Origin of the sequence: Micromonospora sp. CPCC 205561 (assembly GCF_036906775.1) — a bacterium.
Classification (GTDB): Bacteria; Actinomycetota; Actinomycetes; order Mycobacteriales; family Micromonosporaceae; genus Micromonospora.
Genome location: NZ_JBAKHV010000011.1, coordinates 1 through 112,595 on the forward strand (window position 1 = coordinate 1; position 112,595 = coordinate 112,595).

Here is a 112,595-nt window from a genome sequence, read left to right on the forward strand (position 1 = left end):
CGCGCGCCGGCCGGACCGCCCGGCCGCCCGGCGGCCGTCGCGCAAGCCGGCGAAGCCGCCCCGGCTGGCCGACCCCCGGCGCCGGCTGCGGCTGGGCACCGTGCTCACCCTGACGCTCTTCGCCGTCATCGGCATCCGGCTGGTCGTCCTCCAGGCCGTGGAGACCCCCGCGTACGCCGGCGGCGGCGTCACCGACCGGCTGCGCACCGTCACCCTGCCGGCGGCGCGCGGCGCCATCTACGACCGCTCCGGCGCCCCGCTGGCACACAGCGTCGAGGCCCGCTACGTCTACGCCGACCCCACCCAGATCGAGGACCCGCCGAGCACCGCCAAGACGCTCTCGCCCCTGCTCGGCATCCCCGCCTCGGAGCTGGCCGAGAAGATGAAGCAGCGCAAGCGGGAGAACGGCAAGGACTCGCAGTTCGAGTACCTCGCCCGGGGGGTCGACATCGACCGGGCCCGGCAGATCACGGCGCTGGAGCTGCCCGGCATCTACACCCACCGCGACGAGCGGCGCGAGGTGCCCGGCGGCGACCTCGCGGCCAACCTGCTCGGCTTCACCAGCCAGGACATGGTGGGGCTGGAGGGGCTGGAGGCCCGCTACGACGACGTGCTGCGGGGCAAGGACGGCAAGCGGGTGTACGAGGTCGGCCTCGGCGACCTGGCCGCCCCGATCCCCGGCGGCTACAGCGAGACCACGAAGGCCAGGCCGGGCAGCTCCGTCCAGCTCACCATCGAACGCGACCTCCAGTTCATGGTGCAGAAGATGCTCAGCCGGCACATGGCGCGCAGCAAGGGCAGCACCGGCGCCGCCGTGGTGATCGAGATTCCCTCCGGCGAGGTGCTGGCCCAGGCCAGCCACCCCACCTACAACGCGGCGAAGCCCGTGCCGAGCGACCCGAGCGACCGGGAGGACGCGGCCACCAGCTTCGTGGTCGACCCCGGCTCGGTGCACAAGGCGATCACCTTCGGCGCCGCGTTGCAGGAGCGCGTGATCACCCCGGACACCACGATGCCCATCGCGAACAGCATCAAGAAGGGCGACACCTGGTTCTCGGACACCCACCGGGCCGACGGGCGGCGGATGAGCCTGCCCGGCATGATGGCGTACTCGTCGAACGTCGGCACCATCCAGATCGCCGACAGGCTCGGCCCGGAACGCCTCATCGACTACCAGAAGCGCTTCGGTCTCGGGGAGCCGACGCGGGTGGGCATGCCCGGCGAGGCCAGCGGGCGGCTGCTGCCGGCCGACGAGTGGAGCGGGTCGTCGGCCGGGTCGGTGCCGATCGGGCACAGCGTGGACGCCACGCCGCTGCAGATGGCCGCCGTCTACGCGGCGATCGCCAACAACGGCACGTACGTGCAGCCGCGCCTGGTCAAGGAGGTGATCGGGCCGGACGGGAAACGTACGCCGACTCCGCCCCCGGTCACCCGGTCGGTGCTCAGCCCCGAGAACGCCGCCGCGCTGCGGACCATCCTGGAGGCGGTCACGACGGTCGAGGGCGCCACCGGCGAGGCCGCGGCGATCCCCGAGTGGCGGGTGGCCGGCAAGACGGGCACCGGCTGGCGGTTGGTCGACGGGCGCAAGCAGCCCGGCGAGGTCGCCTCGTTCATCGGGATGGCCCCGGCGGAGAAGCCCCGTTACGTCATCGCGGTCTTCGCGCACACGCCCTCCGGCGGGGGCGGGGACATCGCGGCCCCGGCGTTCCGGGACATGATGCAGTTCACGCTGCGGCAGAACGGCGTGCCGCCGAGCGGGGAGAAAGCCCCCAAGTTCACCGTCTATCCGCGCTGAGCGGGCGGGCCGGGACATCATCGGTGAGTGCGGACGAACCACCGGGGCGGCTGTGCGCCCGGAACCGGACGACCGGGTAGGGTCTGACGCCGTGCCCGGCAATCCTCGTCCCCGTACCGTGATCGGTGTCCGGCTCGGCGACCTCGCCTCCCGGCTCGCCGTCGACCCCCCGGAGGGTGCCGCCGAGATGGTGGTCACCGGGGTTACCCACGCCAGCCAGGAGGTCCGCCCCGGCGACCTCTACGCGGCCCTGCCGGGCGCCCGCCGCCACGGCGCGGAGTTCGCCGCGGGGGCGGCGGCCGCGGGCGCGGTGGCCGCGCTGACCGACGCGGCCGGTGCCCCGGCGGTGGCCGCGGCGGGGCTGCCGGCGCTGGTGGTGCCCGACCCCCGCGCGGTGCTGGGCACCCTCGCCGCCGCCGTCTACGGCGACCCGACCGATCAGCTGACGGTGATCGGGGTGACCGGCACGGCCGGCAAGACCTCGACGGCCTACCTGGTCGAGTCCGGCCTGCGGGCCGCAGGCCACACCACCGGCCTGATCGGCACGGTGGAGACCCGCCTCGGCGACCTGGTGATCGACAGCGTGCGCACCACGCCGGAGGCGACCGACCTGCACGCCATGCTGGCCGCCGCCCGCGAGCGCGGCGTCACCGCCGTGGTCATGGAGGTCTCCAGCCACGCCCTGGCGATGGGGCGGGTCGGCGGCGTCCGGTTCACCGTCGGCGGCTACACCAACTTCGGCTCCGACCACCTGGACTTCCACGCCGACTCGGCGGACTACTTCGCCGCGAAGGCCCAGCTGTTCGACGGGCGCTGCGCGGTGGAGGTGCTCAACCACGACGACCCGGCGCTGAAGCCGCTCCGCCGCCCGGCGACGGTGACCTACTCGGCGGCCGGCGACCCGAGCGCGACCTGGTGGGCCGGCGAGGTCGGCGGCGAGGGGTACGCGCAGCGGTTCACCGCGCACGGCCCCGACGGGCTGACCCTGCCGGCCGGCGTGGCGCTGCCGGGCCGGCACAACGTGGCCAACGCGCTGCTGGCGATCGCCGCGCTGGTCGCCGCCGGCGTGGACCCGGAGACCGCCGCCGCCGGGGTGGCCGCCTGCGGCGGGGTCCCCGGCCGGCTCGAACTCGTCGGCGCCCCCGGCCCGGTCCGGGGGGTGGTCGACTACGCGCACAAGGCGGACGCGATCGTGGCGGCGCTGGCCGCACTGCGGGAGTTCGGCGCGGGTCGACTGATCTGCGTGATCGGTGCCGGCGGGGACAGGGACCGGGGCAAGCGGCCGGTGATGGGCGCCGCCGCGGCGGAGGGAGCCGACGTGGTGCTCGTGACCGACGACAACCCGCGCACCGAGGACCCGGCGGCGATCCGGGCCGAGGTGCTCGCGGGCGCCCGGGAGGCCGGCACGACGGCCCGGATCGAGGAGGTGGCCGACCGCCGGACGGCCATCGACGCGGCGGTCCGGCTGGCCGAGCCGGGCGACGTGGTCGCCGTGCTCGGCAAGGGCCACGAGCGCGGGCAGGAGATCGGCGGCGAGGTGCACCCGTTCGACGACCGCACCGAGCTGGCCGACGCGCTGCGCGCCCGCTTCGCCGACCCGGCGGGTCAGCGGTGATCCCGCTCAGCCTGGCCGAGGTCGCCTCGGCGGTCGACGGGCGGCTGGCCGGCGCCGACCCGCGGGCCCGCGTCACCGGTCCGGTCGAGTTCGACTCGCGCAAGGTGCGCCCGGGCGCGCTCTTCGTCGCCTTCCCGGGCGAGAAGGTGGACGGGCACGACTACGCCGCCGGCGCGGTGGCGGCCGGCGCGGTGGCGGTGCTCGGCACCCGGGAGGTGCCCGGCGTGCCGATGGTGCTGGTCGACGACGCGCTCGCCGCGTTGGGTCGGCTGGCCCGCGCGGTGGTCGACCGGCTGCCCGGGCTCACCGTCGTCGGGTTGACCGGCTCGTCGGGCAAGACCACCACCAAGGACCTGATCGCCCAGCTCACCGCGCGGCTCGGCCCGACCGTCGCCCCGCCCGGGTCGTTCAACAACGAGCTTGGGCACCCGTACACGGCGTTGCAGGCCGGGCCCGAGACCCGCTACCTGGTGATGGAGAAGGGCGCGCGCGGGGTGGGGCACGTCCGCTACCTCTGCGACGTGGTGCCGCCGCGGATCTCCGTGGTGCTCAACGTCGGGGTGGCGCACATCGGCGAGTTCGGCTCGGTGGAGACGATCGCGCTGGCGAAGGGGGAGCTGGTCGAGGCGCTACCCGCCGAGGGGCTGGCCGTGCTGAACGCCGACGACCCGCTGGTCGACGCGATGGCCGCGCGTACGGTCGCCCGGGTGGTCCGCTACGGCGAGGCGGCGCACGCCGACGTGCGCGCCGAGGACGTGACGCTGGACGACCGGGGACGGCCCGCGTACACCCTGGTCACCCCGGAGGGGAGCGCGCCGGTGCGGCTCGGGCTGACCGGCCGGCACCAGGTGTCCAACTCGCTCGCCGCCGCGGCGGTGGCCCGCGAACTGGGCATGCCGCTGGCCGAGCTGGCCACCGCGCTCGGCGCGCTGGGCCTGGTCTCCACGCGCCGGATGGACGTCTTCGAACGCGTCGACGGGGTGACGGTGATCGACGACTCGTACAACGCCAACCCCGCCTCGATGGCGGTCGCGCTGCGCGCGCTGGCCGGCATCGGGCGGGAGCGGCGCACCGTCGCGGTGCTCGGCTACATGGCCGAGCTGGGCCCGTTCGAACGCGACGGGCACGCCGAGGTCGGCCGGCTCGCGGCCGAACTGGGCGTCGACCGGCTGCTCGTGGTGGGCGAGCCGGCCGCGCCGATCCATGAGGGCGCGACATCGGTAGGTGACTGGGGAGGAGAGTCGGTGCTGCTCACCGATCAGGCGGCGGCCGTCGAGGTGCTGCGGAGCGAACTACGGCCGGGTGACGTCGTCCTGGTGAAGGGTTCGCGGTACCGCACCTGGGAGGTGGCCGACGCGCTGCGCGCGGAGGCCGCCGGTGGCGGGGCGAACGGGCAGGCGACGGAGGGCGGCGCCGCATGAGGGCGGTCATCGTCGCCATCGGGGTGGCCTTCCTGGTCTCGCTGTTCTGCACACCGATCGCGATCAAGGTGTTCGCCCGGCTGAAGGCCGGCCAGCCGATCCGATCAAACCTCGGGCTCGCCAGCAACGAGGGCAAGAAGGGCACGCCGACGATGGGCGGCGTGGTGTTCATCCTCGCCACGGTCATCGCGTACGTGGCCGGTCACCTGGCCCTGACGACCCTGCCGGACGCGCAGATCGCCCAGGTCGAGCCGACCATCACCGCCCTGGTGCTGCTGGGACTGATGGTCTTCTCCGGTGCCGTCGGCTTCATCGACGACTTCCTGAAGGTGCGTAAGCGGCACAGCGGCGGTCTCAACAAGCGCGGCAAGCTGCTCGGCCAGATCCTGGTCGGCGCGGTCTTCGGCGTGGTGGCGCTCTACTTCCCGAGCACCATGACCGACGCCGCGGGGGCCGAGACCAACACCGAGACCGTGGGCAGCACGACGCTCAGCTTCATCCGGGACATCCCGGCGCTGGACGTCACCAAGATCGGCGCGGTGGTCATCTTCATCTTCGTGGTGATGGCCGCGACCAACGGCGTCAACCTCACCGACGGCCTCGACGGCCTGGCCACCGGCGCCTCGGTGATGGTCCTCGCCGCGTACGCCCTGATCGCCTTCTGGCAGTACCGGCACTGGTGCGCCGACCCGAACTACACCCAGGACTACTGCTACTCCGTCCGGGACCCGCTGGAGATCGCGCTGATCGCCGGCGCGGCGGCCGGGGCCTGCGTCGGCTTCCTGTGGTGGAACACCTCGCCGGCCCGGATCTTCATGGGCGACACCGGCGCGCTGGGCCTCGGCGGCCTGATCGCCGGCATGGCGATGTCCACCCGGACGATCCTGCTGCTGCCGATCATCGGCGGGCTCTTCGTGATCATCACGATGTCCGTGGTGATCCAGATCATCTCGTTCCGCACCACCGGCAAGCGGGTCTTCCGGATGTCGCCGTTGCAGCACCACTTCGAGCTCGCCGGGTGGAGCGAGGTCAACATCGTGGTCCGGTTCTGGATCATCGCCGGCATCGGGGTGGCCATCGCGCTGGGCCTCTTCTACAGCGAGTTCCTCGCCAACATGACCTGAGCACGACCGGTCGGCCCGCCACGGGGCCCGGGCGCGTGTCGCCCGGGCCCCGTGGCGCGTACGGGCGGGGCCCTCCGGCCGCCCGGCGCAAGCCCGACACGCCGACCGGCCCGTTGCGCCGGTGGTGGCCCCGGGGAACCGCCATGATGTCGGGGTGGGGGAGGGACGAGGCAACGAGGTCACGACGGAGGGGACGCCCCGGCGGGCGGGGGGAGGCACGCGCACCCGCGACGCGCCCGCCGCGACGCGGGGGCCGGACGACCCCGGTCCCCGGGCGCCGCGCGCGGTGGACGCGGTGGGCGGCCTCGCCGCGCTGCGCGGGCTGCTGGACCGGCCGCTCGCCTCCTACTACCTCCTGCTCTCCAGCGCCGGTCTGCTGCTGCTGATCGGCCTGACCATGGTCTTCTCGGCGACGAGCGTGCGGGACTACGCGGAGAACGGCAACGCCTCGACGTCCCTGGTCAAGCAGGCGATCTTCGCCGTGATCGGCATCGTCGCGTTCTGGGCGTGCCAGCGGCTGCCGGCCACCACCTACCGGTCGCTGGGCCGGCCGCTGCTGTTCACCGCCATCGGCCTGCTGCTGGTGCTCAACCTGCTGCTCGCGTACGCCCGGCTGACGGGTCAGGATTCCGCCCGGCTCGGCCCGGTCGAGGCCCGGCTGCTCTGGCTCTTCGTCGGCGGCATCCAGGTGCAACCCTCCGAGTTCGCGAAGTTCGCGCTGGTGCTCTGGGGCGCGCACGTGATCGCCCGCAAGGGCGCGGCGCTGGGCTGGTGGCGCGAGCTGGCCACGCCGCTCTTCCCGGTGGTGGGCCTGCTCTTCGTCCTCGTCGGCTACAACGACCTGGGCACCATGCTCTGCCTGCTGGCCCTGGTGGTGGGGCTGCTCTGGGCCGCCGGGGTGCGGATGCGGGTCTTCGCCGCGCTCTCCGCGGTGGGCCTGCTCGGCATCGGCCTGCTGGTCGCGGTGGCCTCGCTCGGCGCCGGCTCCGGCGAGACGGGCGAGAAGAACTACCGGCTGGCCCGGCTGACCGCCTTCATCGACCCGCCGCCGCCGGACCAGTGCAAGCTGGAGGACTGCTACCAGATCGCCCAGGCGCGCTACGCCATCGAGAACGGCGGGTGGTTCGGCGTCGGCCTCGGCAAGAGCAGCCTCAAGTGGCAGTGGCTGCCGGCGGCGGAGAACGACTTCATCTTCGCCGTGGTCGCCGAGGAGCTGGGCGTCGTCGGGTGTGTCGTGGTGGTGGCGCTCTTCGCCGTGCTGGCGTACACCGGCCTGCGGATCGCCCGCCGGGTGGAGGACCCGTTCCGCCGGCTCGCCGCCGCGGCGGCGACCACCTGGCTGGTCGGCCAGGCGGTGATCAACATCGGTGGGGTCGTCGGCCTGCTGCCGCTGACCGGCGTGCCGCTGCCGTTCATCTCCGACGGCGGGAGCGCCCTGGTCGTCACCCTCGCCGCCATCGGGATGCTGGCCTCCTTCGCCCGCGCCGAACCCGACGCCGCCAGAGCGCTGCATGCCCGTCCGCCGGCCCGATGGGTCCGACTACTCTGGGCCCCGTTGCCGCCGCTTCCCGGGCGGCGCCGCCGTCCGGCGGCGCCCCCGGCTGCCCGAGGGTCCGTGCCCCGGGCGCGGGAGCGGCGGCCCGACGACCAGGCCGCACCGCGCGGGGTCCGGCTGGCCCGGACCCGTCGCGAGTCGGCGGACGAGAGGAGACGTTGATGGGTCCGCTGCGTTCGGTGGTGCTCGCGGGAGGTGGCACCGGGGGGCACATCTACCCGCTGCTCGCCTTCGCCGACTGCCTGCGCCGACACGACCCCGGCGTCCGGATCACCTGCCTGGGCACACCGAAGGGGCTGGAGAACGAGCTGATCCCGCCGCAGGGCTACGACCTGCGGCAGATCCCGGCCTACCAGCTGCCCCGGTCGGTCAACATGAACCTGGTCAAGACCCCGGGCCGGATGTGGACCGCGGCGCGCGCCGCCGGCAAGGTCGTCGACGAGGTGCGCGCCGACGTGGTGGTGGGCTTCGGCGGGTACGTCTCCGTGCCGGCCTACCTCGCGGCCTGGCGCCGCGAGCTGCCGATCGTGATCCACGAGGTCAACGTGCCGCCGGGGGTGGCCAACCGGCTCGGGATGAGGTTCACCCGGCACGTCGCGGTCGGCTTCCCGCACCAGCCCGCCCAGGCGGAGGCGCTGCGCGACGCGCGGGTGGTCGGCGTGCCGCTGCGCCGGGGCATCGCCGGGCTGGACCGGTTCGCGATGCGCAACGCGGCCCGGGCCCACTTCGGACTCCGTCCCGACCTGCCGGTGCTCTTCGTCGCCGGCGGCTCGCAGGGCGCCCGCTCGATCAACCTCGCCGTGGCCGGGGCGGCCAAGGAGCTCGCCCGCAACGGGGTGCAGGTGCTGCACGTGATCGGCGCCCGCAACGAGCCGGTGCCCGTCCCCACCGACCTGCCGGTCCCGTACGTGACACTGCCGTACCTCTCCGAGATGGAGGCCGGCTACGCCGCGGCGGACCTGATGCTCGGCCGGGGCGGGGCGATGACCTGCGCGGAGGTGGCCGCGATCGGGCTGCCCACCATCTACGTCCCCTATCCGCACAGCAACCAGGAGCAGAAGCGCAACGCGCTGCCCGTGGTGGAGGCCGGCGGCGGGCTGCTCGTCGACGACGCCGAGCTGACCCCCGACTGGGTCGAGCGGACGGTCATCCCGCTGATCCGCGACCCGCACCGGCTGCACGCGATGGGCGCCGCGGCGTCGGCCTACGGCCGCCGCGACGGCGACGAGGCGCTGCTCAACTTCGTCTACGAGGCGGTGGCCAAGTGAGCGCGAGGAGTGAGCTTGCGAGCCCCGCGGTCGCGAACGAAAGGCAGGCGCGATGAGCGCGAGGAGTGAGCTTGCGAGCCCCGCGGTCGCGAACGAAAGGCAGGCGCGATGAGCGCGAGGAGTGAGCTTGCGAGCCCCGCGGTCGCGAACGAAAGGCAGGCGCGATGAGCGCGAGGAGTGAGCTTGCGAGCCCCGCGGTCGCGAACGAAAGGCAGGCGCGATGAGCGCGAGGAGTGAGCTCGCGGGCCCCGCGGTCGCGAACGACGGTGGCCCCGGGATCAGGGGCACCGTGACGGGAAGGTACTCGGCATGAACACCGCACAGTTCAGCCCGGCGGGCACGCTCACCGCCGAGGACCTGGGCACGATCCACCTGATCGGGGTCGGCGGGGTCGGCATGAGCGGCCTGGCCCGGCTCTTCCTCACCCGGGGCATCCGGGTCTCCGGCAGCGAGCTGCGGGAGTGGCCCTCGCTGGCCGGCATGCGGGCCCTCGGCGGCACGATCCACATGAGCCACGAGGCGTCCAACCTCGACGGCGTCGACACGGTGGTCTACTCCTCGGCGATCCCGCAGGACCACCTGGAGATGGTGGAGGCGCGCCGGCGGGGCCTGCGCGTGCTGCACCGCAGCGAGGCCCTGGCCGCCGCGATGACGGGCCGCCGGACGGTGGCGGTCGCGGGCACCCACGGCAAGACCACCACCACCTCGATGGTCACCATGGTGCTCCAGCAGGCCGGGCAGGATCCGTCCTTCGTGATCGGCGGCGAGATCTCCGAGGTCGGCTCGGGCGCCCACCACGGCACCGGCGAGTACTTCGTGGTCGAGGCGGACGAGAGCGACCGCTCCTTCCTCATCTACCGCCCGTACGTGTCGATCATCACCAACGTCGAGGCCGACCACCTGAACACCTACGGCGACCTCGCCACGCTGGAGGCGGCGTTCGCCGAGTTCGCCCGGCTGACCGACCCGGAGGGCTTCATCATCACCTGCGCCGACGACCCGGGCGGGCGGCGGCTGGCGGAGACGCTGCGCGCGGAGGGCCGCCGGGTGCACACGTACGGCGAGGCCGCCGACGCCGACCTGCGGCTGACCGACATGGCCTCGTCGGCCCGGGGGGTGCGCTACCTGGCGGGCATCGACGGGCGGTCGCTGGGCGAGTTCCGGCTGCCGGTGCCGGGGCGGCACATGGGGCTCAACAGCGCCTCGGCCGTGCTGGCCGCGTACCTGCTGGGTCTGCCGCTGGAGGCGGCGGAGGGCGCGCTCGCGGCGTTCCCCGGCGTGCGGCGGCGCTTCGAGCGCAAGGGCGTCGCGGACGACGTGCTGGTCTACGACGAGTACGCCTACCACCCGACCTCGATGACGCTGGCGGCGCGGACGCTGCGCGAGGTGGCCGGCGAGGGCCGGCTGATCGTGGTCTTCCAGCCCTACCGGCTCTACCGCACCCGCGACCTCCAGGCGGAGATCGCCGAGGCGCTGGCCATCGCCGACGAGCTGGTGCTGCTGGAGGTCTTCGGCCCGGGCGAGCTGCGCCAACCGGGGGAGGGGTCGGCGGCGTTGATCGAGGCGGTGGCGCTGCCGGCGGAGCGGAAGGTCTTCGTGGACTCGTGGGAGGCCGCGCCGGTGGAGGTGGCCCGGCGGGCCCGCCCCGGCGACGTGGTGGTGACCATGGGCGCGCCGCCGATCTCGTTGATGGGGGACCAGCTGCTCGACGTGCTGTCGGCGCGTGCCGCCGATCCGGCGGCGCCGGCGGGCACGACGCCCGGCGGCGACGCGGGCGGGGCGACGACGATCGGCGGCACCGTGCCCGGCGTCGGCGGCGCGGTCCCGGACGGCGCGGCGCCCGCGGCCGGATGAGTCCCGGCCCGGCGCGGGGGCGCACCACCGGCGCGGACGGCGGCGGCCGTCGCGGGCCGGAGCGGCGATGGCAGCTGGTCCGGGCCGGCAGCGACGCGGTCCCGGCCTCGACCCGCCGGTTCATGGCCCGGGCCCGGCAGCGCCGGATGCGCGCGGCGCTGCCCTGGGCGATCGCCGCGGGCGTGCTCGGCGTGGTCGGGCTGGTCGCCTGGACCGTGCTCGGCACCGGCCTGTTCGGGGTGCGTGAGGTCCGCGTCGAGGGCGCCGAGCTGGTCACCAGCGTGCAGGTACGCGACGCGGCGGCGGTGCCCGACGGCGCCCCGCTGGCCCGGGTCGACCTGGCCGCCACGGCGCGGCGGGTCGGTGCGCTGCCGGCGGTCGAGCGGGCGGTGGTCACCCGGGACTGGCCGGCCACCCTGGTGGTGCGGGTGACCGAGCGCACCGGCGTGGCGGCGGTGCCGCGCGGAGAGCAGTTCGTGGTGATCGACCGGGCGGGCGTGGTCTTCCGGAGCGTGCCGCAGGCGCCGGACGGGCTGCCGCTGGTCCGGCTCGCCGAGCCGGGGCCGGGTGACGGGGCGACACGGGCGGCGCTGGAGGTGCTCGCCGTGCTCACCCCGCGGTTGCGCGCCGAGCTGGCGGACGTGACCGTCGAGGGGCTGGCCCGGATCACGCTGCGGCTGCGCGGCGGCCGGGAGGTGGTCTGGGGGGACGCGACCCGGGGCGTGGACAAGGCCCGCGTGGCCACCGCCCTGCTCGACCGGAAGGCCGGCACCATCGACGTCAGCGCACCGGATGTGGTGACCCTGCGGTGACCGGGGGTGCCGACGGTGACGTGACCCGTCCCGCTCCGGCGGCGACACGCCGCGCGGGTCCTTGGTTCCCGGCGTGGGGGCGCTTACCTTGCCCGGAAGGGGATCAGTGGTTGACATAACGGTAAGCCTCTAGTAGAGGGTGAGGGTTTGATCCTGATCCTCGCTGGTGACAGCTGTCGTCTACCGCTGGCTGGCCAAGCCGTACCCGGTCGGCCCACGCCAATCTCGAAGGGAAAGGACCGAGGATGACACCTCCGCACAACTACCTGGCGGTCATCAAGGTCGTCGGCATCGGTGGCGGCGGCGTCAACGCCGTCAACCGGATGATCGAGGTTGGGCTCAAGGGCGTCGAGTTCATCGCGATCAACACCGACGCGCAGGCGCTGCTGATGAGTGACGCCGACGTGAAGCTCGACGTCGGCCGTGAGCTGACCCGTGGGCTCGGCGCCGGCGCCAACCCCGACGTCGGCAAGAACGCCGCCGAGGACCACCGCGACGAGATCGAGGAGGTGCTCAAGGGCGCCGACATGGTCTTCGTGACCTGCGGTGAGGGCGGCGGCACCGGCACCGGCGGGGCGCCGGTGGTGGCGAACATCGCCCGCAAGCTCGGCGCGCTGACCATCGGCGTGGTCACCCGGCCGTTCTCCTTCGAGGGCAAGCGCCGCCAGGTGCAGGCCGAGTCGGGGATAGACGAGCTGCGCAACCAGTGCGACACCCTCATCGTCATCCCGAACGACCGGCTGCTGGCGCTGGGCGACCGCAACATCAGCATGATGGACGCGTTCCGCACCGCCGACCAGGTGCTCCTCTCCGGTGTCCAGGGCATCACCGACCTGATCACCACGCCGGGCCTGATCAACCTGGACTTCGCCGACGTCAAGAGCGTGATGAGCGGGGCGGGCAGCGCCCTCATGGGCATCGGCAGCGCGCGCGGCGAGAACCGCGCCGTGGAGGCGGCCGAGGCGGCCATCTCCAGCCCGCTGCTGGAGCAGAGCATGGACGGCGCGCGCGGCGTGCTGCTCTCCATCGCCGGCGGGTCGGACCTGGGCCTCTTCGAGATCAACGACGCCGCGCAGCTCGTCACCGACGCGGCCCACCCGGACGCCAACATCATCTTCGGCGCCGTCATCGACGACGCCCTCGGCGACGAGGTGCGGGTCACCGTCATCGCTGCGGGCTTCGACGGGGGCGCGCCGGCGTACAAGGCGTCGGACTCGGGCCGCAAGCCCAACCAGAACCAGCCGACGCAGCCCGCGCCGCCGGTGACGCCGCCGAGCACCCTGCCGCCCCAGCAGCAGTCGCCCCGTCGGGTGCTCTTCGACGACGTCGACGTGCCCGACTTCCTCAAGAACGGCTCCTGAGCCCGCCGATGACCGACAGTCCCGCCACGGTGCGCCCGCAACGGCGCGCCGAGCTCGAGGCCGGCCTGGCCCGCGTACGGTCGCGGATCGCGCGGGCCTGTGCCGCCGCCGGCCGCGACGACTCCGAGGTCACCATGATCGCGGTGACCAAGACCCACCCCGCCGGGGACGTGCTGGCCCTCGCCGGGCTGGGCGTCACCGACGTGGGGGAGAACCGCGACCAGGAGGCGTCCGCGAAGGCGGCCGAGGTGGCCGCTGCCGGTGCGCTGCCCCGGTGGCACTTCGTCGGGCAGTTGCAGCGCAACAAGGCCCGCTCGGTGGTCCGCTACGCCGACGTCGTGCACTCGGTCGACAGTGTCCGGCTGGCGCGGGCGTTGGACTCGGCGTCCGCGGCCGGGCGGGACCGGCCGCTGGACGTGCTGCTCCAGGTCAGCATCGACGGGGACGCGGCCCGGGGTGGGGCGTTGCCGGACTCGGCCGATCCGGGTGTCGGCCTCGCCCCGCTGGCCGAGGCCGTGGCCGGGGCGGAGGCCCTGCGGCTGACCGGCCTGATGGCGGTGGCGCCGCTGGGCTGGGAGCCGGAGCGGGCGTTCGCCCGGCTGGCCGAGGTGGCCGCCGCGTTCCGGGCGGTCCATCCGGGAGCCGTCGCGCTCTCCGCCGGGATGAGCGGCGACCTGGAAATCGCCATCCGGTACGGCGCGACACATGTCCGCGTCGGCAGCGCGTTGCTCGGAATGCGTCCCACGCTGCGGTAGCCTGACCGCGAGAAGCAAATTACATCTGTGTTGTTTGAAGGGGCGGCGTCCCGTTGTCGGGGGTCGTGGCACGCGACGCGAATCGCGTGTCAGGGGATTGCCGGTCCGGCGCGGTGGGCAGAAGTGGTCCACTCGCGACAAGCGACACGGCACGGGGGCGCTTGCCGCACGGCGGACGGGAAGGGCGCGGGATGGGTGCACTGCGCAAGGCGGGGGTCTGGCTCGGTCTGGTCGAAGAGGACGACGAGCGGGCCTACGACGACGGTGGCTACGACAAGGGCGGCTACCGCGATTCGCGCTACCGGCAGAGCCGGTACTCGGAGGAGTTCGCCGACGAGGACGAGGACGACGCCGAGGAGCCGCCGGCGCCCCGGTCCCGGCTGGGCGACCGCGGCCGGCTCTCCGAGCGCGCCGCGGCCCGGGCCGCCGAGGCCGAGCGGGGCGAGAGCGACCGACCGGAGCGGGTCGAGCGGTCCAGCGTGCGCTCCATCACCCGGTCGACGGCCGGCGAGACCTCGGGGGCGCTGACCTACCACACCCGCGACAACCTGGCCCTGGCGCCGCAGTCGCAGCCCCGGGAGCGCGCGGTGGTCGCCGAGGAGGAGCAGCGCTACCAGATCACCACGCTGCACCCCACCACGTACCGCGAGGCGCGCACCATCGGTGAGCACTTCCGCGACGGCGTTCCGGTGATCATCAACCTCACCGAGATGGACGAGGCGGACGCGCGTCGACTTGTCGACTTCGCCGCCGGTCTGGCCTTCGGTCTGCGGGGTACGATCGAGCGCGTGACCAATCGGGTGTTCCTGCTCTCACCGGCCAATGTCCAGGTCACCGCGGAGGACAAGGCCAAGATCGCCGAGGGCGGCTTCTTCAGCCTGAGCTAGCCCCGCCCGACCCGAGGGACGTCGCCTGCCGTGTTGTCGATCGTGCTGCAAGTGTTGTACCTGGTGCTCTACGTCTTCCTGCTCGTCCTGCTCGCCCGGTTCGTCCTGAGCGCCGTCCTGCAGTACGGCCGCCGCTGGCAGCCGGGCCGCGGGGCATCGGCGGGGCTGGAAATCGTGTGGAGCGTCACTGATCCCCCTCTCAACGCGTTGAGGCGTGTGATCCCTCCGTTGCGAATTGGTACCGTGAGCATCGACCTGGCCTCACTTGTGCTCCTGGTTATCCTGTTCGTGCTGATGGAGTTCGTGTTGAGGCGGTCGATCATCGGCACCGTCTGATGACCGACGCGCTTTCGCGGCCGCAACTGACCCGAGGAGTTTCGATGCCGCTGACCCCGGCCGACGTCCACAACGTCGCCTTCAAAAAGCCGCCGATCGGCAAGCGGGGGTACGACGAGGAGGAGGTCGACGCTTTCCTGGACGAGGTCGAGCGTGAGCTGGCCCGTCTCATCGAGGAGAACAACGAGCTGCGCGCCCAGGTGGAGCGCGGCGGCCGTGGTGGCGCCCCCGCCGGCCCCGGCGGCGACGCCCGTCTCGCGGCGGAGCTCAACGACGTCAAGACCCAGCTCGACCGGGTGCAGCGCGACAAGGCGGCGGCCGAGCAGGCCGCCCGCGCGATGCAGGCCGAGCTGGAGCAGGTCCGCTCCGCCGGTGGCCCGGCGGCCGGCGGTGACGGTGAGCAGCAGGCGCTGCGGGTGCTGATGATGGCCCAGCGGACCGCCGACGACCACGTCTCCGACGCGCGTCGCGAGGCCGACCAGCTGCTCTCCGAGGCCCGTTCCAAGGCCGAGGAGGTCACCCGCGAGGCCCGCGCCAAGGCCGACGCCCTGGAGCGCGACGCCCGCCAGCGGCACCAGGAGGCCATGGGCGGCCTGGACGCCAAGCGCACCGCCCTGCAGAAGCACATCGAGGAGCTCAAGCAGTTCGAGCGGGAGTACCGGACCCGGCTCAAGGCCTACCTGGAGAGCCAGCTGCGCGACCTCGACGGCCGCGGCCAGGGCCTGGAGGTCGAGATGACCCGCGGCGGCGAGGGCACCCGGGCCGCCGGCGGCGGCAACGGGCTGGCCACCGCCGGTCTCGCCGGTTCCTACGGCGGCGGTCGCTCCGGCGCTCTCGAAGCCGGTCGCTGAACCAACGGTCGGCGACCGTCATCACCGTGACGGTCGCCGGCCCGGCCTCATCAGCACGACGCGGCGGGGGTGAGCCGTGATAGTCGCCAGTCTCCTGCTCATCCTCGTCGCGGTGGTGCTGCTGGTGGTCGGCCTGGCCGGCGGCTCCAGCGTTCTCCTGACCATCTCCATCGCGGCCAGCCTGCTGGCCGCCGTCGCACTGATCGCGGGTGCCCGCCAGGCCGCCGCGGACCGGGCGACGGCGGATCCGGGCCGGTCGCGGTGGCGGCCCGGCCGGGCTGCCCGCGCGACGGGCGGGGCCTCCGCCCAGCGGGCGTCCACGGAGCCGGGGATCCCCGTCCAGCACGTTCCTCCCACGGTCGAGACCGACGGCGCCGGGTGGCGGCAACCACCCGGGCCGCCGGTCGCCGACGACGTGGACCCGCACCCCTTCGCGTCCGACGCCACCGGGCCGTACGACGACGAGCCGCCGGTGCTGGCGGTCGCGCCGGCCGACGCCGCCCGGGTGGCCCGCCTCGACGCCGAGGTGTGGGTGGTCGACGGCCGGCCCCGCTACCACCTCGCCGACTGCGCGCACCTCGTCGGGCGGGAGCACGAGCCGTTGCCGGTCGCCGAGGCCGTCGACCTCGGCTTCACCCCGTGCGCCCGTTGCGCGCCGGACGCCGCCCTGCTCGCCGACTCCGGCCGGATCTGAGCGGCGGCACGATCCTCCATGACAGACGCGCTGACCGTCGCGGTCCGGGTGAAGCCCGGCTCCGCCCGTGCCCGCGTCGGCGGCCGCTTCGACGGGCCGCTCGGGCCGGCCCTGGTGATCGCGGTGAACGCGCCGGCCGTCGACGGGCGGGCCACCGAGGCGGCCCGGCGGGCGCTGGCCGCCGCGCTGGGCGTACGGCCGGCTGTGGTGTCGCTGCGGGCGGGCGCGGCCGGTCGGGACAAGCTCTTCCTGGTCGAGGGCGGCGCCGCGGAGCTGACCGGGGCGCTGCGCCGGCTGCGCGACGGGGCCGCCGGGTGACCGACGCCCGGGCCAGGCGGCGGTGACCCCGGGGCTGGATGTCGCGCTCCTGCTCGGCGCGGGTGTCCTGCTGGTCGCGGTCGGCGCCGTCCGCCTCTCCACCCGCCTCGGCCTGCCGAGTCTCCTGGTCTACCTGGCCCTCGGCGTGGCTATCGGGGAGGGCGGGCTGGGCATCCGCTTCGACGACGTCGAGCTGACCCGGACCCTCGGCTTCTGCGCGCTCATCGTGATCATCGCCGAGGGCGGGCTGACCGCCCGGTGGAGCGCCCTGCGTCCGGTGCTGGGGCTGGCGGCCCTGCTCTCCACCGTGGGCGTGGTGGTCAGCATCGGGGTCGTCGGACTCGCCGTACACCTGCTGCTGGGGTTGGACTGGCGGTTGGCCCTGCTCTACGGCGCGGTGCTCTCCTCCACCGACGCCGCGGCGGTCTTCGCCACGCTGCGCCGGCTGCGGTTGCCGCCCCGCCTGGTGGCGACGCTCGAGGCGGAGTCGGGGATGAACGACGCCCCGGTCGTGCTGCTGGTGGTGCTGCTCTCCCGGGAGGGGGCGACCCATCCGTGGTGGTACGAGGTCGCCCTGGTGAGCTACGAGCTGGGCGTCGGCGCGGCGGTCGGCGTGGTGGCCGGCGTCGGCGGGCGGTGGGCGCTGCGCCGCGCCGCGCTGCCGTCGGCGGGGCTCTACCCGATCGCGGCGGTGGGGCTGACCGTGTTCGCCTACGCCGCCGGGGCGTCGCTGCACGCCTCGGGCTTCCTCGCCGTCTACGTGGCGGGGGTGATCCTCGGCAACGCCCGGCTCCCGCACCGGCAGGCGATCCTCGGCTTCGCCGACGGGCTGGCGTGGCTGGCCCAGATCGGGCTCTTCGTGCTGCTGGGGCTGCTCGTCTCGCCGGACCGGCTGGGTTCGGCGGTGCTGCCCGCCGTGGTCGCCGGGCTGGCGCTGGTGCTGCTGGCCCGGCCGCTGTCGGTGGCGGCGTCCGCGCTGCCGTTCCGCTTCGACCTGCGGGAGCAGGCGTTCCTGTCCTGGGCGGGGCTGCGCGGGGCGGTGCCGATCGTGCTGGCCACCATCCCGCTCTCCGAGCGGGTGCCCGGTGCCGACCGGCTCTTCGACTCGGTCTTCGTGCTGGTGGTGATCTTCACGCTGGTGCAGGCCGGCACGCTCGCCCCGGCGGCTCGCTGGCTGCGGGTGACCGCGCCGGCCGAGGCGACCGAGCTGCGGGTGGAGACGGCGCCGTTGGAACGGATGCGCGCCGATCTGCTCCAGCTGGAGGTGCCGCCCGGTTCCCGGCTGGCCGGCGTGCACGTCGACGAGCTGCGGCTGCCGCCGGGCGCCTCCGTGACGCTGGTGCTGCGCGACGGCGTGGGGACGGTGCCCGGTCCGGACTTCCGGCTCAAGACCGGCGACAGCCTGTTGATCGTGGCGGCCGCCGGGGTGCGCGACGAGGCCGAGCGGCGGTTGCGGGCGGTCAGCCGGCGCGGCCGGCTGGCCCGCTGGTTTGGCGAGTACGGCCGGGGGGCCGACGCCTGATCTGCTAGCGTTCCTTTTGCCCGAGTTAGGGATGACTAGGGGCCGAACGTCGGTGCGGCGGGGCGGCACGTTGTCGTGCGCCTGCACGTTCCGTATTCTTGCGAATCTCCGGAGTGCGCGGCCCCGTTGCCGCGCGCCCCTTTTGTACCTGGGGCGCCGATGCCGGCGGCCCCTGTCCAGGTGCCGCGGTCCGCCGCGGTTCCGCGGCCGAGGGAGCGACGATGGCGAAGCCAGCCGACACCAGGACCGCCGGCCGCAAGCCGGTGGCGAAGGCCACCCGCAGCGCGGCGGAGACCGAGAAGATCCGGGCGGCCCTGGCGGCGCGTCGTGACGAGTTGCGCGCCGAGTACGATCAGACGCTGAGCGAGATCACCGAGCTGCAGCGCGACCGGCTGACCGACTCGGCCGGCGACGACCAGGCCGACACGGGTACCAAGACGTTCGAGCGTGAGCAGGAGATCTCACTCGCGAACAGCATCCTGGAACGGATCACGCAGGTCGAGCGGGCGTTGGAGCGGCTCGACGAGGGTGGCTACGGCTGGTGCGAGCGGTGCGGCAACCCGATCCCGGTGGAGCGGCTCGCCGCCTTCCCGTCGGCCACCCTCTGCGTGACGTGCAAGCAGCTGGCGGAGCGGCGCTGAGGCCCGCTCCCCGGCGGCCGTGAAGGGCGGCGCGTGAGCGCCGCCGAGAGTGTCGATGGGGAGCAGATGTCCGAAGCACCGCCCGCCGGGCCCGGCGGCGTCGAGCCGGGTGCCGCCAGCGCCGAGCCGAGGGCCGGCACGCCGCACGGCCGGGCCGTCACCATCCTGTTCGGCCTCGCGCTGATCCTGCTCCTGGCCGACGCGGCCACCAAGCACCTCGCCCTGCGTGGTCTGGAGGACCGGGAGCCGGTCCGGCTGCTCGGCGGGGCCGTCTATCTCAGCCTGACCCGCAACAGCGGCGCGGCGTGGAGCATCGGATCCGACCACACCTGGATCTTTTCGCTGATCACCCTCGGGGTGGTCGGGTGGATCGTCTGGATGGCACTGCGGCTGCGCTCGCTGCCCTGGGCGATCTCGCTGGGCCTGGTGCTCGGCGGGGCGCTGGGCAACTTCGTCGACCGGGTCTTCCGCGCCCCGGGCTGGTTCGTGGGGCACGTGGTGGACATGGTCAGCGTCTTCGCTCCGTACGGCCGGGTCTTCCCGGTGTTCAACCTGGCCGACAGCGCCCTGTTCTGCGGCGTGGTGCTCGCCCTCGGGCTGGAGCTGACCGGCCGCCAGCGCGACGGCAGCCGGATCGGCCGGGACGAGGCCACCGGGGCGGCGCGTGCCGACGCCGGGCAGCGGGAGCGGGCATGACCGCCGCCTTCGCCGCCGGCGGCGACAGCCGTTCCCTGCCCGTGCCCGACGGCCTCGACGGCAGCCGCCTCGACCAGGCCGTGTCGCGGCTCTTCGGGCTCTCCCGCACCGCCGCCGCGGCCCTGGTCGACGCCGGTGACGCGCTGGTCGACGGGGTGGCCCGGGCCAACTCCTACCGGGTCAAGGCCGGCTCCTGGCTGGAGGTGACCCTGCCCGCGCCGGTCGCGCCCCCCACCGTGGTGCCGCAGGCGGTGCCGGGCCTGCGGGTGGTCCACGCCGACGACGACATCGTCGTGGTGGACAAGCCGGTCGGCGTGGCGGCCCACCCCAGCCCCGGCTGGACGGGCCCGACGGTGATCGGCGCGCTGGCCGCGATCGGGCACCGCATCTCGACCAGCGGCGCCGCCGAGCGGCAGGGCGTGGTGCACCGGCTCGACGTGGGGACCACGGGGATCATGGTGGTGGCCAAGAGCGAGCAGGCGTACACCGCGCTGAAGCGGGCGTTCAAGTACCGCGAGGTGGAGAAGCGCTACCACGCGGTGGTGCAGGGGCACCTCGACCCGCTGCGCGGCACCGTCGACGCCCCGATCGACCGGCACCCCACCCACGACTACCGGTGGGCGGTGGTCTCCGGCGGCAAGCCGAGCATCACCCACTACGACACGATGGAGGCGTTCCCGGCGGCGAGCCTGGTCGACGTCCGGCTGGAGACCGGGCGCACCCACCAGATCCGGGTGCACTTCTCCACCCTGCGGCATCCGTGCGTCGGCGACCTCACGTACGGCGCGGACCCGACCCTCTCCGCCCGGCTCGGTCTCGACCGGCAGTGGCTGCACGCCCGTTCGTTGAGCTTCCTGCACCCGCGGACGGGCGACGAGGTGCGCTTCGTCAGCGACTACCCTGACGACCTGGACCGCGCGCTCGAGATCCTGCGCGACTGAGCGTCGTCCGGCCCGAGACGATCCGACGAGGAGACCCGACCGTGCGCGCCCGGCGACCTGCTTCGGCAACCGACCGACAGCCGGCGACCCGACCGGCGCGGCGGCCCCCGGCCCGGTCGGGCCGCGGGCGGTGGCCCGGGCGGGACCGGCGCCGCGAGGATGGGCGAAACGTCGGAACCCGCACCGGACGTGACGGAATCGTCACGCGCTCCGGCGCGGCCGGCGCCCGGCGGTGCCCCGCCGGCGGGGCCGTCGACCTCGACAGACGTCGGCGGCCCGGCGTCCGGGCGGGGACGCGAGACGAAACCGGAGGTGCGTAGACGGGTGTGGTCCGAATAGGGTTTCGTTCGTAGCCTGTCAGACGGGCATCGATGGCGCTGGGAGGGCGGGCCGTGGAGGGCAGCGAGACCGGCTGGGGGCGGCCGGCCGAACCAGCACCGCGGTGGCGGGCGCTGCTCGACCGGGCCCGGCACGGTGGCCGCACGGCCGAACAGGCCGAGGCCGACCGGCACGCCGAGCCGCCGCCCCTGCCCCCGGAGCCGCTGCCGCGCCGCTCGTCGGGGAACGGCTACGCGGCGCGGGTGCCGGCCATCGGGCGGGTCGCCGAGCCGCCGCCGTACCCGCCGGAACCGGGCCCGGCGTACCCCTCGGAACCGGGCCCGGCGTACCCCTCGGAACCGGGCCCGGCGTACCCGCCGGAGCCGGGTCCGGCGTACGGCACGGAGTTCGGTCGTCCGGTGGACCCGGGCTACCGGGCCGAGGCCAGCTACCGGGTCGAGCCGGCGTACCGGGTGGACCCGGACTACCCGGCCCGGCCGGCGTACCCGGAGCAGCCGGTCGAGCCGACCTACCGGGCGGCCCCGGAGCACCCGGTCGAGGCGGCGTACCGGGTACCGCGCCAACCCTCGCCGCCCCGCGTCGAGCCCGAGCCGCGCCGGGCGGTGGAGCCGATCGAGTCCCGCTACGCGGTGCTGGACAACGGCTACCGCCGGGAGCCGCCGCCGATCGAGTCCCGCTACGCGGTGCTGGACAACGGCTACCGGCGGCCGCCGGCGCACCAGGCGCCGCCCCCGCCACCACCGGCCCCGCCCGCCGCGCCGGTGGTCGCCGAGCGGGGCTACCCGGCCCGCGTCGAGTGGCGCCCGCGCGGCACCGAGAGCGAGCTGGAGCGCGCCGCCGGGGTGCTCCGCCGCGACCTGGGCACCCCCCGGGTGCTCGCCTTCGCGAACCCGAAGGGCGGCGTGCACAAGACCACCGCCACGGTGCTGGCCGCGGCGACCGTCGGCAGCGTACGCGGGCGCGGCGTGCTGGCCTGGGACGACAACGAGCTGCGCGGCACCCTGGGGCTGCGCGCCGGCAGCGCCCGGCACGCCCGGACCATCCGGCACCTGGTGAGCGATCTCGCGCACGTCGAGATCAAGGAGGGCCCCGAGCTGCTGGAGCACCTGGACGACTACCTGCGGCACGCCTCCGACGGCTCGTACGACGTGCTGGCCGGCGAGGAGAGCCCGCGGTTCGCCCAGCGGCTCGACCAGTTCACGGTCCGGCGGGTGCTGGAGCTGCTGCGACGCACCCACGACGTGGTCTGCGTGGACACCGGCAACAACGTGGAGAGCGCCAACTGGCGCACCGTGATGCAGGCGGCGGACCAGCTCGTGGTGACCACCGTGCCGCGCGAGGACGCCGCGTTCAGCGCCGACTGGATGCTCGACCTGCTGCACGAGGTGGGGATGGGCGAGCTGGCCGACAACGCGGTCACGCTGATCTCCTGCCCGACGCCGGGCCGCTCGGCGTTGCAGGACGACCTGGAGCGGCACTTCGCCACCCGTACCCGGGCCGTCGCCGTGGTGCCGTACGACCCGGCGCTGGAAACCGGCTCGTCGATCGAGTACCACCAGCTCCAGCAGGAGACCCGGCAGGCGTGGCTGAAGGCCGCGGCCGTGATGCTGGAGCCGTTCGCCCACTGAGCGGGTGTGCCGCCACCGGCCACCCACGCCGCCCACCGGCCTGAGAGGATCACCGGGTGAGCGCGGACACCCCCGAACCCGACCGGCCCGGTCGCCGGACCGACGAGCCGGGGGCACCGGTGACGTGGTCGGCACCCGACCCGCCGCCCCCCGGCGCCCCGGCGGACCCCCACGCCGCCCGCAACCGGGAGCCCGGCGGGTACGACGGCACCGGAGCGCCCGCGTACGGCGGCGCGGCGGGGTACCCCGCCGACGGCACCGGCCTGGTGTACGCCGCCGGGTACCCGGCGGTGCCGGCCGAGCCGGACCTGCCGCGCGGGCGGGCGGTGCGGCTCGCCCTGCTGGTGGTGCTCGCGGCGAGCGTGCTCGGGGTGCCGCTCGGGCTGCTCTGGGCCGTGCTCGCGCCGGACACGCCGGTGCTGAAGGTCGCCGACGGCGCCGTCTACGCCGAGCCGCAGCCGGAGCAGCCGATCGCCGCCGACGGCTGGTTCAGCCTGCTCGGGCTGGGCTTCGGGGTGCTCGTGGCGCTCGCGTCGTGGTTCCTGCTGCGCCGGGTGCGCGGGCCCGTGGGCCTGCTCGCCGCGGTGCTCGGCGGGTTCGGCGCGGCGCTGGTCGCCTGGCAGGCCGGCCGCCGGGTGGGGCTGGCCGGCTACGAGCGGCTGCTGGAGACCGCGGCGACCGGCCGGGCCTTCGGCAAGCCGGCCGACCTGCGGGCCGGTGGGATCGACTGGTGGCTCGGCGTGCTGCCGGTGCCGCACGGCAACCTGCTGCTGGCCGCGTTCGGCGCGGCCGTGACGTACACCCTGCTGGCCGGCTGGTCCCGCTGGCCGTCGCTGCGCCCGGAGCCGGAGCCGGACGGCCCGGGGCTCAGTTGGGGGTCGGCGGGGACGCCAGCTCCGCCAGCGGCACCGGAACCGCCCGCACCTGGCGCAGCAGCGCCGCCTCGCGGTTGAGCAGCCGCAGCTCGGCGCGGAGCCGGGCGGCGGTGTCGTCGATGGCGAGCAGCCGCTGCCGGTCGGCCACGGTCAGCACGGCCGTCGCCGCGACCAGGTGCGACAGCACCGTCGGATCCTCCGGCAACTGCTCGGAGAGCTCCTCCGGGTCGGCGCGGACCAGGCCCAGGTACTGCCGGAACACGGCGATGACCCGGGCGGCGAGCAGGTCGGCGGCCTCGTCGGGCCCGGCCGGCTCGGGCAGCCACTCCACGTCGGCGGTGAGGTAGGGCTCGGTGTCGCGGTCGACGTCGGCGATGCGGAACCTGCGCTTGCCCACCGTGACGATGTCGAAGCCGCCGTCGGGACGCTCGGCGACCTGCCGCAGCTCGGCGGTGCAGCCCACCTCGTGCAGGGTGACGTCGTCACCGCCGGGCAGCGGCCGGCCGTCCGGCCCGGTCGGGGTGACCTCCCAGCCGGCCCGGATGGCCACCACGCCGAACTCGCGCGGGGCGTCGGCGGGCAGCGCGACCAGGTGCCGGACGAGGGCCTGGTAGCGCTCCTCGAAGATGTGCAACGGCAGCACCAGGCCGGGGAAGAGGACCGTTCCGAGCGGAAACACCGGCAGCCGCGCAGTCACGCGTCGAGCGTATCCCGATCCCGTGGCGGCGGCGTGTCCCGGCTCACCGTCCCGGCGTACGGGCGGCCCGGCCGGCCTCCGGACGGGCCGCCTAGACTCGCAAGGGTGTTGAACCGGATCGACCTGCGCGGCGGCGTGCGTGACCCGCGCCGCCTGCTGCCCCGTGCCCAGCTCGACGTCTCCGTGGCCGTCGAGAGGATCCGCCCGCTCGTGGAGGCGGTCCGGGAGCATGGTTACCCCGCGATCCGGGAGGCCAGCGAGCGTTTCGACGGGGTCTCGCCGGAGGTGCTGCGGGTGCCCGTCGAGGCGATCGCCGAGGCGGAGGGGTCCCTCGATCCCGAGGTGCGCGCCGCGCTGCTGGAGTCGATCGCCCGGGCCCGCCGGGTCCACGACGACCAGCGGCGCACCGACCACACCACCCAGGTGGTGCCGGGCGGCACGGTGACCGAGCGCTGGGTGCCGGTGGACCGGGTCGGCCTCTACGTCCCCGGCGGCCTCGCGATGTACCCGTCGACCGTGGTGATGAACGTGGTGCCCGCCCAGGCGGCCGGGGTGCGTTCGTTGGTCGTGGCCAGCCCGCCGCAGAAGGACAACGGCGGCCTGCCCGACCCCCGGGTGCTCGCGGCCTGCGCCCTGCTCGGCGTCGACGAGGTCTACGCCGTCGGCGGCGCCCAGGCGGTGGCGATGCTGGCGTACGGCGCGGCGGTCGACGCCCGGGGCAGCGTCCGCTGCGACCCGGTCGACATGATCACCGGCCCGGGCAACATCTGGGTGACCGCCGCCAAGCGGCTGCTGCGCGGCGTCGTCGGCATCGACGCCGAGGCCGGCCCGACCGAGATCGCCATCCTGGCCGACGACACCGCGGACCCGGCGCACGTCGCGGCCGACCTGGTCAGCCAGGCCGAGCACGACCCCCTCGCGGCCAGCGTGCTGGTCACCCCGTCGGTCGAACTGGTCGAGGCGGTCGAGCGGGAGCTGGCCCGGCAGGTGCCGGCCACCAAGCACGCCGAGCGGGTCACCACCGCGCTCACCGGCGAGCAGAGCGGCGTGGTGCTGGTCGACGACCTCGACGCCGGGCTGCGGGTGGTCGACGCGTACGCGGCCGAGCACCTGGAGATCCAGACCCGGGACGCCCGCGAGTGGGCGCTGCGGGTGCGCAACGCCGGGGCGATCTTCGTCGGCGCCTGGTCGCCGGTGTCGCTCGGCGACTACTGCGCCGGCTCCAACCACGTGCTGCCCACCGGCGGCTGCGCCCGGCACTCCTCCGGGTTGTCGGTGCAGTCCTTCCTGCGCGGCATCCACCTGGTCGACTACTCCGAGCAGGCGCTGCGCGAGGTGGCCCCGCACGTGGTCACCCTGGCCGGCGTCGAGGACCTGCCCGCGCACGGGCGGGCGGTCCAGGTGCGCTTCCCGGGGGGCCTGGCGTGACCACGCTGGACGACCTGCCGCTCCGCGACGACCTGCGGGGACTGTCGCCGTACGGGGCGCCGCAGCTCGACGTGCCGGTGCGGCTGAACACCAACGAGAACTCGTACCCGCTGCCGGAGCCGGTGGTGGACGCGATCGGCAAGGCCCTCGCGGCGGAGCTGCGCGACCTCAACCGCTACCCGGACCGCGACGCCGTGGCGCTCCGCGCCGAGCTGGCCGGTTACCTGGGCCACGGGCTCACCGCCGAGCAGGTGTGGGCGGCCAACGGCTCCAACGAGATCCAGCAGCAGCTGCTCCAGGCGTTCGGCGGGCCGGGGCGCACGGCGCTCGGCTTCACCCCGGCGTACTCGATGCACCCGCTGCTGGCGCTCGGCACCGGCACCCGGTGGGTGCCGGCCCGGCGCGGCGTCGACTTCGGGCTGACCGCCGACGAGGCGGTGGCCCAGGTCCGCGAGCACGCCCCCGACGTGGTCTTCCTCTGCTCGCCGAACAACCCGACCGGCACCGCCCTGGACCCGGCGGTGGTCGCCGCGGTGCTGGACGCCGCGCCGGGCATGGTGGTGGTCGACGAGGCGTACGCCGAGTTCGCCCGGCCCGGCACGGTCAGCGCCCTGGCGGTGCTGCCCGGGCACCCCCGGCTGGTGGTGACCCGGACGATGAGCAAGGCGTTCGGGTTCGCCGGCGGCCGGCTGGGCTACCTGGCCGCCGACCCGGCGGTGGTGGCGGCGGTGCAGCTGGTCCGGCTGCCGTACCACCTCTCGGCGCTCACCCAGGCCGCGGCCCGGGCGGCGCTGGCGCACCGCGACACCCTCCTCGGCACGGTGGCCGCGATCAGCGGGCAGCGGGACCGGATCGTGGCCCGGCTGCGCGGGCGCGGGTTCCGGGTCGCCGACAGCGACGCCAACTTCGTGCTCTTCGAGGTCGGGGGCGACCAGGCCGCCGCCTGGCGCACCCTGCTCGACGCCGGGGTGCTGGTGCGCGACGTCGGCCTGCCGGGCTGGCTGCGGGTCACCGCCGGCACCCCCGCCGAGACCGACGCGTTCCTGACCGCCGTGGAGAAGCTCCGGCGGGGGCACGAGTGAGACCGCGAGCCCCGCAGCCGCGACCGAGAGGTGAGCAATGAGCCGGACCGCCCGCGTGGAGCGGATCACCAAGGAGACCGAGGTCCTCGTCGAGATCGACCTCGACGGCACCGGCCGGGCCGAGATCGGCACCGGGGTCGGCTTCTACGACCACATGCTGCACCAGATCGCCCGGCACGGCGGCTTCGACCTGACCGTGCGCACGGTGGGTGACCTGGAGATCGACGCGCACCACACGATGGAGGACACCGCCCTCGCCCTGGGCGCCGCGTTCGACCAGGCGCTGGGGGACAAGGCCGGCATCCGGCGGTACGGCTCGGCGACCGTGCCGATGGACGAGGTCCTCGTCCGGGCCGCGGTCGACCTCTCCGGCCGCCCGTACGTGGTGCACGACGAGCCGGCGCTGGCGCCGTACATCGGGCCGGTCTACCCGACCAGCATGACCCGCCACATCTGGGAGTCCTTCGGCCAGGCGGCCCGGATCACCCTGCACGTGGACGTCCTGCGGGCGGCCCGCCCGGGCGGCCACCCGGACGCCCACCACGTGGTGGAGGCACAGTTCAAGGCGGTGTCCCGCGCGCTGCGCGAGGCCACGGCCGTTGACCCCCGCGCGGCGGGCGCGATCCCCAGCACGAAGGGAGCCCTGTGAGCGTGAGCGCGAGGAACGCAGCGCAGCGGAGTCCCGCGGCCGCGAACGGAAGGTGGGCCCGGTGAGCGCGAGGAACGCAGCGCAGCGGAGTCCCGCGGCCGCGAACGGAAGGCGGATCTGATGGGCGGGGTGCTGCCGACGTTGCTGCTGATCCTGGCCGGCGTGCTGGTCGGCGGGACGTGGTCGCTGCACAAGCAGGGCGCGCCGCGCGGGGCGGTGGTCGTCACCGCGCTGCTCGCCGTGCTGGCCACGGCGGGCGGGGTGCTCTGGCTGCTGCCGGGGGAGGGCGCATGAGCCGGGTGGTGGTGCTCGACTACGGCTCGGGCAACCTGCGCTCGGCGGAGCGTGCCCTGGCCCGCGTCGGCGCGGACGTGACGGTGACCGACGACCTGGGCGCCGCCGCCGAGGCGGACGGACTGGTGGTGCCGGGCGTGGGCGCGTACGCCGCCTGCATGGCGGGGATCGAGGCGCTCGGCGCCGGGCCGGTGATCGCGGAGCGGGTCGCCGCCGGCCGTCCGGTGCTGGGCATCTGCGTGGGCATGCAGGTGCTCTTCGAGCACGGCGAGGAGCACGGGGTGGTGACGAAGGGCCTCGGGCTGCTGCCCGGCGGGGTGACGCGGCTGGCCGCCGAGCGGCTGCCGCACATGGGCTGGAACACCGTCGCCCCGCCGGCGGGGTCGGCGCTCTTCGCCGGCCTCCCCGCCGACAGCCGGTTCTACTTCGTGCACTCGTACGGGGTCGGGGACCCGGCTGCGCTGGCGGCCGCCGGTGCCACGGTCACCACCGCGCACCACGGGACGGACTTCGTGGCGGCCGTGGAGCGCGGTCCGCTCCGCGCCGCGCAGTTCCACCCGGAGAAGTCCGCCGACAACGGCGCCGCGCTGCTGCGCAACTGGCTCGCCACGTTCTCCACCGGTGACTGAGCGGCGTCGGGGCCCGGCGGGTCCGCGCCCGTGCGCCCGCAGGGGCACGCGGTGAGCAAGGAGCGGGCCCGGCGCCGGGCGGCCCGCGAGGCCCAGGTCGCGCGGGAACGGGCCGTCCGGGAGCGGCGGGCGACCCGGCGGGCACGCCGCCGGGCGCTGCTCCGGCGGATGACGCCGTCGCTGCGGCGGGGGCGGACGGGCCGGCTGCCCCGGCACAGCCGCGGCGAGCGTGCCGCCATCGTGCTGCTGACCCTGGCGGCGATGGCCCTGATCTGGACCTTCGTCGACGATCTGGCGCTACGGATCGCGCTGGTCGTGCTGTTGCTGCTCGTACTGCCGGCGATCGTGGTGATCGCCCTGGACCGTCGCACCTGACTTCGAGGAGAAATACCGTGAGCCTCACCCTGTTGCCCGCCGTGGACGTCGCCGACGGCCAGGCCGTCCGTCTCGTGCAGGGCGCCGCCGGCAGCGAGACGACGTACGGCGACCCGCTGGAGGCCGCGCTGGCCTGGCAGCGGGACGGTGCGGAGTGGATCCACCTGGTCGACCTCGACGCCGCGTTCGGCCGGGGCTCCAACGCACACCTGCTGGCCGAGGTGGTGCGGCAGCTCGACGTGAAGGTGGAGCTCTCCGGCGGCATCCGCGACGACGAGTCGTTGCACGCGGCGCTCGGCACCGGGGCCGCCCGGGTGAACATCGGCACCGCCGCCCTGGAGGACCCGGTCTGGTGCGACCGGGTGTGCGGGGAGTACGGCGACCGGGTGGCGATCGGGCTGGACGTGCGGGGTCGTACCCTCTCCGCCCGGGGCTGGACCCGCGACGGCGGCGACCTCTTCGAGGTGCTGGAGCGGCTGGACAAGGCGGGTGCGACGCGGTACGTGGTCACCGACATCACCAAGGACGGCACCATGCGTGGGCCGAACCTGGACCTGCTGCGTGAGGTCTGTGCCCGCACCGACGCCCCGGTGATCGCCTCGGGCGGCGTCTCCACCCTGGACGACCTGCGGGCGCTGGCCGGCCTGGAGTCGATCGGGGTGGAGGGCGTGATCGCCGGCAAGGCCCTCTACGCGGGCGCCTTCACCGTGGCGCAGGCGCTGGAAACGCTGGCGGCGGCGTGACCGTCACCCGGCTCGGCTCGGGCGGCCCGTGGGAGTCGCTGTACGGCTATTCCCGGGTGGTCCGCGCCGGGGACCTGGCCTGGACCGCCGGCTGCACCTCCACCGTGCAGGGTGTGGTCACCCACGTCGGCGACGCGGCGGCGCAGACCGCGCAGGCCCTGCGGATCGGGCTGGACGCGCTCGCCGAGGTGGGCGCGGCTCCCGGCGACGTGGTGCGGACCCGGATGTACGTCACCGACCGGACGTACGCCGACGAGGTGGGCCGGGCGCACAACGCGGTGTTCGGCGCCGTCCGTCCGGCGGCCACCATGGTGGTGGTGGCCGGGCTGCTCGATCCCGACCATCTCGTCGAGGTCGAGCTGGAGGCGTATCTCGGCGACCGCTGAGCCGCCGCGGCGGTGGTACCCGGCCGCCGCGCGCCCCGATAAGTTGTGCGCAATCTAATTGTGGGCTACGGTACTCTGGTGACCGACGACCTGGTGCTGCGCCGGCAGGTGTGCTTCGCGCTCTACGCCGCGTCGCGTGCCCTCACCGACGTCTACCGGCCGGTCCTCGACGAGTTCGGCCTGACCTACCCGCAGTACCTGGTGCTGCTGGTGCTCTGGGAGCGCGACGAGGCCCCCACGGTCTCCGAGCTCGGCGCCGCCCTGCGGCTGGACTCCGGCACGCTCTCGCCGCTGCTCAAGCGGCTGGAGGGGGCGGGGCTCGTCGTCCGGACCCGGTCGGCGCGCGACGAGCGGCGGGTGGAGGTGGGCCTGACCGACGACGGACGGGCCCTGCGGCAGCGGATGGGCGAGGTGCCCCCGCGGGTCGCCCGCGCCACGGGCCTCACCGAGGCGGAGCTGGTCGCCCTGCGCGACACCCTCACCCGGGTCACGGAGACGATCCACCGACAGAAGGAGCAGTGATCACCATGCAGGTGCTCTACACCGCGTCCGCCCGGGCCACCGGGGACGGTCGGGACGGCAACGTCCGTACCTCCGACGGCACCGTCGACCTCGCGCTGGCCGTCCCGAAGGAGATGGGGGGCGCCGGCGGCGCCGCCAACCCCGAGCAGCTCTTCGCGGCCGGCTACGCCGCCTGCTTCCACTCCGCGCTGCGCCTGGTCGCCCGCAAGGCCCGGGCCGACGTCTCCGGTTCGGTCGTCGAGGCGGAGGTGGGCATCGGCCCCAACGGCACCGGCGGCTTCGGGCTGACCGTCGCCCTCGTGGTCGACCTCCCGGTCGTCGAGCGGGCCGCCGCCGAGGAGCTGCTCGCGCAGGCGCACCAGGTCTGCCCCTACTCCAACGCCACGCGCGGCAACGTCGAGGTCGCCCTCACCGTGCGCGAGGCGCTGTGAGCACCCGCAACCGCGAGATCCACCTCGCCTCCCGGCCGCAGGGCTGGCCGACCGCGGACAACTTCCGGCTCGTCGAGACCGGGGTACCCACCCCCGGGCCGGGGCAGATCGTGGTCCGCAACCGGTACGTGTCGGTCGACCCGTACATGCGGGGGCGGATGAACGACGTCAAGTCGTACGTGCCGCCGTTCGCGCTCGACGCGCCGCTGGACGGCGGGGCGGTCGGCGAGGTCGTGGCCAGCGAGGCCGAGGGCCTGCGGCCCGGCGACACCGTCCTGCACGGCCTCGGCTGGCGCGAGTACGCGCTGCTCGACGCGCGGGCCGCCCGGAAGGTCGATCCCGACCTCGCCCCGGTCACCGCCTACCTGAGCGTGCTGGGCATGACCGGCCTGACCGCGTACGCCGGGCTGCTCGAGGTCGCCGGGATGAAGCCGGGGGAGACCGTCTTCGTCTCCGCCGCCGCCGGTGCGGTGGGCAGCCTGGTCGGCCAGATCGCCAAGCTCCGGGGCGCGGCGCACGTGGTCGGCAGCGCGGGCTCGGCGGCCAAGGTCGAGCGGCTGCGCGCGCTCGGCTTCGACGCCGCGTTCGACTACCACGACGGGCCGGTGCGCGACTCGCTGAAGGCCGCCGCCCCCGACGGCGTCGACGTCTACTTCGACAACGTCGGCGGCGACCACCTGGAGGCGGCGATCTCCGCGATGAAGGTGCACGGCCGGGCCGCGATCTGCGGCATGATCGCGCAGTACAACGACACCGAGCCCCCGGCCGCGCCGCGCAACCTGGCGCTGCTCATCGGCAAGCGGCTCACCCTGCGCGGCTTCCTCGTCGGCGACCACGGCCACCTGCGCGACGAGTTCGTGCGGGAGATGTCCGGCTGGCTGCGCGACGGCAAGCTCTCGTACGACGAGACGGTCGTCGACGGCATCGAGAACGCCCCCGAGGCGTTCCTCGGCCTGCTGCGCGGTGAGAACCTGGGCAAGATGCTCGTGCGGGTGTAGTCCGGGGCGCCCTCGCGACGCCGAGGGCCCCTGTCGGTGGCGGTGGTCGGCCTCACACGCCGCCCGCCGCCGTCCCGGGGAAGGATAGGCTCGCGGCATGACGGTGGCGGTACGGGTCATCCCGTGTCTCGACGTGGACGCCGGTCGGGTGGTCAAGGGGGTTAACTTCCTCGACCTGCGCGACGCCGGCGACCCGGTGCAGCTGGCCGCGGCGTACGACCGGGCCGGCGCGGACGAGCTGACCTTCCTCGACGTCACCGCCTCGTCCAGCGACCGGGGCACCATGCTCGACGTGGTCCGTCGCACGGCGGAGTCGGTCTTCATCCCGCTGACCGTGGGTGGTGGCGTCCGGCGGGTCGCGGACGTCGACACCCTGCTGCGCGCCGGGGCGGACAAGGTCGGGGTGAACACCGCCGCGATCGCCCGCCCCGAGCTGCTCGCCGAGATCGCCGACCGGTTCGGCCGGCAGGTGCTGGTGCTCTCGCTCGACGTGCGGCGCGCGCCCGGGGGTGCGACGCCCAGCGGTTTCGAGGTGACCACCCACGGCGGCCGGCGCGGCACCGGGCTGGACGCGGTCGAGTGGGCCCGCCGCGGCGCCGAGCTGGGCGCGGGCGAGATCCTGCTCAACTCGATGGACGCCGACGGCACCAAGGCCGGCTTCGACCTCGAACTCATCGGCGCGGTGCGGCGGGTGGTCGACGTGCCGGTGGTGGCCAGCGGCGGCGCGGGCGAGGTGGCGCACTTCGCGCCGGCGATCGGCGCCGGCGCGGACGCGGTGCTCGCCGCCAGCGTTTTCCACTTCGGCGAGCTGACCGTCTCGGAGGTCAAGGACGCGCTGCGCGGGGCGGGCCACCCGGTCCGCTGACCGCGCGGTCGGCCTGGTCGGGGTCAGTCGCGGTGGAGCCCGTTCTCCGGGGAACGCCGGGGCGCCGGGATCGACCGCACCACGTACTCCTGGACGGCGGCGGCGTGGTCGTCCTCGTCGAGCTGCCACTCCGCGCTGACCGGGGTGTGCCGCCGGGTGAGCACGCCCTGCACGGTGTCCACGGTGGTGGCCAGCCCGGCGCTCGGACGGGTGCGCCAGAGGCGCTCACCGTCGGCGGTGATCCGGAACCAGCCGTCGCTGACGCTGACCAGCCCGGTCCCGACGAGGCGCCGGACCGCCGCCTCCACCTCGTGCCGTTCGGGGATGGCCTGGTTGAGGTGGTCGGCGGTGGAGAGCACGTCGGCCAGGCGGACGCCCTCGGGGCGGCGGCTGGCCGCGGCGCGGCGGTGCCGTCCCGCGCCGCTGGCGATCACCACCGAGACGAAGATCCAGGCGTCGGTCCAGCGCCATCCGTTCTCCCCCATGCCAGGATTCTGCCGGGCGGGGCGGCCGAAGGGAACACCGGCGCCCCCGCCGCGTGCGGGGACAGGGGTCGCCACGGCCGGGCTGCGGGTGGGGGTCAGGCGGTGGGCAGGGGTACGACCGGGTCCGTGCTGGGGCGCTCCGGCCCGGGCACGGTGAACAGCGGCAGGAAGACCTGCGTCAGCGGGCCGATGGTCAGCGCGTAGGCGACCGTGCCCACGCCCACCGTCCCGCCGAGCAGCCAGCCGAGCGCCAGCACGGTGACCTCGATGACGGTGCGGACGAGCCGCAGGGAGCGGCCGGGCCGGCGGGCGACGTAGCCGGTCATCAGGCCGTCGCGGGGACCGGGCCCGAGACTGGCGCCGAGGTAGAGCCCCGTCGCCGCCCCGTTGGCCACGATGCCGACGACCAGCATCCCGATCCGTACGCCCAGCGGCCCGCCGGTCGGCAGCAGCGCGAGCGTCGCGTCCACCACCAGGCCGATCACCACCACGTTGCTGACCGTGCCGAGGCCGGGTCGCTGGCGCAGGGGTATCCAGAGCAGCAGCACCAGCGCGCCCACCGCGATGGTGACGGTGCCGAACGAGAGGCCGGTCAGCTCGGAGAGGCCCTGGTGGAACACGTCCCACGGGTCCAGGCCGAGCCCCGAGGTGATCATCAGGGCCATGCTCACCCCGTAGAGGACGAGGCCCGCGTAGAGCTGGGTCAGCCGCCGCAGGGGGCGATGCCGAAGATTGCCAATCGCTGCCACTCATGCCACGCTAAAGGCCAATTGGCGGAGCGTAAGAGCCAATCTCGGAGGGGTGGCCATGACCAGTCAGGTTCGGGGCCCTCAATTGGCCCGGCTCCTCGGTCAGTGGCATGCGCTTCCGGGCCGCCGGCGCAGTCCCGACTACGCGGCCCTCGCCGGTGCCGTGCGCGGCCTGCTCGCCGACGGCCGGCTGCCCCTGGGCGTGCGGCTGCCGGCGGAGCGCGAGCTGGCCGAGGCGCTGAGGATCAGCCGGACCACGGTCACGGCCGCGTACCGGCAACTGCGCGAGAGCGGGCACCTGGCCAGCCGGCGGGGGGCCGGCAGCTGGACGATGCTCCCTGGGACCCACCGGGTGGCGAGCACCGGGCTCTGGACCCCGCTGGACGACCGGGACATGATCGATCTCGGGGTCGCCGCGCTCGCCGCGCCGCCGGAGCTGCTACCCGCCGCCCGGGCGGCGGCCGAGGACCTGCCGCGCTACCTCAGCGGTGCCGGCTACCACCCGACCGGAATCATCGAGCTGCGCGAGGCGGTGGCCCACGCCTACACCGGCCGGGGGCTGCCGACCTCGCCCGACCAGATCATGGTCACCAACGGCACCCAGCACGCCCTCGACCTGGTGCTCCGCCTCGCGCTGGCCCCGGGCGGCAGCGTGCTGGTCGAGGCGCCCAGCTACCCGAACGCGCTGGCCGCGCTGGCCGCCCGCCGGGCCCGGATCACCACCCACGGCCTGGCCGTCGAGGAGCCCGGCTGGGACGCCGACCTGCTCCTGGCGGGCCTGCGGCAGGCCCGCCCCAAGCTGGCGTACCTGATCCCGGACTTCCAGAACCCGACCGGCCACCTGATGCCGGCGTCGCTGCGCGAGCGGGTGGTGGCCGCCGCGCACGCCGTCGGCACCGACCTGGTCGTCGACGAGTCCTTCGTCGACCTGCCGCTGGACGGGACGGTGCTGCCCCCGCCGACCGCCAGCTTCGACCGGCACTCCCGGGTGATCACCATCGGGGGGATGAGCAAGCCGTTCTGGGGCGGCCTGCGGATCGGCTGGGTCCGCGCGTCCGCCCCGCAGGTGCAGCGGCTGGCCGCCACCCGGGTCGGCGTCGACATGGCCAGCCCGGTGCTGGACCAGCTCGTCGCCGTCCACCTGCTCGCCGAGGCGCCGGCCATCGTCGCCGCGCGCCGGGCGCAGCTCACCGTCCAGCGGGACGCGCTGCTGGCGGCGCTCGCACAGCGGCTGCCCGAGTGGCGGGTCACCGTCCCGCACGGCGGCGTCACCCTCTGGGCCGAGCTCGACGGCCCGATCTCCAGCGCGCTGGCCCGCGCCGCCGAGGAGGTGGGCGTACGGCTGGCGCCCGGTCCCCGGTTCGGCCTGGACGGCACGCTGGAGCGCTTCCTTCGGTTGCCGTTCACCCTGCCGGCCGCCGACCTGGCGGAGGCGGTGGGCAGGATCGCCGCCGTCCGCTACGACCTGGACCGCGGCGGCCGGTCGCGGTGGCGCGAGGCCGCGGTCATCGCCTGACCCGCGCGGCGGCCGGTGGGAGGCCGGTCAGCACCCCGGGACCGCGCCGGGCACGCGCCCGAGGCTGCGCGATCGGGCCTGCGCCCGGCCCCCGGGCTGGGAAACTGCGCAGGTGGGAGACGTGGGCGGGATCAGGTGGCCGCGCGGGGTGAGGCCCGGCGCCCCGGGCACCCGCACCACCCGCATCGAGCTCTTCTACGACCTCGTCTTCGTCTTCGCCTTCCTGAACGTGACCACCGTGACGGCCAGCGACCTGACCGGGCGCGGGCTGCTCCAGTGCCTGGTGCTCCTCGCCCTGCTCTGGTGGTGCTGGAGCGGCTTCGCCGCGTTGGGCAACGTGGTCCGCACCGACCAGGGGATCGTGCCGCTGTTCGGCTTCGCCACCTCGGCCGCCGTCTTCGTGCTCGCGCTGAGCCTGCCGAAGGCGTTCGTCGACCGGCCCGGCGGGCTCTCCGGCCCGCTGGTGTTCGCGGTCTGCTACTTCCTGGTCCGAGCGTCCCAGGTGACTCTCTTCCTCTGGGCCGTCCGCACCGACCCGTCGGTGCGTCGACGCCTCCCGATGCTGGCGCTGCCGTTCCTGGTGGCGACGGCGCTCGTCCTCGGCGCCGCGCTGCTGCCGCAGCGCCTCGTCGACGACACGAACTCCTTCGCGCTCCGGCTCGCGTTGTGGGTCGCCGCGCTCGCCGTCGAGTACGGCGCCGGCCTGGCCCAGCACCGCGCCGGGTGGATGGTGCTGTCGGCGGGGCACTGGGCGGAGCGGCACGCGCTGATCATCATGGTGGCGCTCGGCGAGTCGATCATCGCGCTCGGTCTCGGGCCCGGCAGCGGCGCGGCGTCGCTGACCTGGCCGGTGATCATCACGGCGGTCCTCGGCGTCGCGGTGGTCGCGGCGCTGTGGTGGGCGTACTTCGACACGCTCGCCCTCGCCATGGAGCAGGCGCTGCACCGCACCCGCGACCGGCGGGCCCGCGCCGGCCTGGCCCGCGACGTCTACACCTACCTGCACCTGCCGCTGATCGCGGGCGTCATCCTCTTCGCCCTGGGCCTCAAGGGCCTCATCCACGAGGGCGCGGACCCGGAGACGCCGCGCTGGGGGGTGCGGCTGCCCGGCTTCGACCTGCTGGCGCTCTACGGCGGGGTGCTGCTCTACGCGCTCACGTTGATCCTGCTGGGCCGGCGGGCGCTCGGCGCGCCCCGGTGGCCGTCCGCGGCCGGGGCGGCGCTGCTCTTCGTGCTGGTCCCGGTGGCCGCGCGGTTGCCGGAGCTGGTCGCCGTCGTCGTGCTGGCGGTGGTCGCCGTGCTGGCGGTCGCGGCGCAGACCGTCGTCGACGCCCCCCGCCGGCGGCGGGTGCGGCAGGTGGCGTTGGAGGAGCAGCTCGCCTCCGAGGTGGAGCAGACCAGGTGGCGGGGGGAGCACCTGTGAGGCCGGCGGCCCCGCTCCGGGTGCGGGGCCGCCGGCGTCGCGCTCAGAGCTCGGCCAGGGTGCCCGCGTACATCTTCTCGATCTCGGAGGCGAAGTTGCTCTCCACGCCGCGACGCTTGATCTTGAGCGACGGGGTGATCTCGCCGTCCTCGATCGTCAGGTCCCTCGGCAGGATGGCGACCTTCTTGATCGTCTCCCAGCGGTTGAGCTTGCCGTTCAGCTCGGCCACGTACCCCTCGACCATGGTCCGCGCCTCCGGTGAGGCGACGATCTCGGCGTAGTCGCGGCCCTCCAGCGGGGTGCCGGCCGCCCAGCCCTTGATCGCGTCCGGGTCGAGGGTGACCAGCATGGTGCAGTAGTTGCGGGCCTGGCCGACCACCACCGCCTGCGAGGTGTACGGGCAGGTGGCCTTGAACATCCCCTCGATGTGCGAGGGCGCGATGTACTTCCCGCCCGAGGTCTTGACCAGGTCCTTCTTGCGGTCGGTGATCTTCAGGTAGCCGTCGGCGTCCAGCGTGCCGATGTCGCCGGTACGGAAGAAGCCGTCCTCGGTGAACGCGGCGGCGGTCTCCTCCGGCAGGTTGTGGTAGCCGCGCATCACCGGCCGGCCACGCACCAGGATCTCGCCGTCGGTGTCGATCCGGCACTCCAGGTCGCCCATCGCCTTGCCGACCGAGCCGATCCGCAGCCCCGCCGGCGGGTTGACGAAGTTCCCGGCGCTGGTCTCGGTGAGGCCGTAGCCCTCGGAGATGGGCAGGTTCGCCGCGGCGAAGAAGGTGGCGATCTCCGGGCTGAGCGGGGCGGCGCCCGAGACGAGCACCCGGATCCGGCCGCCGAGACGGGCCTGGAGCTTGCTGAACACCAGCTTCTCGGCCACCGCGTACTTCAGCTTCAGCCCGGCCGGGACCGGCCTGCCGGCCTGCTCCAGGGTGACCTTCTCCTTGCCGACCCCGACACCCCAGGCGAAGATCTTCGCCTTCGCGCCGCCGCTGCCCTGCGCGGTGGTCACCGCCTTGTTGTAGACCTTCTCGAAGACCCGGGGCGCGCCGCACATCAGCGTCGGACGGATCACCGAGAGCAGGTCGACCAGCTTCTCCACCCGGCCGTCGACGTACGTCGGCAGGCCCACGTGGATGGCGCCGCAGAGCAGGGTCTTGCCGAACGAGTGGGACAGCGGGAGCCAGAGGTACTGCAGGTCGTCGTCGCGGAGCAGCCCGACCTCGGCCTGCGCGACGCCCTCCCAGCACCAGCCGCCGTGCAGCAGCTCGACGCCCTTGGGGCGCCCGGTCGTGCCGGAGGTGTAGATCAGGGTGGCGAGGTGGTCGGGACCGATCCCGGCCACCAGCCTGTCGATCAGGTCGGGCTCGGCGGCCAGCGCGCGGGCGCCCTGCTCCTCCAGCTCCGCGAGGGTGAGCTGGGGGACGGCGGCGGCCGGGTCGGCGGCGCCGTCGAGGAGTACGACGTGGGTCAGCGCCGGCAGCTCCGCGCCGGCGATCTTGGCCGCCTGGCCGGGGTTCTCGGCGAACAGCACCCGGGAGCCGGAGTCGGCGATGATGTACGTCGCGTCCTCGGGTTCGGTGGTGGGGTAGACGGTGGTGGTGGCGCCGCCCGCGCACATGATGCCGAGGTCGGCGATCACCCAGTCGAGCCGGGTGTTCGCCAGGATCGCGACCGGGTCCTCCAGGCCGACGCCGAGCCCGTGCAGCCCGGCGGCGACCGCCTTGGCGCGGTGGGCCACCTGCTCCCAGGTCAACCAGACCGGCCCGGAGTCGTCGGGGGCCGGGTGGGCGAAGGCGTGGCGGGTGGGGGACGCCGCGACGCGCTTGAGGAACATGTCGGGGATGGAACGGTACGGTACATCGAGAGCCATCGCTGTAGCCGCCTTCGGGGGGTGGAGACGTGATCGCCGTCACGTCGGTGTTCGTTACCGAAGAGTATTGCCTGCACCGGGGCGTCGGCTAGCCCTGTGGATCACGGCTGGGCCACGTCTCGGGTGACGGAACGGCCGAGTCAGGCGTACCGGGCGGCCGCCAGCGACCAGTCGTAGGTGGCCCGGATCCAGTTGCGCCGCGCGGTGACGGCCGAGCGCAGGTCGTCGTCGCCGCTGGCCAGCAGCGCCGCCTCGGTGGTCAGGTACGCGGACAGCGACTCGTTGAACCGGTCGGCGGCCGCCCGCAGGGCCGACGACTCGTCCCGGCCGCTGCGGCCACCGGCGATCACGACGACCAGGTTGTGCACGTCCGCCTGGTCGAGGTTCTCCTTGCCGTAGGAGAAGAGGTCGTTGCACCAGCAGACCAGGTCGGCGGCGAGCAGGTCGAGCGCCACCAGCGCCGGATCGGTGCGGCTGGCGGCGCCGGACAGCGTCCCGATGGCCAGCTCGGTCAGGGCGAAGCTGGGGTGGACCGCGCCGGTGTGCCGGCGCATCTGGACGTACTCGGCCACCTCCGGCACCCGCCCGTGCTCCCGGTTCGCCGCCTCCCAGAGCAGCGCCAGCAGGTAGTCGCGCACGCCGCCGACGAAGCGCAGCAGGAGCGCGGGCGTCCCGGCGGCGCTGACCCGCCGGCACAGGTCGCCCAGCGCCTCGCCGGGTGGGCCGGCGGTGGCGGCGGCGGGCCCGTCGGTCGAGGCCCCGTGCACGTCGAGCACGTCCAGCAGGGCCGCCACGGTTGGCGCCAGCAGGGTGGGGGCGGCGCCGAGGCCGTCCTCGTCGCAGGCGTCGTCCATCACGAACAGCCAGGAGATCAGGTCGGCGAGCAGGCGTAGCCGGTCGGTCGGTCCCTCCGGGCAGGCCCGGCCGGCCAGCCCTGCGGGGTCGGCGCCGCGCAGTCGGCGCAGCCGGTGCCCGCTATTGATCAGCCCCTGGCTGAGCGCCCACTCGATGCTCTGCTGTGCCACCAAGCCCGTGGCGTCGTGTTGGCGCGCGGGAAAGGGGGGTTCCCGTAGCGCCGAGACCGCAAAGGTACGCATGGTGCCCCCTGTCGCGCCGCCCCCCCACGGGCCGGCGCGGGACAGCGTACGGTAGCAGGGATCGGTCGCCGTCGTTGGGGCGAGCCGATTTCAGGATATGGTGTGACCGCTTCCGTACATTCCGTTACATGCCCAGGTCGGTGCCGCGCAGCCGGTCGGCCAGCGCCGCCGCCCCGTCGATCTGCACCCTGGCCACCCGCTGCCGGCCGGAGAGGAACAGCGCCAGCTCGCCGGGCGCCCCGACCAGCCGCAGCGGCTCGCCGCCCCGGCCGACGGAGAGCTCGCCGTAGCCGGGCGCCTGGACGAGGACGCCGGCCGGGAACCGGCGCAGCGCCAACCTGGCCAGCCCGGAGCACCGCCTCCACAGCGCCGCGTGGAGCCCGGCGGGCAGGTCGCGCGGGAGCCAGCCCGGGCCGACCCGGCGCACGTCCTCGTGGTGGATGAAGAACTCGAGCGTGTTGGCCAGCTCGTCGGTGAGCGGGTTGCTGACCGGGCTCCACGCCGGGGGCCGGCGCACCTGGTCGAGCAGGTGCGGCCAGGGCCGGGCGGCGATGCGCAGGCGCACCCGCTCGGCACGGGCGCGCAGCGGCGGGAGCAGGATGCCGCCGGCCGCGTCGGGTCGGCGTTCCCGCAGCACCAGATGGGCCGCGAGGTCGCGGGTGGTCCACCCCTCGTTGACCGTCGGCGCGTCCGGTCCGAGGGTCTGCATCAGGTCGGCGAGCGCCTCGCGCTCCGATCGGGCGTACCGCGGCATGGCACCGATCGTAGGGGCGCGCGGCCGGCGCGGCTCGGCAAGCCGGCCGGGACGGCCGTGACGGCGGACATAGCGGGTCGGGTCGGCGGAGCCGGCCGCGACCGGTAAGGATGAGGGAGACAATGTCGGCCTTACGGCGGGGGAGAGCGTGGCGGGCAGGACGAGTCGGGACGTGCTGGGCCGGGGGCTGGGGGTCCTCGGGCGGGCGATCCGCGAGGAGCCCCGCATCTTCGCCGTCGCGGTGACGGGCAGCGTGCTCTTCGGGGCCATGACGGTGGCCAGCGCCTACGTGGTGGGCGGGGTGGTGGGCGGGGTGGTGGTGCCGGCGATCGACCGCGGCTCGGTCGGCACCGGCGTCCTCGCCCTGGCCGCGACCGCGCTGTTCGGCATCAGCGTGCTGCGCGTGGCCGGCATCGTCGGCCGTCGGCTCGGCGCGGGTTACATGCAGTACCGCCTCCAGGCCGCCTACCGGCGCCGGGTCACCCGCCGCTATCTGCAGCTGCCGCTCTCCTGGCACCAGCGCAACGCCACCGGCACGCTGCTGTCCAACGCCAACTCCGACGTCGAGGCCGCCTGGCAGCCGATCGCGCCGCTGCCGTTCGCGGTCGGCACCCTGGTGATGCTGGTCGGCGCGGTGGCCTCCCTCTTCGTCACCGACTGGGCGCTGGCCCTGGTCGGCCTCGCGGTCTTCCCGGCGCTCTTCGCGCTCAACGTCGCCTACTCCCGCCGGATGGCGCCCCGCCAGGCCCGGGCCCAGCGGCTGCGCGCCGAGGTCAGCGGCATCGCCCACGAGAGCTTCGACGGTGCCCTGGTGGTCAAGACGATGGGTCGCGAGGCGCAGGAGACCGACCGGTTCGCCGCCCGCGCGAGGGAGCTGCGCGACTCACTGGTGGCGGTCGGGCGGCTGCGGGGCGTGTTCGACCCGCTGCTGGAGACCCTGCCCAGCCTCGGCACCCTCGCCGTGCTGGTGGTCGGCACGGTCCGGCTGCGCCAGGGCGCGATCACCGTCGCCGAGCTGATCAGCGTCGCCTTCCTCTTCACGGTGCTGGCCTTCCCCGTACGGGCCATCGGCTGGGTGCTGGCCGAGCTGCCGCGCAGCGTCGCCGGCTGGGACCGGATCCGCCGGGTGCTCGACGCCACCGGCGAGATGCCGTACGGCGACACGACGCTCGATCCGGCCGAGGCCGCGCCGGCCCGCCTGACCTTCGCCGGCGTGCGGTTCGGCTACGAACCGGCCGAGGCGCACCTGCCCGGCACGGAGGTGCTCGGCGAGGTCTCCTTCACCGTGCCCGCCGGGAAGGTCGTCGCGCTGGTCGGGCCGACCGGCTCCGGCAAGTCGACGATCGCCGCGCTGGCCGTGCGGCTGGTCGACGCCGAGGCCGGCACGGTCAGCCTGGACGGGGTGGACGTCCGCCGGCTCACCTCCGCCTCGCTGACCGGCACCGCCGCGCTGGTCGGTCAGGTGCCGTTCGTCTTCGACGACACGGTGCGCGCCAACGTCGGACTGGACCGGCCGGGCGTCGGCGACGAGGAGGTCTGGGCCGCGTTGCGGCTGGCCGAGGCGGACGGCTTCGTCGCCGCCCTGCCCGACGGCCTCGACACGATGGTCGGCGAGCGGGGCACCTCGCTCTCCGGCGGCCAGCGGCAGCGGCTCACCCTGGCCCGCGCCCTCGCCGGCAGGCCGCGCCTGCTGGTCCTCGACGACGCGACGAGCGCCGTCGACCCCCGGGTGGAGGCGGCCATCCTGGCCGGGCTGCGCTCCTCGACGGGGGCGCCGCCCGCGTCGATCCTGGTGGTCGCCTACCGGCGGGCCACCATCGCGCTGGCAGACGAGGTGGTCTACCTGGAGCACGGCCGGGTGGTCGCCCGCGGCCCGCACTCCGAGCTGCTGGCCACCGTGCCGGGCTACGCCGACCTGGTCACCGCCTACGAGCAGGCCGAGGTCGACCACACCAAGGACGAGACGCCCGCCGAGGTGGCCCCGCTGCCGTCGGGCCTGGAGATCGAGGTTGACCGGTGAGCGCGAGGAGCGCAGCGAAGCGGAGTCCCGCAGTCGCGAGCGAAAGGCATGCCCGGTGACCGCCCCCACATCCACCTCCGCCGACCCGGTGGAGGAGCCCGAGACGACCTGGCAGACGCTGCGCCGGGGGCTGGCGCTCTCCCCGGAGCTGCGGGTCGGCCTGGCCGGGACGCTCGGCCTGGCTCTGGTCTACATGGTCGGCCGGGCGGCCGTGCCGGTGGCGGTGCAGCAGGGCATCGACAACGGCATCGTCGGCGGGCTGAACCTGACGGTGGTCTGGACGGTGGTCGCCGTCACGGCCGGGGTGCTCGTGGTGACCACGTTCTGCGGTTACCTGATGATGCGCCGGCTCTTCACGGTCAGCGAGACCGCGCTGGCCAACGTGCGGGTACGGGCCTTCCGGCACGTGCACGACCTGTCCATGCTGCACCAGCAGTCCGAGCGGCGCGGTTCGCTGGTCTCCCGGGTCACCAGCGACGTCGACCAGATCACCCAGTTCCTCCAGTGGGGCGGGGTGATCCTGGTGGTCAACCTCGGTCAGCTGGCGATCACCACGCTGGTCATGTTCGCGTACTCCTGGCAGCTGACCCTGGTGGTCTTCGCCGCCTTCCTGCCCGCCGTGTTCGTGATCCGGCTGCTCCAGCGTCGCCTCGCCGGGGCGTACGGGGTGGTGCGGCAGCGCACCGGGGCGCTGCTCGGCGCGATCGGGGAGAGCGTGGTCGGCGCACCGGTGATCCGGGCGTACGGGATCTCCGGGCGGACCGCCCGGCGGCTCGACGAGGCGATCGACGGCCAGCGGCGGGCCCAGCAGCGGGCGATCAGGATCAGCATCATGGGCAGCTCGGTCGGCGAGCTGGCCGCCGGGCTGGCGCTGGCCGGCGTGGTGGTGCTCGGGGTGACCCTCGGCGCCGACCGCACCCTGAGCGTCGGCGAGGTGACCGCCTTCCTCTTCCTGGTCACGCTCTTCATCCAGCCGGTGCAGATCGCCACCGAGGTGCTCAACGAGGCGCAGAACGCCGTCGCCGGGTGGCGGCGGGTGCTGGACGTGCTGGATGTCGCGCCCGACGTCGCCGACCCGGGCGAGCAGGGGCGTGAGCTGCCGGCGGGCCCGCTGGACATCCGCTTCGCCGGGGTGCGCTTCGCCTACCCGGGCGGCCCGCCGGTGCTGCACGACGTCAGCCTGGAGATCCCCGCGAAGAGCCGGGTGGCGGTGGTGGGCGAGACCGGCAGCGGCAAGACCACCTTCGCCAAGCTGCTGACCCGGTTGATGGACCCGACCGCCGGCCAGGTGCTGCTCTCCGGGGTGCCGCTGGAGCGAGTCCGGTTCGACTCGCTGCGCGCGCGGGTGGTGATGGTGCCGCAGGACGGTTTCCTCTTCGACGCGACGGTGGCGGAGAACGTCCGCTTCGCCCGCCCCGAGCTCACCGACGAGCAGCTGACGGCGGCCTTCACCGAGCTGGGGCTGGTCGACTGGCTGGAGGCGCTCCCCTCCGGGCTGCGCACGCCGGTGGGGGAGCGGGGGGAGGCGCTCAGCGTCGGCGAGCGGCAGCTGGTGGCGTTGGCCCGCGCGTACGTGGCCGACCCGGACCTGCTGGTGCTGGACGAGGCGACCAGCGCGGTCGACCCGGCCACCGAGGTGCGGCTGCAACGCACCCTGGACGCGGTCACCCGGGGGCGCACCACGCTCGCCATCGCGCACCGGCTCTCCACGGCGCAGGCCGCCGACGAGGTGATCGTCGTCGACCGGGGCCGGATCGTGCAGCGCGGCCCGCACGACGAGCTGGTCCGCGATCCAGAGTCGATCTACGGCCTGCTCTACGCCTCCTGGCTGGAGCAGACCCGCTGACCGGCGCGGCGAGCGGCCGCCGGCCCGGCCGGCCGGCGCGCTGAGGCGGCCGACCGGGGGGCCGGCCGGACGCCACCCCGCCGGCCCGTCCGGGTGGACGGGTCGGGCGCGCCGGGTCAGCGGGAGTAGAACTCCACGACCAGTTGCTCGTCGCAGATGACCGGCACCTCGTGCCGGGCGGGCTCGCGCAGCAGCGTGGCCCGCAGCTCGGCCAGCTCCACCGACAGGTACGGCCGGGCCGGCCCCTCGGCGGCGTTGGCGCCGGCGGCGGCGAGCTGGAACGGCAGGGCGGCGCGGCTGCGTTCGCGGACGGCCACCACCTGCCCCGGCCGCAGCCGGTACGACGGGCGGTCCACCTTGCGCCCGTCGACGGTGAAGTGGCCGTGCGCGACGAGCTGCCGCGCCTGGTAGACGCTGCGGGCCAGCCCGGCCCGGTGCACCACGGCGTCGAGCCGCCGCTCCAGCAGGGCGACCAGACCCTCGCCGGTCTTGCCCGCGGCCCGGGCGGCCTCGTCGAAGGTCCGCCGCAGCTGGGTCTCGCTGACGTTGTACTGGTGGCGCAGGCGCTGCTTCTCCAGCAGCCGCACCTGGTAGTCCGAGGTCTTGCGCCGCTGGCGGCCGTGCACGCCGGGCGGGAAGGGGCGCCGCTCGAGATACCGCGCGCACTTGCGGGTCAGCGGGATGCCGAGGGCGCGGGAGAGTCGGGCCTTGGGCCTGGGGTGGTTCACGCTGGACGTCTCCGATCCGGTGCTCTAGTCTCCGAGTTAGGTAAGGCTAACCTACGAAGGAGTCGTTCATGCGGCCCAGCCCGGCGGAAGTCGTCCGCACCCTCGTCTCGGGCCGGCTGCCCGGCCTCGCCCACGTCGCGCACCGGCCCGGCCCGCACCAGATCCGGCACGTCACCGACCCGGACGGGCGGGTGCTGCTGCTGGTGCCCGTGGTCAGCGACCTCGCCGCCGCGCTGCGCCCCGCCGACGGGGAGGCCGAGATCGCGCTGGTGCTGGACGTGCTGGACCTGCCCCCGGCCGCCGGTGCGCCGAGCCTCGGTCGCGCCTGGGTCTCCGGCTGGGCGGCCCGGCTGGAGGGTGCCGAGGAGCGCCGCGCCGCCCTGGACTTCGCGGCCGTGGAGCCGACGGGCGACCTGCTCGACGTGGGTACCCGGTTCCGGCTGCACCGCTTCGAGGTGGTCGAGGCCCGCTGGGAACGCGGCGACTCCGTACGCCGGATCGATCCCGAGGCGTACGCCGAGGCCGAGCCCGACCCGCTGCACCCGGTCGAGGCCGAGCTGCTGGCCGACCTCACCGAGCACCACGCCGCCGAGGTGGCGGGATACCTGCGCCGCCAGCTCGGCCTCGCCGCCGGCGCCCCCGACACGGCGCCGCGGGTGGTCCGGATCGACCGGTACGGACTGCTGGTCTCCCACGGCCGGCCCGGCGCCCGCCGCCGCGTCCGGCTGGCGTTCCCGCACCCGCTGGCCGGCCGGGCGGAGCTGACCCGGCTCCTGCACCCGCTGGTCCGCCGGCACGTCCAGTCCCGGCACGCGGACCACGCCTGACCGGAGGTCGCCGCCCGTTCGGCCGGCGAAGACCCGCCGAGTCCGCCCGTCAGGTGCCGCTGCGCGCCGGCGCGGTACCCCGAGGCGGCGACGAGATCGGTCGGGCATTAGCCTTCGGACCGGACAGTGGGTCCGGCAACGGGCATCAGGCGTGGCATCGGGCATTGCGCCCTGATCGGGCGTGCGGCACGATGACGCCGTGGGTCACGCTGTGTCACCGGACGAGGGGTTCCTTGGCGACTGGGCCGCCCGGCTGCGAACCGGCGCCGAGCAGCCCGTGGTCGGCATCATGCTGCGCGGCAGCCACGCCCGGCGGGCCGCCACCGCGCACAGCGACGTCGACGTCGACGTGCTGCTCGCCGGCGCCCCGTACGCCGCCCGCCGGGCGTACCTCGCGGAGCACGGCGGCCGGCTGACCCATGTCTCGGTGGCCGCCCGCGACGTCCGCTCCTGGCTGGCCCGCCTCGGTGAGCCCGCCGACTGGGCCTTCGGGCTGCCGGTGACGGCGCCGGCCCGGCTGCTCTGGGCGGACCCGCACTGGCGGTCCCGGATCGACCTGCCGGTGCTCTGCCAGCCCGCCGGCGAGCCGCAGCTGGAGGAGCTGATCGCGACGCTCGGTAAGGTGGCGGGCGCGCGGGACGCCGACGACCACGACGGCGTCCGACTGGCCGCCGCCGACCTGGCCCGGCTCTGCCCCTCCGTGCTGCGGCTGGCCAATCCCACGGTCCGGGTGGCGTCCCGCCGGGCGGCCTTCGCCGCCGCCCTCGACCTGCCGGTGGCGCCGCCGCACTACCGGGAGGACCTGCTGCTCTGCCTCGGGCTGCGGCCCGGCTCCGTCGGCCAGCTCTGCGCCGCCGCCGCCCGGCTGGTCACGGGCACCCTGCCGCTGATCCGCCCGTACGCCGCCGAGGTCGCGCGGGCAGCCGGCGCGGACCTGGCCGACGCCCTGCTCGACGGCCGGCTGGACCGCTACGTCGCGCAGCTGACCCGGCCCGCCGGCCGGCCGCCGTGCCCCCGGCGGGAGCCGGCACCGGTACCCGGCCCGCGTGCGGGACAATGGGTCACTGTGCCCGTACCTGACGCGCCCGTGACCGGCGCCCACCCCAGTCCGCAGGAGCCCTCGGCCGACGGCCCGGCGCGTCCGTCCCGGCTCGACCCCGCCATCGCCGCCCGGCTGCGCCGCACCTCCGACGGCCTGGTGGCCGCCGTGGTCCGCCAGCACGACTCCGGCGAGGTGCTGATGGTCGCCTGGATGGACGACGAGGCGCTGCACCGCACCCTGACCACCGGCCGGGCCACCTACTGGTCGCGCAGCCGCCGGGAGTACTGGGTGAAGGGCGCCACCTCCGGGCACCACCAGTACGTCCGCTCGGTCGCCCTGGACTGCGACGGCGACGCGCTGCTGGTCGACGTCGAACAGGTCGGCGCGGCGTGCCACACGGGCGAACGCACCTGCTTCTTCACCGAGCTGCCGGTCGGCGGGGGCGGGACGGGGGGCCGGTGAGCACGCGGGGCGCGACACCGGCCGGTCCGACGCCCGCCAACGGCGGGAGGGCCCGGACCGACGGCGCGGCCAGCCCGGACCCGGCCACCTTCGCCGAGCTGGCCGCCCGCTGGCGGGTCGTCCCGGTCACCCGGCGGCTGCTCGCCGACGCGGAGACCCCGGTCGGCGTCTACCGCAAGCTCGCCGGCGGGCCGGGCACGTTCCTGCTGGAATCCGCCGAGCAGGGCGTCGGCTCGGCCGGGACGGCCTGGTCGCGCTACTCCTTCATCGGCGTACGCAGCAGCGCCACGCTGACCGAGCGCGACGGCACCGCCGTGTGGACGGGGCAGCCGCCCGCCGGGCTGCCCACCTCCGGCGACCCGGTCCTGGTGCTGCGCGAGACCGTCGCGGCGCTCGCCGGCCCGGCCGGGGACGAGGCCAGCGGCATGCCGCCGCTGACCGGCGGGATGGTCGGCTACCTGGGCTACGAGCTGATCCGGCGCTTCGAGCGGCTGCCCGAGCTGACCGAGGACGACCTCAAGGTGCCCGAGCTGGGCATGATGCTCGCCACCGACCTGGTGGTGCTGGACCACTACGACGGCTCGGCGATCCTGGTGGCCAACGCGGTCCTGCCGCCGCTGACCGAGCCGGACCGCGACGCCCGGGTGGCGGCCGCGTACCACCACGCGGTCGGCCGGCTCGACGCGATGACCACCGCGCTGTCCCGCCCGATCCCGCCGATGGTCTCGACGGTCGACCGGCCGCCGGCGGGGGAGGTGCGCAGCCGGACGCCGGAGGGCGGCTACCCGAAGGCGGTCGAGGCGGCCAAGGAGGCGATCCGGGCCGGCGAGTGCTTCCAGATCGTGCTGGCCCAGCGGTTCGAGCGGCAGACCCACGCCGACCCGCTGGACGTCTACCGGGTGCTGCGCACGACGAACCCCAGCCCGTACATGTACCTGCTGCGCTTCGACGGCTTCGACATCGTCGGGTCCTCGCCGGAGGCGCACCTCAGGGTGACCGCCGACGCCCAGGGCCGGCGGCGGGCGCTGCTGCACCCGATCGCCGGCACCCGGCCGCGCGGCGGCACCCCGGAGGCGGACGCCCGGCTCGCCGCGGAACTGCTCGCCGACCCGAAGGAACGGGCCGAGCATGTGATGCTGGTCGACCTGGGCCGCAACGACCTGGGCCGGGTCTGCCGCCCCGGCAGCGTGGAGGTGCCGGAGTTCGCCACCATCGAGCGCTACAGCCACGTCATGCACATCGTCTCGACCGTGGTCGGCACGCTGCGCGAGGACCGCACCGCCTTCGACGCGCTGGCCGCGACCTTCCCCGCCGGCACCCTCTCCGGCGCGCCGAAGGTGCGGGCAATGGAGATCATCGAGGAGCTGGAACCGGTCCGGCGCGGCCTCTACGGCGGCACGGTGGGCTACTTCGGCTTCGGCGGCGACCTGGACATGGCGATCGCCATCCGCACCGCGCTGATGCGCGACGGCCGGGCGTACGTGCAGGCCGGGGCGGGAGTGGTGGCCGACTCCGATCCGGCCGCCGAGGACCAGGAGACCCGGAACAAGGCCGCCGCCGTGCTCGCCGCCATCGCCGCGGCCGAGACCCTCCGGCCCGCCCGGTGACGGCCGCCGGGTCGCGCGACCGGGAACCGGGGACGACCGCCGTGGCGGGCGCGCGGGCCGGCGCGGGCCGGCGCGAGCTGACGTACGCGGTGCTGCTCTGCGTGGCGGGCGCGGGCCTCGCGCTGTGGGCGTCGACCCGCACCTGGGCGGTCGAACTGACGGCCCGTCCCACGCCGCTGCCGCCGGTACGTGACGCGCGCACGGGCGCCGGCCTGCTGCCCTGGCTGCCGGCGCTGGCGCTGGTCGGGCTGGCCGGGGGCGGCGCGGTGCTCGCCACCCGGGACCGGGCGCGGCGGCTGCTGGGCGGGCTGCTCTGCGGGCTCGGCGCGGCGGTGGCGCTCGGCGGCGGCTACGGCCTCGTCGCCGCCTTCGACGGCACGGTCAGCCGGCACTGGCCGGCGCTCTGCCTGCTCGGCGGGGTGCTCGCCGGCGTGGGCGGGCTGCTGACGGCGCTGCGTGGCCGGGGATGGCCGGCGATGGGTGCCCGTTACGAGCGGCGGCCGCCGGAGGGCGACGCACGCCCGGTGCCGCCGGGCGAGGGCGGCCGGGTCACCGGCCGGCAGACCACGGAGGCGTGGGACGCGCTGGACCGCGGCGAGGACCCGACGGCCGGCTGACCGGCCGGTGGTCAGCCGACCGGCTGGCGCTCGCGGGCGGCGGCGCGCGCGGCGGTCAGCTCCGCCATCAGGCGGTCGAGCTCGGCCCGCTGCTCGGCCCGGGCGCGGTCGGCGCAGACCGCCTCCCAGGCGTTGCCGCGCGCGGTGCGCATCCGGGCCTCGCCGACCACCGCCCGCTCAAGGGTGTGCACCACGCCGACGGCGAGCGACGCGACGGTGCGCGAGATGGTCGTCAGTCCGATGGTCTGGTTGGGCTCGACAGTGCTCATGATCACCCCGCACGGAGATCGTTGCTGGCGGTCGGACAGGCGCGTCATCGAGTCTGCCCGAGAAAGATGCTGGCCGGTTCACGTTTCGCCGTGGTGACCAACACGTCAAATCTGCCGCCGGGGCCGCGACCAGGCAAAGGGCCGTTCGACCTTGAGGTGGGTCACAGCATCGACGCGCGTCGGTGCCTACCGCGCCCGGGCGCCCGGGCGCGCCAGGGGATAGGATCATGTCGATGCCCGGGAGGCGCGGGCGGGGGCGGCGGGTGGCGTTCGTCGATGGGGGTGATTGCCCTGGGTGACAATCCGTTCACCGGAGGTCGGCCATTATGCCCCAGCCCATCTCGTGAGGAACGCCATACCCCCGGCGCCTGTCGCCAGGTGGCGCCCCCTAGCATCGGCCCATGACACCCGGAGAGGGGAGTCCGATGGTGACTGCTGAGCATGCGCACGCGGAGGGGGACGAGGCCGGTTCGGCGGCGTCCGTAGGCGTGCTCGACGAGATCCTGGCCGGCGTGCGTGAGGACGTGGCCCGGCGACAGGAACAGGTTCCGCTGGAGCGGATCCGCGAACTGGCCGCCGCCGCGCCGCCGCCGCTGGACGCGTACGCGGCCCTGCGCAAGCCCGGCGTCGCCGTGATCGCCGAGGTGAAGCGCTCCTCGCCGTCCAAGGGGCGGCTGGCCGAGATCACCGACCCGGCCGACCTGGCCGGCGACTACGCCGCCGGCGGGGCGCGGGTGATCAGCGTGCTCACCGAGGGGCGCTGGTTCGGCGGCTCGCTCGACGACCTGGCGGCCGTCCGCGCCGCCGTCAACATCCCGGTGCTGCGCAAGGACTTCGTGGTCTCCAGCTACCAGGTGCACGAGGCCCGCGCGCACGGCGCCGACCTGGTGCTGCTGATCGTCGCCGCCCTGGAGCAGAACGCCCTCGTCGGCCTGCTGGAGCGGATCGAGTCGCTGGGCATGACCGCGCTGGTCGAGGTCCACGACGAGGACGAGGCGGACCGCGCACTGGAGGCCGGTGCCCAGGTCATCGGGGTCAACGCCCGCAACCTGCGTACCCTCGAGGTCGACCGCTCGGTGTTCGAGCGGATCGCGCCCGGGCTGCCCAGCAGCGTCGTCAAGATCGCTGAGTCGGGGGTGCGCGGCCCGCACGACCTGATCCGGTACGCCTCGGCGGGCGCCGACGCGGTCCTGGTCGGCGAGGGCCTGGTCACGCAGAAGAGCCCCCGCGAGGCGGTGGCCGAGCTGGTCAACGCCGGCAACCACCCGGCCACGCCCCGCCCGGTGCGCTGATCCCGCGCCGGCCCGCCAGCACCGAGAGGACGATGCCATGAGCGCCGACGCGCCGGCCGCCCCGGCCGGCCCACTGCCTGACCCGGCCGGTCACTTCGGCCGGTTCGGGGGCCGGTTCGTACCCGAGGCGCTGGTCGCGGCGCTCGACGAGCTGGACGCCGCGCACCGCGCGGCGATGGCCGACGAGTCGTTCCGGGCCGAGTTCTCCGCCCTGCTGCGCGACTACGCCGGCACCCCGTCGCTGCTCTACGCGGCCCGGCGGTTCTCGGCCAAGGTGGGGGCGCGGGTGCTGCTCAAGCGGGAGGACCTGAACCACACCGGGGCGCACAAGGTCCGCAACGTGCTCGGGCAGGCGCTGCTGACCAGGCGGATGGGCAAGCGCCGGGTGATCGCGGAGACCGGCGCCGGCCAGCACGGCGTCGCCACCGCCACCGCCGCCGCCCTGTTCGACCTCGACTGCGTGGTCTACATGGGCCAGGTCGACACCGAGCGGCAGGCGCTCAACGTGGCCCGGATGCGGATGCTCGGCGCCACCGTCGTCCCCGTCGTCAACGGCTCGCGCACCCTCAAGGACGCGATGAACGAGGCGATGCGCGACTGGGTCGCCAACGTCGACGACACCCACTACCTGATCGGCACCGCCGCCGGCCCGCACCCGTTCCCGGCGATGGTCCGCGACTTCGTCCGCGGCATCGGCGACGAGGCGCGCCAGCAGTGCCTCGACCTCGCCGGCGGGCTGCCCGACGCGGTCACCGCCTGCGTCGGCGGCGGCTCCAACGCGCTGGGCATCTTCCACGCCTTCGTCGGCGACCCCGACGTGCGGCTGTACGGCTTCGAGGCCGGCGGCGACGGCGTGGAGACCGGCCGGCACGCCGCCAGCATCACCGGCGGCTCCGCCGGGGTGCTGCACGGCACCCGCACGTACGTGCTCCAGGACGACGACGGGCAGACCTGCGAGTCGCACTCGATCTCCGCCGGGCTGGACTACCCGGGCGTCGGGCCCGAGCACGCCTGGCTGCACGACAGCGGCCGCGCGACCTACCTGCCGGTGAACGACGACGAGGCGATGGCCGCGTTCGAGTTGCTCTGCCGGACCGAGGGCATCATCCCGGCGATCGAGAGCGCGCACGCGCTCGCCGGCACCCTCAAGGTCGCCCCGAAGCTCGCCGCCGAGCTGGGCCGGGAGCCGACGATCGTCGTCAACCTCTCCGGCCGGGGCGACAAGGACGTGCACACCGCCGGTGACTACTTCGGCATCCTCGACAAGGAGCGGTGAGAACGTGAGCCGGATCGGGGTGGCCTTCGACAAGGCCCGCGCCGACGGGCGGGCCGTGCTGGTCGGCTGCATGCCGGCCGGGTTCCCGACCGTCGAGGGCAGCATCGCCGCGATGACCGCGATGGTCGAGGCGGGCGTCGACGTGATCGAGGTGGAGATCCCGTACTCCGACCCGGTGATGGACGGCCCGGTGATCCAGAAGGCCAGCGACATCGCGCTCGCCGGTGGCGTACGCACCCGGGACACGCTGCGCGTCATCGAGGCGGTCGCGGCCACCGGGGCGCCCGTGGTCACGATGACCTACTGGAACCCGGTCGAGCGCTACGGCGTCGACGCGTTCGCGCGCGACCTCGCCGCGGCGGGGGGCACCGGCCTGATCACCCCGGACCTGATCCCCGAGGAGGCCGGCGAGTGGCTCGCCGCCTCCGACGCGTACGGGCTGGACCGCACCTTCCTCGTCTCGCCGTCCTCCACGGACGCGCGACTGGCGATGACCGTCGGGCACTGCCGGGGCTTCGTCTACGCCACCGCCATCATGGGCGTCACCGGCGCCCGGGCGCGGAACTCCGACGCCGCCCCGGTCCTGGTCTCCCGGGTGCGGGAGGTCACCGACCTGCCGGTCGGCGTCGGGCTGGGCGTCGGCACCGGTGCGCAGGCCGGCACGGTCGCCGGGTACGCCGACGGCGTCATCGTCGGCAGCGCCCTGATCCGCTGCCTGCTCGACGCGCCGGACGAGGCCGCCGGCCTGGCCGCCCTGCGCACGCTGAGCGCCGAACTCGCCCAAGGCGTCCGCACCCCCACCCCCTAACCCCCCCCGCCCCCCACCCCCCTCAAGCGCGATCTTGCGCTTTGCGCCCGTCGGTGGGGGCGAATGTCGGCTTTGCCCGGGCGGTAAGTGCAAGATCGCCGGGGCGGGGTCGACGCGCGGCGCGCGGGGGCCGGGGCGGGAGCGGGCGGGCGGAAGTGGGAGGCCGTGGACCGGGGTGCCACGGACCGGGGTCGCGGCGGTAGCGTGTGCACCCGTGACTCTCGCCTCGCTGAGCCCCCAGGCGGCCCTGCCCAGCCCCAGCACCGCCGTCTGGCAGCTCGGACCGGTGCCGATCCGGGCGTACGCGCTGTGCATCATCCTCGGCATCGTGGTGGCCTGCTGGGTCACCGAGCGGCGGCTGCGCCAGCGGGGCGTCGCCCCCGGCGCGGTCCTCGACATCGCGGTCTGGGCGGTGCCGGCCGGCATCATCGGCGCCCGCATCTACCACGTGATCACCTCGCCCGAGAAGTACTTCGGCACCGGCGGCGACCCGCTGAAGGCGCTCGCCATCTGGGAGGGCGGCCTCGGCATCTGGGGCGCGGTGGCCGGCGGGGCCGTCGGCGCGTGGCTCGCGGCCCGGCAGCTCGGCATCCCGTTCGCGGTGGTGGCCGACGCGCTGGCCCCCGGCCTGCCCCTGGCCCAGGCGGTCGGCCGGCTCGGCAACTGGTTCAACAACGAACTCTACGGCGGCCGGACCACGCTGCCGTGGGGGCTGGAGATCCACCGGATGGACCCCGACGACCCGGGCCACGCGCTGCGGGACGACGCCGGCCGGCCGATCCTCGAACCGGGGCTCTACCACCCGACGTTCGCCTACGAGCTGCTGTGGAACCTCGGCGTGGCCGCGCTCGTCCTCGCCCTCGACCGCAAGCTCCGCCTCGGCCGGGGACGCGCGTTCGCCCTCTACGTGATGGGCTACACGGTCGGGCGGTTCTGGATCGAGTTGATGCGCACGGACGAGGCGAACACCGTCCTCGGCGTACGCCTGAACGTCTGGACCGCCGCTCTGGTCTTCCTCGGCGCCCTGGCCTACTTCGTGCGGGTGCGCGGGCCCCGGGAATACCTCGTCCCGGTCGGCGCCGCCGCGCCGTCGGAGCCGGCCGCCGGATCCGACGTCTCGCAGGTCGACCTCTCCGCGGGCGAGGCCGGCTCCCGGCCGGCCGCGCCCGAGGGCTACCGCGTGGTCGGCGAGGAGGAGTACCGGCGCTGGCGGGAGACCGGCGAGGCGCCGGCCGAGCCGGGCGGGCAGGTGCCGCCCGCCGCGACGCCGGAGGTGACGGGCGGAGCCCGGGCCGACGACGGCGGCGCCGCGTCCGTCGGGCCCGGCGAGGGCCCGCAGGACCGCGCCGGGGCCACGGACTCCCGGCCCACGGACCGCGACAGCTGAAGAGGAGCGAGCCCTCATGCGTAGCGCGGTCGTGGTCGGCGCCGGAATCGGTGGCCTCGCGGTCGCCGGCGCGCTGGCCCGCTCCGGCTGGCGGGTCACCCTGCTGGAGCGGTCGGACCGGGTCCGCCCCGAACCGACCGCGGTGGTGCTCTGGCCCAACGGCGTACGCGCACTGCGCGCCCTCGGCCTCGGCGCCGGCCTCGACGCGATCGCCACGGCGCTGCCCGACGGCGGGATACGCCGCCCGGACGGGCACTGGTTGGTGCAGCCCCGACCGACCCCGCCCGACCGGATGCCGGTGGTGGTGCACCGGGAGGACCTGCACGACGCGCTGATCGCCGGCCTCGGCGACGAGGTCGAGCTGCGCACCGGAGTGACCGTGCGGACCGTCCGCGCGGTGTCGGGCGAGCGCCCCTCGATCGGCGACGGCAGGCACACCGTCGAGGCCGACCTGATCGTCGCCGCCGACGGCACCGACAGCGAGATCCGCCGGCAGCTCGCCCCGGAGTCCGGCGTCGTCAGCTCGGGCTGCGCCGCCTGGCGTGCGGTGATCCCCTGGTACCGGGCCCCGAAGCTGCCCGCCGACCGGCCCGTCGGCGGCGAGGTGCTCGGCGCCGGCTACCGCTTCGTCTCCGCCTCGCTGGGCGAGCGTGGCTCCTCCGGCGCCTCCAGCCGGGGCGGCATCTACTGGGTGGCCACGGCCGCCGGCGCGCCCCGCCCGGAACCGCCGGAGACCCAGCTCGCCCTGCTGCGCCGCTGGTACGCGGGCTGGCCCGCGCCGATCGCCGACCTGCTCGACGCCACCGACCCGGCGGACCTGGTGCAGCAGGAGATCCGCGAGCTGCGTCCGCTGCCGAGGTCGTACGGCTTCCCGGCCGGCCCCGGCGGGGTGGTGCTCCTCGGCGACGCCGCGCACGCCATGCCGCCGCACCTCGGCCAGGGCGCCTGCCTCGCCTTCGAGGACGCCGCCACCCTCGCCTCGCTGCTGCGCGAGTCCCGGCTGCCCGACGCGGTGGTCGCGTACGACCGGACACGTCGGCCCCGGGCGGCGACGGTGGTCCGGCAGACCCGCCGGATGTCGGCGGTGCTCAAGGCCCGGGGCCCGCTGGCGCTGCGCGCCCGCGACGCCGCCCTGGGCGCGCTCAGCCCCCGCCTGCTCTCCTCGGCCGCCACCACGGCCGCCCAGTGGCGCCCCCCGGCCTGACCCCGCCGCCGTGGCCCGGGAGGGTCAGGGGGTGACCGGGGCGGGCTCGGCGATGCAGGCGGTGCCGACCCGGCGGAAGCCGACGCGCAGGTAGACCCGGGCGATGTCCTCGCTGCCCGCGGAGAGGAAGACCAGTTCGGTGCCGGCGGCCAGCAGTTGGCGGGCCAGCGCGGCGGTGACCGCCGCGCCCAGCCCTCGCCGTCGGGCGGCCGGCAGGGTGGCCACGCCGGCGATCTCCGCCACCTCACCGACCCGCATCGCCATCCCGCTGGCCAACGCGCCCTCGGCGGGCGTGCCGGCCAGCGCCGACAGCCGGCGCCCGTCGGCGGTGCGGACCCGCTCCTCGTCGAGCGCCGCGTCGTCCAGCCCGGCCAGGGCGGCGTCGCGCTGCGCCGGGCCGGCCTCGCCGCGCGCGGTGCCGGCCGAGGCGAAGCCGACGGCGGCGACCGCCCCCCGCGCGGCCACGTCCGCCGCGAAGCCGGGCGCCGCCGCGTCGAGCATCCGCACCGGTACGTCCGTGAGGGTGCCCGGGTCGGGCAGAGCGGCCGGGTCGAGCACCATCAGCGGCGCCTCAAGCACCGCCAGCCCCGCCGAGCGGGCCACGGCCAGCAGGCCCGGGGTGGTCTCGTGCACCCACTCGAAGGCCTCGGGCAGGCCCAGCTCGCGCTGCCGCTCGCGTACCGCCGCGACGTCGGCCAGCGACGGCGCCTCGTTGGCGTCGAGCCGGGGCCGGGCGTAGAACGGCCAGCCGGCGCCCTGCCGGACGAACAGCACGAGGCCGCCGTGCTCCTCCGCGCGGGCCGCGTCCCGGGGCACCGCGTCGTAGAAGCGCTCCAGCCGGTCGAAGAGTCCGCTGCGCAGGAGATCCACCGCGCGAGACTACACGTCCCAGACTCTGGAAGGTGTGATCAATCTGCACTGGCCTTGCGCGCCGGACCCTAACGTAGACTCAATAGACCCTTGAGGGCCGACGTCGTCCCGATCGAGTTCCACCCTGAGCGACGACAGGAGGCCCGGTGGCCTTTCCGTACCCTCACAGCAGCCCGCAGCAGGCCCCGCACCTCGGCCCGGGAGCTCCCGCGGCCGGGCTCTACGATCCCGCGCAGGAGCACGACGCCTGCGGCGTGGCCTTCGTGGCGGACCTGTACGGGCGGCGCTCGCACGCGGTCGTGGTGAACGGCCTCGACGCACTCTGCCGGCTGGACCACCGGGGAGCCCGGGGCGCGGAACCGAACACGGGCGACGGCGCGGGCATCATGATCCAGATCCCGGACGCGTTCCTGCGCGCGGTGGTCGACTTCCCGCTGCCGCCCGCCGGCGAGTACGCCACCGGCCTGGTCTTCCTGCCCGACGACGACGCCGACGAGGCCCGCGCCCGCCGCGTGGTCGAGAAGTACGCGCTGGTCGAGGGGGCCCACCTGTTCGGCTGGCGGGACGTGCCGATCGACCCGAGCGGGCTCGGCGAGAGCGCCCTGGCGGCGATGCCCCGGGTCCGGCAGCTCTTCCTCGCCGCGCGCCGGCTCACCGACTCGCCGGCCGGCCCGGCCGGTTCGCCGCTGGGCGGCATCGAACTGGAGCGGGTGGCGTTCTGCGTGCGCAAGCAGGCCGAGCGGGAGAGCGCCGAGCGGGGCGTGCCGGCATACTTCCCCTCGCTGTCGGCGCGGACCATGGTCTGGAAGGGCATGCTCACCCCCGACCAGCTCCCGGCGTTCTTCCCGGAGCTGACCGACGAACGGGTGCAGAGCGCGATCGTGCTGGTGCACTCCCGCTTCTCCACCAACACGTTCCCCTCCTGGCCGCTGGCGCACCCGTACCGGCTGATCGCGCACAACGGCGAGATCAACACCATCCGGGGCAACCGGAACTGGATGCAGGCCAGAGAGGCCCTGCTGCGTAGCCCGAGCATCCCCGGCAACATCCGCCGGATCTTCCCGGTCTGCACCCCGGCCGCCTCCGACTCGGCGAACTTCGACGAGGTCCTGGAGCTGCTGCACCTGGCCGGGCGCAGCCTGCCGCACGCGGTGCTGATGATGATCCCCGAGGCGTGGGAGAACGACCCCGACATGGGCGCCGAGAAGCGCGCCTTCTACCGCTTCCACGCGAGCCTGATGGAGCCGTGGGACGGGCCGGCGTCGGTCGCCTTCACCGACGGCGAGGTGGTCGGCGCCGTGCTGGACCGCAACGGGCTGCGCCCGGGGCGCTGGTGGCGTACGGACGAGGGGCTCGTGGTGCTCGGCAGCGAGGCGGGCGTGCTCGACCTCGACCCGGCCCGGGTGGTCGCCAAGGGCCGGCTCCAGCCGGGGAAGATGTTCCTGGTCGACACCGTGGCCGGCCGGATCGTGCACGACGAGGAGATCAAGGCGGAGCTGGCGGCGGAGCGCCCGTACGCCGACTGGCTGCACGCCGGCCTGATCGAGCTGACCGACCTGCCCCCGCGCGAGCACACCGTCTACACCCACGACTCGGTGCGCCGGCGCCAGCAGACCTTCGGCTACACCGAGGAGGAGCTGAAGATCCTGCTCGCTCCGATGGCGCGTACCGGCGCCGAGCCGATCGGCTCGATGGGCACCGACACCCCGATCGCCCCGCTCTCCACCCGGCCCAGGCTGCTCTACGACTACTTCCACCAGCTCTTCGCGCAGGTCACCAACCCGCCGCTGGACGCCATCCGCGAGGAGCTGGTGACCAGCCTGGCGTCGACCATCGGGCCGGAGGGCAACCTGCTCGACCCCGGCCCGGCGAGCTGCCGGCAGATCGTGCTGCCGTACCCGGTGATCGACAACGACGAGCTGGCCAAGATCCTCTCCATCGACGAGGACGGCGACCTGCCCGGCTTCAAGGCGGTCCGGGTCTCCGGGCTCTACCGCGTACGGGAGGGCGGCGCCGGCATCAAGGCCCGGCTGACCGAGATCTGCCGGCACGTCTCCGAGGCGATCGAGGACGGCGTACGCATCCTGGTGCTCTCGGACCGGGACTCCAACGCCGACCTCGCCCCCATCCCGTCGCTGCTGCTCACCGCCGCCGTGCACCAGCACCTGGTGCGCGAGCAGACCCGCACGCAGGTGGCGCTGATCGTCGAGTCCGGCGACTGCCGCGAGGTGCACCACGCGGCGGTGCTGATCGGCTACGGCGCGGCGGCGGTCAACCCGTACCTGGCGTTCGAGTCGGTGGAGGACATGATCGCCACCGGTGTGCTCGTCGGCACGGATCCGGCGAAGGCGGTACGCAACTACGTCAAGGCCCTCGGCAAGGGCGTCCTGAAGATCATGTCGAAGATGGGCATCTCGACGGTGTCGTCGTACTGCGGGGCGCAGGTCTTCGAGGCCGTCGGGCTCGACACCCGGCTGGTCCAGCGCTACTTCCGGGGCACCCCGAGCAAGATCGGCGGGATCGGGCTGGACGGCATCCACACCGAGGTCGCCGCCCGGCACACCGTGGCCTGGCCGCCGCCCGGCGCCGCGGTCTCCGACCGGCTGGAGGTGGGCGGCGAGTACCAGTGGCGCCGCGAGGGCGAGCTGCACCTGTTCAACCCGGAGACGGTCTTCCTGCTCCAGCACGCCACCCGCAGCCGCCAGTACGACGTCTTCCGGCAGTACACGGCCAAGGTCGACGAGCTGGCCGCGCGGGCCGGCTCGCTGCGCGGGCTGTTCACGCTGCGTACCGGCCTCCGGCCGGCGGTGCCGATCGAGGAGGTCGAACCGGCCACCGAGATCGTCAAGCGCTTCGCCACCGGCGCCATGTCGTACGGGTCGATCTCGGCGGAGGCGCACGAGACCCTCGCCATCGCGATGAACCGGCTCGGCGGCAAGTCCAACACCGGCGAGGGCGGCGAGGACGTCGAGCGGCTGCACGACCCGGCCCGCCGCTCGGCCGTGAAGCAGATCGCCAGCGGCCGGTTCGGGGTGACCAGCGAGTACCTGGTCAACGCCGACGACCTGCAGATCAAGATGGCGCAGGGCGCCAAGCCCGGCGAGGGCGGGCAGCTGCCCGGCAACAAGGTCTGGCCGTGGATCGCCCGCACCCGGCACGCCACCCCGGGCGTCGGCCTGATCTCGCCGCCGCCGCACCACGACATCTACTCCATCGAGGACCTCGCCCAGCTGGTGCACGACCTGAAGTGCGTCAACCCGTCCGCGCGGGTGCACGTCAAGCTGGTCAGCGAGGTGGGCGTCGGCACCGTGGCGGCGGGCGTGGCCAAGCTCAAGGCCGACGTCATCCTGATCTCCGGCCACGACGGCGGCACCGGCGCCTCCCCGCTGAACTCGCTCAAGCACGCCGGCACCCCGTGGGAGCTGGGGCTGGCCGAGGCGCAGCAGACGCTGCTGCTCAACAAGTTGCGCGACCGGGTCACCGTGCAGGTCGACGGGCAGCTCAAGACCGGCCGGGACGTGCTGGTCGCGGCGCTGCTCGGCGCCGAGGAGTTCGGCTTCGCCACCGCGCCGCTGATCGTCGAGGGCTGCGTGATGATGCGCGTCTGCCACCTCGACACCTGCCCGGTCGGCATCGCCACCCAGAACCCGGTGCTGCGGGAACGCTTCACCGGCCGGCCGGAGTTCGTGGAGAACTTCTTCCTCTTCCTCGCCGAGGAGGTCCGCGGCTACCTGGCCGAGCTGGGCCTCCGCTCGATCGAGGAGGCCATCGGGCAGGCCGAGCTGCTCGACGTCGCCCCGGCGATCGCGCACTGGAAGGCCGGCGGTCTGGACCTGACCCCCGTGCTGCACCTGCCGGAGCTGCCGGCCGGCGCCGCCCGCCGGGGCGTCCGCCCCCAGGACCACGGCCTGGAGCTGGCGCTGGACAACGAGCTGATCGCCCTGGCCGGGCCGGCGCTGCGCGACCGTACGCCGGTGCGGGTGGAGGTGGCGGTGCGCAACGGCCACCGCAGCGTCGGCGCCATGCTCGGCGGCGAGGTGACCCGCCGCTTCGGCGGCGCCGGCCTGCCCACCGACACCATCGAGTTCACGCTGCGCGGCACCGCCGGGCAGTCGTTCGGCGCCTTCCTGCCGCGCGGGGTGACCCTGCGACTGCACGGCGACGCCAACGACTACGTGGGCAAGGGGCTCTCCGGCGGCCGGCTGATCGTGCGGCCCGACGCCGCCGCCCCGTTCCTCGACGGCGACGCCGCGCCGGGACAGCGGGCCGAGGACCAGATCATCGCCGGGAACACCATCCTCTACGGGGCCACCGCGGGCGAGTTGTTCCTGCGCGGCCGGGTGGGGGAGCGGTTCGCGGTACGCAACTCCGGCGCGGTGGCCGTCGTCGAGGGCGTCGGCGACCACGGCTGCGAGTACATGACCGGCGGCACCGTGGTGGTGCTGGGCCCGACCGGACGCAACTTCGCCGCCGGCATGTCCGGCGGCACCGCCTTCGTGCACCGGCTGGACCGCCGCCGGGTCAACGCGGAGCTGGTCGACCTGGCCCCGCTCGGCGAGGAGGAGCAGGCGGTGCTGCACGAGCTGGTGCAGCGGCACTTCGCCGAGACCGACTCGGCGGTCGCCGAGGGGCTGCTCAAGCGGTGGCCCGAGGCGGTGGCGGAGTTCACCGCCGTGGTACCCCGCGACTACCGCCGGGTGCTGGAGATCATGCGGGCCGCCGAAGCCGCCGGCCGCGACGTCGACGACGCGGTGATGAGCGCGCTGGCGCCCGCCGCGAAGTCCGTGCCGACCACGCCCGTCCCGCGGGCCGCGGTCCAGGAGGTGGCTCGTGCCTGACCCGAACGGTTTCCTGCGCTACGACCGGCGGCTGCCCGCGCGTCGCCCGGTGCCGGTGCGGATCAGCGACTGGCACGAGGTGTACCCGCCGGCCGGCGAGGAACTGGTCCGCGAGCAGGCCACCCGCTGCATGGACTGCGGCATCCCGTTCTGCCACGACGGCTGCCCCCTGGGCAACCGCATCCCGGACTGGAACGACCTGGTCCGCACCGGCAACTGGGAAGCGGCGGTGGACTCGCTGCACGCCACCAACAACTTCCCCGAGTTCACCGGTCGCCTCTGCCCGGCGCCCTGCGAGGCGGCCTGCGTGCTCGGCATCGGCGGCGGCCATCCGGTCACCATCAAGCAGGTCGAGGTGGAGATCGCCGACGCGGCCGTCGCCCTGGGCGGGCTGTCGCCACGCCCGGTGCCGGCGCCGACCGGCCGGTCGGTCGCCGTCGTCGGTTCCGGGCCCGCCGGCCTCGCCGCCGCGCAACAGCTCGCCCGCGCCGGTCACGCCGTGACCGTGTACGAGCGCGACGACGCCGTCGGCGGCCTGCTCCGGTACGGCATCCCCGACTTCAAGCTGGAGAAGGTCCACGTCGACCGGCGGCTGGCCCAGCTCACCGCCGAGGGTGTGCGCTTCCGCACCGGGGTGAACGTCGGCGTCGACGTCACCGCCGAGCAGTTGCGCGCCGAGCACGACGCGGTGCTGCTCGCCTGCGGCGCGCTGCGGGGCCGGGACACCCCGGCGACGCCCGGCCGGGGGCTGCGCGGCGTGCACCAGGCGATGGACCACCTCGTCGCGGCCAACCGGGTGGTCGCCGCGGCGGCCGGCGGCCGGCCCGACACCGCGGTCCTGCCCGACGGCACCCCGATCGACGCGGCCGGGAAACACATCGTGATCATCGGCGGCGGCGACACGGCGGCGGACTGCCTCGGCGTGGCGCACCGCCAGGGCGCGGCCGGCGTACACCAGCTGGACCTCTACCCGCGGCCGCCGCAGGCCCGGGACGAGGCCCGGGACCCGTGGCCGACCTGGCCGTGGCTGCTGCGCAGCTACCCGGCACACGAGGAGGGCGGCGAGCGGGTCTTCGCCGTCGCGGTGCAGGAGTTCGTCGACGACGGCACCGGCCAGGTTCGGGCGGTGCGGATCGCCGAGGTGACCGTGGAGAAGCGGGACGGCCGGCGGATCGTCACCGCGCTGCCCGGCTCCGAGCGGGAGCTGCCGGCCGACCTGGTGCTGCTCGCGATCGGCTTCGAGGGCACGGAGGAACAGCCGCTGCTCGACCAGCTCGGGGTGGGCCGCAACGCGCGCGGCGCGATCGACGCCCGGCCCGACTGGCAGACCGACACCGACGGCGTCTTCGTCGCCGGCGACATGCACCGGGGGGCCTCGCTGATCGTCTGGGCGATCGCCGAGGGTCGGGCCGCGGCCGCCGCCATCCACGCCTACCTGGGCGGTACGGGTGACCTGCCCGCCCCGGTGGACCCGGCCCGCCAGCCGCTCGCGGCGCGGTAACCACCGGGCGCTCCCGGTCGCGTCGGCCTGTCCACGGGCGGCCGGCCCTGGCCTGTGCGGGCCGGTCGGCGGCCTGCCCGGTGTGCCCGCGGGCCGGTCGGTCCGGGTGCTGCGCGGTGTGCCCGCGGCCGGTCGGTCGGGGCCTGCCCGGTGCGCCCGCGGCCGGTCGGCCCGTGGCTGCGCGGTATGCCCGCGTCGGTCCTTTCGAGCTGATGTCGTGAACGGATCGCCGGTCGCCCCTCGGGCTCGGCTCCTCGCGCCGGTGGGCTCACCCCGCGCGGGGTCGCCCGGTTTCGGGTGCCGGTGGGCCGCGCCGCGGGGCGCCGTCCGGTTCCGGGTGTCAGCGGGCCCGCGCTGCGGGGCGTTGCCCGGTTCCGGGTGGGCCGCGCCGCGCGGCTGAGCCAGTGGCGGAGCCCGCGAATCGGGCCGCGCCGCCGCCCGAGGCAAGAGCGCCGGGTGAGTCCCGCCCGCCCCGGTGTCGTCGCCCGGTGCGGGGCCGCCGGCGGGGCCGACGCGCGTCGGATCATCCGCACCCGTTCCATTGATCCGAATGTTTCGATAGTATTACCGCCTGGTAACAACCACCCGTCCTGGCCACGCGCGCGGTCACCGGGCCCACCACCCCCTGTCCCGTGGAGGTCCCCCATGCCCCACCGCCCGCTGGCCCGCGCCCTCGCCGCGCTGGTCGCCCTCTGCACCGCCGCCCTCGGCGCGGTGCTCGCCCCCGGCGCCGCCCAGGCGGCCGCGGCCGTCAACTACGTGGCCCTCGGCGACTCCTACTCCTCGGGCGTCGGCGCCGGTCCGTACGACCCGTCGACCTGCCTGCGCAGCCAGAAGTCGTACGCCCCGCTCTGGGCCGCCGCCAACGCGGTGACCAGCTTCAAGTTCCCGGCCTGCGGGGGCGCGGTCACCGCCGACGTCATCAACAACCAGCTCGGCTCGCTGAGCACCAGCACCACCATGGTCACCATCACCATCGGCGGCAACGACGCCGGCTTCGCCGACGTGATCACCAGTTGCCGCTTCGGCAGCACGTCGAGCTGCACCAACGCGGTGAACGAGTCCAAGGCCTTCGCCACCGCCACGCTGCCCGGCCGACTCGACGCCACCTACGCCGCCATCCGCAACCGGGCGCCCAACGCGCGGCTGATCGTGCTCGGCTACCCCCGGCTGTTCGAGACCGGCTCCTGCGGGCTGCTGGCCATGAGCACCTACAAGCGGACCATCCTCAACGAGGCGGCCGACGTGCTCGCCACGGTCATCTCCGGGCGGGCCGCCGCGGCCGGCGCCACGTTCGCCGACACCCGGCCGTACTTCGCCGGGCACGGCGTCTGCGCGGCCGACCCGTGGATCCGGGACGTCAGCGGCGTCATCGAGGCGTACCACCCGGACGCCGACGGCTACCGGTACGGCTACCTGCCGGCCCTGAACGCCGTCACCGGCTGACCCGCGCCACCTGACCGGCTCGACGTGTGAGAGTCCCTTCCCGTCCCGAGTGACCGGAAGGGACTCTCCGCCCCCGACAGTGCGGGCCGGACGGCGGCCTGTCGGTCCGACGCGCCCGTCGCGCCACTGTCCGGGTGTCGCCGGTGTCCGTTAGGGTCCTTGGGGACCAGGCGGGGCGACGGCGACGGGAGCGGGAAGTGGGCAGGCTCGCGTCGGCGTACGGGCAGGCGGTCGCGGCGCACCGGGCCGCCCGGACGCACCTCGACAACGCCCGGCGGGCGCTGGCCGGGCACGCCGCCCCCGCCGCCCCGGCCGGCGCGGCCGAACTCGTCCCCCGACTCGCCGAGCTCGGCGGCACGCTCGCCGCCCCGACCCCCGGGGCCACCCCGGCCGCCGTCGAGGCCGTCCCGGTCCGCCTGGGCGAGGCGGCCACCGCCGAGGGCGCCTTCCCCGTCCTCGTACCGCTGGGTGGCGGCCACCACCTCGCCGTCGACGCGGACGCCCGCGACCCCCGGGTGGCCGGCCTGCTGCGCGCGCTCGTGCTGCGGCTGCTCGCCACCGCCCCGCCCGGCGGGGTCCGGGTCGCCGGCATCGACACCGCCGCGCTCGGCGCGACCTTCGGGCCGCTGCGCCCGCTCGTCGACGCCGGCGTGCTCGATCCGCCGGCCACCGGGGAGGCCGAGGTGGCGGCCCTGCTCGACGCCGCCGAGCGGCACGCCCGCGCCGCCCGGCACGCCGAGCACCCCGACCAGGAGCTGCTGCTGGTCGTCGCCGCGTCCGCGCCGCCGCCGCGCGAGGCGGCCCGGCTCGCCGCGCTCACCCACGCCGGGCCGGCCGCCGCGGTCTGCGTGCTGGCCGCCGGTCACCCGCCCGCCGCGCGGGCCGGGGAGGCCCCGCAACTCGGGGCCACCACCACGGTGCGGCTGACCGAGCGGTACGCCCACGTCGGCGACCCGCCCGGGGCGCCGTTCAGCCACGACGGCACCGGCCTGGCCGCGTCCGTGCTGCTCGACGGCGATCCGCCGGCCGCGTCGGTCGCCGCCCTCGCCGCGCACCTCGGCGCGGCAGCCCGGCGGGGCGACGCGGTGGGCTTCACCGAGCTGCTGCCCGAGCGGCGGTGGGCGGAGTCGGCGGGCAACGGGCTGCGTACCGTGGTCGGCCGGGCCGGCCGCGACCGGGTCACCGTGGCCTTCGACGACGCCACCCCGCACTGGCTCGTCGGCGGGCGCACCGGCGCCGGCAAGACCGTCTTTCTGCTCGACGTCCTCTACGGGCTGGCCGCCCGCTACTCGCCGGCCGAGCTCCAGCTCTACCTGCTCGACTTCAAGGAGGGGGTGAGCTTCACCGAGTTCGTCCCCACCCCCCGCGACCCGTCGTGGCTGCCGCACGCGCGGGCGGTCGGCATCGAGTCCGACCGGGAGTACGGCGTCGCCGTGCTGCGCGAGCTGCGCCGGGAGATGTCGCGCCGGGCCACCACGCTCAAGCGCCACGGCGTCACCAAGCTCGCCGACCTGCCCCGCGACGCCCCGGTGCCCCGGATCGTGGCGGTGATCGACGAGTTCCACGTGCTCCTCGCCGGCAACGACGCGCTGGCCCGCGAGTCGGTCGACCTGCTGGAGGAGCTGGCCCGCAAGGGCCGCTCGTACGGCGTGCACCTGGTCCTGGCCAGCCAGAGCATGACCGGCGTCGAGGCGCTCTACGGCCGGGCCGAGGCGATCTTCGGGCAGTTCGCGCTGCGGGTGGCGCTGCCCGGCGGTGGCGGCGTGCTCGACCCGCTGAACGAGGCCGCCCAGACGCTGCCGGTCGGCTCCGCCGTGCTCAACACCGCGGCCGGCGCGGTCGGCGCCGACACCGTCGTCCGCTTCCCCGATGCGCACGCGGCCGCCCGGGAGCTGGCGGGGCTGCGCCACGAGCTGTGGCAGGACCGGCCGGCCGGCGCGCGCCCCCCGTCTGTCTTCCGGGGCTATGAGGCCGCCCGCGTGGAGGACGACCCCACCTTCGCCGGGCTGCGCCCCGGCGGGCGTCGCCCGCTGGCCCTGGTCGGGCGGACGGTCGACGTCGACGGCACGTCCGCGATGTTCATGATGGACGCCACCCCCGGCCGGCACCTGGCCGTGGTGGGCACCTCGGCCACCGGCGCCGAGGTGCTGCGCGCGGCGACCCTGAGCCTCGCCCGGCAGCACGCCCCGGGCGACGCCCGCTTCCTGCTCGCCCCGCTGGTCGCGGCCGCCGAACCGGCCTCCGACGACACCGCCGCGACCCTGGCCGCCGCCGGCCACCGGGTCGACCGCCTCGACGTGGCCGACCTGCGCCGGCAGGTCGGCGCGCTCGCCGCCGCGCTCTCCGCCCCGGCCGGGCCGGCGGGCTCCGTGACGGGCAGTCCCGCGACGGGCAGCCCAGCGACGGGCGGCTCCGCGGCGGGCGGGGCGGCCCCGCTGGCCGGCCGCACCTACGTCGTCGTCTTCGGGATGGACGCCGCCAGCGGCGCGCTCGCCGCCACCGACCCCGAGACGTTCCGCTCCGGCCACGACGACCTGCTGACCCTGCTGCGGCAGGGGCCGGGGCGGGGGGTGCACCTGCTCGGCTGGTGGCGCGGGCTGCGCCGGCTCGCCGACGACCTCGGCGGGGCCCACAACCGCGACGACGTCGCCTGCCTGGTCGCGCTGAACGTGCCCGGCGCCGAGCTGGGTCTGCACCTCGGGGTGCACGATCTCGCCTACGCGCCCCGGCCCGACCGGGCGCTCTTGGTCGACCGGCACGACCAGCGCACCCGGCTCATCGTGCCGTTCGCCCGTGACGGGCACGGCCCGGACGGGGAGGACTGAGGCGGTGTCCACCTTCGACGAGTACGCGGCGCTGGCCCGGCAACTCGCCGAGCGGCGGCGGGCCGGCGAGCGGGGCGCCGCCGCCGACGCCGAGCGCCGCCGCAACCTGCACGCCGCCGCCGACTACCTCCAGCACCGGCTCACCGCCCAGGGGCAGCGCCTCGACCAGCTCGGCCAGGCCATCGGCATCCCGGCCTCCAGCGTGCCCAACGCGCCCGCGCCGCCCGGCGGGCCGGAAGCCGCGCCGCACGGCACCGCGTCGGGCTGGGGCGCGCCGGCGGGTCCGCCCGTCGTCCCCGGCGACGGGTCGTCCACCGGGTCGGTCGGCGGGGCGGGTGCCGGTGGCGCCCCGCTCGCGGGCGTCGGCCCGGGGGAGGGGGAGCACGCCGGCGCAGCCGGCGCCCCGGGGCGGCCGGGCTTCGGGGCGTACCCCCAGGTGGCGGTGGGGGAGTCGAGGCTGGCGCTGCCGACGGCGCCGGGCGCGGCGGCGGCCGGGGTGCCGGCCCCGCGCCCGGCGGAGGTCGATCCGAACGTCGAGCTGGAGCTGGCCCGGCGCTACGCCGACGAGTCCGACCGGCACGGCCAGCAGGCCGAGCTGCTCGCGCAGCGGCCGGTGCTGCTGCCGGCCTGGTCGCCGGTGGCCCGGGCGGTCGCCGTCTACGCGGGCTGCGCGGCGGCGGGCGTGGTCCTGATGTCGATCATGGCTCTCGCCTCCGACGTCGGCCTGGTCGACGGCTTCACCCTGGCCGCGTGGATCTGCGCCGGCCTGCCCGCGCTCTCCTTCTTCGCCGGCTACCTGGTGCTCGGCCGCTGGGGACGACCGGTCATGGTCGCCGGCACCCCGCCCCGGTACGTGCACCTCGGCTTCCTGATCTGCTTCGCGGCACTGCCGATCGCCTACGTGGCCTTCCTGCTGCTGTTCCGCGTGCTGCGCTGACTGCGCGTGGCGGGATGGGTTCAGCAGGGGAGGGCTGCCGCTCTTCCTCGTGGTGGACCAGACCTCAGGTGAGTCAGGTCAGCCGGCGTACGACGCGACGGAGGGCGGTGACCAGCAGGCTGGTGTCGGCGGTGACGAGGTGCAGGCGGCACGCCTCGACGTTCGTCTCCGAGTCCAGCTCGGACCAGTCGAGCAGGTATCCGGCTGCCGCAGCGAGTTGTCGCAGGAACGCGCGGATGGTGCGTCCGTTACCCTCGCGGAACGGGTGGCAGACGTTGAGTTCGCCGTAATAGTGAGCCAAGGCATCGACAAACACCTCCCGACGTAGCCCGAGGAGGTAGCCGTCCTCCACGAGACGGCTGAGGACCGCGCTCACCTGGTCGTCGATGTACCGCCAGTGGCAGAAACGGGCACCCGGCTTGCTGATGTCGACAGTCCTGCTCTGGCCGGCCCACTGGTAGAGGTCTGCGAAGAGATGCCGGTGGAAGGTTTGCAGGTGCTCCAAGCCGTAGTTGCCCGGGATGATCAGCCGGGCTGCCTGGATCTCGCGGACCGACACCAGCCGGAACTCGACCTCTCGGAGTTGGTCAGGGTCGGTGATGCCCAGCTTGTTCCGGAGACAGTCGCTGTCTGGCCAGCAGTAGGGGTCAGCGCTGCTCACTGCTGATCCGGGCGATTTCCTGGGCGATCAGATCGTCGGCACTGATGACGCCGGACGCGACATCTCGAAGCCTGTCCTGCCAGTCCTCGTCGAATTCCGCTCCTTCGAGGGCGGCGTTGGCAGAGGCGAGGACCACGGCTGTCTCGACGCTCGCCACCTGCCGGGCGTAGTACGCCCTCATGAGGTCGACGTCGACCTGTTCGGCGGAGGGGGCGGACTCGGGCAACGCACCACGCGCGACACGCCACGGAAGCTCGTTGTGAGTCATCGTCGACAGCTCAGCGGCGGAGAATCGGCCGTACGCCCCGGCCACCCAACGGACTGTGTCGACCTGGTCGGTTGCCAGGTGGGACGCATCGCCGAGTGGCCACTCGGTAACGGTGAGTTGCCCGCGATGATGGCGGTAGAGGTGCGGGACCACAGGACCTTCACGCCAGGCCTCGATCGGCTCCTGAAAAAGCGGGTGGCCCGTCCGCGCCAGGTGCCATCCCTGGCAGTAGTAGACGAGCTTCTCCAGCTTCATCGCCGTCATGGCCCCGAGGTCACCCAGCACCGCCGCTGCGACGTCATGCGCCGTTGCCACCGATGGCACCCCCTCTCCAGGTCCTGCCCCGAGCCTAGCGAGTCAGGCCGGCAGGGTGGGCCCGACGGTGTCAGATAGGCGATACCTGCCTGTGTGTGCACAGACCGCCGGGCAGCCATATCCTGACGTGTTCATCGCTGGCTATGAGCGTGGAGAGTCGTGGATCCTCGACAGATACGACGATTGGCGGAGCAGTCCGCCAACTTCGGGTTCCTGAAAGACCATCCGCTGCTGGTCTTCTACGGCACCGGAGCAGAATCCCTGGTCTACGTCGACGCCCAGGCGGCGATGTTCAAGACTCGTGCTTTCGGCGATGTGCTCGCCCAGGATCTGGTCCGACGCACGAACGCCAGACCGGCGAGCGATAGTTTCTTCCATCAGGTCCAGGCGCTCAACGCCGACGGCACCCTGGTCCCGCACATCTACGCCGCTTTCGATCGTCTGCGCGACGTGGGCAACAAGGCGGTACACGATCATCTCGACGAGGCGCGCACCGCGCTGGAGCTTCTGCGTACCTGCTTCGAGTTGGGGTTGTGGTTCCACCGCGCGTTGACCGGAGACCGCGCACCCATCGGGTTCGTACCACCGACGCCCCCGCGGCAGCGCGTGCCGGCAACAGTCGTCGAAGGACTCCAGGCCGAGATCCAGCGCTACAAGCAGGAGTTGGCCGACACCAAGCTGCTGATCGAGGGCAAGGCGTCGCTCGCGCAGGCGCGGGCCGACGCGGTGGCGGCTGCCGACCGGGCCGTACGGGACGCGGAGGCCCGCCGCGAGGAGAACGCGGCGCTGGTGACGACCCTGGAGCCGGCGGCGGCGGTCGCCCACCGCGAGTTCGAGGACGCCAAGGTCGCCAGGGTCTCGGCGGCCAAGCGGGAGGACTTCATCGCCCGCGCGCGGCGTGCCTCCCACGAGCCGCTCAACGAGGTGCAGACCCGCGTCGAGATCGACCGGCAGCTCGTCGCGGCCGGCTGGCTGGTCCAGGACGAGAATAAGATCAACGTGTACGCGGGAACCGGCGTGGCGGTCCGCGAGGTGACTCTGGCGACCGGCCGGGCCGACTACCTGATGTACGTCAACCAGCGCCTGGTCGGGGTGATCGAGGCCAAGCGGGAGGGCACCTCACCTCGTGGCGCGGAGGCCCAACTCGACCGTTACCTCAAGGGCCTCACCGCCGAGCAGAAGCTAGCCGCGTGGCGCAGAGACGCCCCGTTGCCCTTCGGGTACGTCGCCACCGGCACGGAGACCGCCTTCGTCAACCGGCTCGACCCGTTCCCGCGTACCCGTGAGGTCTTCGCCTTCCACCGGCCGCAGACCCTCGCGCGGTGGATGCGCGAGGCGGACGACGATCCGGCCGCGCCGACGTTGCGTGCCCGGCTGCGGCGGATGCCGGCGCTGGACCGGCTGGGCCTGCGACCGGCCCAGGTGGACGCCATCGAAGGGCTGGAGCGGTCGCTGGCGCAGGACCAGCCCCGCTCGCTGATCCAGATGGCGACGGGCGCCGGCAAGACGTTCACGGCTGTGACCGCGAGCTACCGCCTGCTCAAGCACGCCCGTGCCGGACGGATCCTTTTCCTGGTCGACCGCAACAACCTCGGCAAGCAGACCCTGCGGGAGTACGCCGGCTACCAGACGCCCGACGACGGGCGGAAGTTCACCGATCTGTACAACGTGGACCGGCTCTCCGGGGCCGGGATGCTCGACTCGTCGGCGGTGGTCATCTCGACCATCCAACGGCTCTACGGCGCGCTGCGCGGGGCCGACCTGCCCGACGTCGACCTGGACGACCGGGCCTACGACAGCTACGACCTGGACGCCCCGGCGGAGGTCGGCTACAACCCCCGGATCCCGCCCGAGACGTTCGACCTGATCGTGGTGGACGAATGCCACCGGTCGATCTACGGCAAGTGGCGGGCGGTGATTGAATACTTCGACGCCTTCGTGGTCGGCCTGACCGCCACCCCGGTCAAGCAGACGCTCGGGTTCTTCCAGCAGAACCTGGTCGCGGAGTACACCTACGAGCAGGCGGTCGCCGACGGGGTGAACGTCAGCTTCGACGTCTACCGGATCAAGACCCAAATCACCGAGGCCGGCGACAGGATCGAGGCCGGCACGGTCGTGCCGCTGCGCGACCGCCGCACCCGCGCCGAGCGCTACCAGGAGTTGGAGGACGACTTCACGTACGCCGGCAGTCAGGTGGGCCGGTCGGTGATCTCGAAGGGGCAGCTCAGGCTGGTGCTGGAGACGTTCCGGGACAGGCTAAACGAGATCTTCCCGGGCCGTAGGACGGTGCCCAAGACGTTGATCTTCGCGTGCGACGACAACCACGCCGAGGAGATCGTGACCATGGTCCGCGTGGTGTTCGGTCGCGGCAACGACTTCGCCACGAAGATCACCTACGCCTCGCGTCGAGGCGGTGACAACCCGGACACGCTGATCCAGGCCTTCCGCAACAGCCCGGAGCTGCGCATCGCCGTGACCGTCGACATGATCGCGACCGGCACCGACATCCGGCCGCTGGAGTGCGTCTTCTTCCTCCGCCCGGTACGCAGCGCCACCTACTTCGAGCAGATGAAGGGGCGCGGCGCCCGCACCATCGACCCCGCAGACTTCCAGGCCGTCACGCCCGACGCGGAGGTCAAGGATCGCTTCGTCATCGTCGACGCGGTCGGCGTCACCGAAGCCGACCTGGACGAGGCGGTGCCTCTGCAACGGCACACCGAACGACAGATCTCCCTGCGTGACCTGCTGCGGAAGGCAGGCACCCTGACCGCCAACCCGGACGAGGTCGCCACCCTCGCCTCCCGGCTGTCCCGGCTCAACCAGCAGCTCACCGACGCCGAACGGCAGGAGCTTGCTGACCTCGCCGAGCAGCCGCTGACCGGCATCGTGCGGGGCCTGGTCGACGCGGTCGCACCCGAGCAACTCAACCCGGCCAAGGAGGCCGGGCCGGAGGCCGTACGCGACCTGCTGGCCGACGCCCTGCGTCCACTGGCGGCCAATCCGGCGCTGCGGGAGCGGATCCTGGAAGTCCGGCGGGCACACGACATCACCATCGACGAGGTGAACCCGGACCAGCTGATCTCGGCGGCCGGCGTGCCGGCCGAGGAACGCGCCCAGGTCACGGTGAAGAGCTGGCACGACTACCTGGAGCAGCACCGCGACGAGATCACCGCATTGCAGGTCTTCTACGAGGGGAAGGGACGCGTCGGCTACGAGCAGCTCAAGGAACTCGCCACCCGGATCGAGCGGCCACCGCAGGCGTGGACGCCGGAGTCGCTGTGGAAGGCGTACGTGCTGCTCGGACGCACCGCCCAAGCACCGGGCAGCAGGGGAGTGACCGATCTCGTCAGCCTCGTCCGGTATGAGTTGGGGCTCGACAAGGATCTGCGTCCCTACCGCAGCCTGGTCGAGGAGCGCTTCCGTGGGTGGCTGCTCCGGCAGGAACAGGCGGGCGCTACGTTCACTGCCGATCAGGTGTGGTGGCTGGAGAGGATCAAGGACGTGATAGCGGTCAGCGTGGAGGTCACCGCCGACGACCTGGACGGCGCACCGTTCACCGAACGCGGCGGAATCGACGGCTACGCGGGCACCTTCGGCCACCGTGCCGAGCCCTTGTTGAACGAGCTGAACCAGGAGCTGTCCGCGTGACCGTTCTTTTCACAGTTCCGCATACCTGGGTGTGGGCAGAGTTTGGGGATGTGGCCCGGGTTGCCGCGAATCTGGTGGACCCGGCAGGTTTCCTTGACGCCCCGCATATCGCACCCAATCATATCGAAACGGGTACCGGCAGGCTGCTTTCGTATCGGACAATCCGCGAAGATGGAGTGACGAGCCCAAAGCATAGGTTCTTTCCGGGCCAGCTGATCTATTCGAAGATTCGCCCCTATCTGGCGAAGGTGATCCAGAGTCCCATAGAAGGCCTTTGTAGTGCGGACATGTATCCGATCGAACCGTATATCGAGCATAGATATTTGTTGTACTGGATGCTGTCTCCATCGTTTACTGCGCAAACCTCGGCTCATCAGACCCGCACAATCCTCCCAAAAATTAATGAACAGGAATTGTCCCGCATTGCTGTGCCGGTGCCGCCGCTCGCCGAGCAACGCCGCATCGTCGCCGTCCTCGATGACCTCTTGTCTCGTTGGGATGTTGGCTCGATTGGTTTGGCTACGATCGCTCGTCGCGTTGATCGGTTCCGCGACCAGGTCATGTTCCTGGCAGGCACTGGCCAGCTAGTCAGCACAAACTTGGTTGAAACGGCCTCGCCGCCTAGGGCTGCCAGCGTGGTCGACGGAGAACTCCCCGGTATCCCGGTCACCTGGCAATGGAAGCGTCTGGAAGAAATAGCGGACGTCGTCGGTGGCGTGACCAAGGACGCCAAGAAGCAGGCTGACCCTGATTATGTCGAGGTCCCCTATCTGCGAGTGGCCAACGTGCAGCGAGCGCGGCTCGATCTTTCTGAGGTGACCCGCATGAGAGTGCCGGCAAAGAAGGCAGCACAGTTGCGGCTCCTGCGGGGCGATGTGCTTCTCAACGAGGGCGGGGACCGGGATAAGCTTGGACGCGGATGGGTATGGGATGAGCAGATCCCCGACTGTATCCATCAGAATCACGTGTTCCGGGCCCGCGTCCGAGACGGCGTGCTGCACCCCAAGCTGCTGGCCTGGCACGCCAACGGGTTCGGCCGACGTTGGTTTCAAGTAAACGGCCTTCAGAGCGTCAACTTGGCCTCCATCAGCCTCGGCAAGATGCGGCAGTTCCCCGTTCCGGTTCCACCACGGGCTGAGCAGGAAACCCTTGTGCGAACGGCCGAGACCTACCTTTCCTTGCTTGACGGCATGGACAGGGCGGTCGGCGCTGCGGGTCAGAAGGCGGTCCAGCTCCGGGCGTCGTTGTTGGCGGAGGCGTTCGCGGGGCGACTCGTGCCACAGGACCCGAACGACGAGGTTGCGTCGGAGTTGCTCACTCGGATTCGGGCCGAGCGCGAGGCCACATTGCCGAAGCGGAAGATGCGCACCCGGCGTACCCCAGAGAAGTTGACGGCACCGCCCACCAGGGTGACTGACGACAACTACCAGCAGGAGGCACTGCCGCTGTGAGCAATGTGGATTCGCGCCGGCTGGTGCAGAAGCTGTGGAATTACTGCGACGTGCTGCGCGACGACGGCGTTTCGACCATCGACTACGTCGAGCAGCTCACGTTTCTGCTCTTCCTGAAGATGGCCGACGAGCGCGCCAAGCGGCCGATCAAGCCCGAGCAGATCGTGCCCGGCGAACTGAGCTGGCAGACGCTGCTCGATGCCGAGGGCGACGCGCTGGAAGTGCAGTACCGGAAGATCCTCACCGGGCTCGCCCGCGAGGAGGGCACGCTCGGCACCATCTTCCGGAAGGCGCAGAACAAGATCCAGGACCCGGCGAAGCTCAAGCGGCTCATAGTCGACCTGATCGACAAGGAGTCGTGGTCGGGCACCGGAGTTGACGTCAAGGGTGACGCCTACGAGGAGTTGCTCGCCAAGGGCGCGGAAGACGCCAAGTCGGGTGCGGGGCAGTACTTCACGCCCCGGGCGCTGACCGTCGCCATGGTCGACTGCATGTTGCCGACGCCGGACGACACGATCACCGACCCGGCCTGCGGCACGGGTGGCTTCCTGCTTGCCGCCTTCGATCACATTCAGCGGCACCACGGCAGCGCGCTCACCCCCGACCAGCGACGCCGGCTGGCCAAAGGCGCGATCACGGGCACCGAACTGGTCGACGGCACCGCCCGGCTGGCGGCAATGAACATGCTGCTGCACGGCATCGGCACCCCCAACGGCCCGTCGCTGATCAGCGTCCGCGACGCCCTCGGCCGGGAGCCCGACAGCCGGGTCAGCCTGGTCCTGGCCAATCCGCCGTTCGGCCGCAGTTCCTCGGTCAGGATGGTCGGCGAGGACGGCCGGGGCACCCGAGAGGAGCGGGAGATCGAGCGGTCGGACTTCTGGGCCACCACCGCAAACAAGCAACTCAACTTCGTCCAGCACATCGCCTCGCTGCTGGAGATCGACGGTCGGGCGGCGGTCGTGCTGCCGGACAACGTGCTCTTCGAGGGGGGCGCGGGGGAGACCATCCGCCGCCGGCTGCTCAAGCAGTACGACCTGCACACGATGCTGCGCCTGCCCACCGGCATCTTCTACGCCGGCGGGGTCAAGGCCAACGTCCTCTTCTTCGAACGCAAGCGCGCCCGGGAGCAGCCGTGGACCGAGAAGCTCTGGGTCTACGACTTTCGCACCAACCAGCACTTCACCCTGAAGCAGAACCCGCTGCGCCGGGAGCACCTTCAGGACTTTGTGGACTGCTACCTGCCGGGCAAGGACCGGTCTGAGCGGGTCGAGACGGAGCGGTTCCGGGCCTTCACATACGAGGAATTGATCGCCCGGGACAAGGTGAACCTCGACATCACCTGGCTCAAGGACGCCTCCCTGGAGGGCGCGGACGCGCTGCTGCCGCCCGAGGTCATCGCGCGGGAAATCGTGGAGGACCTCCAAGCGGCGCTGAGGGAGTTCGCAGCCATCGCCGAAGCCCTCGGCGCCTCAACCACGATCGAAGACGACAAAATTTCGGCCTAGAGCAGCGGCATCGGCCCGAACTGATCGTTTGACAATGCACAGGAAGGCCTCGGATGAACCCCCTCCAGGTGCGACATGTTCGAGAGGCGCTTGTTCGCCAGTTCGAAGGGCACATCGACCTTAGCGACCTCGACGATAAGGCACCAGCGAGGCATCGCGAACAGTCCTTCCTCTCCAGAGCGTTGGCCGCGATGGCCGTCCAGCACCTTGTCGGAACCGGACCATCTGAGGCAGCGATTTCCGTTATTGACGGGTTCGATGACTGGGGTATCGACGCGGTGGCGGTGAGCGAGGACGTGCCGCACGTATGGCTGGTGCAGGCAAAATGGAGCGACAACGGTAACGCTTCCCTGGATCAGGCGAGCGCGCTCAAGTTCAAGCAGGGGTTCGATCTGTTGCTGCGGGAGGAGTATGCCCGCTTCAACAAACGCTTCCAGGGCTTGGCGGACCGCGTCGATCGGGCGTTCGGCGAGGGCGAGATCAAGATAACGCTCGTCGTGGCGTTGCTCGGGCGCCCGGTACTGGCTGACGCCGTGGAGTTCGTCTTCAAGCAGGCGTGCAAAGAGACCGAGCCGATGACCGACGTGAAGGTTATGGGTCTGCCAGACTTCCACGAGTTGGTGCGGGCTGGCGTCGGCGAGCCCAAGATCGGACTTACGGCTCGCCTCGACGGCTGCGCGTCGGTCCCGGAGCCGTTCAAAGCCCACTACGGCACGATGCATGCGGGCGACGTCGCCTCATGGTATGAGGAACATGGCGACCGGCTGTTCGCGAAGAACATCCGCACCTCGTTGGGTCTGACGACGGTAAACCGAAGCATCACGGATACCCTGATCAAGCGGCCAGCCCACTTCTGGTACTTCAACAACGGCATCACCGTGCTTTGCGACAGTGTCCGCCGCACCGCTAAGTTCGCGAACGCGGCGGGCGGCCCAGGAGACTTCGTTCTCGCTGGTGCGAGCGTTGTCAACGGTGCGCAAACCGTTGCCGCCATTCACGCGGCGGTCAAACAGGCACCCGAGGTGGCCAGTGCCGGGCGGGTATGGGTTCGCCTCATTTCCCTTGAAGACTGCCCGGAGGGCTTCGCCACTGAGGTTACCCAGGCTACGAACACGCAGAACCAGGTGAAGGCCAGAGACTACGCCGCGCTCGACGAGCGCCAGGCACGTCTCCGTGACGACTTTGCCTTGTCTCTGCACAAGACGTACGTGTACAAGCGGGGCGACGTCGATCCGGCTCCAGCCGCCGGCTGTTCCATCGTTGAAGCCGCGATGAGTCTGTCCTGCGCCAACCGCAATGCGGAACTCGCGATGCGGGCGAAGCAGAACCAGGAACTCCTGTGGGAGTTCGGCGCGAACGGCACCTACCGCCTGCTCTTCGGCCCGCAGCCGAGCGCCTATCGTGTCTGGCGGTCGGTGCTCGTTCTCCGTGCCGTCCTAGCGCACCTCGTGGCGGGCGACCGGACGAGGGAAGGCCGGGCGGCTCAGGTCGCAGAGCATGGAGACCTGCTCATCGTGCATCTGGTCATGCAACGTCTCGCTCAGGAAGCGTTCGACGACCAGAACGCCGATTGGGAGCCGGTACTCGCGCGCGTGCCGGCCCTGACCGATTCAGCACTGGGCTGGTTGATTCATCACTTTGATGCAGAATATCCGACCAGTTCAGCTCTCGTGACCTTCAAACATCCCCAGAAGTGCCGTCAGCTCGTCGATCTCGCGCTCGGATCAATGCGGAGCGGCCAGCCGCGCCCAGAGATGCCGGCGGAGTACAGCCCGGCACCGAAGGAAGGCGAGCGAAGGGTGGCAGCCGTTGCGGTGCTTGTGAACTCGGGGGCAGTCGTCGACGGATCGCCCGTCGAGTTCCGGCCGGTGACTGGTCCCGAGCGTCGGACCTTGCTGCCGTGGATCGCGGAGGAGCCGCGGCGAGGGCAGGCTACCTGGGTCAACGACCGCCGTCGCCCGCTGCTGTGGGCCGCTGATGGTAAGCAGTACTCCCCGACTGGACTGACAATGCAGATGCTCAAGATGGCGCCAGGGGAACCGCCTAAGGCAGTGCAAGGGACGACGCGCTGGTACCTGCCCGGCGTCGGCTCACTCGCGGCTCTCGCAGACAGCATTCGCTCCGCCGAGAACGAGTAGGCCGACCGGACCAACGTCATTGAGAGCGGACCGGCACCCAGTCCGTGAATCGCCTGTGCAGGTCCGCCGAAGGTGCGCCGGGGTAATGCTGCGCGAACTGGTCGGCGGCGGCTTCCTCCCGCAGCGTCACGAGGTGGACCATGAGCCCCGGCATGTCGCCCCGGAACCTCGCGAGGAGCCACAGCTTCGCCGGGGAGCAGGGCCAGGCGATTCCGCAGGCCCGGCAGCGCCACGTCGGGCGGGACGGTACGTGGTCGCGGATGGGCGTGCTCACCGGCTGGTGCTCGCGTTGCGCCGGGTCGGAGTGGGGCGCGTGGCCGAGGGCGTCCGTGTGGGACGCATGCCGTCGGGCCGCACGTACAACTCGCGATGCTCGATCGCGTCGCCGCGCGCGTCGAGGCGATACGCCTCGATCCACGTCCAGCCGTGGTAGGTGACCAGGTCGGTTCGCTCGCGGATCACCCGTACCGTGATGGGCGTGGCGAACTGCGGCGACGCCTCGCGCGTCAGCAGGTACACGCCGGGGCTGACCCGGGGCGTCCCGTCCTCGCGGGTGCTGGCCGTCGCGGCGGCGGGGCGCGTCGCCCAACGCGTCGCCGGCACGGCATTCGCGGGCCTCGGCACGGGCACAGGCCTCTCCATTCGTCGTCAGTGGGCTGAAGCGCGGGCCGGGCGTCCCGCGCTCCTTCCACCCTGGACGCGCGCCCCCTAGTCTCGGAATAGTGACCACCTGATCGCGGAACGTGGTGTGCGGATGCGGGTTGGCGACGAACGGTGCGGAGAGTCGTGGAGGGGCGTGGAAACCGTGGGAATCTCGCCGTCGGAGTACCTGCTTCGTGAGCTGCGACGGCGCCGGGCGGCCGCCGGGTTGACCCAGGCACAGCTCGGTGAGCTGGTCTTCTGCTCGGACTCCCAGGTGAGCGCCATCGAGACCGGGACCAAGCCGCCGACCGCGCCCTACCTGACCGCTGTCGACAGGGCGCTGGAAACCGGCGGATACTTCGCGACGCTCTGGAACGAGCTGGTCAAGGGCGATGCCGCGCCGATCTGGCTGCGCGAGTGGATACAGATCGAACGCGAGGCCACCGCCCTGCGTTGGTACGAGCACGCGTTCGTGCCGGGACTTCTCCAGACCGAGGCGTACGCGCGAGCGACCTTCCGGGCGGCGCGGACGCCGGTTGCCGAGCTGGACCAGCGGGTCGCCGCGCGGATGGAACGGCAGGAGGTGCTGGCCCGCGATCCGAGCCCTCAGCTCTTCGTGGTGCTCGACGAGATGGTGGTCCGCCGGGCCTGCGGCGGCCCCGACGTGATGGCCGAGCAGCTCGAACACCTGCTGACCTGCGCCCAACAGCCGCATATCCAGTTGCAGGTCGTGCCGCTGTCCGCTGGCATCTACTCAGGGCTGGCCGGAGCGTTCATCCTGGCCGACCTGCCCGACGGCTCGCGTGCGGGCTGTGTGGACCATCAGTTGGAGGTGCAGACCACCGGGCAGCCTGACGCGATTGCCCGCGTGGGGCTGGCGTGGGACGCTGTGCGAGGCGAAGCCCTCCCGCTGAGGCAATCATTCGACGTGCTCAAGGAGGCGGCGAAGGCATGGACATCCTGACCGGTGCGCGGTGGCGCAAGTCGTCCCGCTCGTCGACGAACGGTGGAACCTGCGTCGAGGTGGCCGACAACCTGCCCGGCGTCGTCGGCGTACGGGATTCGAAGGACCCGGCCGGTCCCGCGCTCGTCTTCACCCCGACCGCCTGGCGGGCCTTCGTCTCCCGGCTCACCGACCGCGCCTGACAACCCGGCTGACGAGGCGGGCGGCCGGTGACGGTCAGGTCCGCTCGACCACCACCACCGGGATCTCCCGGTCGGTGCCCTCCTGGTAGCGGGCGTAGGTCGGGAAGACCTCGGTCATCGCCTGCCACAGCCGGGGCCGCTCCTCGGCGGTGGCGGTCCGCGCCGTGCCCCGGAACGTCTCGGCCCCGACCTGCACCTCCACCTGGGGATCGGCGCACAGGTTGAGGTACCAGTTCGGGTGCCGCGCCGACCCGCCGTTGGACGCCACCAGCAGGTAGCGGTCGCCGTCGCGGCCGTAGAGGAGCGCGGTGCGCCGCAGCGTGCCCGACCGGCGCCCCCGGGTGGTGATCAGCAGGGCGTCGTAGCCGTGGTACTTCCCGCCGTCGGCGCCGTCGGTCGCCACGTAGCGGCGCACATGGCTGGAAACCCACTCGACCGGGCTGTCCGCAATGGTCTCCGCCATCGGGGCAGCCTGTCGGCCGCGCGGTGCCGACGAGGGGCCCGCCGCACCGCGACGGTCAGGGGTCGGTGAGCAGCAGCCAGTCGTCGTCGAGCGGGGCGACGGTGGTGCCCTCGGGCCAGACGTGCGGGCCGGCGGCCGACGCCCGCGCCTGGTCGACCAGGGGCCGGCGGGCGAACGTCGCCCCGTCGAAGGTGACCGGGCCGGGGAAGCGGGCCCGGCCGAAGTTCGCCGCCCCCTCGAAGCGGGCCCGCTCGAACCAGGTCTCCTCGCCGAACCTCGTCCACCGGAACAGGGCCAGGTCCGCGAAGCGGGCCTGCCGGAACCCGGCGTGGCCGGTGAACGCGGCGTGGTCCATCGAGACCCCGCCCAGGAAGACCGCCTCGCGGAAGGTGGCGCTGTCGGTGAAGCGGGCCGCGTCGAAGCTCGCCGGCCGGTGGAACGTGGCGCCGCGGAAGGAGGCCCGGGCGATGGTGGCCTGCCGGCACGACAGCCCGCCCGCGAGGTCGGCCCGCTCGAAGCTGACCCCGCCGGTGATCCGGACGTCGTCGAGGACGATCTCGGCCTCGCCGCGCAGGTCGTCGCAGATCAGGTCGGCGAAGGTCGCGCCGAGGGAGAGCCGCCCGCCCACCGTCGCGCCGGCCAGGCTGGTGGTGCCGGCGCAGACCGCGCCGGTGAGGTCCGCGTCGACCAGGGTGCAGCCGGCGGCGTCGAACCCGTCGAGCCGGGCGCCGGTCAGGTCCAGCCTGACCCCGGGCCAGAAGGCGTCGTCGTCCGCGCGCAGGTGCCGGGTCAGGACCCGCTGCGCGGTGCGGCGCACCTCCGCCTCGCGCGCGTCGTCCTCGGCCGCCGGCATCCGCAGGTACGCGCAGAGCACCGCCACGATCGTCTCGCGCTGCGCGGGATTGTCCTGCCCGAGCCGTTCCAGGGCGTGCAGGCCGCCCAGGCGTACGGCCGCGTTGTCGTTGCCGAGCAGTTCGACGGCGCCGGTGTACAGCTCGGTCAGCCGGCGCTCGGCGGCGTCGTGCTCGGCCGCCCCGGCCTGTCGTTCCTGGTGCCGCTGGCCGGCCTCGGCGACCTGCTCCGCGTGCGCCTGCACGCGTTCGCGGTGCGCCTGGTCCTGCGCGGCGACGGACTCCTGGTGCCGCTGGGCGCGTTCGCCGATCCACTGTCGCCGGGCGGCGAGCAGCAGCGCGAGCCCGCCGCCGGTGCCGGCCACCACCGTGAGCCCGGTGCGGATGGCGTCGATGCGCAGCGTGGCGCGGGTGTCCGGCTGGGTGGCCCGGTCGGCCTCGCCGAGCAGCCAGTCGAGCACCAGCCAGCCGAGCAGCGCGGCGAGCAGCAGGCCGACGAGCACCAGCCACCACGGCATCACCCGCAGCGGCTCTTCGCGGGGCGGCGTCGGGGGCACGGGTCACAGCATGCCACCGCGCCCGGACCGACGTGGGGCACCGTCCCTCGTGGACGGCGCGGGCCGGGATTGCCGGTTTGCGCGCCCGGCGCGACAAGAGGTTACCGGCTCGTAACTTGTCATTGACGGCGGTGGATCACGGACATCATCATCTTCCCACGATCGATCGGACCCCCCGCCCGCCGTCCCCGGCCCCCCGGGTACCTCCCGCCGGAGGTGCAGCCATGCTGCTCCGAAAGATCACTGTCGTCGCCACCGCCGTCGCCGCGCTGCTCGTGCCGGCCGCCGCCGCGACGGCCGCCCCCGACCGTCCCGCCTCCGACCGTCCCGCCCCCGCCCCGGCCGCTGCCCCGGCCGCCACCGGCAATCCCGTCATCGTCGTCGGCGGCCTGATCGGCGTCTCCATCGCGTACGAGCCGATCGCCGCGCGGCTGCGCGCCGACGGTCACCGGGTCTTCGTCTACCAGTTGCCGGGGCTCGGCCTCGGTGACATCCGCGACTCCGCCCGCGCCTTCGCCGGATTCGTGGACCAGGTCCGGTCGGTCACCGGGGCCGCCCAGGTGGACCTGGTCGGCCACTCCGAAGGGGGCCTGGTCTCCCGCTGGTACGTCAAGTTCCTCGGCGGCGCGGACGCCGTCGGGCGCTACGTCAGCCTCGGCAGCCCCCAGCAGGGCACCTACGTGGCCAACATCCTGCGCGTCGTCGGGCTCGGCAGCTGCGCCGGAGTCGTCGCCTGCCAGCAGATGTCCATCGGCTCGGACTTCCTCGCCGACCTCAACGCCGGCGACGACGCCCCCGGCGCGCTCCGCTGGACCACCGTACGGACGTGGCAGGACGAGCTGGTCCGCCCGGTCGGCAACGCCACGCTGGCCGACGGCGCGACCAACGTGCTGATCCAGGCCGCCTGCCCGCTGCGCGCGGTCGGTCACCTCGGTCTCGTCCTGGACGGCACCACGTACTCCGTCGTGCGGCAGGCGCTGCGCGGGGAGGCGATCCGCCCGAACTGCCTCGCCTTGTAGCGGGCGGGGCGGGCGGCCGGGCGCCGCCCGCCCCCACGGCACGTCAGGCGGCCTTGGCCAGGGCCTCGTACTCGTCGTCGGTGAGCCGCACCTCGGCGGCGGCGACGTTCTCCTCCAGGTGCGCGACCGACGACGTGCCCGGGATCGGCAGCATCACCGGCGAGCGGCGCAGCAGCCAGGCGAGGGCGAGCTGCGCCGGCGTCGCGCCGTGCCCGGTGCTGATCGCGTCCAGCGGGCCGCCCGGGCGGGCCAGGTCCCCGGTGGCGATCGGGTACCAGGGGATGAAGGCCAGGTCGTTGCGCTCGCAGTGCTCCAGGACGTCCTCCGCGCCCCGTTCGGCCAGGTTGTAGAGGTTCTGCACGGAGGCGATCGGGGCGATGCTCCGGGCCGCCTCGATCTGCTCGACGCTGACCTCGGAGAGGCCGATGTGCCGGATCTTGCCCTCCTGTCGCAGCAGCGCCAGCTCGCCAAGCTGGTCCGCCAGCGGCACCCGCGGGTCGATCCGGTGCAGCTGGTAGAGCCCGATGCAGTCCAGGCCGAGGTGCCGCAGGCTCAGCTCGCACTGCTGGCGCAGGTACTCCGGGCGCCCCACCGGCCGCCAGTCGCCCGGTCCGGAGCGGGTCAGGCCGGCCTTGGTAGCGATGACCAGGTCGTCGGCGTACGGGTGCAGCGCCTGCCGGATCAGCGTCTCGCTGACGAAGGGGCCGTACGAGTCGGCCGTGTCGACGAACGTGACGCCCAGCTCGTACGCCCGGCGCAGCACCCGCACGGCCTCCGCCGGGTCCTTCGGGTCGCCCCACACGCCGGGGCCGGTGAGCTGCATCGCCCCGTAGCCGAGCCGGTCGACCCGGAGGTCGCCCCCGATCAGGTACGTGCCCGAGGCCTTCGCGGGCTGCCTGCCGGCGTCGTTCGTCATGCGTGGACTCCCCATCCTGTCGCTGGTCCCGGGCGGCCGATCCAGCCACCACCGCACGGGGTTCCCAGCCGGCGCCGGGAGCACCGTCACCGGGACGGATCGAGACCGGGATCACCGTCGCGCCGCCGGGACCGGGCGCGACCGGTACGGAGGGGGCGTCGGCGCCCGGCGTGGGCCGGGGGCGGACGAAGTTGGCCGGAGCGCCCGTGCCGGTCGGCCGCCCGTGGGACGCTGGGCCCGTGCCGGCTCGGCGTCGACCACCAGTCGCCGCGTACGGCGCCACGCGGGAGGGAGCGCCATGACGGGAGTGCCGCAGGTCGACTTCGCGCTCGACACGTACGAGTGCATCGTGCTCTATCCCGGCGCGGCCGGGCGGGCGCTGCCGGCGGAGACGGTGCAGCGGTTGCAGGCCGAGCACCTCGCGCACATGCAGGCCCTGCAACGGCGGGGAATCATCCTGGTGGCGGGCTCGGTGGACGGCCCGGCCCGCGAGCCCGACCCGCCCATCGGCTTCGGCCTGGCCCGCACCGGCTCGGTGGACGACGTGCGCAGCGTGATGCAGGCCGACCCGGCCGTGCAGGCCGGGCTCTACCGGGTGGACGTGATGACCTTCCTCTGCCCGGCGGGTTCCCTGGAGTTTCCGCTGGTCAAGACGCAGAGCTGAGTCGTATCCCCGTTCCGGTGGCCACCGCCCCGGCCGCTCCGCCGCCCCGCCGCGCGGTGCCGCCGCGGCCGTCCGCGCGCCGCCGTGACGCCGACCGGGCGGCTCCGGCCCTGCGGGTGCCCGGTAGCGCCGGGGGCGTACGATTCCGGCGCGCGGTCGCCGATGCCCGCCGCCTCGACGTTCCGGCGTGGGTTCCGCCCGCCGGCTGCGCGCACGCCGCGCGTCGTTGGACAATGTTCCGCATTCCGCAAGGGGTCGGCCCAGAGCGCCCGACCCGGAGGAGAGACTAGCCTGATGGGCGTGACACGCCGCGCGAAGATCGTCTGCACTCTTGGTCCCGCCACCTCGTCGCCGGAGCGCATCCGCGGCCTCGTCGAGGCCGGCATGAACGTGGCCCGGCTCAACTTCAGCCACGGCAGCCACGAAGACCACGAGGCGGTGTACCGGCTGGTCCGCGAGGCCTCCGAGGCGGCCGGCCGGCCGGTGGCGGTGCTCGCCGACCTCCAGGGCCCGAAGATCCGGCTCGGCCGGTTCGCCGACGGCCCCCACGAGTGGCGCACCGGCGACTCGGTCGTGATCACCGGCGACGACGTCCTCGGCAGCAAGGAGCGGGTCTCCTGCACCTACCGCAAGCTTCCGCAGGAGGTCAAGCCGGGCGACCGGCTGCTGATCGACGACGGCCGGGTCGCCGTCGAGGTCACCGACGTCACCGGCAACGACATCCGCTGCCTGGTCACCGAGGGCGGCCCCGTCTCCAACAACAAGGGCGTCTCGCTGCCGAACGTGGCGGTCAGCGTGCCGGCGATGTCCGACAAGGACGCCGAGGACCTGCGTTTCGCGCTCGGCCTGGGCGTGGACCTGATCGCGCTCTCCTTCGTCCGCTCGGCGGACGACATCAAGCTGGTGCACAACATCATGGCCGAGGAGGGCGTACACCGGCCGGTGCTGGCCAAGGTGGAGAAGCCCGAGGCGGTCGACTGCCTGGAGCAGATCGTGCTGGCCTTCGACGGCGTCATGGTCGCCCGCGGCGACCTCGGCGTCGAGCTGCCGCTCGACCAGGTCCCGCTGGTGCAGAAGCGCGCCGTGCAGCTCTGCCGGGAGAACGCCAAGCCGGTCATCGTGGCCACCCAGATGCTCGACTCGATGATCGAGAATTCGCGGCCGACCCGCGCCGAGGCCTCCGACGTGGCCAACGCCGTGCTCGACGGCGCCGACGCGGTGATGCTCTCCGGCGAGACGAGCGTCGGCAAGTACCCGGTGCTCACCGTCAGCACCATGGCGAAGATCGTCACCACCACCGAGTCCGGCTCGATCGGGGTGCCGCGCCTGCAGCACGACCCGCGTACGCACGGCGGGGCGCTGACCGTCGCCGCGTCCTCGATCGCCCGGGCCATCGGCGCGAAGGCCCTGGTCGCCTTCTCGCAGACCGGCGACACCGTGCGGCGGCTCTCCCGGCTGCACTGCGACCTGCCGCTGCTCGCCTTCACGCCGGTGCCCGAGGTGCGCCACCAGCTCGCCCTCTCCTGGGGTGTGGAGACGTTCCTGATGCCGTTCGTCGAGCACACCGACGACATGTTCCGCCAGGTCGACCAGGCGCTGCTCGGGCTCGACCGGGCCAACCCGGGCGACTACGTGGTCATCGTCGCCGGCAGCCCGCCCGGCACCCCGGGCTCGACCAACACGCTGCGCGTACACCAGCTCGGATCGCTGGTCGACGCGGCGTCCGCGCGGGCCCTGCAGTGAGCGACGCGGACGTCGCGGTCGGGCAGGCCGCGGTCGACCAGCTCCTGGAGGTGCTCGACCTGGAGCACACCGGCGGGATGACCTTCCGCGGGATGAGCCCCCAGGTCGGCCCCCAGCGGGTGTACGGCGGCCAGGTCGCCGGCCAGGCGCTGGTGGCCGCCGGCCGCACCGTCGACCCGGCCCGCTTCGTGCACTCGCTGCACGGCTACTTCGTACGGCCCGGCGACCCGGCCGAGCCGATCGCCTACGAGGTGGAGAACGTCCGCGACGGCCGCTCGTTCTCGGTGCGCCGCTCGGTGGCGCTCCAGCACGACAAGCCGATCTTCTTCATGTCGGCGTCGTTCCAGCGGGCGGAGGAGGGCCTGGACCACCAGGCGCCCACCCCGCCCGACGTGCCGGGGCCGGACGAGGTCCCGACGATGACCGACCGCCTCGCCCGCTACCCGGAGCGGCTCGGCATCTGGGCGCAGATCCCGCGCCCGATCGACGTCCGCTACGTCGGCGAGCCCGGCTGGGTACGCCCCGGCGACCGCCCCGCCGACCCGCACCAGCGGGTCTGGATGCGCATCGACGGCAAGCTGCCCGACGACCCGCTGCTGCACGCCTGCGCCCTGACGTACGCCTCCGACCTGACGCTGCTCGACTCGGTGCTCTCGGTGCACGGCGAGGTCTGGGGCCCGGGCGGCGTGGTCGGGGCCAGCCTCGACCACGCGCTCTGGTTCCATCGGCCGTGCCGCGCCGACGAGTGGTTCCTCTACGACTGCTGGAGCCCGTCGGCCTCCGGCGCGCGGGGGCTCGCCACCGGCCGCATGTTCACCGTCGACGGGCGGCACGTCGCCAGCGCGGTGCAGGAAGGGCTGCTGCGCCGGGTCGGCGACTGAGCGGCGGTCCACGCATCGTCTTCGGCCGGTCGGCCGAGGGGTGATCGGCCGGGCGGGGTGCCCGGGCCGCTAACCTTGCCGGCATGCGTCTCTCCGCCCGGGTCGACTACGCCCTCCGCGCGGTCGCCGAGCTCGCCTCGGTGACCGTCGACGCCGGGGCCGGGCGAGGGCGGCCCGTGACCGCCGACCAGATCGCCCGCGCCCAGGAGATTCCGCCGAAGTTCCTGGAGAGCATCCTGCTGCAACTGCGCCGGGGCGGCATCGTGCAGGCCCAGCGCGGCCCGGAGGGCGGCTACTGGCTGGCCCGGCCGGCGGGGGAGATCTCGTTGGCCGACGTGATCCGGGTGATCGACGGCCCGCTCGCGCACGTCCGCGGGCAGCGGCCCGAGGACCTCGGCTACCACGGCGCCGCCCGGTCCCTCCAGGAGGTCTGGATCGCCCTGCGGGCCAGCGAGCGCGAGATCCTGGAGCTGGTCACCGTCGCCGACGTCGCCGGCGGCACCCTGCCGGGCCGGGTCGTCGAGCTGGCCGCCGACCCCCGCGCCTGGAGCTGACGGACCTCCGGAGCCGACCCGCCTCCGGCCCTCCCGGCACGCGGCGTCCGCCTCACCGGGCCCGCTCTCGCCGCGCCTCCCGCCGCCGCTCGGCCGTCCCGGCGGCCCGGCCCGCCCGGTTCCGCCGCACGTCCGAGGCGGACTGTCGTCTCACGGACCGGGTGGAGGCTTGACCGCGGCCCGCCCCGTGCCGCATTGTCGACCAAGTCGATAGGAGATGCCGAAAAGTCGGGGGGCGCTCGTGCGCAAGCTGCTGGTACTCGCGCTGGTCGGGCTCGCGGCGCAACTCGTCGACGGGGCGCTGGGCATGGCGTACGGGCTCACCTCCTCCACGCTGCTGCTCCTCGTCGGCGTGGCGCCGGCCGCCGCGTCGGCCTCGGTGCACCTGGCCGAGATCGGCACCACGCTCGCGGCCGGGGTGTCGCACTGGCGCTTCGGCAACGTCGACTGGCGGGTCGTCACCCGCATCGCCCTCCCCGGCGCCGTGGGCGCGTTCGCCGGCGCGACGTTCCTCAGCTCGATCTCCACCGAGTCGGCCGCGCCGTGGATGGCCGGCATCCTGTTCACGCTCGGCGCGTACCTGCTGGTGCGCTTCTCCCGGCCGCTGCGCACCGACCGGCGCGGCGGCCGGCTGCGCGGCCGCTTCCTCGGCCCGCTCGGTCTCGTCGCCGGCTTCGTCGACGCCACCGGCGGCGGCGGGTGGGGACCGGTCGCCACGCCCGCCCTGCTGGTCAGCGGGCGGATGGAGCCGCGCAAGGTGATCGGCTCGGTGGACACCTCGGAGTTCGTGGTCGCCGGTGCCGCCAGTCTCGGCTTCCTCATCGGCCTCGGCTCCGAGGGCTTCCTGCTGCCGATGGTCGCCGCGCTGCTCATCGGCGGCCTGGTCGCCGCGCCCGTCGCGGCCTGGCTGGTGCGCGTCGTCCCCGCCCAGCTGCTCGGCGCGGCGATCGGCGGCGTGATCGTGCTGACCAACGCCCGGACGCTGATGCGCTCGGCCGAGCTCGGCGGCCCGGCCCGACCTGCCGTCTACGTCCTGCTGGCCCTCGCCTGGGCCGCCGCCCTCACGCTGGCCGTCCGGGCGCTGTTGCGCACCCGCCGGGAGGGGGCCGGCGTCGCCGCGGCTCTCGCGGCCGGCGCGCCCCACCCGCTGCCGGCGTCGGCCGCCGACGTCGCCGACCCGCTGCCCGCGCCGGCGCGACTGCCCGCCGAGCCGGCGACGGTGGGGGCGCCCGACCGTCGCTGACCCCCGGAGCCGCCCACCCGCCCCCCCCGGCGGCTCGCCCGCTCGACCGCCCGCGGACGTGAGCGGCTACGGGCGGGTGGCGGGGGCGGTCAGCGGGGTAGCAGGGCGGTCGCGGCGTCGGCGAGCAGGCTGAACGCCTCGTCCACGTGGGCCTCGGTGGTCTGCGGCGAGCCGACGGCCAACCGCAGCGTGTACCGGCCGTTCACCCGGGTGTGCGTCAGGTGCACCCGCCCGCCGGCGTTGACCCGGGCCAGCAGCTCCGCGTTGACCTCGTCGTCCGCCCGCGCCCGGAAGCACACCAGCGAGTAGGGGTGCGCCCCCACCAGCGTGAACCGCTCGTCGGCGCGCACCAGGTCGGCGAAGCGGGCGGCGAGCGCGACGCCGGAGCGGATGTGCGCCCGCAGCCCCTCGGCGCCGTACCAGCGCAGCACGAACCAGAGCTTCAACGCCCGGAACCGGCGACCCAGCGGCACCTGCCAGTCCCGGTAGTCGATCACCGCGCCGGACTCGGAGGCGGCGTTGCGCAGGTACTCCGGCAGGACGCTCAGCGCCTCGATCAGCTCGGCCGGGTCGGCCACCCAGAACGCGTCGCAGTCGAAGCCGGTGAGCAGCCACTTGTGCGGGTCGAAGCAGTACGAGTCGGCGTACTCCAGGCCGACGTGGCCGAAGCGCAGCTCCGGGCAGACCGCCGCCGCCCCCGCGTACGCGGCGTCGACGTGCAGGAAGACCCCGTATTCGGCGCAGATCGCGCCGATCTCCGGCAGCGGGTCGATCGCGGTGGTGGAGGTGGTGCCGACGGTCGCCACCACGATCGCCGGGACCACCCCGGCGGCCAGGTCCGCCTCGATGGCCGCGCGCAGCGCCGCCGGGGACATCGCCTGCGTCTCCGCGTCGACCTCCACCGGTCGTACGCCGTCGGCGCCCAGCCCCGCGATGCGCGCCGCCTTCTCGATGGACGAGTGGCCCTGGGTCGAGGCGTAGGCGCGGTAGCGGCGGTCGACGCCGACCTCGCGCCACCGGCCGCCGCCGGCCCGGTGCAGCGCGACCAGGGTCGCCACCAGCGTCGCCGAGGACGCCGAGTCCTGGATCACGCCGCCGCCACCGGAGCCGGAGCGGAACCGCTTCGGCAGCTCCAGCAGCTCGGCGAGCCAGTCCAGCAGCACCGTCTCCAGCTCGGTGCACGCCGGCCCGGTCGCCCAGAGCATGCCCTGCACGCCCAGCCCGGCGCTGACCAGGTCGCCCAGGACGCTCGGCCCGGACGTGTTGGCCGGGAAATAGCCGAAGAAGCCGGGGTGCTGCCAGTGGGTCAGCCCGGGGGTCACCAGCGTGTCCAGGTCGGCGAGGACGGCCTCCACCGGCTCGCCGTGCTCGGGTGGGCCGGCCGGCAGCCGGGCGGCCACCGCCCCGGGCGCCTCCCGCGACGTCACCGGCCGCTGCCCCAGGGTGGCCCAGTAGTCGGCGATCCAGTCCACCACCGCGTGCCCGGCGCGTCGGAACTCGTCCGGGGTCATGTGCTCAGCCACACCCTGAGTCGATCAAGGATCCGCCCCGGTGGCAAGGCGGGCCGGGGCGGGGGGCCCAGGGAAAGGGCAGGCCAGGGCGGGGGAGCCCCGGGTCGAGGCTCGCGGACGGCGCGCCGGCGCCCCGTCGGGCGTCCCCGGGCGGGCACGGGAATGAGCAGGCACCGGGCCGCAGCCGCGGAATCCGCACAGCTGCGGCCCGGTGCCCCACACCGCGGCATCCCCGACCCGTCCCGACCGGGAATGCCGTACCACCACCGGGGACAAACCTAGGCGGGCCACGCGTCGCCCCGGTGACGCCGACATGAAGATCGTGTTTCAGCCCTTCCGGCGCAGGCCGTCGGCCACCCGCTCGGCGACCAGCTCGTAGGAGCGCACCCGGTCGGCCACGTCGTACACCAGCGTGGTCAGCATCAGCTCGTCCGCGCCCGTGCGCGCCAGCAGCTCGCCGAGCTGCCGGCGGACCGTCTCCGGCGAGCCCGTCGCCTGCCCCTCCCGGCGCTGCCGCACGAACTCCCGCTCGGCCTCGGTGTACGGGTACGCCGCCGCCTCGTCCGGCGTCGACAGGGGCTCCGGCCGCCCCGAGCGCAACCGCAGGAACGACAGCGCCGCCGGCCCCGCCAGCCACTCCGCCCGCTCGTCGGTGTCCGCGCAGACCGCGTTGACCGCCACCATCGCGTACGGCTCGCTCAGCCACCGCGACGGCCGGAAGTTCTGCCGGTAGAGCGCCAGCGCGGGCACCGTGTTCTGCGCGCTGAAGTGGTGCGCGAAGGAGAAGGGCAGGCCCAGCAGCCCGGCCAGCTGGGCGCTGAACCCGCTGGACCCGAGCAGCCAGACCGCCGGCTGCTCGCCGAGCCCGGGGGTCGCGGTGATCGGCCCGGGCCGCTCGCCGCTGAAGTAGTTCATCAGGTCCGCCAGCTCCCGGGGGAAGCCCTCCGCCGACAGCCCCTCCATCGTCCGGCGCAGCGCCAGCGCCGTCACCTGGTCGGTGCCCGGGGCGCGGCCGATGCCCAGGTCGATCCGGCCCGGGTGCAGCGCCTCCAGCGTGCCGAACTGCTCCGCCACCACCAGCGGCGCGTGGTTGGGCAGCATCACCCCGCCCGAGCCCAGCCGGATCGTCGACGTGTGCGCCGCCAGGTGCGCCAGCAGCACGGCCGGGGCGGAACTCGCGATCGCCGGCATGTTGTGGTGCTCGGCCACCCAGAACCGGTGGTATCCCAGCTCCTCCGTGCGCCGGGCCAGCTCGGTGGTGTGCCGCAGGGCCGCGCCGGCGGTGGCGCCGGCCGCGACCGGGGCAAGATCGAGAACAGACAGCGGTACGTTGATCACGCCACCGGACAACCCCTCCCACCTCGGATTTGTTCCCCGAGGCGGGCGGGCCCACGCGGCGCGGCCCCGGCCGCTCGCGTGTTCAGCCCATGCCGCGTGCCTGCTCGAAGATCAGGCTGGTCTGGGTGTGCCGCACCGCCGGGTCCACGGCCAGATGGTCCAGCACGAAGTCGCGCAGCGCGTCCGCCGACGCGGCCCGCACGTGCAGCACGTAGTCCTCGGCGCCCGCCACGTGGAACACCGCCACCACCCCCGGCAGCCGCACCGAGCGGGCCCGGAAGGCGTCCACCGACGCCCGTTCGTGCGCGGTCAACCGCACCGAGACCAGGGCCTGCAACGGCAGCCCGACCGCCGCCGGGTCCACCTCCGCGTGGAAGCCGCGGATCGCCCCGCGCTCGCGCAGGGCCCGGGTACGGGTCAGGCACGTCGAGGGGGCCACCCCGACCCGCTCGGCGAGCGCGTTGTTGGGCAGCCGGCCGTCGGCGGCCAGCTCCGACAGGATGGCCCGGTCGGTGTCGTCCAGGTCCGTGAACCGCCGCACATCATTCGTCGCAAGGGGCATGGGGACATCCTCTACCGAATCGCAGCACCTATCCAAGCGTCGCGGCCGAATCATCTTCGGAAGTGTTGCCTCCACTCACCGACATGTTCGATCCTTCCCGCATGACGACCGTGGACACCAGAGCCGTGCACGCCGGCCGCGACGACCTCGCCGCCCTCGGCGTCCACGTGCCGCCCATCGATTTCTCCACCACCAACCCGCTGCCGTCGGTCGACGCCGGCGGCGACGCGTACGAGGCCCTCGCCACCGGCGGCACCCTCCCCGCCGGCGGCAGCGCCGTCTACCAGCGACTGTGGAATCCCACCGTCGCCCGCTTCGAGACCGCCCTGGCCGAACTCGAGAGCAGCACCGACGCCGTCGCCTTCGCCAGCGGCATGGCCGCCCTCACCGCCGCCGTGCTCGCGGCCACCCGCGACGGCCGGCGGCACCTCGTCGCCGTCCGCCCCCTCTACGGCGGCACCGACCACGTCCTCGCCACCGGCCTGCTCGGCACCACCGTCACCTGGGCCCGCGCGGACGAGGTCGCCGCCGCCGTTCGCCCCGACACCGCCCTGGTCATCGCCGAGACCCCGGCCAACCCCACCCTCGACCTGGTCGACATCGCCGCCCTCGCCCGGGCCGCCGGAGACGTCCCGCTGCTGGTCGACAACACCGTCGCCACCCCCGTGCTCCAGCAGCCCGCCCGGCACGGCGCCGCCCTCGTGCTGCACAGCGCCACCAAGAGCATCGGCGGACACGGCGACGTCCTCGCCGGAGTGGTCGCCTGCGACGCCGACTGGGCCGCCCGCCTGCGCCAGGTCCGCGCGCTCACCGGCGCGATCCTGCACCCGCTCGGCGCCTACCTGCTGCACCGCGGCCTGCAGACCCTGCCGGTCCGGGTCCGCGCCCAGCAGGCCGGCGCCGAGAAGCTCGCCGCCTGGCTCGCCAGCCACCCGGCCGTCGCGCGGGTGCACCACCCGTCGCTGCACGACCCCGCCGGGCTCGTCGGACGGCAGATGAGCGGCCCCGGCAGCCTCCTCGCCTTCGAGGTACGCGGCGGCGCTCCCGCCGCGGCGGCCGTGGCGAACTCCTGCCGCCTGATCACCCACGCGGTGTCGCTGGGCGGCGTGGACACCCTCGTCCAGCACCCGGCGTCGCTGACCCACCGGCCCGTGGAGGGCGAGGCGAAGCCGTGCGGCGGCCTGTTGCGCGTCTCCGTGGGCCTGGAGGACCCGGAGGACCTGCGCACGGACCTGGCGCGGGCGCTCGCCGTACTCGGCTGACCCTCCACCGTCTGGTCAGGACTGCGGGCCGACGTGGCGGTCGAGGCCGCGACCGCCTCCCGACGGACCACCGGCAGACCGCTGCGGCGATAGGAGAGGCCGACGTCCTGGGCGGTGTCGGCGATGCTCGCCCCGGAGAGGCGCAGGCGCCGGGCGCTAGCGCGAATCTCGGGTGGGTGCGCACCGCCGGCATCGAACATGCGTGCGACGGTTCTGGTGCCCTCGGTGGGATTCGAACCCACACTGTATGGATTTTGAGTCCATTGCCTGCTGCCGGTTGGGCTACGAGGGCGTTCCACGATTCGGCCCTGACAGACTACCCACTACGCTAAGGGGGGCGACACCCGGCACCGCGGGTGTCGAGCGCAGACTTGTGGGAGTGGCTCGTGGCCGACACGCAGACGGACGTCGAGCGCAGGCGCGTTCTGATCGCCGAGGACGAGGCGCTCATCCGGCTGGACCTCGCCGAGATGCTCGTCGAGGAGGGCTACGAGGTCGTCGGCGAGGCCGGTGACGGCGAGACCGCCGTCCGGCTCGCCGAGGAGCTCAAGCCGGATCTGGTCATCCTCGACATCAAGATGCCGATCATGGACGGGTTGGCCGCCGCCGAGCGGATCGCCGGCGCCCGGATCGCCCCGGTGATCATCCTGACCGCGTTCAGCCAGCGCGACCTGGTGGAGCGGGCCCGCGCGGCCGGCGCGATGGCGTACCTCGTGAAGCCGTTCCAGAAGAGCGACCTGGTGCCGGCGGTGGAGATCGCGCTGTCCCGCTACTCCGAGCTGGCCGCCCTGGAGGCGGAGGTCGCCGGGCTGACCGACCGGCTGGAGATCCGCAAGACGGTCGAGCGCGCCAAGGGTGCGCTCATGACGACCTACGGGATGACCGAGCCGCAGGCGTTCAAGTGGATCCAGCGCACGGCGATGGACCACCGGATGACCATGAAGGAGGTCGCCGAGCGGATCCTCGCGGAGACCGCCGGCGGCGAGGTCGCGCAGCCCACCGCGTGACCCGGCGCCGGGGGGCCGGCGCGACACGCCGGGAGCCCCGTCGGGCTCCTCGCGGGGCCAGTCGATCGATAGCATCTGATCCATGTGGACCCGGCGGCTGGTGGCGGCGCTCGCTCTGCTCGCGGTGCTGCTGCCGACCGGCTGCGACCGGGCACCGAGCGGGCCGGCCGAGGGGCCGCTGCGCCCGGGGTGGGAGCCGCTGACCCTGCCTGCGCCGCAGGGCGCGCCCGGTCGTGCGCTGTTGCGCGACGCCGTGGCCTGCGCCGGCCGGTGGTACGTGGTCGGCGGGCTGGCCGACGCGGCGGGGGAGACCAGGCCGGCGGCCTGGAGCAGCGCGGACGGGGTGTCCTGGTCGGCGCTGCCGCTGGCGGCGTCGAGCTTCTACGGCCGCCAGCACGTGCTCTACGCGGCGGCCTGTCGCGACGGTCGGCTGGCGGCGCTGGGGGCGAAGAACGGTGGCGCGCACGGCAACCCGCGCACGGGCACGTGGTCGCAGGCGACGGGCGGGGCGTTGCGGGAGGCCCCGGCGCCCTTCGAGCTGTACGCGGGGCCCCGGGCGGTGAGCGTGGCGCGCCTGGCGGCGGGGCCCGGCGGTTGGCTGATCGCGGGGGCCCGGGTCGACGGGGCGGCGGTGTGGACGTCGCCGGACGGCGAGCGCTTCACCATCCGGGAGGGCGTGGCGGAGCTCGCCGGCGACGGGCGCGGCCGGACGGTCGCGTACGACGCGGTGGCCGCGCCGTCGGGTTGGTGGGTGGTGGGCGCGGTGCTGCCGCCCGGTACGACGGCGCTGGCGCCCCTGGCCTGGAGTTCGGCCGACGGGCGGGCCTGGCGGCGGGTGGCGCTGCCGGCGCCGGACGGTCGCGGCCAGGCGCAGCGGGTGGCGTCGGCGGGCGGCGCGGTGGTGGCGGTCGGCCCGGTGCGTGCCGGGTTCGCCGCCTGGCGGCTGGCGGGTGACGAGTGGCGGCGCGCCGGCGGGTTCGGCGCGGCCGGTCCGGGCGTCTCCTCGGTCGACGCGCTGGTGCCGGCGGGGCGGGACCTGGTGGCGGTGACGGGGGACGGCGACGGTCACGGACTGTGGCTCTCGGCCGATTCGGGGGATTCGTGGCGGGAGATGGCGATGCCGACCGTCGTGCCGGATGCTGGGAACAGCGCAGTGGCGGTGGCGTCGCTGGGTGACCGACTGCTGTTGGTGGCCGATGACGGCGAGGGCTCCCGTGCCTGGTCAGTCGGCCTGGGCTCCGTCGATCGGTAGCGGGTCCGAGGGCCTCGGCCCGTTACCGACGAAACGAAGGTACGGGACTTTCGCCGCCGACGGTTCTTACAGCGATCGTTTCTAATCCGCCACGGCGTGTAACGGTTCGGTCAACCCCCTCCCCTGGGGCTTTCGTCACAGCTGAAAGGTGGGATAGCGTCCGGCCCCAGACCGGCGACGACGGTCTGGTTCGTCCGCCCCCGCAAGGGCCAATAGGCAGCGGGTGGTTCGGACCATTGGACGGAGGAGGGTTCGGGCCTTGAGGCAGAAGCTCGCGCGCGTTATCGGTGGGGTCGCCATGCTGGCGCTCGTCGCCGGCGGCACCGCATGCTCCAGCGGTAGTGACGACACGGCGTCCGGTGGGGACGCCTGCGGCAACAAGATCGCGTTCTTCGGGGCGCTGACCGGCAGCTCGGCGGCGCTCGGCATCAACGAGAACAACGGCGTCAAGCTGGCCGTGGACAAGTACAACAAGGAGAACGCCGACTGCAAGGTCGAGCTGGTTCCGCTGGACTCGCAGGGCAGCCCGGACCAGGCCCCGCAGCTGGCCCAGAAGGCCATCGACGACACCAAGATCCTCGGCATCGTCGGCCCGGCCTACTCGGGTGAGTCGGAGGCCGCCGGCCCGCTCTTCAACGAGGCCGGTCTGGTGACCATCACCCCCTCCGCGACCCGCCCCAGCCTGGCGGAGCAGGGCTGGAAGACCTTCTTCCGCGCGGTCGGCAACGACTTCAGCCAGGGCCCGGCGGCCGGTAACTACATCAAGAACGTGCTGAAGGCCGACAAGGTCTACGTCATCGACGACCAGTCCGCGTACGGCGCCGGCCTGGCCGACGAGGTCAAGAAGCTGCTCGGCCCGGCGGTCGTCGGCTCGGACAAGGTCCAGGGCGAGGGCAAGCAGGTCGAGTTCTCGGCCGTGGTCACCAAGGTCAAGGCCGCCAACGTCAAGGCGATCTTCTACGGCGGCTACTACCAGGAGGCCGGCCTGATCCGCAAGCAGCTCACCGCTGCCGGGATCACCGCCCCGCTGGTCGCCGGCGACGGCGTGAACGACAGCGCGTACATCACCTCCGCGGGCGCGGCGGCGGCCGAGGGCACCATCCTCACCTGCCCGTGCCAGCCGGCCGCCGAGGCGCGCGGCACCTTCGTCCAGGAGTACAAGGCGCTCAACGGCGCCGACCCGGGCACCTACAGCGACACGGCGTACGACGCGGCGAACATCCTGCTCGCCGGCATCAAGGCGGGCAAGACCACCCGTGAGGGTCTGCTGGAGTTCGTGAAGGGCTACAGCGGCGAGGGCGTCGCGGCGAGCTACAAGTTCGTCGAGGGCGGCGAGCTCGACCCGGCGCAGGTCAAGGTCTGGGCCTTCAAGGTCGTCGGCGGCAAGGTCGTTCCGGACCAGGAGATCCCCAAGTCCTGACGTCGGTCGCTGCTACGGCGATTGAGTGGTGATCGCGGGCGCGGCCGGGAGCTGTGCTCCCGGCCGCGCCCCACTTTTCTCTCCAGACCTGATGGAGCGTCCCTTCATTGAACTTCGACGACCTCTTCTCCAACTTCGGGACATACACGACGACCGGCCTGACGCAGGGCGCGATCTACGCCCTGGTCGCGCTCGGCTACACGCTGGTCTACGGCGTGCTGAGGCTCATCAACTTCGCCCACTCCGAGGTCTTCATCGCGGGCGCGTTCGCCGCGATCTGGACCTGGAACGGTTTCGGGCTCGACCAGAACTCCCAGGTCAGCGGCATCGGTTCGATCATGTTCTACCTACTGGTGGCGATGATCGTCGCGGCGATCGCCTCCGCCGGCACGGCGACGGTGATCGAGCGGGTGGCGTACCGGCCGCTGCGTAAGCGCAACGCGCCGCCGCTGGCGTTCCTGATCACCGCGATCGGCGCGTCCATCGCCATTTCCGAGGCGTTCGGCATCTGGACCCGCCGCCGCCCCGAGGGCGCACCGATCCTGGTCAGCCAGGATCCGCTGTTCCACATCTTCGGCGTGCCGATCGACGCGGTGCAGTTGCTCACCCTCGGTGCCGCGCTGGTGATGATGGTCGCGCTGGACATGTTCATCAACCGCAGCCGGGTCGGTCGCGGCATCCGGGCGGTGGCCCAGGACGCCAACACGGCCGCGCTGATGGGCGTGAACAAGGACCGGATCATCCTGATGGTCTTCATCGCCGGCGGCAGCATGGCCGGCGTCGCCGGTCTGCTCTACGACGTGCGGATCCAGACGCTGACGTACAGCGTCGGCTTCCTGCTCGGCCTCAAGGCGTTCACCGCCGCGGTGCTCGGCGGCATCGGCAACCTGCGTGGCGCGCTGCTCGGCGGCCTGCTGCTGGGCGTGGTGGAGAACTACGCCTCCGGCCTGTTCGGCAGCGAGTGGAAGGACTTCGCCGCGTTCGCGCTGCTGGTGGTGCTGCTGATGTTCCGGCCGACCGGTCTGCTGGGTGAGTCGCTGGGGAGGGCACGGGCATGACGACCGTCTTGGAGAAGGTTCGCTCCGGCCGCGAGGCGGCCGGCGAACGGTGGCGTGGCGCGCCGCGCTGGGTGCGCTGGGCGCTGCTGGCGGCCGTGATCGTGTTCTTCTACGCGCTGCCGAACAAGGAGTTCTACCAGTACCTGGGGCCGATCCCGACCCCCGGTGCGAACTTCACCCAGGTGATGTTCACCGTCTCGATCTACGTGCTGCTGGCCGTCGGCCTGAACATCGTGGTCGGCTTCGCCGGCCTGCTGGACCTCGGCTACTTCGGCTTCTTCGCCGTCGGCGCGTACACCGTGGCGGTGCTGACCTCGCCGAGCAGCGACGTCAAGACGCTGTGGCCGTGGCTGCTGGCGGTGCCGGTGGCGATCGGCCTGACGATGCTCTCCGGCGTGATGCTCGGTACGCCGACCCTGCGGCTGCGGGGCGACTACCTGGCGCTGGTGACGCTCGGCTTCGCCGAGATGATCCGGATCGGTGCGGTCAGCTCGGAGTTCCTCAAGGGCCAGCGGGGCTTCAACCAGATCCCGCACCCGCCCGGCCAGTACGCCGACGGCAAGCCGTTCTTCGGCGTGCTCGACGCCCGGCCGTACTACTGGCTGGTGCTCACGGTGATCATCCTGGTGGTGATCGGGGTGCGGAACCTGACCCACAGCCGGGTCGGGCGCGCCTGGATCTCGATCCGGGAGGACGAGGACGCCGCGCAGCTCATGGGCGTTCCGACGTTCAAGTTCAAGCTGTGGGCGTTCGCCGCGGGCGCCGCGATCGCCGGCCTGGCCGGCGCGCTCTTCGCGGGTAAGCAGAACTTCGTCAACTCGCAGAACTTCGAGCTGCTGAACTCGATCATCATCCTGGCCGCGGTCATCTTCGGTGGCTCCGGCAACATCGTCGGCGCGATCGTCGGCGGTGGCCTGGTGGCGTACATGATCGAGCGGTTCCGCGGCATCGAGCTGTTCGGCGTCGAGCTGTACGAGTACCGGTTCCTGTTCTTCGGCCTGGTGCTGGTGGTCATGATGATCTTCCGGCCGGAGGGTCTGATCCCCAACCGACGACGTGCGGCGGAGTTCAAGGATCGTCGCAAGGAGGTGACCGTCGGTGAGTGACACCGAGCAGACGCCGGTCGTTCCGGCGCAGGCCGGCGCGCCGGCAGTGGAGGCGGTGCCCACCCGGGAGCCGCTGCTGGAGGTCGACAAGGTAACGCTGCGTTTCGGCGGCGTGGTCGCCCTGAACGAGGTGGACTTCACCCTGTACAAGGGGGAGATCCTCGGTCTGATCGGCCCGAACGGCGCCGGCAAGACCACCTGCTTCAACGCCATGACCGGCATCTACCAGCCCACCGAGGGGCAGATCCGGTTCCGCGGCGAGAAGATCGCCGGCAAGAAGCGGCACCAGATCACCAAGTCGGGCATGGCGCGGACGTTCCAGAACATCCGCCTCTTCCCGGAGATGACGGCGCTGGAGAACGTCCTGGTGGGCGCCGACGCGCACAACAAGACGAGCGTCATCTCCGCGCTGTTCCGCCTGCCGCGGTACTGGAAGGAGGAGCGCGCGGGCCGCGAGAAGGCCGAGCGCCTGCTGGAGTTCGTCGGCATCCGCAAGCGGATGCACGAGTTCGCCCGCAACCTCTCCTACGGCGAGCAGCGGCGACTGGAGATCGCCCGCGCGCTGGCCACCGACCCGGTGCTGCTCTGCCTGGACGAGCCGGCCGCCGGCTTCAACCCGGCGGAGAAGGAGGAACTGCTCCAGCTCATCCGGCAGATCCGGGACACCGGCGTGACCGTGCTGCTCATCGAGCACGACATGCGCCTGGTCATGGGGGTCACCGACCGGATCGTGGTGCTGGAGTTCGGAAAGAAGATCGCCGAGGGACTCCCCGCCGAGGTGCGGGACAACCCGAAGGTGATCGCGGCGTACCTGGGGGTGCCGGACGATGCTGCTTGAGATCGACGATGTGAGCCTGCTCTACGGGCGGATCCAGGCGCTGCACGGCATCAGCCTGACGGTGGACGAGGGCGAGATCGTCGCCCTGATCGGGGCGAACGGCGCCGGCAAGTCGACCACGATGCGGGCGATCTCCGGGATCCGGCCGGTCGCCAGCGGCAGCATCCGGTTCAACGGCGAGGACATCACCAAGCTCCGGGCGGACCTGCGGGTCCGGCGGGGGCTGTGCCAGGCGCCGGAGGGCCGGGGGATCTTCCCGGGCATGACGGTGCTGGAGAACCTGGACATGGGTGCCTACACCCGGCGGGACCGGGCGGGCATCGCGCAGGACCTGGACCGGGTGCTGGGGCTCTTCCCGCGCCTGGCGGAACGGCGTAAGCAGCACGGCGGTACCCTCTCCGGTGGCGAGCAGCAGATGCTGGCCGTCGGCCGGGCGCTGATGAGCCGGCCGAAGCTGCTGCTGCTCGACGAGCCCTCGATGGGTCTGGCGCCGATGCTGATCCAGCAGATCTTCGACATCATCGTCGAGATCAACCAACAGGGCACCACCGTCCTGCTGGTCGAGCAGAACGCCCAGCAGGCGCTGGCCCGGGCCCACCGGGCGTACGTGCTGGAGACCGGCCGGATCGTCAAGAGCGGCACCGGCGCGGACCTGCTGCACGACCCGGCGGTCAAAGAGGCCTACCTCGGCGTGGCCTGACCTGCCGCCACCCCTCATCGCAAGGAGTACCCATGTTCAACATCAGTGCCGGCCGCCGGGCGGTCCTCGGCGTCACCGGCACCGCGCTGCTGGCCCTCTCGCTGGCCGGTTGCGGTGAGAAGGAGAGCACCGACCAGCCCGGCGCCGGTCCGACCGTCTCCGCCGCCGCCGACTCGGCGCTGGCCGCGAAGGTGCCCGACGCCGTCAAGGCCGACGGCGTGATCAAGGTCGGCACCGACTCGACGTACGCCCCGGCGGAGTTCCTCGACGCCGACGGCAAGACGGTCGTCGGCTTCGACATCGAGCTGTTCAACGCCGTCGCGCAGAAGCTCGGCCTGAAGGCCGAGTACGAGTCGGCGCCGTTCGACGCGATCCTGCCCGGTGTCGACTCCGGCAAGTACGAGGTCGGCGTCTCCTCGTTCACCATCAACGCCGACCGGATGAAGACCGTCAACATGGTCAGCTACTTCTCCGCCGGCACCCAGTGGGCGACCAAGCCCGGCAACCCGGCCAAGGTCGACACCGAGAACGCCTGCGGCAAGAAGATCGCCGTGCAGGTCGGCACCGTGCAGCTCGACGACATCACCGCCCGGTCGAAGAAGTGCACCGACGCCGGCAAGCCGGCCATCACCATCGACCAGTACCAGGCGCAGAGCGACGCCACGGCCGCCGTGGTCAGCGGCAAGGACGACGCCATGCTGGCCGACTCCCCGGTCGGGGCGTACGCGGTGAAGCAGAGCAACGGCCAGCTGGAGCTGCTCGGCGACATCTACGAGTCGGCCCCGTACGGCTACGCGGTCAAGAAGGACCAGGCCGCGTTCGCCGAGGTGCTCAAGGAGGCCGTCGCGGCGGTCATCGCCGACGGCAGCTACCAGACCGCGCTGAAGAAGTGGGGCGTCGAGGGCGGCGCCATCACGACCCCGGCGCTGAACCCGACCAGCTGACCATGCCGGTCGAGACTGATTCACCCGAACGGGCACGGCCGGAACCCATCCAGGCCGTGCCCGTGCGGCATCCCGGGCGGTGGGTCGCGGTCGCCGTGATCGGGGTGCTGGTGGCCATGTTCGTCCACCTGCTGGTGACGAACAAGGCGTTCAACTGGTCGTACATGGTCGACGAGATGTTCCGTCCGCCGATCATCGAGGGGCTGCGCGGCACGATCGCGCTGCTGTTGACCGCCATGCTGATCGGCATCGTGCTGGGCCTCGTGATCGCCATCATGCGGCTGTCGGAGAACCCGATCCTGCGCGGTGTCGCCTGGGCGTACACCTGGTTCTTCCGGGCGGTGCCCCGGCTGGTGCTGGCGATCCTCTTCGGCAACCTGGGCATCCTCTGGGCGCGCGTCGAGTTCGGGCTCCCCTTCGACCGGCAGATCGGCGCCCTGTTCGGGGTCGACGACTTCGAGGCGCGGCTCTTCGGCTTCTCGGCGGTGGAGATCCTCACCGGCTTCGTCGCCGGCATGCTGGCGCTGGGGCTGTCCGAGGCCGCCTACATGGCCGAGATCGTCCGGGCCGGCATCCAGTCGGTCGACGAGGGGCAGACCGAGGCCGCGCAGGCGCTGGGCCTGCGGCGCGGGCACATCCTGCGCCGCATCGTGCTGCCGCAGGCGATGCGGGTGATCGTCCCGCCGACCGGCAACGAGACCATCGCCATGCTCAAGGACACCTCGCTGGTGGCCTTCGTGCCGGTCTCCACCGAGCTGTTCTTCCAGCTCAGGGCCGTGGGCAACCGGAGTTTCCAGGTCTTCCCGATGCTGGTCGCGGCGACCGTGTGGTATCTGCTGCTGACCAGCGTGCTGCTGGTCGGGCAGTACTACTTGGAGAAGCACTTCTCCAAGGGCGTCGGGCGCAGCGCGCGGGCGAGGACCAAGCTGCGGGGGATCGCGGCCGAGAGCGGCGGCACGACCGGGAAGGCGGGCGGCGCATGACCGAGCTGACGGTGCCGGCGCGGGCCGGCGGGCCGGCGGAGGAGGCCGGGCCGATGGTCCGGGCCGAGCAGGTGCACAAGTCGTTCGGGTCCATCGAGGTGCTCAGGGGCATCGACCTGGAGGTCCGCAGCGGCGAGGTGTGCTGCCTGCTGGGTCCCTCCGGCTCCGGCAAGTCGACGTTCCTGCGCTGCATCAACCACCTGGAGAAGATCAACGCCGGCCGGATCTGGGTGGACGGCGACCTGATCGGCTACCGCGAGCGCGGCGGCAAGCTGCACGAGATGCGGGAGAAGGACGTCGCCGCGCAGCGGCGGACGATCGGCATGGTGTTCCAGCGGTTCAACCTCTTCCCGCACATGACCGCCCTGCAGAACGTCGCCGAGGCGCCGGTGCTGCTGGGCCGCGAGAAGAAGGCCGCCGCGCGGGACCGCGCCGCCGCGCTGCTGGAGCGGGTGGGGCTGGGCGACAAGCTCGGCAACTATCCGGGCCAGCTCTCCGGCGGGCAGCAGCAGCGGGTGGCGATCGCCCGGGCGCTGGCCATGCAGCCGAAGCTGATGCTCTTCGACGAGCCCACCAGCGCGCTCGACCCGGAGCTGGTCGGCGAGGTGCTCGACGTGATGAAGGACCTGGCCCGCGACGGCATGACGATGATCGTGGTGACCCACGAGATCGGCTTCGCCCGGGAGGTCGGCGACACGCTGGTCTTCATGGACGGCGGCGTCGTGGTCGAGTCCGGCGTGCCCCGCGAGGTGATCGCCAAGCCCCGGCACGACCGGACGAAGGCGTTCCTGGCCAAGGTGCTCTGAGCGGGCACCGGCGCGGCCCCGGGTCGGGCCGCGCCGGCGCCCGTGCCGGTGTCCCGGAGTGTCGGGGCGGGCGGCTAGAGTCGCTGCCGTGACAGCTACGACGCCGCGCCTGCTCCTCGTCGACGGACACTCCCTGGCATACCGGGCCTTCTTCGCCCTGCCGGTGGAGAACTTCTCCACCACGACCGGGCAGCCGACCAACGCGGTCTACGGCTTCACGTCCATGCTGATCAACGTGCTGCGCGACGAGCGGCCCACGCACATCGTCGTCGCCTTCGACGTCTCCCGCCGCTCCTTCCGCACCGAGAAGTACGCGGAGTACAAGGCCGGCCGCAGCGAGACCCCCAACGACTTCAAGGGCCAGGTCAGCCTGGTCAAGGAGGTCCTCGCGGCGCTGCGCGTCCCGGTGGTGGAGAAGGAGGGCTACGAGGCCGACGACGTCATCGCCACCCTCGCCTGCCAGGCCCGCGACCAGGGCATGTCGGTGTTGATCAGCACCGGCGACCGGGACGCCTTCCAGCTCGTCGGCGACCAGGTCACCGTGCTCTACCCGCGCAAGGGCGTCTCCGACCTGGCCCGGATGGACCCGGCGGCGATCGAGGCGAAGTACGGCGTCGCCCCGGACCGCTACCGCGACCTGGCCGCCCTGGTCGGCGAGACCAGCGACAACCTGCCCGGCATCCCGGGCGTGGGCCCGAAGACCGCCGCGAAGTGGATCAACACCTACGGCGGCGTCGACGGCGTCGTCGCGCGGGCCGACGAGGTCAAGGGCAAGGCGGGCGAGAGCCTGCGCGAGCGGCTCGCCGACGTGATCCGCAACTACGAGATCAACCGCCTCGTCTCCGACCTGGAGCTGCCGCTGCGTCCCGAGGACGCGCGCTGGGAGGGATGGGACCGCGAGGCCGTCCACCAGGTCTTCGACACCCTCGAGTTCCGCATCCTGCGCGACCGGCTCTACCAGTACCTGGAGGCGGTGGAGCCGGAGGCCGAGTCCGGTTTCGACCTGACCGGCGAGGTGCTCACCGCGCCCGGGTCGCTGGCCGGCTGGCTGGAGACGCACGCCCCCTCCGGCGCTGCGGTGGGCGTGGCGGCGAAGCTCGACACCGGCCCCAACCGCCGGCACACCGCCTCGGTGACCGGACTGGCGCTGGCCACCGCCGGCGGCGCGGCGGCCTGGCTCGACCCCGCCACGCTGGAGCCGGCCGACGAGTCGGCCCTGGCGGCCTGGCTGGCCGACGCCGGGCGGCCCAAGGTGCTGCACGACAGCAAGCCGGCGGTGCTCGCGTTCGCCGCGCACGGCTGGCACCTGGAGGGCATCCTCCGCGACACCCAGATCGCCGCCTACCTCGCCCGCCCCGACCAGCGCTCCTACGACCTGACCGACCTGGCCCTGCGCTACCTGCACCGGGAGCTGCGGGTCGACGCCCCGGAGACCGGCCAGCTCACGCTGGAGGGGCTCGGCAACGACGGCGAGGCGGAGCAGAACCTGATGCTCCAGGCCCGGGCCACCCTCGACCTGGCCGACGCGATCGACGCCGAGCTGTCGCGCGACGGCGAGCAGTCGGCGCGGCTGATGGCCGGGGTGGAGCTGCCGCTGATGCGGGTGCTCGCCGGCATGGAGCGCACCGGCATCGCCGCCGACACGCACTACCTCTCGGAGCTGGAGGCGCACTTCGCCGCCGAGGTGAAGGCCGCCGCCCAGGGGGCGTACGAGGCGGTCGGGCGGGAGTTCAACCTCGGCTCGCCCAAGCAGTTGCAGGAGATCCTCTTCGGCGAGCTGGGCCTGCCCAAGACCAAGAAGATCAAGACCGGCTACACCACCGACGCCGACGCCCTGCAGTGGCTCTACGCGCAGAACCCGCACCCGGTGCTGGCCCACCTGCTGCGCCACCGCGACGTGGCCAAGCTGAAGACGACCGTCGACGGGCTGCTCAAGTCGGTCTCCGACGACGGCCGGATCCATACCACCTTCAACCAGACGGTGGCGGCCACCGGCCGGCTCTCCTCGACCGAGCCCAACCTGCAGAACATCCCGATCCGCACCGAGGAGGGGCGCCGCATCCGCCGCGCCTTCGTGGTGGGGGAGGGCTACGAGTGCCTGCTCACCGCCGACTACAGCCAGATCGAGATGCGGATCATGGCGCACCTGTCGTCGGACGCCGCGCTCATCGAGGCGTTCAACTCGGGCGCCGACTTCCACGCCGCCACCGCCTCGTCGGTCTTCGGGGTGCCGGTGGGCGAGGTCACCGCCGACCAGCGGCGCAAGATCAAGGCGATGAACTACGGCCTGGCGTACGGGCTGAGCGCGTTCGGCCTCTCCCAGCAGCTCGGGATCACCGCCGAGGAGGCGCGCGGGCTGATGGAGAACTACTTCGCCGGGTTCGGCGGGGTGCGCGACTACCTCCAGGAGGTCGTCGCCCGCGCCCGGCACGACGGCTACACCTCGACCATCCTGGGGCGCCGGCGCTACCTGCCCGACCTGGTCAGCGACAACCGGCAGCGCCGGGAGATGGCCGAGCGGATGGCGCTCAACGCCCCCATCCAGGGCTCGGCGGCCGACATCATCAAGGTGGCCATGCTGCACGTCGAGACCGCGCTGCGCGAGGCGGGCCTGCGCTCGCGGATGCTGCTCCAGGTGCACGACGAGCTGGTCTTCGAGGTCGCCCCGGGCGAGCGGGAGGCCCTGGAGGCGCTGGTGCGGCGGGAGATGGGCGCGGCGCACCCGCTCTCCGTGCCGCTGGAGGTCTCCGTCGGCGAGGGGCGGGACTGGAACAGCGCCGACCACTGACCGGCGTCGTCCCGCCGCGCCGGTGGCGGGTGGCCGTGCGCGCCCTCGCCGTCAGCGGGGCGGGACGGCCGCGCCCGCGGCGCGCAGCGCCGCCGCCAGCCGGTCACGGATCTCGATCTGCGCCGCGATGCGCGCGTCGAGCACCGAGAGCCGGTCCAGCCCGACCTGGACGCCGGCCGGCGCGGGCGGGGCGGCGGCCACGTCCCCGTCCAGGCAGGGCAGGAACGTCCGCACGTCGTCCAGCGTCAGGCCGGCGGCCAGCAGGTGGCGGATGTTGCGTACCCGGGCGACGGAGCGATCGTCGTAGATCCGGTAGCCGTTGTGGGCCCGCCGGGAGTCGAGCAGCCCGTGCCGCTCGTAGTGCCGCAGCGCGCGCGGGGTGGTGCCGGTGGCGTGCGCCAGCTCGCCGATCAGCATGCTCCGCACCTCCGGGGACGTTTCTACCAAACCGGCAGGCGGGGTCGTCACGCGATCACGGCGCCACCGTCCACCGGCAGCACGACGCCGGTGACGAAGCCGGCCGCCGGGTCGGCGAGGTGCAGGATCGCCCACGCCACCTCCTCGGGGCGGCCGACGCGTCCCGACGGCGTCCGCGCCAGCTGCCACCGGCGCACCTCGGCCTGCTGCCGCGGCGTCAGCCCCTGGTGCGAACCGATCGGGGTGTCGACGGCGCCCGGCGCGACCGCCACCACCCGGACGTTGTGCGGTGCCAGCTCCACCGCCCAGCTGCGGGTCAGCGAGTCCAGGGCGGCCTTGCCCGCCGCGTACAGCGAACTGCCCGGCCAGGCGCGCCCCCCCACCGACGCGGTGACGTTGACGATCACGCCCCGGCTGTCGGTCAGCGCGGGCACCGCCGCCTGGGCGAGCAGGAGCGGCGCGACCAGGTTCGTGGCCAGCTGGCGCTCGACCGTCTCGGGGGCGAGGGAACCGAGCGGGCCGCCGCCGGCGACGCCCGCGTTGTTGACCAGGACGTCGAGGCGGCCGTGCCGCTCCGTGACGGTGCCGACGACCAGCTGCGCGGCGCCGGGGGCGGTGACGTCGGCGACGAGCGGCTCGATGCCGGGGTCACCGGCGGCGGTCTCCGCCAGGGGCGCGGCCCGCCGGCCCACGGCGACGACGTGCGCGCCCCGGGCGCGGAACGCATGGGCGGTGGCCCGTCCGATTCCGGTGCCCGCACCGGTGACGACGACGATCCTGCGCTGCGTGCGACTCATGGCGCGCATCGTCGGACCCTGACGCCGGTGGCAGGGTCAAGCGGGGGGGCTCAGCGCTTCAGCGGGTCGTGGCCCCAGTTCATCAGCGACCAGCGCCACTTCGTGTCGCGGACGTCGCCGGAGGGGCGCTGTGCCATGTGCCGGCGTACGTAGCCGACGACCTTGCGCATGTGCCGGTAGTCACCCTCGGAGAGCTCCGCGCGCTTGCGCCGCAGCAGGTTGATGATCTTCCGGCCGGATTCGTGCCCGACCGACTCACCGCCGCCGGAGCGGCCGCCCTTGTGCCAGCCGACCCGCTTCGACTCGTCGGTCTCCAGCCACGTCGACAGCTCGGCCGGCTTCATGTTCACCGCCTCGGTGAACTCCCGGTAGGTGTCCCGGTCGTCGTCACCCCTGCTCATGGCGCAGCACCTCCGGCCGGTGCGCGACGTCGCGCACCGAGTCGTCGTTACGGATCGGGTACCGCGGCTCGTCCGGGGACGCGTCCACGGCGTGCCCGCGGACGCGCGTCCGTTCGGTGATCTTCTCCTCGACCACGTGCGCCCGGCCGCCGTGACTGGCCCAGGAGACGCGGTCGCCCTCGCGGAACTCGGCCATGCGGCGCGGTTACCCGGCGTCGCCACCCCGAAACGGCGGGGACGGCGAGCGGTCAGGCGGGCTTCTCGGCGACGAAGACGGCGGTGCCGGGGAAGAGGCGGCCGCGCAGCGGGCTCCACTGACCCCAGATCCCCTCGTGCCCCTCGGGCCACTCCGGCTCCACCAGGTCGACCAGGCGGAACCCGGCGCCCACCAGCTCCCGTACCCGGTCGCCGAGGGTGCGGTGCTGCTCGACGTAGCTGGCCCGGCCGGACTCGTCCTGCTCCACGTAGGGGGAGCGGTCGAAGTACGAGTGCACCGCGGTCAGCCCGCCCTCACCCGGGTCGTCGAGGAAGATCCACCGCATCGGGTGGGTCACCGAGAACACCCACCGGGCGCCGGGGCGCAGCACCCGGAAGACCTCGCGCATGACCGCCGCCGAGTCGGCCACGAACGGGATCGCCCCGAACGCCGTGCAGGCGGTGTCGAACGCGGCGTCGGCGAAGGGCAGCGCCAGCGCGTCGGCCTGCACCAGCGGCACGCGTACGCCGGTGCGGCCGGCGGCGAGCGCGCCGTGCCGCAGCATGCCGGCGGAGAGGTCGATGGCGACCGGACGGGCACCCTGGGTGGCCAGCCAGCGGGCCGCGGCGGCGGCGCCGCAGCCGAGCTCCAGCACCCGCCGGCCGGTCAGCTCGCCCAGCAGCCGTACGTCGGCCTCCCGCACGCCCTCCGGGCACCAGACGAAGTCCAGGTCTCCCAGGAAGTGGCCGTGCTCCGCCTGGTAGTCGTCGGCGTCGGCGTCCCACCAGCGGCGGTTGGCCCGGCGGGCCTCGGCGTCCCCGACCCGGCGCCGGGTCACCCGGCTGTCGTCATCCACCCGCTCACGCTAGGCCCCGGTCGCGCCGCCCGCCGGCCGCCCCCGGAGTGCGGCGCGCCGCGCCCGGCGCTACCGTTCACCCGTGGTACCCCTGTGACACAGGCGACATCGGCGACGTCTTCCTACCGATATCTCCGCTTTCGCAGCTGATGAGGTGGCGAGAGGACGGGAGGGCTTGCACGCTGTGGTAATGCAGCGGGTAGGCTAGACGATGCGCTCGCGGATCGTGTGCCTCGGCAGGGAGCAGGTGCGCGGTCTCCGGGACCACTGGCGGAGCCACATCCATGATCTCACGCGATGATCTTTCGGTGTGCCCGGCGACGGATCCGCTGGCGCGAACAGGTCACCGCGACACCAGCCTGCTGTGACACACCATCCGACCGGAGCAACCGCCCACATGACGAGCAGCATCGAGGCCCCCTCGAGCGCCACCCGGGTCACTCACGACGATCTCGGTTCCGAGGAGGCTTTCCTCGCCGCGATCGACGAGACCATCAAGTACTTCAACGACGGCGACATTGTCGAAGGCACCGTCGTCAAGGTCGATCGGGACGAGGTCCTGCTCGACATCGGCTACAAGACCGAGGGCGTCATCCCCTCTCGGGAGTTGTCGATCAAGCACGACGTGGACCCGGCCGAGGTCGTTTCGGTTGGTGACCACATCGAGGCCCTGGTCCTCCAGAAGGAGGACAAGGAGGGTCGTCTGATCCTCTCCAAGAAGCGGGCGCAGTACGAGCGGGCCTGGGGCACCATCGAGAAGATCAAGGACGAGGACGGCGTCGTCCGCGGCTCGGTCATCGAGGTGGTCAAGGGTGGCCTCATCCTCGACATCGGGCTGCGGGGCTTCCTGCCCGCCTCCCTGGTCGAGATGCGTCGGGTGCGGGACCTGCAGCCGTACGTCGGCCGCGAGCTCGAAGCCAAGATCATCGAGCTGGACAAGAACCGCAACAACGTGGTCCTGTCCCGCCGGGCCTGGCTGGAGCAGACGCAGTCCGAGGTGCGCACCGAGTTCCTCAACAAGCTGCAGAAGGGCCAGGTCCGCAAGGGCGTCGTGTCCTCGATCGTCAACTTCGGCGCGTTCGTCGACCTCGGCGGCGTGGACGGCCTGGTGCACGTCTCCGAGCTGTCCTGGAAGCACATCGACCACCCGTCCGAGGTCGTCGAGGTGGGCCAGGAGGTCGAGGTCGAGGTCCTGGACGTCGACCTGGACCGCGAGCGGGTCTCGCTGTCGCTGAAGGCGACCCAGGAGGACCCGTGGCGTCAGTTCGCCCGCACCCACGCGATCCAGCAGATCGTGCCGGGTAAGGTCACCAAGCTGGTGCCGTTCGGCGCCTTCGTCCGGGTGGACGACGGCATCGAGGGCCTGGTCCACATCTCCGAGCTGGCCGAGCGCCACGTGGAGATCCCGGAGCAGGTCGTCCAGGTCGGCTCCGAGGTCATGGTCAAGGTCATCGACATCGACCTGGAGCGTCGCCGGATCTCGCTGTCGCTGAAGCAGGCCAACGAGGGCTTCGTCGAGGGCGAGGAGCACTTCGACCCGACCCTCTACGGCATGGCCGCGACGTACGACGCCGAGGGCAACTACATCTACCCGGAGGGCTTCGACCCGGAGACGGGCGAGTGGCTCGAGGGGTACGACAAGCAGCGCGAGACCTGGGAGAACCAGTACGCCGAGGCGCGTCAGCGCTGGGAGGCCCACACCAAGCAGGTGCAGACCTCCCGGGCCGCCGACGCGGAGGCCGCTGCCAACCCGGCTCCGGCCGTCACCGGTGGTGGCACCACCACCTCGACGAGCGCGGCCCCGAGCCGCCAGGCCGAGGAGCCGGCCGGCACCCTGGCCACCGACGAGGCGCTCGCCGCTCTGCGGGAGAAGCTCGCCGGCGGCAAGTGACCCGCTGAACGACGAAGGGCCCCGTCCCCGCGATCGAGAGATCGCCGGGGGCGGGGCCCTCGCCGTTTCCCCTGACGTCCCCACCCCGGCCGGCGCCGACCGGGGCCCGGACGGGAGGCGTCGGGACCGGGTTGGGGCGGGGCGCTGACCGGGCGTCACGCGCGGGTTTCCGCTCCTGTAGCCGGGCGCCCCGAGGGGTCCCCCGGTGGTGGCGGCGTGGCGGTGATCCGGTTGACTGGTCCCGTGCTGATGGTGGGACTGACCGGGGGGATCGGGTCCGGCAAGAGCGCCGTGGCGGCGCGGCTGGCCGAGTGCGGGGCGGTGGTGATCGACTCCGACCGAGTGGCGCGGGAGGTGGTCGCACCGGGCACGGAGGGGCTGGCCGAGATCGTCGCCGCCTTCTCCGACCGGGTCCTCGACGCCGAGGGCGCCCTCGACCGGCCGGCGCTGGGCGCACTGGTCTTCGGCGACGAGGCGGCGCGCCGCCGGCTGGAGGCGATCACCCATCCGAGGGTGCGGGCGCGCGCCGCCGAGCTGGCCGCCGCGGCGGCGCCGGACGCGATCGTGGTCAACGACGTGCCGCTGCTGGTGGAGGTGGGGCTCGCGCCCACGTACCACCTGGTGGTCGTGGTGCAGACGGCGGTGGCCACCCGGTTGGCGCGGCTGGCCCGCGACCGGGGGATGGACCGGGCGGAGGCCGAGCGGCGGATCGCCGCGCAGGCCGACGACGCCCGGCGCCGCGCCGCGGCCGACGTGCTGCTGACCAACGACGGCAGCCTGGCCGACCTGCACGCGGCGGTCGACGCCCTGTGGCGCGAGCGGCTGCGGCCCTACGAGGCGAACCTGCGCGAGCGGCGGCCGGTGCGGCCGGAGCGGGTCGCGCTGGCCGAGGCCGACCCGACCTGGCCGCAGCAGTACGCCCGGCTCGCCGCCCGGATCCGGCACGCGGTCGCCCCCGCGGACCCGCGCATCGACCACATCGGCTCGACGGCGGTGCCCGGGCTCGCCGCCAAGGACGTGATCGACATCCAGCTCACCGTGCCCACCCTCGCCGACGCGGACGGCCCGCTGGCCGAACGCCTCGCGGCGGCGGGCTTTCCCCGGCTGCCCGGCGAGTGCTGGGACAACCCCCGGCCGCCCGGCAGCGGCCGGTGGGAGAAGCGGCTGCACGGCAGCGCCGACCCGGGCCGCCCGGTCCACCTGCACGTCCGCCCGGCGGACTCGCCCGGCTGGCGGTACGCGCTGCTGATGCGCGACCACCTGCGCGCGGACCCGGACCAGCGGGCGGCGTACCTGATGCTGAAGCGGGAGCTGGCCGCCTCCGCGCCGGACGGCGCGACCTGGACCACGGCGAAGGATCCGTGGTTCGACGAGGAGCACCTGCGCGCCGAGGAGTGGGCGGCGCAGACCGGCTGGCGTCCCTGAACGGTCAGCCCTCCGCGACCGGGGCGAGCCGGGGCACCGTGGCCGGGGTCAGGTCCAGCTGGGCCCAGGCGCCGGCGCGGGTGCGCAGCTCCACGCGGCGCAGCTCCCCGGACCGGTCGACCCAGTAGCGCAGCGGCCCCCCGGGCGCGCGCAGCTCGACCACGTCGACGGCCCTGCCGGCGAGGGTGTCGCCGCGGACCCGCAGGGCGGCGCCCCGCCGGCCGGTCGGCCCGGCGGCGCGCAGCGTCGCGTCGAGCATCGGCCCCAGCTCGCCGGCCCGCCCCGGGTC

100 protein-coding genes, 1 tRNA gene and 2 pseudogenes are annotated in these 112,595 nt (G+C 73.7%); 78 read left to right on the forward strand and 25 right to left on the reverse strand.

Translation table 11 applies throughout. The features are described 5' to 3' along the window. From V6V16_RS08935 to V6V16_RS09035, 21 genes are all read left to right on the forward strand, one after another. A partial coding sequence (locus V6V16_RS08935) for a peptidoglycan D,D-transpeptidase FtsI family protein (protein WP_334561343.1) occupies positions 1 to 1,795 on the forward strand: 1,795 nt, incomplete at its 5' end. A 91-nt stretch (positions 1,796 to 1,886) separates the two neighbouring features. Then, complete coding sequence (locus V6V16_RS08940; RefSeq protein WP_334561345.1) at positions 1,887 to 3,410, forward strand: UDP-N-acetylmuramoyl-L-alanyl-D-glutamate--2,6-diaminopimelate ligase; 1,524 nt, start codon at positions 1,887 to 1,889, stop codon at positions 3,408 to 3,410. Beyond that, positions 3,407 to 4,831 carry a UDP-N-acetylmuramoyl-tripeptide--D-alanyl-D-alanine ligase gene (locus V6V16_RS08945; protein WP_334561347.1) on the forward strand — a complete coding sequence of 475 codons (1,425 nt, stop codon included), beginning with the start codon at positions 3,407 to 3,409 and terminating at the stop codon, positions 4,829 to 4,831. Before V6V16_RS08940 ends, V6V16_RS08945 begins: the two co-directional genes overlap by 4 nt. Then, positions 4,828 to 5,955 carry a phospho-N-acetylmuramoyl-pentapeptide-transferase gene (gene mraY, locus V6V16_RS08950; protein WP_334561349.1) on the forward strand — a complete coding sequence of 376 codons (1,128 nt, stop codon included), beginning with the start codon at positions 4,828 to 4,830 and terminating at the stop codon, positions 5,953 to 5,955. Before V6V16_RS08945 ends, mraY begins: the two co-directional genes overlap by 4 nt. Before the next feature lie 286 nt (positions 5,956 to 6,241). Beyond that, complete coding sequence (locus tag V6V16_RS08955) at positions 6,242 to 7,672, forward strand: FtsW/RodA/SpoVE family cell cycle protein (protein WP_334561458.1); 1,431 nt, start codon at positions 6,242 to 6,244, stop codon at positions 7,670 to 7,672. After that, positions 7,672 to 8,778 (forward strand): undecaprenyldiphospho-muramoylpentapeptide beta-N-acetylglucosaminyltransferase, encoded by a 1,107-nt coding sequence (murG, locus tag V6V16_RS08960; protein WP_334561351.1) that lies wholly within the window; start codon positions 7,672 to 7,674, stop codon positions 8,776 to 8,778. Before V6V16_RS08955 ends, murG begins: the two co-directional genes overlap by 1 nt. Positions 8,779 to 9,087: 309 nt before the next feature. Beyond that, positions 9,088 to 10,632, forward strand: coding sequence for a UDP-N-acetylmuramate--L-alanine ligase (murC, locus tag V6V16_RS08965; RefSeq protein WP_334561353.1), 1,545 nt, complete (start codon positions 9,088 to 9,090; stop codon positions 10,630 to 10,632). Continuing rightward, positions 10,629 to 11,444: a cell division protein FtsQ/DivIB gene (locus tag V6V16_RS08970; protein ID WP_334561355.1), complete on the forward strand. Its 816-nt coding sequence runs from the start codon at positions 10,629 to 10,631 to the stop codon at positions 11,442 to 11,444. Before murC ends, V6V16_RS08970 begins: the two co-directional genes overlap by 4 nt. Positions 11,445 to 11,689: 245 nt before the next feature. Continuing rightward, the gene (ftsZ, locus tag V6V16_RS08975) at positions 11,690 to 12,805 is read left to right on the forward strand and encodes a cell division protein FtsZ (protein WP_334561356.1); all 1,116 of its coding nucleotides are present in this window, start codon (positions 11,690 to 11,692) and stop codon (positions 12,803 to 12,805) included. 8 nt (positions 12,806 to 12,813) lie between these two features. Beyond that, on the forward strand, positions 12,814 to 13,560 hold the full coding sequence (locus V6V16_RS08980) for a YggS family pyridoxal phosphate-dependent enzyme (RefSeq protein WP_334561358.1): 747 nt from the start codon (positions 12,814 to 12,816) through the stop codon (positions 13,558 to 13,560). A gap of 191 nt (positions 13,561 to 13,751) precedes the next feature. Next, complete coding sequence (locus tag V6V16_RS08985) at positions 13,752 to 14,447, forward strand: cell division protein SepF (RefSeq protein WP_334561360.1); 696 nt, start codon at positions 13,752 to 13,754, stop codon at positions 14,445 to 14,447. Between the two features lie 30 nt (positions 14,448 to 14,477). Next, positions 14,478 to 14,783, forward strand: coding sequence for a YggT family protein (locus tag V6V16_RS08990; RefSeq protein ID WP_334561361.1), 306 nt, complete (start codon positions 14,478 to 14,480; stop codon positions 14,781 to 14,783). A gap of 44 nt (positions 14,784 to 14,827) precedes the next feature. After that, positions 14,828 to 15,634, forward strand: coding sequence for a DivIVA domain-containing protein (locus V6V16_RS08995; RefSeq protein WP_334561363.1), 807 nt, complete (start codon positions 14,828 to 14,830; stop codon positions 15,632 to 15,634). 76 nt (positions 15,635 to 15,710) lie between these two features. Then, positions 15,711 to 16,328 (forward strand): hypothetical protein, encoded by a 618-nt coding sequence (locus V6V16_RS09000; RefSeq protein WP_334561364.1) that lies wholly within the window; start codon positions 15,711 to 15,713, stop codon positions 16,326 to 16,328. An 18-nt stretch (positions 16,329 to 16,346) separates the two neighbouring features. Then, positions 16,347 to 16,646: a DUF167 domain-containing protein gene (locus V6V16_RS09005; RefSeq protein ID WP_334561366.1), complete on the forward strand. Its 300-nt coding sequence runs from the start codon at positions 16,347 to 16,349 to the stop codon at positions 16,644 to 16,646. Between the two features lie 22 nt (positions 16,647 to 16,668). Next, positions 16,669 to 18,168: a potassium/proton antiporter gene (locus V6V16_RS09010; protein WP_334561367.1), complete on the forward strand. Its 1,500-nt coding sequence runs from the start codon at positions 16,669 to 16,671 to the stop codon at positions 18,166 to 18,168. Positions 18,169 to 18,389: 221 nt separating this feature from the next. Then, positions 18,390 to 18,809 carry a TraR/DksA family transcriptional regulator gene (locus tag V6V16_RS09015; protein ID WP_334561368.1) on the forward strand — a complete coding sequence of 140 codons (420 nt, stop codon included), beginning with the start codon at positions 18,390 to 18,392 and terminating at the stop codon, positions 18,807 to 18,809. 66 nt (positions 18,810 to 18,875) lie between these two features. Beyond that, entirely contained in the window at positions 18,876 to 19,505 is a 630-nt protein-coding gene (lspA, locus tag V6V16_RS09020) for a signal peptidase II (protein ID WP_334561369.1), read from the forward strand. Further along, complete coding sequence (locus V6V16_RS09025; RefSeq protein ID WP_334561370.1) at positions 19,502 to 20,446, forward strand: RluA family pseudouridine synthase; 945 nt, start codon at positions 19,502 to 19,504, stop codon at positions 20,444 to 20,446. Before lspA ends, V6V16_RS09025 begins: the two co-directional genes overlap by 4 nt. 371 nt (positions 20,447 to 20,817) lie before the next feature. Beyond that, complete coding sequence (locus V6V16_RS09030) at positions 20,818 to 22,413, forward strand: AAA family ATPase (protein WP_334561371.1); 1,596 nt, start codon at positions 20,818 to 20,820, stop codon at positions 22,411 to 22,413. Positions 22,414 to 22,469: 56 nt separating this feature from the next. Then, positions 22,470 to 23,366, forward strand: coding sequence for a DUF2567 domain-containing protein (locus tag V6V16_RS09035; RefSeq protein WP_334561372.1), 897 nt, complete (start codon positions 22,470 to 22,472; stop codon positions 23,364 to 23,366). On the opposite strand, the gene V6V16_RS09040 is transcribed toward V6V16_RS09035, so the two are convergent. Next, a complete protein-coding gene (locus V6V16_RS09040; protein ID WP_334561373.1) occupies positions 23,281 to 23,985 on the reverse strand; it encodes an LON peptidase substrate-binding domain-containing protein in 705 nt (234 codons plus the stop codon). The genes V6V16_RS09035 and V6V16_RS09040 overlap by 86 nt on opposite strands. A gap of 105 nt (positions 23,986 to 24,090) precedes the next feature. Between V6V16_RS09040 and hisD the strand changes: the two genes are divergently transcribed. The 12 genes from hisD (at position 24,091) to hisF (ending at position 32,387) form a co-directional block, all read left to right on the forward strand. Further along, positions 24,091 to 25,413 carry a histidinol dehydrogenase gene (hisD, locus tag V6V16_RS09045; RefSeq protein WP_334561375.1) on the forward strand — a complete coding sequence of 441 codons (1,323 nt, stop codon included), beginning with the start codon at positions 24,091 to 24,093 and terminating at the stop codon, positions 25,411 to 25,413. After that, positions 25,410 to 26,495, forward strand: a complete 1,086-nt coding sequence (locus V6V16_RS09050) for a histidinol-phosphate transaminase (RefSeq protein ID WP_334561376.1) — start codon at positions 25,410 to 25,412, stop codon at positions 26,493 to 26,495. The genes hisD and V6V16_RS09050 overlap by 4 nt, the downstream gene beginning before the upstream one ends. 37 nt (positions 26,496 to 26,532) lie before the next feature. Further along, entirely contained in the window at positions 26,533 to 27,144 is a 612-nt protein-coding gene (hisB, locus tag V6V16_RS09055; protein WP_334561378.1) for an imidazoleglycerol-phosphate dehydratase HisB, read from the forward strand. Positions 27,145 to 27,264: 120 nt separating this feature from the next. After that, positions 27,265 to 27,438, forward strand: a complete 174-nt coding sequence (locus tag V6V16_RS09060) for a hypothetical protein (RefSeq protein WP_334561379.1) — start codon at positions 27,265 to 27,267, stop codon at positions 27,436 to 27,438. Then, positions 27,435 to 28,067, forward strand: a complete 633-nt coding sequence (hisH, locus tag V6V16_RS09065) for an imidazole glycerol phosphate synthase subunit HisH (protein WP_334561380.1) — start codon at positions 27,435 to 27,437, stop codon at positions 28,065 to 28,067. Before V6V16_RS09060 ends, hisH begins: the two co-directional genes overlap by 4 nt. 51 nt (positions 28,068 to 28,118) lie before the next feature. Continuing rightward, a complete protein-coding gene (locus V6V16_RS09070; protein ID WP_334561382.1) occupies positions 28,119 to 28,442 on the forward strand; it encodes a hypothetical protein in 324 nt (107 codons plus the stop codon). Positions 28,443 to 28,459: 17 nt separating this feature from the next. Further along, positions 28,460 to 29,185, forward strand: coding sequence for a bifunctional 1-(5-phosphoribosyl)-5-((5-phosphoribosylamino)methylideneamino)imidazole-4-carboxamide isomerase/phosphoribosylanthranilate isomerase PriA (gene priA / locus V6V16_RS09075; RefSeq protein WP_334561383.1), 726 nt, complete (start codon positions 28,460 to 28,462; stop codon positions 29,183 to 29,185). Next, positions 29,182 to 29,571 (forward strand): RidA family protein, encoded by a 390-nt coding sequence (locus V6V16_RS09080; RefSeq protein ID WP_334561384.1) that lies wholly within the window; start codon positions 29,182 to 29,184, stop codon positions 29,569 to 29,571. Before priA ends, V6V16_RS09080 begins: the two co-directional genes overlap by 4 nt. Before the next feature lie 78 nt (positions 29,572 to 29,649). Next, positions 29,650 to 30,093 (forward strand): MarR family winged helix-turn-helix transcriptional regulator, encoded by a 444-nt coding sequence (locus V6V16_RS09085; protein WP_334561385.1) that lies wholly within the window; start codon positions 29,650 to 29,652, stop codon positions 30,091 to 30,093. Positions 30,094 to 30,098: 5 nt separating this feature from the next. Continuing rightward, positions 30,099 to 30,524 (forward strand): organic hydroperoxide resistance protein, encoded by a 426-nt coding sequence (locus tag V6V16_RS09090; protein ID WP_334561459.1) that lies wholly within the window; start codon positions 30,099 to 30,101, stop codon positions 30,522 to 30,524. Beyond that, on the forward strand, positions 30,521 to 31,522 hold the full coding sequence (locus tag V6V16_RS09095) for an NADP-dependent oxidoreductase (RefSeq protein WP_334561386.1): 1,002 nt from the start codon (positions 30,521 to 30,523) through the stop codon (positions 31,520 to 31,522). The genes V6V16_RS09090 and V6V16_RS09095 overlap by 4 nt, the downstream gene beginning before the upstream one ends. A 97-nt stretch (positions 31,523 to 31,619) precedes the next feature. After that, positions 31,620 to 32,387, forward strand: coding sequence for an imidazole glycerol phosphate synthase subunit HisF (gene hisF, locus V6V16_RS09100; RefSeq protein ID WP_334561387.1), 768 nt, complete (start codon positions 31,620 to 31,622; stop codon positions 32,385 to 32,387). Between the two features lie 23 nt (positions 32,388 to 32,410). Here hisF and V6V16_RS09105 read toward each other — a convergent pair whose 3' ends face one another. Continuing rightward, positions 32,411 to 32,872, reverse strand: a complete 462-nt coding sequence (locus V6V16_RS09105) for a hypothetical protein (RefSeq protein WP_334561388.1) — start codon at positions 32,870 to 32,872, stop codon at positions 32,411 to 32,413. A gap of 95 nt (positions 32,873 to 32,967) precedes the next feature. Next, positions 32,968 to 33,621, reverse strand: a complete 654-nt coding sequence (gene yczE / locus V6V16_RS09110; protein WP_334561389.1) for a membrane protein YczE — start codon at positions 33,619 to 33,621, stop codon at positions 32,968 to 32,970. 58 nt (positions 33,622 to 33,679) lie between these two features. Here yczE and yczR point away from each other — a divergent pair, with 58 nt between their 5' ends. Together yczR and V6V16_RS09120 are read left to right on the forward strand one after the other, a co-directional pair. Further along, entirely contained in the window at positions 33,680 to 35,137 is a 1,458-nt protein-coding gene (gene yczR, locus V6V16_RS09115) for a MocR-like transcription factor YczR (RefSeq protein ID WP_334561391.1), read from the forward strand. Positions 35,138 to 35,258: 121 nt separating this feature from the next. Further along, on the forward strand, positions 35,259 to 36,560 hold the full coding sequence (locus tag V6V16_RS09120) for a low temperature requirement protein A (RefSeq protein WP_334561392.1): 1,302 nt from the start codon (positions 35,259 to 35,261) through the stop codon (positions 36,558 to 36,560). Between the two features lie 43 nt (positions 36,561 to 36,603). Here V6V16_RS09120 and V6V16_RS09125 read toward each other — a convergent pair whose 3' ends face one another. From V6V16_RS09125 to V6V16_RS09135, 3 genes are all read right to left on the reverse strand, one after another. Further along, positions 36,604 to 38,430, reverse strand: a complete 1,827-nt coding sequence (locus tag V6V16_RS09125; RefSeq protein ID WP_334561393.1) for an AMP-dependent synthetase/ligase — start codon at positions 38,428 to 38,430, stop codon at positions 36,604 to 36,606. A 140-nt stretch (positions 38,431 to 38,570) separates the two neighbouring features. Beyond that, positions 38,571 to 39,455, reverse strand: a complete 885-nt coding sequence (locus V6V16_RS09130; RefSeq protein WP_334561394.1) for a terpene synthase family protein — start codon at positions 39,453 to 39,455, stop codon at positions 38,571 to 38,573. 196 nt (positions 39,456 to 39,651) lie between these two features. Continuing rightward, complete coding sequence (locus V6V16_RS09135; protein ID WP_334561395.1) at positions 39,652 to 40,281, reverse strand: TIGR03085 family metal-binding protein; 630 nt, start codon at positions 40,279 to 40,281, stop codon at positions 39,652 to 39,654. Between the two features lie 148 nt (positions 40,282 to 40,429). On the opposite strand from V6V16_RS09135, the gene V6V16_RS09140 reads away from it, so the two are divergent. Further along, on the forward strand, positions 40,430 to 42,301 hold the full coding sequence (locus V6V16_RS09140) for an ABC transporter ATP-binding protein (protein WP_334561396.1): 1,872 nt from the start codon (positions 40,430 to 40,432) through the stop codon (positions 42,299 to 42,301). Between the two features lie 55 nt (positions 42,302 to 42,356). Beyond that, a complete protein-coding gene (locus tag V6V16_RS09145; protein ID WP_442934052.1) occupies positions 42,357 to 44,147 on the forward strand; it encodes an ABC transporter ATP-binding protein in 1,791 nt (596 codons plus the stop codon). Positions 44,148 to 44,263: 116 nt separating this feature from the next. Here V6V16_RS09145 and rpsD read toward each other — a convergent pair whose 3' ends face one another. Beyond that, a complete protein-coding gene (rpsD, locus tag V6V16_RS09150; RefSeq protein WP_334561397.1) occupies positions 44,264 to 44,875 on the reverse strand; it encodes a 30S ribosomal protein S4 in 612 nt (203 codons plus the stop codon). Between the two features lie 68 nt (positions 44,876 to 44,943). Between rpsD and V6V16_RS09155 the strand changes: the two genes are divergently transcribed. From V6V16_RS09155 to V6V16_RS09175, 5 genes and pseudogenes are all read left to right on the forward strand, one after another. Then, positions 44,944 to 45,702 carry a DUF2470 domain-containing protein gene (locus V6V16_RS09155; RefSeq protein ID WP_334561398.1) on the forward strand — a complete coding sequence of 253 codons (759 nt, stop codon included), beginning with the start codon at positions 44,944 to 44,946 and terminating at the stop codon, positions 45,700 to 45,702. Positions 45,703 to 45,991: 289 nt separating this feature from the next. Beyond that, positions 45,992 to 46,588: pseudogene (locus V6V16_RS09160) on the forward strand (phosphoribosyl-AMP cyclohydrolase); the annotation flags it as partial. A 180-nt stretch (positions 46,589 to 46,768) separates the two neighbouring features. Beyond that, on the forward strand, positions 46,769 to 47,206 hold the full coding sequence (hisI, locus tag V6V16_RS09165; protein WP_334561461.1) for a phosphoribosyl-AMP cyclohydrolase: 438 nt from the start codon (positions 46,769 to 46,771) through the stop codon (positions 47,204 to 47,206). Continuing rightward, entirely contained in the window at positions 47,203 to 48,813 is a 1,611-nt protein-coding gene (locus tag V6V16_RS09170; RefSeq protein WP_334561399.1) for an anthranilate synthase component I, read from the forward strand. Before hisI ends, V6V16_RS09170 begins: the two co-directional genes overlap by 4 nt. Next, entirely contained in the window at positions 48,810 to 49,430 is a 621-nt protein-coding gene (locus tag V6V16_RS09175) for a Trp biosynthesis-associated membrane protein (protein ID WP_442934053.1), read from the forward strand. The genes V6V16_RS09170 and V6V16_RS09175 overlap by 4 nt, the downstream gene beginning before the upstream one ends. A gap of 11 nt (positions 49,431 to 49,441) precedes the next feature. On the opposite strand, the gene V6V16_RS09180 is transcribed toward V6V16_RS09175, so the two are convergent. Then, positions 49,442 to 49,699, reverse strand: coding sequence for a hypothetical protein (locus tag V6V16_RS09180; RefSeq protein ID WP_334561401.1), 258 nt, complete (start codon positions 49,697 to 49,699; stop codon positions 49,442 to 49,444). A 488-nt stretch (positions 49,700 to 50,187) separates the two neighbouring features. On the opposite strand from V6V16_RS09180, the gene trpC reads away from it, so the two are divergent. The 5 genes from trpC (at position 50,188) to V6V16_RS09205 (ending at position 55,666) form a co-directional block, all read left to right on the forward strand. Further along, a complete protein-coding gene (trpC, locus tag V6V16_RS09185; protein ID WP_334561462.1) occupies positions 50,188 to 50,991 on the forward strand; it encodes an indole-3-glycerol phosphate synthase TrpC in 804 nt (267 codons plus the stop codon). Between the two features lie 37 nt (positions 50,992 to 51,028). Continuing rightward, positions 51,029 to 52,267: a tryptophan synthase subunit beta gene (trpB, locus tag V6V16_RS09190; RefSeq protein WP_334561402.1), complete on the forward strand. Its 1,239-nt coding sequence runs from the start codon at positions 51,029 to 51,031 to the stop codon at positions 52,265 to 52,267. 4 nt (positions 52,268 to 52,271) lie between these two features. Continuing rightward, on the forward strand, positions 52,272 to 53,075 hold the full coding sequence (trpA, locus tag V6V16_RS09195) for a tryptophan synthase subunit alpha (protein ID WP_334561403.1): 804 nt from the start codon (positions 52,272 to 52,274) through the stop codon (positions 53,073 to 53,075). Positions 53,076 to 53,289: 214 nt separating this feature from the next. Next, on the forward strand, positions 53,290 to 54,462 hold the full coding sequence (lgt, locus tag V6V16_RS09200) for a prolipoprotein diacylglyceryl transferase (protein WP_334561404.1): 1,173 nt from the start codon (positions 53,290 to 53,292) through the stop codon (positions 54,460 to 54,462). 16 nt (positions 54,463 to 54,478) lie between these two features. Next, the gene (locus V6V16_RS09205) at positions 54,479 to 55,666 is read left to right on the forward strand and encodes an FAD-dependent oxidoreductase (RefSeq protein ID WP_334561405.1); all 1,188 of its coding nucleotides are present in this window, start codon (positions 54,479 to 54,481) and stop codon (positions 55,664 to 55,666) included. Positions 55,667 to 55,690: 24 nt separating this feature from the next. Here the strand turns inward: V6V16_RS09205 and V6V16_RS09210 are convergent, their stop codons facing one another. Beyond that, a complete protein-coding gene (locus V6V16_RS09210; protein WP_334561406.1) occupies positions 55,691 to 56,536 on the reverse strand; it encodes a GNAT family N-acetyltransferase in 846 nt (281 codons plus the stop codon). Between the two features lie 146 nt (positions 56,537 to 56,682). Here V6V16_RS09210 and gltB point away from each other — a divergent pair, with 146 nt between their 5' ends. The 5 genes from gltB to V6V16_RS09235 all read left to right on the forward strand — a co-directional run bounded on the left by gltB (position 56,683) and on the right by V6V16_RS09235 (position 68,083). After that, complete coding sequence (gene gltB, locus V6V16_RS09215) at positions 56,683 to 61,374, forward strand: glutamate synthase large subunit (protein WP_334561407.1); 4,692 nt, start codon at positions 56,683 to 56,685, stop codon at positions 61,372 to 61,374. Further along, complete coding sequence (locus tag V6V16_RS09220; protein WP_334561408.1) at positions 61,367 to 62,875, forward strand: glutamate synthase subunit beta; 1,509 nt, start codon at positions 61,367 to 61,369, stop codon at positions 62,873 to 62,875. The genes gltB and V6V16_RS09220 overlap by 8 nt, the downstream gene beginning before the upstream one ends. A 645-nt stretch (positions 62,876 to 63,520) precedes the next feature. Further along, entirely contained in the window at positions 63,521 to 64,321 is an 801-nt protein-coding gene (locus tag V6V16_RS09225) for an SGNH/GDSL hydrolase family protein (RefSeq protein ID WP_334561409.1), read from the forward strand. Positions 64,322 to 64,518: 197 nt separating this feature from the next. Further along, the gene (locus tag V6V16_RS09230) at positions 64,519 to 67,146 is read left to right on the forward strand and encodes an FtsK/SpoIIIE domain-containing protein (protein WP_334561410.1); all 2,628 of its coding nucleotides are present in this window, start codon (positions 64,519 to 64,521) and stop codon (positions 67,144 to 67,146) included. A gap of 4 nt (positions 67,147 to 67,150) precedes the next feature. Then, a complete protein-coding gene (locus tag V6V16_RS09235) occupies positions 67,151 to 68,083 on the forward strand; it encodes a hypothetical protein (RefSeq protein ID WP_334561411.1) in 933 nt (310 codons plus the stop codon). A gap of 73 nt (positions 68,084 to 68,156) precedes the next feature. On the opposite strand, the gene V6V16_RS09240 is transcribed toward V6V16_RS09235, so the two are convergent. Next, positions 68,157 to 68,744 (reverse strand): Fic/DOC family protein, encoded by a 588-nt coding sequence (locus tag V6V16_RS09240; RefSeq protein ID WP_334561412.1) that lies wholly within the window; start codon positions 68,742 to 68,744, stop codon positions 68,157 to 68,159. Next, on the reverse strand, positions 68,731 to 69,327 hold the full coding sequence (locus V6V16_RS09245) for a Panacea domain-containing protein (protein WP_334561413.1): 597 nt from the start codon (positions 69,325 to 69,327) through the stop codon (positions 68,731 to 68,733). Before V6V16_RS09245 ends, V6V16_RS09240 begins: the two co-directional genes overlap by 14 nt. Positions 69,328 to 69,510: 183 nt before the next feature. Here V6V16_RS09245 and V6V16_RS09250 point away from each other — a divergent pair, with 183 nt between their 5' ends. The 4 genes from V6V16_RS09250 to V6V16_RS09265 are packed head-to-tail and all read left to right on the forward strand — an operon-like array spanning position 69,511 to position 78,069. Further along, on the forward strand, positions 69,511 to 72,975 hold the full coding sequence (locus tag V6V16_RS09250; RefSeq protein ID WP_334561415.1) for a DEAD/DEAH box helicase family protein: 3,465 nt from the start codon (positions 69,511 to 69,513) through the stop codon (positions 72,973 to 72,975). Beyond that, positions 72,972 to 74,426, forward strand: a complete 1,455-nt coding sequence (locus V6V16_RS09255) for a restriction endonuclease subunit S (RefSeq protein ID WP_334561416.1) — start codon at positions 72,972 to 72,974, stop codon at positions 74,424 to 74,426. Before V6V16_RS09250 ends, V6V16_RS09255 begins: the two co-directional genes overlap by 4 nt. Then, positions 74,423 to 75,931, forward strand: coding sequence for a type I restriction-modification system subunit M (locus V6V16_RS09260; protein ID WP_334561418.1), 1,509 nt, complete (start codon positions 74,423 to 74,425; stop codon positions 75,929 to 75,931). The genes V6V16_RS09255 and V6V16_RS09260 overlap by 4 nt, the downstream gene beginning before the upstream one ends. A gap of 53 nt (positions 75,932 to 75,984) precedes the next feature. After that, positions 75,985 to 78,069 (forward strand): AIPR family protein, encoded by a 2,085-nt coding sequence (locus tag V6V16_RS09265; RefSeq protein ID WP_334561419.1) that lies wholly within the window; start codon positions 75,985 to 75,987, stop codon positions 78,067 to 78,069. A 270-nt stretch (positions 78,070 to 78,339) separates the two neighbouring features. On the opposite strand, the gene V6V16_RS09270 is transcribed toward V6V16_RS09265, so the two are convergent. Next, positions 78,340 to 78,699 (reverse strand): hypothetical protein, encoded by a 360-nt coding sequence (locus V6V16_RS09270; protein WP_334561420.1) that lies wholly within the window; start codon positions 78,697 to 78,699, stop codon positions 78,340 to 78,342. Positions 78,700 to 78,823: 124 nt separating this feature from the next. Between V6V16_RS09270 and V6V16_RS09275 the strand changes: the two genes are divergently transcribed. Further along, positions 78,824 to 79,675 (forward strand): helix-turn-helix domain-containing protein, encoded by an 852-nt coding sequence (locus tag V6V16_RS09275; protein ID WP_442934054.1) that lies wholly within the window; start codon positions 78,824 to 78,826, stop codon positions 79,673 to 79,675. Continuing rightward, a complete protein-coding gene (locus V6V16_RS09280; RefSeq protein ID WP_334561421.1) occupies positions 79,663 to 79,857 on the forward strand; it encodes a DUF397 domain-containing protein in 195 nt (64 codons plus the stop codon). The genes V6V16_RS09275 and V6V16_RS09280 overlap by 13 nt, the downstream gene beginning before the upstream one ends. A gap of 34 nt (positions 79,858 to 79,891) precedes the next feature. Here V6V16_RS09280 and V6V16_RS09285 read toward each other — a convergent pair whose 3' ends face one another. Beyond that, on the reverse strand, positions 79,892 to 80,320 hold the full coding sequence (locus tag V6V16_RS09285; protein WP_334561422.1) for a nitroreductase family deazaflavin-dependent oxidoreductase: 429 nt from the start codon (positions 80,318 to 80,320) through the stop codon (positions 79,892 to 79,894). 55 nt (positions 80,321 to 80,375) lie between these two features. Then, positions 80,376 to 81,728, reverse strand: a complete 1,353-nt coding sequence (locus V6V16_RS09290; RefSeq protein WP_334561423.1) for a pentapeptide repeat-containing protein — start codon at positions 81,726 to 81,728, stop codon at positions 80,376 to 80,378. 224 nt (positions 81,729 to 81,952) lie between these two features. On the opposite strand from V6V16_RS09290, the gene V6V16_RS09295 reads away from it, so the two are divergent. Next, positions 81,953 to 82,747 (forward strand): lipase family alpha/beta hydrolase, encoded by a 795-nt coding sequence (locus V6V16_RS09295; protein WP_334561424.1) that lies wholly within the window; start codon positions 81,953 to 81,955, stop codon positions 82,745 to 82,747. A 43-nt stretch (positions 82,748 to 82,790) separates the two neighbouring features. Here the strand turns inward: V6V16_RS09295 and V6V16_RS09300 are convergent, their stop codons facing one another. Further along, complete coding sequence (locus V6V16_RS09300) at positions 82,791 to 83,663, reverse strand: aldo/keto reductase (RefSeq protein ID WP_442934055.1); 873 nt, start codon at positions 83,661 to 83,663, stop codon at positions 82,791 to 82,793. A gap of 298 nt (positions 83,664 to 83,961) precedes the next feature. Here V6V16_RS09300 and V6V16_RS09305 point away from each other — a divergent pair, with 298 nt between their 5' ends. From V6V16_RS09305 to V6V16_RS09325, 5 genes are all read left to right on the forward strand, one after another. Then, positions 83,962 to 84,327 (forward strand): YciI family protein, encoded by a 366-nt coding sequence (locus tag V6V16_RS09305; protein WP_334561426.1) that lies wholly within the window; start codon positions 83,962 to 83,964, stop codon positions 84,325 to 84,327. Between the two features lie 294 nt (positions 84,328 to 84,621). Continuing rightward, a complete protein-coding gene (pyk, locus tag V6V16_RS09310) occupies positions 84,622 to 86,070 on the forward strand; it encodes a pyruvate kinase (protein ID WP_334561427.1) in 1,449 nt (482 codons plus the stop codon). After that, positions 86,067 to 86,951, forward strand: a complete 885-nt coding sequence (locus V6V16_RS09315) for an acyl-CoA thioesterase (RefSeq protein ID WP_334561429.1) — start codon at positions 86,067 to 86,069, stop codon at positions 86,949 to 86,951. The genes pyk and V6V16_RS09315 overlap by 4 nt, the downstream gene beginning before the upstream one ends. 83 nt (positions 86,952 to 87,034) lie before the next feature. After that, positions 87,035 to 87,505 (forward strand): RrF2 family transcriptional regulator, encoded by a 471-nt coding sequence (locus V6V16_RS09320; RefSeq protein WP_334561430.1) that lies wholly within the window; start codon positions 87,035 to 87,037, stop codon positions 87,503 to 87,505. A 241-nt stretch (positions 87,506 to 87,746) separates the two neighbouring features. Next, on the forward strand, positions 87,747 to 88,748 hold the full coding sequence (locus tag V6V16_RS09325) for a sulfite exporter TauE/SafE family protein (protein ID WP_334561431.1): 1,002 nt from the start codon (positions 87,747 to 87,749) through the stop codon (positions 88,746 to 88,748). 89 nt (positions 88,749 to 88,837) lie between these two features. Here V6V16_RS09325 and V6V16_RS09330 read toward each other — a convergent pair whose 3' ends face one another. The 3 genes from V6V16_RS09330 to V6V16_RS09340 form a co-directional block, all read right to left on the reverse strand. Continuing rightward, on the reverse strand, positions 88,838 to 90,271 hold the full coding sequence (locus V6V16_RS09330) for a pyridoxal phosphate-dependent decarboxylase family protein (RefSeq protein WP_334561432.1): 1,434 nt from the start codon (positions 90,269 to 90,271) through the stop codon (positions 88,838 to 88,840). Positions 90,272 to 90,586: 315 nt separating this feature from the next. Beyond that, complete coding sequence (locus tag V6V16_RS09335) at positions 90,587 to 91,597, reverse strand: LLM class flavin-dependent oxidoreductase (protein WP_334561433.1); 1,011 nt, start codon at positions 91,595 to 91,597, stop codon at positions 90,587 to 90,589. A gap of 82 nt (positions 91,598 to 91,679) precedes the next feature. Further along, positions 91,680 to 92,159: an Lrp/AsnC family transcriptional regulator gene (locus tag V6V16_RS09340; RefSeq protein WP_334561434.1), complete on the reverse strand. Its 480-nt coding sequence runs from the start codon at positions 92,157 to 92,159 to the stop codon at positions 91,680 to 91,682. Between the two features lie 83 nt (positions 92,160 to 92,242). Here V6V16_RS09340 and V6V16_RS09345 point away from each other — a divergent pair, with 83 nt between their 5' ends. Next, on the forward strand, positions 92,243 to 93,421 hold the full coding sequence (locus tag V6V16_RS09345; RefSeq protein ID WP_334561435.1) for a trans-sulfuration enzyme family protein: 1,179 nt from the start codon (positions 92,243 to 92,245) through the stop codon (positions 93,419 to 93,421). 214 nt (positions 93,422 to 93,635) lie between these two features. Here the strand turns inward: V6V16_RS09345 and V6V16_RS09350 are convergent. Next, positions 93,636 to 93,713, reverse strand: a tRNA-Leu gene (locus tag V6V16_RS09350). A gap of 94 nt (positions 93,714 to 93,807) precedes the next feature. Here V6V16_RS09350 and V6V16_RS09355 point away from each other — a divergent pair. From V6V16_RS09355 to polA, 11 genes are all read left to right on the forward strand, one after another. Continuing rightward, positions 93,808 to 94,428: an ANTAR domain-containing response regulator gene (locus V6V16_RS09355; protein ID WP_334561437.1), complete on the forward strand. Its 621-nt coding sequence runs from the start codon at positions 93,808 to 93,810 to the stop codon at positions 94,426 to 94,428. Between the two features lie 82 nt (positions 94,429 to 94,510). After that, on the forward strand, positions 94,511 to 95,680 hold the full coding sequence (locus V6V16_RS09360) for a hypothetical protein (RefSeq protein ID WP_334561438.1): 1,170 nt from the start codon (positions 94,511 to 94,513) through the stop codon (positions 95,678 to 95,680). A 259-nt stretch (positions 95,681 to 95,939) separates the two neighbouring features. Continuing rightward, complete coding sequence (locus V6V16_RS09365; RefSeq protein ID WP_334561440.1) at positions 95,940 to 97,100, forward strand: branched-chain amino acid ABC transporter substrate-binding protein; 1,161 nt, start codon at positions 95,940 to 95,942, stop codon at positions 97,098 to 97,100. Between the two features lie 107 nt (positions 97,101 to 97,207). Beyond that, the gene (locus V6V16_RS09370; RefSeq protein ID WP_334561442.1) at positions 97,208 to 98,158 is read left to right on the forward strand and encodes a branched-chain amino acid ABC transporter permease; all 951 of its coding nucleotides are present in this window, start codon (positions 97,208 to 97,210) and stop codon (positions 98,156 to 98,158) included. Beyond that, positions 98,155 to 99,264, forward strand: a complete 1,110-nt coding sequence (locus tag V6V16_RS09375; protein WP_334561443.1) for a branched-chain amino acid ABC transporter permease — start codon at positions 98,155 to 98,157, stop codon at positions 99,262 to 99,264. Before V6V16_RS09370 ends, V6V16_RS09375 begins: the two co-directional genes overlap by 4 nt. Then, on the forward strand, positions 99,257 to 100,102 hold the full coding sequence (locus tag V6V16_RS09380) for an ABC transporter ATP-binding protein (protein ID WP_442934056.1): 846 nt from the start codon (positions 99,257 to 99,259) through the stop codon (positions 100,100 to 100,102). Before V6V16_RS09375 ends, V6V16_RS09380 begins: the two co-directional genes overlap by 8 nt. After that, a complete protein-coding gene (locus V6V16_RS09385; RefSeq protein WP_334561444.1) occupies positions 100,092 to 100,802 on the forward strand; it encodes an ABC transporter ATP-binding protein in 711 nt (236 codons plus the stop codon). Before V6V16_RS09380 ends, V6V16_RS09385 begins: the two co-directional genes overlap by 11 nt. Before the next feature lie 32 nt (positions 100,803 to 100,834). Beyond that, entirely contained in the window at positions 100,835 to 101,746 is a 912-nt protein-coding gene (locus V6V16_RS09390; RefSeq protein ID WP_334561446.1) for an ABC transporter substrate-binding protein, read from the forward strand. Between the two features lie 2 nt (positions 101,747 to 101,748). Next, entirely contained in the window at positions 101,749 to 102,729 is a 981-nt protein-coding gene (locus V6V16_RS09395; RefSeq protein ID WP_334561447.1) for an amino acid ABC transporter permease, read from the forward strand. Beyond that, positions 102,726 to 103,535: an amino acid ABC transporter ATP-binding protein gene (locus V6V16_RS09400; protein ID WP_334561449.1), complete on the forward strand. Its 810-nt coding sequence runs from the start codon at positions 102,726 to 102,728 to the stop codon at positions 103,533 to 103,535. Before V6V16_RS09395 ends, V6V16_RS09400 begins: the two co-directional genes overlap by 4 nt. A gap of 88 nt (positions 103,536 to 103,623) precedes the next feature. Continuing rightward, entirely contained in the window at positions 103,624 to 106,323 is a 2,700-nt protein-coding gene (gene polA / locus V6V16_RS09405) for a DNA polymerase I (RefSeq protein WP_334561450.1), read from the forward strand. Positions 106,324 to 106,374: 51 nt separating this feature from the next. Here the strand turns inward: polA and V6V16_RS09410 are convergent, their stop codons facing one another. Genes V6V16_RS09410 through V6V16_RS09430 form a run of 5 tightly spaced genes read right to left on the reverse strand, consistent with a single transcriptional unit; the run spans position 106,375 to position 108,990 of the window. Beyond that, complete coding sequence (locus V6V16_RS09410; protein ID WP_334561452.1) at positions 106,375 to 106,740, reverse strand: MerR family transcriptional regulator; 366 nt, start codon at positions 106,738 to 106,740, stop codon at positions 106,375 to 106,377. A gap of 47 nt (positions 106,741 to 106,787) precedes the next feature. Next, positions 106,788 to 107,537, reverse strand: a complete 750-nt coding sequence (locus tag V6V16_RS09415; protein WP_334561453.1) for an SDR family NAD(P)-dependent oxidoreductase — start codon at positions 107,535 to 107,537, stop codon at positions 106,788 to 106,790. A gap of 50 nt (positions 107,538 to 107,587) precedes the next feature. Next, positions 107,588 to 107,938 carry a DUF3140 domain-containing protein gene (locus V6V16_RS09420; RefSeq protein WP_334561454.1) on the reverse strand — a complete coding sequence of 117 codons (351 nt, stop codon included), beginning with the start codon at positions 107,936 to 107,938 and terminating at the stop codon, positions 107,588 to 107,590. Beyond that, positions 107,925 to 108,134 carry a DUF2945 domain-containing protein gene (locus V6V16_RS09425; RefSeq protein ID WP_334561455.1) on the reverse strand — a complete coding sequence of 70 codons (210 nt, stop codon included), beginning with the start codon at positions 108,132 to 108,134 and terminating at the stop codon, positions 107,925 to 107,927. The genes V6V16_RS09420 and V6V16_RS09425 overlap by 14 nt, the downstream gene beginning before the upstream one ends. 52 nt (positions 108,135 to 108,186) lie before the next feature. Continuing rightward, positions 108,187 to 108,990 (reverse strand): class I SAM-dependent methyltransferase, encoded by an 804-nt coding sequence (locus tag V6V16_RS09430; RefSeq protein ID WP_334561456.1) that lies wholly within the window; start codon positions 108,988 to 108,990, stop codon positions 108,187 to 108,189. 397 nt (positions 108,991 to 109,387) lie between these two features. On the opposite strand from V6V16_RS09430, the gene rpsA reads away from it, so the two are divergent. After that, positions 109,388 to 110,881, forward strand: coding sequence for a 30S ribosomal protein S1 (rpsA, locus tag V6V16_RS09435; protein ID WP_334561457.1), 1,494 nt, complete (start codon positions 109,388 to 109,390; stop codon positions 110,879 to 110,881). Between the two features lie 243 nt (positions 110,882 to 111,124). Continuing rightward, positions 111,125 to 112,306 carry a dephospho-CoA kinase gene (gene coaE, locus V6V16_RS09440; RefSeq protein ID WP_334561466.1) on the forward strand — a complete coding sequence of 394 codons (1,182 nt, stop codon included), beginning with the start codon at positions 111,125 to 111,127 and terminating at the stop codon, positions 112,304 to 112,306. Positions 112,307 to 112,310: 4 nt separating this feature from the next. Here coaE and V6V16_RS09445 read toward each other — a convergent pair. Further along, positions 112,311 to 112,595 (reverse strand): annotated as a pseudogene (locus V6V16_RS09445) (hypothetical protein); the annotation flags it as partial.

What these genes read in the sequence shown, in the direction of transcription:
- mraY (WP_334561349.1), top strand. Translation starts at nt 4,828, where the DNA reads ATGAGGGCGGTCATCGTCGCCATCGGGGTGGCCTTCCTGGTCTCGCTG.
- murG (WP_334561351.1), top strand. Translation starts at nt 7,672, where the DNA reads ATGGGTCCGCTGCGTTCGGTGGTGCTCGCGGGAGGTGGCACCGGGGGG.
- murC (WP_334561353.1), top strand. Translation starts at nt 9,088, where the DNA reads ATGAACACCGCACAGTTCAGCCCGGCGGGCACGCTCACCGCCGAGGAC.
- V6V16_RS08970 (WP_334561355.1), top strand. Translation starts at nt 10,629, where the DNA reads ATGAGTCCCGGCCCGGCGCGGGGGCGCACCACCGGCGCGGACGGCGGC.
- ftsZ (WP_334561356.1), top strand. Translation starts at nt 11,690, where the DNA reads ATGACACCTCCGCACAACTACCTGGCGGTCATCAAGGTCGTCGGCATC.
- V6V16_RS08980 (WP_334561358.1), top strand. Translation starts at nt 12,814, where the DNA reads ATGACCGACAGTCCCGCCACGGTGCGCCCGCAACGGCGCGCCGAGCTC.
- V6V16_RS08985 (WP_334561360.1), top strand. Translation starts at nt 13,752, where the DNA reads ATGGGTGCACTGCGCAAGGCGGGGGTCTGGCTCGGTCTGGTCGAAGAG.
- V6V16_RS08995 (WP_334561363.1), top strand. Translation starts at nt 14,828, where the DNA reads ATGCCGCTGACCCCGGCCGACGTCCACAACGTCGCCTTCAAAAAGCCG.
- V6V16_RS09005 (WP_334561366.1), top strand. Translation starts at nt 16,347, where the DNA reads ATGACAGACGCGCTGACCGTCGCGGTCCGGGTGAAGCCCGGCTCCGCC.
- V6V16_RS09015 (WP_334561368.1), top strand. Translation starts at nt 18,390, where the DNA reads ATGGCGAAGCCAGCCGACACCAGGACCGCCGGCCGCAAGCCGGTGGCG.
- lspA (WP_334561369.1), top strand. Translation starts at nt 18,876, where the DNA reads ATGTCCGAAGCACCGCCCGCCGGGCCCGGCGGCGTCGAGCCGGGTGCC.
- V6V16_RS09025 (WP_334561370.1), top strand. Translation starts at nt 19,502, where the DNA reads ATGACCGCCGCCTTCGCCGCCGGCGGCGACAGCCGTTCCCTGCCCGTG.
- V6V16_RS09030 (WP_334561371.1), top strand. Translation starts at nt 20,818, where the DNA reads ATGGCGCTGGGAGGGCGGGCCGTGGAGGGCAGCGAGACCGGCTGGGGG.
- hisB (WP_334561378.1), top strand. Translation starts at nt 26,533, where the DNA reads ATGAGCCGGACCGCCCGCGTGGAGCGGATCACCAAGGAGACCGAGGTC.
- V6V16_RS09060 (WP_334561379.1), top strand. Translation starts at nt 27,265, where the DNA reads ATGGGCGGGGTGCTGCCGACGTTGCTGCTGATCCTGGCCGGCGTGCTG.
- hisH (WP_334561380.1), top strand. Translation starts at nt 27,435, where the DNA reads ATGAGCCGGGTGGTGGTGCTCGACTACGGCTCGGGCAACCTGCGCTCG.
- V6V16_RS09090 (WP_334561459.1), top strand. Translation starts at nt 30,099, where the DNA reads ATGCAGGTGCTCTACACCGCGTCCGCCCGGGCCACCGGGGACGGTCGG.
- hisF (WP_334561387.1), top strand. Translation starts at nt 31,620, where the DNA reads ATGACGGTGGCGGTACGGGTCATCCCGTGTCTCGACGTGGACGCCGGT.
- V6V16_RS09105 (WP_334561388.1), bottom strand. Translation starts at nt 32,872, where the DNA reads ATGGGGGAGAACGGATGGCGCTGGACCGACGCCTGGATCTTCGTCTCG.
- yczR (WP_334561391.1), top strand. Translation starts at nt 33,680, where the DNA reads ATGACCAGTCAGGTTCGGGGCCCTCAATTGGCCCGGCTCCTCGGTCAG.
- V6V16_RS09125 (WP_334561393.1), bottom strand. Translation starts at nt 38,430, where the DNA reads ATGGCTCTCGATGTACCGTACCGTTCCATCCCCGACATGTTCCTCAAG.
- V6V16_RS09135 (WP_334561395.1), bottom strand. Translation starts at nt 40,281, where the DNA reads ATGCCGCGGTACGCCCGATCGGAGCGCGAGGCGCTCGCCGACCTGATG.
- V6V16_RS09155 (WP_334561398.1), top strand. Translation starts at nt 44,944, where the DNA reads ATGCGGCCCAGCCCGGCGGAAGTCGTCCGCACCCTCGTCTCGGGCCGG.
- V6V16_RS09180 (WP_334561401.1), bottom strand. Translation starts at nt 49,699, where the DNA reads ATGAGCACTGTCGAGCCCAACCAGACCATCGGACTGACGACCATCTCG.
- trpB (WP_334561402.1), top strand. Translation starts at nt 51,029, where the DNA reads ATGAGCGCCGACGCGCCGGCCGCCCCGGCCGGCCCACTGCCTGACCCG.
- V6V16_RS09205 (WP_334561405.1), top strand. Translation starts at nt 54,479, where the DNA reads ATGCGTAGCGCGGTCGTGGTCGGCGCCGGAATCGGTGGCCTCGCGGTC.
- V6V16_RS09225 (WP_334561409.1), top strand. Translation starts at nt 63,521, where the DNA reads ATGCCCCACCGCCCGCTGGCCCGCGCCCTCGCCGCGCTGGTCGCCCTC.
- V6V16_RS09265 (WP_334561419.1), top strand. Translation starts at nt 75,985, where the DNA reads ATGAACCCCCTCCAGGTGCGACATGTTCGAGAGGCGCTTGTTCGCCAG.
- V6V16_RS09275 (WP_442934054.1), top strand. Translation starts at nt 78,824, where the DNA reads ATGCGGGTTGGCGACGAACGGTGCGGAGAGTCGTGGAGGGGCGTGGAA.
- V6V16_RS09280 (WP_334561421.1), top strand. Translation starts at nt 79,663, where the DNA reads ATGGACATCCTGACCGGTGCGCGGTGGCGCAAGTCGTCCCGCTCGTCG.
- V6V16_RS09285 (WP_334561422.1), bottom strand. Translation starts at nt 80,320, where the DNA reads ATGGCGGAGACCATTGCGGACAGCCCGGTCGAGTGGGTTTCCAGCCAT.
- V6V16_RS09295 (WP_334561424.1), top strand. Translation starts at nt 81,953, where the DNA reads ATGCTGCTCCGAAAGATCACTGTCGTCGCCACCGCCGTCGCCGCGCTG.
- V6V16_RS09300 (WP_442934055.1), bottom strand. Translation starts at nt 83,663, where the DNA reads ATGACGAACGACGCCGGCAGGCAGCCCGCGAAGGCCTCGGGCACGTAC.
- V6V16_RS09305 (WP_334561426.1), top strand. Translation starts at nt 83,962, where the DNA reads ATGACGGGAGTGCCGCAGGTCGACTTCGCGCTCGACACGTACGAGTGC.
- pyk (WP_334561427.1), top strand. Translation starts at nt 84,622, where the DNA reads ATGGGCGTGACACGCCGCGCGAAGATCGTCTGCACTCTTGGTCCCGCC.
- V6V16_RS09320 (WP_334561430.1), top strand. Translation starts at nt 87,035, where the DNA reads ATGCGTCTCTCCGCCCGGGTCGACTACGCCCTCCGCGCGGTCGCCGAG.
- V6V16_RS09340 (WP_334561434.1), bottom strand. Translation starts at nt 92,159, where the DNA reads ATGCCCCTTGCGACGAATGATGTGCGGCGGTTCACGGACCTGGACGAC.
- V6V16_RS09345 (WP_334561435.1), top strand. Translation starts at nt 92,243, where the DNA reads ATGTTCGATCCTTCCCGCATGACGACCGTGGACACCAGAGCCGTGCAC.
- V6V16_RS09360 (WP_334561438.1), top strand. Translation starts at nt 94,511, where the DNA reads ATGTGGACCCGGCGGCTGGTGGCGGCGCTCGCTCTGCTCGCGGTGCTG.
- V6V16_RS09375 (WP_334561443.1), top strand. Translation starts at nt 98,155, where the DNA reads ATGACGACCGTCTTGGAGAAGGTTCGCTCCGGCCGCGAGGCGGCCGGC.
- V6V16_RS09385 (WP_334561444.1), top strand. Translation starts at nt 100,092, where the DNA reads ATGCTGCTTGAGATCGACGATGTGAGCCTGCTCTACGGGCGGATCCAG.
- V6V16_RS09390 (WP_334561446.1), top strand. Translation starts at nt 100,835, where the DNA reads ATGTTCAACATCAGTGCCGGCCGCCGGGCGGTCCTCGGCGTCACCGGC.
- V6V16_RS09395 (WP_334561447.1), top strand. Translation starts at nt 101,749, where the DNA reads ATGCCGGTCGAGACTGATTCACCCGAACGGGCACGGCCGGAACCCATC.
- V6V16_RS09400 (WP_334561449.1), top strand. Translation starts at nt 102,726, where the DNA reads ATGACCGAGCTGACGGTGCCGGCGCGGGCCGGCGGGCCGGCGGAGGAG.
- V6V16_RS09410 (WP_334561452.1), bottom strand. Translation starts at nt 106,740, where the DNA reads ATGCTGATCGGCGAGCTGGCGCACGCCACCGGCACCACCCCGCGCGCG.
- V6V16_RS09415 (WP_334561453.1), bottom strand. Translation starts at nt 107,537, where the DNA reads ATGAGTCGCACGCAGCGCAGGATCGTCGTCGTCACCGGTGCGGGCACC.
- V6V16_RS09420 (WP_334561454.1), bottom strand. Translation starts at nt 107,938, where the DNA reads ATGAGCAGGGGTGACGACGACCGGGACACCTACCGGGAGTTCACCGAG.
- V6V16_RS09425 (WP_334561455.1), bottom strand. Translation starts at nt 108,134, where the DNA reads ATGGCCGAGTTCCGCGAGGGCGACCGCGTCTCCTGGGCCAGTCACGGC.
- rpsA (WP_334561457.1), top strand. Translation starts at nt 109,388, where the DNA reads ATGACGAGCAGCATCGAGGCCCCCTCGAGCGCCACCCGGGTCACTCAC.